This is a genomic window from Microbacterium sp. NPDC078814 (genome assembly GCF_040702645.1).
GTDB lineage: Bacteria > Actinomycetota > Actinomycetes > Actinomycetales > Microbacteriaceae > Microbacterium.
The window spans coordinates 1-112963 of record NZ_JBFBLT010000007.1 but is presented as its reverse complement, the minus strand read 5'-3'; the positions used below and the strand labels follow the sequence as shown (position 1 = coordinate 112963).

104 protein-coding genes (1 of these 104 cut by a window edge) are annotated in these 112963 nt (G+C 71.5%); 52 read left to right on the top strand and 52 right to left on the bottom strand.

The window, feature by feature from the left end:
- From AB0300_RS14715 to AB0300_RS14690, 6 genes are all read right to left on the bottom strand, one after another.
- A protein-coding gene (locus AB0300_RS14715) for a sugar phosphate isomerase/epimerase (protein ID WP_366216282.1) crosses the window boundary here: on the bottom strand, window positions 1-276 show its 5' end (the start). 489 nt of this gene lie to the left of the window's left edge; 276 of the gene's 765 nt are visible here — the first part of the coding sequence; it begins with the start codon at window positions 274-276; its stop codon lies off the left edge, out of view.
- A 294-nt stretch (window positions 277-570) separates the two neighbouring features.
- Window positions 571-1488: a sugar phosphate isomerase/epimerase family protein gene (locus tag AB0300_RS14710; protein WP_366216281.1), complete on the bottom strand. Its 918-nt coding sequence runs from the start codon at window positions 1486-1488 to the stop codon at window positions 571-573.
- Entirely contained in the window at window positions 1485-2705 is a 1221-nt protein-coding gene (locus AB0300_RS14705; protein ID WP_085605950.1) for a DUF993 family protein, read from the bottom strand. The genes AB0300_RS14710 and AB0300_RS14705 overlap by 4 nt, the downstream gene beginning before the upstream one ends.
- Window positions 2702-3871 carry a Gfo/Idh/MocA family oxidoreductase gene (locus tag AB0300_RS14700; RefSeq protein WP_085605948.1) on the bottom strand — a complete coding sequence of 390 codons (1170 nt, stop codon included), beginning with the start codon at window positions 3869-3871 and terminating at the stop codon, window positions 2702-2704. The genes AB0300_RS14705 and AB0300_RS14700 overlap by 4 nt, the downstream gene beginning before the upstream one ends.
- A 102-nt stretch (window positions 3872-3973) precedes the next feature.
- The gene (locus tag AB0300_RS14695; RefSeq protein WP_366216280.1) at window positions 3974-5074 is read right to left on the bottom strand and encodes a substrate-binding domain-containing protein; all 1101 of its coding nucleotides are present in this window, start codon (window positions 5072-5074) and stop codon (window positions 3974-3976) included.
- Window positions 5071-6906 (bottom strand): heparinase II/III family protein, encoded by a 1836-nt coding sequence (locus tag AB0300_RS14690; RefSeq protein WP_366216279.1) that lies wholly within the window; start codon window positions 6904-6906, stop codon window positions 5071-5073. The genes AB0300_RS14695 and AB0300_RS14690 overlap by 4 nt, the downstream gene beginning before the upstream one ends.
- Before the next feature lie 135 nt (window positions 6907-7041).
- Here AB0300_RS14690 and AB0300_RS14685 point away from each other — a divergent pair, with 135 nt between their 5' ends.
- Together AB0300_RS14685 and AB0300_RS14680 are read left to right on the top strand one after the other, a co-directional pair.
- Entirely contained in the window at window positions 7042-8055 is a 1014-nt protein-coding gene (locus tag AB0300_RS14685; protein WP_366216278.1) for a hydroxyacid dehydrogenase, read from the top strand.
- The gene (locus AB0300_RS14680; RefSeq protein WP_366216277.1) at window positions 8052-10010 is read left to right on the top strand and encodes a DUF2264 domain-containing protein; all 1959 of its coding nucleotides are present in this window, start codon (window positions 8052-8054) and stop codon (window positions 10008-10010) included. Before AB0300_RS14685 ends, AB0300_RS14680 begins: the two co-directional genes overlap by 4 nt.
- 3 nt (window positions 10011-10013) lie before the next feature.
- On the opposite strand, the gene AB0300_RS14675 is transcribed toward AB0300_RS14680, so the two are convergent.
- Window positions 10014-10979, bottom strand: a complete 966-nt coding sequence (locus tag AB0300_RS14675; protein WP_025105450.1) for a LacI family DNA-binding transcriptional regulator — start codon at window positions 10977-10979, stop codon at window positions 10014-10016.
- Window positions 10980-11079: 100 nt separating this feature from the next.
- Between AB0300_RS14675 and galT the strand changes: the two genes are divergently transcribed.
- The 3 genes from galT to galE are packed head-to-tail and all read left to right on the top strand — an operon-like array spanning window position 11080 to window position 14472.
- On the top strand, window positions 11080-12267 hold the full coding sequence (gene galT / locus AB0300_RS14670) for a galactose-1-phosphate uridylyltransferase (protein ID WP_025105449.1): 1188 nt from the start codon (window positions 11080-11082) through the stop codon (window positions 12265-12267).
- Window positions 12264-13448: a galactokinase gene (gene galK, locus AB0300_RS14665; protein ID WP_366216276.1), complete on the top strand. Its 1185-nt coding sequence runs from the start codon at window positions 12264-12266 to the stop codon at window positions 13446-13448. Before galT ends, galK begins: the two co-directional genes overlap by 4 nt.
- A 46-nt stretch (window positions 13449-13494) precedes the next feature.
- Window positions 13495-14472, top strand: coding sequence for a UDP-glucose 4-epimerase GalE (galE, locus tag AB0300_RS14660; protein ID WP_366216275.1), 978 nt, complete (start codon window positions 13495-13497; stop codon window positions 14470-14472).
- A 2-nt stretch (window positions 14473-14474) separates the two neighbouring features.
- Here the strand turns inward: galE and AB0300_RS14655 are convergent, their stop codons facing one another.
- From AB0300_RS14655 to AB0300_RS14645, 3 genes are read right to left on the bottom strand one after another with little or no spacing between them, the layout of a single operon-like run.
- Entirely contained in the window at window positions 14475-15800 is a 1326-nt protein-coding gene (locus AB0300_RS14655; RefSeq protein ID WP_366216274.1) for an MFS transporter, read from the bottom strand.
- Window positions 15797-16723: a polysaccharide deacetylase family protein gene (locus tag AB0300_RS14650; RefSeq protein ID WP_366216273.1), complete on the bottom strand. Its 927-nt coding sequence runs from the start codon at window positions 16721-16723 to the stop codon at window positions 15797-15799. The genes AB0300_RS14655 and AB0300_RS14650 overlap by 4 nt, the downstream gene beginning before the upstream one ends.
- Before the next feature lie 23 nt (window positions 16724-16746).
- On the bottom strand, window positions 16747-17892 hold the full coding sequence (locus tag AB0300_RS14645) for an ROK family protein (RefSeq protein WP_366216272.1): 1146 nt from the start codon (window positions 17890-17892) through the stop codon (window positions 16747-16749).
- Between the two features lie 247 nt (window positions 17893-18139).
- On the opposite strand from AB0300_RS14645, the gene AB0300_RS14640 reads away from it, so the two are divergent.
- Window positions 18140-18667, top strand: coding sequence for a GNAT family N-acetyltransferase (locus tag AB0300_RS14640; protein WP_025105443.1), 528 nt, complete (start codon window positions 18140-18142; stop codon window positions 18665-18667).
- A 13-nt stretch (window positions 18668-18680) separates the two neighbouring features.
- On the opposite strand, the gene AB0300_RS14635 is transcribed toward AB0300_RS14640, so the two are convergent.
- Window positions 18681-20129: a gamma-aminobutyraldehyde dehydrogenase gene (locus AB0300_RS14635; RefSeq protein WP_366216271.1), complete on the bottom strand. Its 1449-nt coding sequence runs from the start codon at window positions 20127-20129 to the stop codon at window positions 18681-18683.
- 99 nt (window positions 20130-20228) lie between these two features.
- Here AB0300_RS14635 and AB0300_RS14630 point away from each other — a divergent pair, with 99 nt between their 5' ends.
- The 3 genes from AB0300_RS14630 to AB0300_RS14620 are packed head-to-tail and all read left to right on the top strand — an operon-like array spanning window position 20229 to window position 22473.
- Window positions 20229-20696, top strand: coding sequence for an Lrp/AsnC family transcriptional regulator (locus AB0300_RS14630; protein WP_025105441.1), 468 nt, complete (start codon window positions 20229-20231; stop codon window positions 20694-20696).
- Between the two features lie 26 nt (window positions 20697-20722).
- On the top strand, window positions 20723-22126 hold the full coding sequence (locus tag AB0300_RS14625; RefSeq protein ID WP_338566786.1) for an FAD-dependent oxidoreductase: 1404 nt from the start codon (window positions 20723-20725) through the stop codon (window positions 22124-22126).
- A complete protein-coding gene (locus AB0300_RS14620) occupies window positions 22123-22473 on the top strand; it encodes a cupin domain-containing protein (RefSeq protein ID WP_366216270.1) in 351 nt (116 codons plus the stop codon). Before AB0300_RS14625 ends, AB0300_RS14620 begins: the two co-directional genes overlap by 4 nt.
- 23 nt (window positions 22474-22496) lie before the next feature.
- Here AB0300_RS14620 and AB0300_RS14615 read toward each other — a convergent pair whose 3' ends face one another.
- From AB0300_RS14615 to AB0300_RS14595, 5 genes are all read right to left on the bottom strand, one after another.
- On the bottom strand, window positions 22497-23414 hold the full coding sequence (locus tag AB0300_RS14615; RefSeq protein ID WP_338566788.1) for a site-specific DNA-methyltransferase: 918 nt from the start codon (window positions 23412-23414) through the stop codon (window positions 22497-22499).
- A gap of 104 nt (window positions 23415-23518) precedes the next feature.
- A complete protein-coding gene (locus tag AB0300_RS14610) occupies window positions 23519-24568 on the bottom strand; it encodes a biotin/lipoate A/B protein ligase family protein (protein ID WP_025105437.1) in 1050 nt (349 codons plus the stop codon).
- A gap of 33 nt (window positions 24569-24601) precedes the next feature.
- Window positions 24602-25339 (bottom strand): DUF1684 domain-containing protein, encoded by a 738-nt coding sequence (locus AB0300_RS14605; protein ID WP_062765531.1) that lies wholly within the window; start codon window positions 25337-25339, stop codon window positions 24602-24604.
- 972 nt (window positions 25340-26311) lie between these two features.
- A complete protein-coding gene (locus AB0300_RS14600; RefSeq protein WP_126894475.1) occupies window positions 26312-27166 on the bottom strand; it encodes an alpha/beta hydrolase in 855 nt (284 codons plus the stop codon).
- A gap of 9 nt (window positions 27167-27175) precedes the next feature.
- A complete protein-coding gene (locus AB0300_RS14595; RefSeq protein WP_366216269.1) occupies window positions 27176-27934 on the bottom strand; it encodes a copper homeostasis protein CutC in 759 nt (252 codons plus the stop codon).
- 70 nt (window positions 27935-28004) lie between these two features.
- On the opposite strand from AB0300_RS14595, the gene AB0300_RS14590 reads away from it, so the two are divergent.
- The 3 genes from AB0300_RS14590 to AB0300_RS14580 are packed head-to-tail and all read left to right on the top strand — an operon-like array spanning window position 28005 to window position 30127.
- On the top strand, window positions 28005-28445 hold the full coding sequence (locus tag AB0300_RS14590) for a MarR family transcriptional regulator (RefSeq protein ID WP_366216268.1): 441 nt from the start codon (window positions 28005-28007) through the stop codon (window positions 28443-28445).
- Between the two features lie 5 nt (window positions 28446-28450).
- Window positions 28451-29782 (top strand): MFS transporter, encoded by a 1332-nt coding sequence (locus tag AB0300_RS14585; RefSeq protein WP_025105432.1) that lies wholly within the window; start codon window positions 28451-28453, stop codon window positions 29780-29782.
- A 60-nt stretch (window positions 29783-29842) separates the two neighbouring features.
- The gene (locus tag AB0300_RS14580; RefSeq protein ID WP_025105431.1) at window positions 29843-30127 is read left to right on the top strand and encodes a hypothetical protein; all 285 of its coding nucleotides are present in this window, start codon (window positions 29843-29845) and stop codon (window positions 30125-30127) included.
- A gap of 90 nt (window positions 30128-30217) precedes the next feature.
- Here the strand turns inward: AB0300_RS14580 and rocD are convergent, their stop codons facing one another.
- The 7 genes from rocD to AB0300_RS14545 form a co-directional block, all read right to left on the bottom strand.
- The gene (gene rocD, locus AB0300_RS14575; RefSeq protein WP_085605470.1) at window positions 30218-31447 is read right to left on the bottom strand and encodes an ornithine--oxo-acid transaminase; all 1230 of its coding nucleotides are present in this window, start codon (window positions 31445-31447) and stop codon (window positions 30218-30220) included.
- 2 nt (window positions 31448-31449) lie between these two features.
- On the bottom strand, window positions 31450-32328 hold the full coding sequence (gene ddaH / locus AB0300_RS14570) for a dimethylargininase (protein WP_060922634.1): 879 nt from the start codon (window positions 32326-32328) through the stop codon (window positions 31450-31452).
- A 163-nt stretch (window positions 32329-32491) separates the two neighbouring features.
- A complete protein-coding gene (locus AB0300_RS14565; RefSeq protein WP_366216267.1) occupies window positions 32492-33490 on the bottom strand; it encodes an NAD(P)-dependent alcohol dehydrogenase in 999 nt (332 codons plus the stop codon).
- Window positions 33487-33717 (bottom strand): helix-turn-helix transcriptional regulator, encoded by a 231-nt coding sequence (locus AB0300_RS14560; RefSeq protein WP_060922632.1) that lies wholly within the window; start codon window positions 33715-33717, stop codon window positions 33487-33489. Before AB0300_RS14560 ends, AB0300_RS14565 begins: the two co-directional genes overlap by 4 nt.
- Window positions 33717-34151, bottom strand: a complete 435-nt coding sequence (locus AB0300_RS14555; protein WP_062636978.1) for a hypothetical protein — start codon at window positions 34149-34151, stop codon at window positions 33717-33719. Before AB0300_RS14555 ends, AB0300_RS14560 begins: the two co-directional genes overlap by 1 nt.
- 663 nt (window positions 34152-34814) lie before the next feature.
- Window positions 34815-38489 (bottom strand): bifunctional proline dehydrogenase/L-glutamate gamma-semialdehyde dehydrogenase, encoded by a 3675-nt coding sequence (locus tag AB0300_RS14550; protein WP_366216266.1) that lies wholly within the window; start codon window positions 38487-38489, stop codon window positions 34815-34817.
- A 64-nt stretch (window positions 38490-38553) separates the two neighbouring features.
- Window positions 38554-39114 carry an acyl-CoA thioesterase gene (locus tag AB0300_RS14545; protein WP_025105424.1) on the bottom strand — a complete coding sequence of 187 codons (561 nt, stop codon included), beginning with the start codon at window positions 39112-39114 and terminating at the stop codon, window positions 38554-38556.
- Window positions 39115-39244: 130 nt separating this feature from the next.
- Between AB0300_RS14545 and AB0300_RS14540 the strand changes: the two genes are divergently transcribed.
- The gene (locus AB0300_RS14540; RefSeq protein ID WP_025105423.1) at window positions 39245-39754 is read left to right on the top strand and encodes a GNAT family N-acetyltransferase; all 510 of its coding nucleotides are present in this window, start codon (window positions 39245-39247) and stop codon (window positions 39752-39754) included.
- A 52-nt stretch (window positions 39755-39806) separates the two neighbouring features.
- On the opposite strand, the gene AB0300_RS14535 is transcribed toward AB0300_RS14540, so the two are convergent.
- Genes AB0300_RS14535 through AB0300_RS14515 form a run of 5 tightly spaced genes read right to left on the bottom strand, consistent with a single transcriptional unit; the run spans window position 39807 to window position 44838 of the window.
- On the bottom strand, window positions 39807-40958 hold the full coding sequence (locus tag AB0300_RS14535) for an acetyl-CoA C-acetyltransferase (protein ID WP_366216265.1): 1152 nt from the start codon (window positions 40956-40958) through the stop codon (window positions 39807-39809).
- Window positions 40959-40971: 13 nt separating this feature from the next.
- A complete protein-coding gene (locus AB0300_RS14530; RefSeq protein WP_315109185.1) occupies window positions 40972-41445 on the bottom strand; it encodes an ASCH domain-containing protein in 474 nt (157 codons plus the stop codon).
- 3 nt (window positions 41446-41448) lie between these two features.
- A complete protein-coding gene (locus AB0300_RS14525) occupies window positions 41449-43086 on the bottom strand; it encodes a cytochrome b/b6 domain-containing protein (protein ID WP_366216264.1) in 1638 nt (545 codons plus the stop codon).
- Between the two features lie 2 nt (window positions 43087-43088).
- On the bottom strand, window positions 43089-44060 hold the full coding sequence (locus AB0300_RS14520) for an electron transfer flavoprotein subunit alpha/FixB family protein (protein WP_366216263.1): 972 nt from the start codon (window positions 44058-44060) through the stop codon (window positions 43089-43091).
- 1 nt (window position 44061) lies between these two features.
- Window positions 44062-44838 (bottom strand): electron transfer flavoprotein subunit beta/FixA family protein, encoded by a 777-nt coding sequence (locus AB0300_RS14515; protein WP_126894129.1) that lies wholly within the window; start codon window positions 44836-44838, stop codon window positions 44062-44064.
- A 175-nt stretch (window positions 44839-45013) separates the two neighbouring features.
- Between AB0300_RS14515 and AB0300_RS14510 the strand changes: the two genes are divergently transcribed.
- The 3 genes from AB0300_RS14510 to AB0300_RS14500 are packed head-to-tail and all read left to right on the top strand — an operon-like array spanning window position 45014 to window position 46460.
- The gene (locus AB0300_RS14510; protein ID WP_085605486.1) at window positions 45014-45550 is read left to right on the top strand and encodes a MarR family transcriptional regulator; all 537 of its coding nucleotides are present in this window, start codon (window positions 45014-45016) and stop codon (window positions 45548-45550) included.
- On the top strand, window positions 45550-46020 hold the full coding sequence (locus AB0300_RS14505) for an SRPBCC family protein (RefSeq protein WP_366216262.1): 471 nt from the start codon (window positions 45550-45552) through the stop codon (window positions 46018-46020). Before AB0300_RS14510 ends, AB0300_RS14505 begins: the two co-directional genes overlap by 1 nt.
- Entirely contained in the window at window positions 46017-46460 is a 444-nt protein-coding gene (locus AB0300_RS14500; protein ID WP_025105416.1) for a YdeI/OmpD-associated family protein, read from the top strand. The genes AB0300_RS14505 and AB0300_RS14500 overlap by 4 nt, the downstream gene beginning before the upstream one ends.
- Window positions 46461-46474: 14 nt before the next feature.
- On the opposite strand, the gene AB0300_RS14495 is transcribed toward AB0300_RS14500, so the two are convergent.
- The 4 genes from AB0300_RS14495 to AB0300_RS14480 form a co-directional block, all read right to left on the bottom strand.
- Window positions 46475-47251, bottom strand: coding sequence for an enoyl-CoA hydratase (locus AB0300_RS14495; protein WP_085605491.1), 777 nt, complete (start codon window positions 47249-47251; stop codon window positions 46475-46477).
- Between the two features lie 101 nt (window positions 47252-47352).
- A complete protein-coding gene (gene mmsB / locus AB0300_RS14490) occupies window positions 47353-48231 on the bottom strand; it encodes a 3-hydroxyisobutyrate dehydrogenase (RefSeq protein ID WP_025105414.1) in 879 nt (292 codons plus the stop codon).
- Window positions 48228-49409 carry an acyl-CoA dehydrogenase family protein gene (locus AB0300_RS14485; RefSeq protein WP_303709822.1) on the bottom strand — a complete coding sequence of 394 codons (1182 nt, stop codon included), beginning with the start codon at window positions 49407-49409 and terminating at the stop codon, window positions 48228-48230. Before AB0300_RS14485 ends, mmsB begins: the two co-directional genes overlap by 4 nt.
- A gap of 9 nt (window positions 49410-49418) precedes the next feature.
- Complete coding sequence (locus AB0300_RS14480) at window positions 49419-50918, bottom strand: CoA-acylating methylmalonate-semialdehyde dehydrogenase (RefSeq protein ID WP_366216261.1); 1500 nt, start codon at window positions 50916-50918, stop codon at window positions 49419-49421.
- A gap of 392 nt (window positions 50919-51310) precedes the next feature.
- On the opposite strand from AB0300_RS14480, the gene AB0300_RS14475 reads away from it, so the two are divergent.
- Together AB0300_RS14475 and AB0300_RS14470 are read left to right on the top strand one after the other, a co-directional pair.
- Entirely contained in the window at window positions 51311-52285 is a 975-nt protein-coding gene (locus AB0300_RS14475; RefSeq protein ID WP_366216260.1) for a hypothetical protein, read from the top strand.
- A 154-nt stretch (window positions 52286-52439) separates the two neighbouring features.
- Window positions 52440-53042, top strand: a complete 603-nt coding sequence (locus AB0300_RS14470; protein ID WP_062765537.1) for an antibiotic biosynthesis monooxygenase — start codon at window positions 52440-52442, stop codon at window positions 53040-53042.
- A gap of 9 nt (window positions 53043-53051) precedes the next feature.
- On the opposite strand, the gene AB0300_RS14465 is transcribed toward AB0300_RS14470, so the two are convergent.
- The 6 genes from AB0300_RS14465 to AB0300_RS14440 all read right to left on the bottom strand — a co-directional run bounded on the left by AB0300_RS14465 (window position 53052) and on the right by AB0300_RS14440 (window position 60157).
- Entirely contained in the window at window positions 53052-54539 is a 1488-nt protein-coding gene (locus tag AB0300_RS14465; RefSeq protein ID WP_366216259.1) for an MFS transporter, read from the bottom strand.
- 172 nt (window positions 54540-54711) lie between these two features.
- Complete coding sequence (locus AB0300_RS14460) at window positions 54712-55845, bottom strand: bifunctional 2-methylcitrate synthase/citrate synthase (protein WP_025105408.1); 1134 nt, start codon at window positions 55843-55845, stop codon at window positions 54712-54714.
- 77 nt (window positions 55846-55922) lie between these two features.
- The gene (gene prpB / locus AB0300_RS14455; RefSeq protein WP_126894136.1) at window positions 55923-56831 is read right to left on the bottom strand and encodes a methylisocitrate lyase; all 909 of its coding nucleotides are present in this window, start codon (window positions 56829-56831) and stop codon (window positions 55923-55925) included.
- Window positions 56831-58357 (bottom strand): MmgE/PrpD family protein, encoded by a 1527-nt coding sequence (locus AB0300_RS14450; RefSeq protein ID WP_366216258.1) that lies wholly within the window; start codon window positions 58355-58357, stop codon window positions 56831-56833. Before AB0300_RS14450 ends, prpB begins: the two co-directional genes overlap by 1 nt.
- On the bottom strand, window positions 58354-59019 hold the full coding sequence (locus AB0300_RS14445; RefSeq protein ID WP_025105405.1) for a GntR family transcriptional regulator: 666 nt from the start codon (window positions 59017-59019) through the stop codon (window positions 58354-58356). Before AB0300_RS14445 ends, AB0300_RS14450 begins: the two co-directional genes overlap by 4 nt.
- A 193-nt stretch (window positions 59020-59212) precedes the next feature.
- A complete protein-coding gene (locus AB0300_RS14440; protein ID WP_366216257.1) occupies window positions 59213-60157 on the bottom strand; it encodes an EamA family transporter in 945 nt (314 codons plus the stop codon).
- Between the two features lie 38 nt (window positions 60158-60195).
- Between AB0300_RS14440 and AB0300_RS14435 the strand changes: the two genes are divergently transcribed.
- The 8 genes from AB0300_RS14435 (at window position 60196) to AB0300_RS14400 (ending at window position 68515) form a co-directional block, all read left to right on the top strand.
- Window positions 60196-60732 (top strand): CGNR zinc finger domain-containing protein, encoded by a 537-nt coding sequence (locus tag AB0300_RS14435; RefSeq protein ID WP_126894137.1) that lies wholly within the window; start codon window positions 60196-60198, stop codon window positions 60730-60732.
- 140 nt (window positions 60733-60872) lie between these two features.
- Window positions 60873-62141: an ABC transporter substrate-binding protein gene (locus tag AB0300_RS14430; protein WP_025105402.1), complete on the top strand. Its 1269-nt coding sequence runs from the start codon at window positions 60873-60875 to the stop codon at window positions 62139-62141.
- A gap of 99 nt (window positions 62142-62240) precedes the next feature.
- Window positions 62241-63224 (top strand): sugar ABC transporter permease, encoded by a 984-nt coding sequence (locus AB0300_RS14425; protein WP_231919661.1) that lies wholly within the window; start codon window positions 62241-62243, stop codon window positions 63222-63224.
- Window positions 63224-64078: a carbohydrate ABC transporter permease gene (locus AB0300_RS14420; protein WP_017204137.1), complete on the top strand. Its 855-nt coding sequence runs from the start codon at window positions 63224-63226 to the stop codon at window positions 64076-64078. The genes AB0300_RS14425 and AB0300_RS14420 overlap by 1 nt, the downstream gene beginning before the upstream one ends.
- Entirely contained in the window at window positions 64075-65991 is a 1917-nt protein-coding gene (locus AB0300_RS14415; protein ID WP_366216256.1) for a hypothetical protein, read from the top strand. The genes AB0300_RS14420 and AB0300_RS14415 overlap by 4 nt, the downstream gene beginning before the upstream one ends.
- A complete protein-coding gene (locus tag AB0300_RS14410; RefSeq protein ID WP_025105399.1) occupies window positions 65988-66770 on the top strand; it encodes a dimethylmenaquinone methyltransferase in 783 nt (260 codons plus the stop codon). The genes AB0300_RS14415 and AB0300_RS14410 overlap by 4 nt, the downstream gene beginning before the upstream one ends.
- A complete protein-coding gene (locus tag AB0300_RS14405; protein ID WP_025105398.1) occupies window positions 66740-67684 on the top strand; it encodes an aldo/keto reductase in 945 nt (314 codons plus the stop codon). Before AB0300_RS14410 ends, AB0300_RS14405 begins: the two co-directional genes overlap by 31 nt.
- Before the next feature lie 21 nt (window positions 67685-67705).
- Window positions 67706-68515 carry an amidohydrolase family protein gene (locus AB0300_RS14400; protein ID WP_366216255.1) on the top strand — a complete coding sequence of 270 codons (810 nt, stop codon included), beginning with the start codon at window positions 67706-67708 and terminating at the stop codon, window positions 68513-68515.
- Window positions 68516-68707: 192 nt separating this feature from the next.
- On the opposite strand, the gene AB0300_RS14395 is transcribed toward AB0300_RS14400, so the two are convergent.
- From AB0300_RS14395 to AB0300_RS14385, 3 genes are read right to left on the bottom strand one after another with little or no spacing between them, the layout of a single operon-like run.
- Window positions 68708-69358, bottom strand: coding sequence for a GntR family transcriptional regulator (locus tag AB0300_RS14395; RefSeq protein ID WP_249520923.1), 651 nt, complete (start codon window positions 69356-69358; stop codon window positions 68708-68710).
- A gap of 19 nt (window positions 69359-69377) precedes the next feature.
- Window positions 69378-69983, bottom strand: coding sequence for an SGNH/GDSL hydrolase family protein (locus AB0300_RS14390; RefSeq protein WP_366216254.1), 606 nt, complete (start codon window positions 69981-69983; stop codon window positions 69378-69380).
- A complete protein-coding gene (locus tag AB0300_RS14385) occupies window positions 69974-74047 on the bottom strand; it encodes an Ig-like domain-containing protein (RefSeq protein ID WP_366216253.1) in 4074 nt (1357 codons plus the stop codon). The genes AB0300_RS14390 and AB0300_RS14385 overlap by 10 nt, the downstream gene beginning before the upstream one ends.
- A 438-nt stretch (window positions 74048-74485) precedes the next feature.
- On the opposite strand from AB0300_RS14385, the gene AB0300_RS14380 reads away from it, so the two are divergent.
- The 6 genes from AB0300_RS14380 to AB0300_RS14355 all read left to right on the top strand — a co-directional run bounded on the left by AB0300_RS14380 (window position 74486) and on the right by AB0300_RS14355 (window position 82689).
- Entirely contained in the window at window positions 74486-75340 is an 855-nt protein-coding gene (locus AB0300_RS14380; RefSeq protein ID WP_172400085.1) for a sugar ABC transporter permease, read from the top strand.
- Window positions 75337-76242 carry a carbohydrate ABC transporter permease gene (locus tag AB0300_RS14375; protein WP_025105392.1) on the top strand — a complete coding sequence of 302 codons (906 nt, stop codon included), beginning with the start codon at window positions 75337-75339 and terminating at the stop codon, window positions 76240-76242. The genes AB0300_RS14380 and AB0300_RS14375 overlap by 4 nt, the downstream gene beginning before the upstream one ends.
- Before the next feature lie 50 nt (window positions 76243-76292).
- Entirely contained in the window at window positions 76293-77618 is a 1326-nt protein-coding gene (locus AB0300_RS14370; protein WP_366216252.1) for an extracellular solute-binding protein, read from the top strand.
- A gap of 11 nt (window positions 77619-77629) precedes the next feature.
- Window positions 77630-79435 carry a BNR-4 repeat-containing protein gene (locus AB0300_RS14365; protein WP_366216251.1) on the top strand — a complete coding sequence of 602 codons (1806 nt, stop codon included), beginning with the start codon at window positions 77630-77632 and terminating at the stop codon, window positions 79433-79435.
- 36 nt (window positions 79436-79471) lie between these two features.
- Window positions 79472-81733, top strand: a complete 2262-nt coding sequence (locus AB0300_RS14360; RefSeq protein WP_366216250.1) for an FAD-dependent oxidoreductase — start codon at window positions 79472-79474, stop codon at window positions 81731-81733.
- 68 nt (window positions 81734-81801) lie between these two features.
- Entirely contained in the window at window positions 81802-82689 is an 888-nt protein-coding gene (locus tag AB0300_RS14355) for a LacI family DNA-binding transcriptional regulator (RefSeq protein WP_238695652.1), read from the top strand.
- An 11-nt stretch (window positions 82690-82700) separates the two neighbouring features.
- Here AB0300_RS14355 and AB0300_RS14350 read toward each other — a convergent pair whose 3' ends face one another.
- A complete protein-coding gene (locus AB0300_RS14350) occupies window positions 82701-83510 on the bottom strand; it encodes a DeoR/GlpR family DNA-binding transcription regulator (RefSeq protein WP_025105387.1) in 810 nt (269 codons plus the stop codon).
- Between the two features lie 80 nt (window positions 83511-83590).
- On the opposite strand from AB0300_RS14350, the gene AB0300_RS14345 reads away from it, so the two are divergent.
- From AB0300_RS14345 to AB0300_RS14315, 7 genes are all read left to right on the top strand, one after another.
- Window positions 83591-84565: an acetylxylan esterase gene (locus AB0300_RS14345; protein ID WP_366216249.1), complete on the top strand. Its 975-nt coding sequence runs from the start codon at window positions 83591-83593 to the stop codon at window positions 84563-84565.
- Between the two features lie 123 nt (window positions 84566-84688).
- Window positions 84689-85264, top strand: coding sequence for a glucose-6-phosphate isomerase family protein (locus tag AB0300_RS14340; protein WP_025105385.1), 576 nt, complete (start codon window positions 84689-84691; stop codon window positions 85262-85264).
- A gap of 9 nt (window positions 85265-85273) precedes the next feature.
- On the top strand, window positions 85274-86764 hold the full coding sequence (gene xylB, locus AB0300_RS14335) for a xylulokinase (RefSeq protein ID WP_126894147.1): 1491 nt from the start codon (window positions 85274-85276) through the stop codon (window positions 86762-86764).
- On the top strand, window positions 86764-87741 hold the full coding sequence (locus AB0300_RS14330) for a phosphoglycerate dehydrogenase (RefSeq protein WP_366216248.1): 978 nt from the start codon (window positions 86764-86766) through the stop codon (window positions 87739-87741). Before xylB ends, AB0300_RS14330 begins: the two co-directional genes overlap by 1 nt.
- Entirely contained in the window at window positions 87738-88688 is a 951-nt protein-coding gene (locus tag AB0300_RS14325) for a shikimate dehydrogenase (RefSeq protein WP_366216247.1), read from the top strand. Before AB0300_RS14330 ends, AB0300_RS14325 begins: the two co-directional genes overlap by 4 nt.
- Entirely contained in the window at window positions 88688-89656 is a 969-nt protein-coding gene (locus AB0300_RS14320) for an aryldialkylphosphatase (protein ID WP_366216246.1), read from the top strand. The genes AB0300_RS14325 and AB0300_RS14320 overlap by 1 nt, the downstream gene beginning before the upstream one ends.
- A gap of 23 nt (window positions 89657-89679) precedes the next feature.
- A complete protein-coding gene (locus AB0300_RS14315; RefSeq protein WP_025105380.1) occupies window positions 89680-89976 on the top strand; it encodes a putative quinol monooxygenase in 297 nt (98 codons plus the stop codon).
- Window positions 89977-90479: 503 nt separating this feature from the next.
- On the opposite strand, the gene AB0300_RS14310 is transcribed toward AB0300_RS14315, so the two are convergent.
- The 4 genes from AB0300_RS14310 to AB0300_RS14295 form a co-directional block, all read right to left on the bottom strand.
- Window positions 90480-91481: an ABC transporter substrate-binding protein gene (locus AB0300_RS14310; RefSeq protein WP_025105379.1), complete on the bottom strand. Its 1002-nt coding sequence runs from the start codon at window positions 91479-91481 to the stop codon at window positions 90480-90482.
- A gap of 134 nt (window positions 91482-91615) precedes the next feature.
- Window positions 91616-92650: an ABC transporter permease gene (locus AB0300_RS14305; protein ID WP_025105378.1), complete on the bottom strand. Its 1035-nt coding sequence runs from the start codon at window positions 92648-92650 to the stop codon at window positions 91616-91618.
- Complete coding sequence (locus AB0300_RS14300) at window positions 92650-94152, bottom strand: sugar ABC transporter ATP-binding protein (protein ID WP_025105377.1); 1503 nt, start codon at window positions 94150-94152, stop codon at window positions 92650-92652. The genes AB0300_RS14305 and AB0300_RS14300 overlap by 1 nt, the downstream gene beginning before the upstream one ends.
- 179 nt (window positions 94153-94331) lie before the next feature.
- Window positions 94332-95201 carry a sugar phosphate isomerase/epimerase family protein gene (locus AB0300_RS14295; protein ID WP_126894152.1) on the bottom strand — a complete coding sequence of 290 codons (870 nt, stop codon included), beginning with the start codon at window positions 95199-95201 and terminating at the stop codon, window positions 94332-94334.
- Between the two features lie 185 nt (window positions 95202-95386).
- On the opposite strand from AB0300_RS14295, the gene AB0300_RS14290 reads away from it, so the two are divergent.
- Window positions 95387-96388, top strand: a complete 1002-nt coding sequence (locus AB0300_RS14290) for a LacI family DNA-binding transcriptional regulator (RefSeq protein ID WP_249520644.1) — start codon at window positions 95387-95389, stop codon at window positions 96386-96388.
- 9 nt (window positions 96389-96397) lie between these two features.
- Here AB0300_RS14290 and AB0300_RS14285 read toward each other — a convergent pair whose 3' ends face one another.
- Genes AB0300_RS14285 through AB0300_RS14275 form a run of 3 tightly spaced genes read right to left on the bottom strand, consistent with a single transcriptional unit; the run spans window position 96398 to window position 99093 of the window.
- Window positions 96398-96817 carry an RbsD/FucU domain-containing protein gene (locus AB0300_RS14285; RefSeq protein ID WP_025105374.1) on the bottom strand — a complete coding sequence of 140 codons (420 nt, stop codon included), beginning with the start codon at window positions 96815-96817 and terminating at the stop codon, window positions 96398-96400.
- A gap of 25 nt (window positions 96818-96842) precedes the next feature.
- Complete coding sequence (locus AB0300_RS14280; RefSeq protein WP_126894154.1) at window positions 96843-97811, bottom strand: aldo/keto reductase; 969 nt, start codon at window positions 97809-97811, stop codon at window positions 96843-96845.
- Entirely contained in the window at window positions 97798-99093 is a 1296-nt protein-coding gene (locus AB0300_RS14275; protein WP_085605675.1) for an L-fuconate dehydratase, read from the bottom strand. The genes AB0300_RS14280 and AB0300_RS14275 overlap by 14 nt, the downstream gene beginning before the upstream one ends.
- A gap of 123 nt (window positions 99094-99216) precedes the next feature.
- Here AB0300_RS14275 and AB0300_RS14270 point away from each other — a divergent pair, with 123 nt between their 5' ends.
- A complete protein-coding gene (locus AB0300_RS14270; protein ID WP_085605536.1) occupies window positions 99217-100077 on the top strand; it encodes a fumarylacetoacetate hydrolase family protein in 861 nt (286 codons plus the stop codon).
- The gene (locus tag AB0300_RS14265) at window positions 100074-100850 is read left to right on the top strand and encodes an SDR family oxidoreductase (protein ID WP_366216245.1); all 777 of its coding nucleotides are present in this window, start codon (window positions 100074-100076) and stop codon (window positions 100848-100850) included. The genes AB0300_RS14270 and AB0300_RS14265 overlap by 4 nt, the downstream gene beginning before the upstream one ends.
- 330 nt (window positions 100851-101180) lie before the next feature.
- On the opposite strand, the gene AB0300_RS14260 is transcribed toward AB0300_RS14265, so the two are convergent.
- Window positions 101181-102080 (bottom strand): amidohydrolase family protein, encoded by a 900-nt coding sequence (locus AB0300_RS14260; RefSeq protein ID WP_366216244.1) that lies wholly within the window; start codon window positions 102078-102080, stop codon window positions 101181-101183.
- Between the two features lie 47 nt (window positions 102081-102127).
- Here AB0300_RS14260 and AB0300_RS14255 point away from each other — a divergent pair, with 47 nt between their 5' ends.
- On the top strand, window positions 102128-102805 hold the full coding sequence (locus AB0300_RS14255; RefSeq protein WP_249520675.1) for a FadR/GntR family transcriptional regulator: 678 nt from the start codon (window positions 102128-102130) through the stop codon (window positions 102803-102805).
- A gap of 4 nt (window positions 102806-102809) precedes the next feature.
- Here AB0300_RS14255 and AB0300_RS14250 read toward each other — a convergent pair whose 3' ends face one another.
- Entirely contained in the window at window positions 102810-103472 is a 663-nt protein-coding gene (locus tag AB0300_RS14250) for a transaldolase family protein (RefSeq protein WP_085605542.1), read from the bottom strand.
- A 118-nt stretch (window positions 103473-103590) separates the two neighbouring features.
- Here AB0300_RS14250 and AB0300_RS14245 point away from each other — a divergent pair, with 118 nt between their 5' ends.
- The 5 genes from AB0300_RS14245 (at window position 103591) to AB0300_RS14225 (ending at window position 107451) form a co-directional block, all read left to right on the top strand.
- Window positions 103591-104553, top strand: coding sequence for a ribokinase (locus tag AB0300_RS14245; RefSeq protein ID WP_366216243.1), 963 nt, complete (start codon window positions 103591-103593; stop codon window positions 104551-104553).
- Between the two features lie 14 nt (window positions 104554-104567).
- Entirely contained in the window at window positions 104568-104972 is a 405-nt protein-coding gene (rbsD, locus tag AB0300_RS14240; protein WP_025105365.1) for a D-ribose pyranase, read from the top strand.
- Window positions 104972-105784, top strand: a complete 813-nt coding sequence (locus AB0300_RS14235) for a GntR family transcriptional regulator (RefSeq protein ID WP_025105364.1) — start codon at window positions 104972-104974, stop codon at window positions 105782-105784. Before rbsD ends, AB0300_RS14235 begins: the two co-directional genes overlap by 1 nt.
- Before the next feature lie 71 nt (window positions 105785-105855).
- Window positions 105856-106914: a PLP-dependent cysteine synthase family protein gene (locus AB0300_RS14230; protein ID WP_366216242.1), complete on the top strand. Its 1059-nt coding sequence runs from the start codon at window positions 105856-105858 to the stop codon at window positions 106912-106914.
- 21 nt (window positions 106915-106935) lie between these two features.
- Window positions 106936-107451, top strand: coding sequence for an ACT domain-containing protein (locus tag AB0300_RS14225; protein WP_025105362.1), 516 nt, complete (start codon window positions 106936-106938; stop codon window positions 107449-107451).
- Between the two features lie 104 nt (window positions 107452-107555).
- On the opposite strand, the gene AB0300_RS14220 is transcribed toward AB0300_RS14225, so the two are convergent.
- Window positions 107556-108233 (bottom strand): FCD domain-containing protein, encoded by a 678-nt coding sequence (locus AB0300_RS14220; protein ID WP_025105361.1) that lies wholly within the window; start codon window positions 108231-108233, stop codon window positions 107556-107558.
- Between the two features lie 166 nt (window positions 108234-108399).
- Here AB0300_RS14220 and AB0300_RS14215 point away from each other — a divergent pair, with 166 nt between their 5' ends.
- From AB0300_RS14215 to AB0300_RS14200, 4 genes are all read left to right on the top strand, one after another.
- A complete protein-coding gene (locus AB0300_RS14215; RefSeq protein ID WP_366216241.1) occupies window positions 108400-109635 on the top strand; it encodes an aminotransferase class V-fold PLP-dependent enzyme in 1236 nt (411 codons plus the stop codon).
- Between the two features lie 60 nt (window positions 109636-109695).
- The gene (locus AB0300_RS14210) at window positions 109696-111009 is read left to right on the top strand and encodes a sugar ABC transporter substrate-binding protein (protein ID WP_025105359.1); all 1314 of its coding nucleotides are present in this window, start codon (window positions 109696-109698) and stop codon (window positions 111007-111009) included.
- 3 nt (window positions 111010-111012) lie between these two features.
- Complete coding sequence (locus tag AB0300_RS14205; RefSeq protein WP_025105358.1) at window positions 111013-111960, top strand: sugar ABC transporter permease; 948 nt, start codon at window positions 111013-111015, stop codon at window positions 111958-111960.
- On the top strand, window positions 111957-112963 hold a 1007-nt coding region (locus AB0300_RS14200; protein WP_366216240.1), incomplete at its 3' end, for a carbohydrate ABC transporter permease. The genes AB0300_RS14205 and AB0300_RS14200, both read left to right, overlap by 4 nt.

The following is a 112963-nucleotide window of genomic DNA, read 5'->3' as shown; positions in this document are numbered from 1 at the left end:
CCGGTCAGACCCCAGGGCCGCAGCACTGTCGAGGACCGCGGTGAGCGACTCCTCCGGACCGGCGCGGAAGTACGACCCGTAGGACGCGACGGCGAGCCCGGCATCCGTGGTCATCCGCGCGACCTCCGCCGCGCGGTCGACATCCCCCGGCGGCACATGCACGTCTCCGCCCCACTCGATCACGTCGAGACCCGCGGCGGCCGCGAGCGCGACGATCCTCTCCGGCGGCAGGGCACGGAACGTCACCGAGCACAGCCCCGCACGGATCCCCGTCATCCCGTCATCCTCTCAGTCCTCCCGTTCTTCTGGGTCGGACGTCCCGGCCCCTTCCATCCCCCGTGTCGAGTCCCACCTGCACGACCTCGTCCCGCCCGCACGACCGGAACCCGTGTCTGACCGTGCCCACGCACCCTAGTCGTGCAAGTGTCCCCCCGCGGGTCCGATACACGACGACCGAGACCGGGACGGATGCACGACCTGAGGACGACGGGACGACCGACACCCGGGAACAGGGCGTGCATCCGTGGCGGGGTCGTGCATCCGGAACCTCGGTGGGGACGGGGCCGGGACTCACAGGTGGGGGGCGACCGCCGTCGCGAAGGCCTCGGCCGTGCGGCGGACCACACGAACCGGGTCGTCGGCCCAGACGTCGGCGTGGAAGATCTCCACCTCGATGTCACGGTCGTAGCCGGTGTCCTGCACGGCCCGGGTGAGGGGTGCGAAATCGATCACCCCGTCCCCCGGATAGTGCCGGGAGAGGAGGGGGTCAGCGGCGAGGGGGGTCTTCCAGTCGCACACCTGGTACGTGGCGATGCGGCCCTCGCGTCCGGCCCTGGCGATCTGGTCGAGCACCTGCGGATCCCACCAGATGTGAAACGTGTCGACGGCGGCTCCGACCACGGCAGGGTCGAAGTCCGCGGCGATGTCGAGCGCCTGACCGAGGGTGGAGACCACCGCGCGGTCGGAGGCGTACATCGGATGCAGCGGCTCGATCGCGAGGGTGACCCCGGCGGCTCGAGCGTCGTCCGCGAGGGCGCCGATGGCGTCGCGGACACGCTCGCGCGCCCCGCGGAGGTCGCGCGACCCCTCGGGCAGACCCCCGGCCACGAGGACCAGCACTGCGGTCGAGCCCTCCGCACCGGCCGCCGCGAGGGTGGCAGCCTCCTCGATCGCCCGGCGGTTGTCGTCGAGCGCGGCTTCGCGCTCCGGACCGACGGGCAGCGTGAAGAAGCCCCCGCGGCAGTGCGTCGTGAAGCGCAGGCCGGAATCGGTCAGCATGCGGGCGGCGACATCGAGGCCCACCTCCTGCACGGGTTCCCGCCACAGGCCGATGGCCTCGACCCCCGCGGCCGCCGTGACGCGCAGGGCCGTCGCGAGATCCGCGTGCTTCACGGTGGCCTGGTTGATCGAGAGCCGCGGGTGCGGCACGGTCCCGACGCCGGCCGCCCGGGACTCACTCTCCGCCGCCAGGCTCCGCGAGGCGGTCATGCGTCCACCCCGTTCAGCCGGAGCAGGCCGTGCCAGCGCTCCCGCGCGAGCTCCGGCCTCTCCAGGGCGAGCGCTCCGTTGGCCAGCTCGACGATGCGGCTGAGGTGCGGCAGGCTCCGCGCGGAGTGCAGCCCCCCGACCATCTGGAACGCCGGCTGATGACCGTTGAGCCACGACAGGAAGGCGACCCCGGTCTTGTAATAGAAGGTCGGTGCCGCGAACACCTGTCGGCTCAGCTCCTCCGTCGGTCCGAGGAGGGCGAGGTACCGCTCGGGGTCTTCCGCGTCGAGCGCCTGGATCGCGGCGGAGGCCACCGGGGCGAGAGCGGCGAACGCGCCGAGCAGCGCATCCGAGTGGCCGCGTGACGCGGACCCCTCGGGCGCGGCCGCATCGGTCAGACTGTCCCCGCCGATGAGGCCGACGTAGTGGAAGTCGTCGCCGGTGAACATGCGCACGCCCTCCGGCAGCCGCTCGCGGACCCAGACCTCGGACTCCGCGTCGAGCAGACTCATCTTCACGCCGGCGACCGCGGCGCGGTTCTCGCCGATGATGTCGAGCAGCACCTCGGCGGCCTCCTGCCACGCGGGACCGCCGCTCCCCCCGGAGGACGAGGGCGCGAAGTACCCCGCCAGCTCCGGATCGAACGCGGTGCCGAGCCAGTGGAGCACGACGGGGACCGATGCGCGGGAGAGCACCTCCCGGTACACGCGGCGGTAGTCGTCCGCGCTCTCCGCGACCCTGGCCAGGTGCCGCGAGGCCATGAGCACCGGCCCCGCCCCCTGCTCCTCGGCGAAGTGCAGCTGCTCGAGATAGGCGGCGATCACCTGATCGAGCGGGATGCGCGCCTCCTCGATGTGGTCGGTGTTGACCCCGACCACGACCGCGCCGCCCTCCTCGCGGGCGACCTCCGCACTGCGGGTGATGAGCTCGCGCACCGCCGTCGCATCCAGACCCATGTTGCGCTGCGCGGTGTCCATCGCGTCGGCCACGCCGAGTCCCCACGAGTACACGTTGCGGCGGAACGCGAGCGTCGCGTCCCAGTCGATGTCGGCCGGCTGCCCCGGGGTGTTGTCCGCGTACGCCTTCGGAACGACGTGCGCGGCGGCGTAGGCCACCCGGCTGCGGAGCGGGCCCTGCGGCCGCGTGACGGCGTCGGCCTCCCGGAGCTCCGTGTCGGCGGTGCGGCCGTCGGCGGCGAGCAGGCGGAGCGTGGTCATGCCCGGTCCAGGGTCAGCGGCTCGAGCACGATCTTGCGCCCCTCGGCACTGGACGCGAGTCCGGCCTCGGCGAACTGGACCCCGCGCGCGCCGGCGAGCAGGTCGAACGGATAGTCCGTGCCGAGGACGAAAGAGGTGAGGTACTCCTCCCACTGCTGCCGGAAGCCGTTCTGGAACACGTCGTTCGTCGGCACCTGCTGCCAGTCGGCGTCGTAGTCGTGGCTGTCCTCCAGGTCGGGGTTCCACACGGGCTTGGGCGTGGCGTTGCGCGGCTGGATCTTGGCGCCGAACAGCCCCACGACGGCGGAGCCGTGCGTGCCGTCAACCTGGAACTCCACGAGCTCGTCACGGTTCACCCGCACGGTCCACGAGGAGTTGATCTCGGCGATCGCCCCGCCGTCGAGCTCGAAGATGCCGTAGGCGGCATCCTCGGCCGTGGCCGTGTAGTGCTCGCCCTTCTCGTCCCAGCGGTCGGCGATGTGCACGGCGGCCTGGGCGTAGACGCTCTTGACCTCGCCGAAGAGGTTCTCCAGCACGTAGTTCCAGTGCGGGAACATGTCGGTGATGATGCCACCGCCGTCCTCCGTGCGGTAGTTCCAGCTCGGACGCTGCGCGGGCTGCCAGTCACCCTCGAACACCCAGTAGCCGAACTCGCCGCGGACGGAGAGGATGCGGCCGAAGAAGCCGGAGTCGATGAGGCGCTTGAGCTTCTGCAGCCCCGGGAGGTAGAGCTTGTCGTGGACGACGCCGGTCTTCACACCGGCGTCGCGCGCCAGCCGCGCGAGCTCCAGGGCCTCGTCCAGCGACTCGGCGGTGGGCTTCTCGGTGTAGATCGCCTTGCCGGCGGCGATGGCCTTGCGGATCGCGGACGCCCGGGCCTTCGTGACGAGGAAGTCGGCGTAGATCTCCCATCGCGGGTCGGCGAGGGCGGCGTCGAGGTCGGTCGTCCAGTCCTCGATGCCGTGCTTCGCGGCCAGTTCGGCGAGTTTGGCCTCGCTGCGTCCGACGAGGATCGGCCGCACGGTCACGCGCGTGCCGTCCGGGAGCTCGATCCCGCCCTCGTCGCGGATCGCGAGGATCGACCGCACCAGGTGCTGCCGGTATCCCATGCGCCCGGAGACGCCGTTCATGATGATCCCGATCTCGCGGGTGGGGGCCTGTGCCATCTCGGTCCGTTCCTCTCGGTGGAAGCTGTCGGCGCTGACAGGAGAATCTTGGTAAGCGCTTTCCGAGATAATGGCATGAGACGCACGACCTCGCAACCGCCCCTAGCGCGGAGGGGCCGTGCTGGCGCGCACGTGCAGCGCCGGAGCCACCTCCACGCGCTCCGCGGGCCGGTTCGGGCCCTCGCGCAGGCGGTCGCGGATGAGCTCGACCGCACGGCGCCCGACATGCTGCTTGGGCGGCCGCAGCGCGGTGAGCGGCGGAGACCCGTGCTCGGCGACCTCATCGTCGTAGGCGATGAGCGAGAGGTCGTCGGGCAGCCGCCAGCCCGCGTCCTGCAGATGCTGCTGGAGCAGAAGCGCCTGCGGGTCGGAGTGCACGAGCAGCGCCGTCGCCCCCGTCTCACGAATCTCGGCGAGCAGCGCCGAGACCACCTCCGCCTGCGCCGATCCCTCCATCCGGTCCAGGGCCGTGTCGCGGTCCACCGACACCGTGAGCCCGAGCTCGGCTTCGGCCCGCGACCAGCCCTGCCGCAGCCCGGCGGAGGTCGGTGACTGCGGAGAGGTGAGGATCCCGACCCGCCGGTGTCCGAGTGCGGCGAGGTGCCCGGCGGCGAGCGCGCCCCCGAACGCGTGGTCGGTCGCCACGGTCTGCATCCGGGTGAGGGCGAGAGCGGGCGGGGTCCGGCGCTCCACGAGCACGACCGGCACCGGGAGCGTGTCCAGCCAGGAGAGCAGCGCGTGTCCGTCGGCACCCTGCGTTTCGGGGGCCACGATCAGCCCGTGCACCGTCCCGGACTCCAGGAGCGCCGCGATCTGGCGGCGTTGGTCCTGCGCGGCGTAGCTGGCCCCGCGGAGCACGAGCTGCACCCCCGCCTCCGCCCCGGCACTCCGGGCGCCGACGACGATCTGCGGCCAGTAGTAGCTCAGCGACGGCACCACCATCCCGATGCGGAACTGCGGCCCGGGGAGGGCGGCCCGCGCGACGGTCGTGTCCAGCGTGCTCCGCAGCACCGCTCCGCCGTGCACCCTGGTCAGCAGCCCGCGGTCCGCCAGCATCGTGATGTCGCGGCGGATGGTGAGCTCCGCCACCCCGAAGTCGCGGGCGAGATCGGCCACGCGCACCGCCCCCGTGCGGCGCAGTTCGTCCAGGATCCGTTCCCGGCGGGAGAGGCCGAAACGCGGGGTCGGGCGCTCCTCGCTCATGCCGCCCTCCCCTGCAGCTCCCAGCGCTCCGGACGGTCGAGCGGTGCGAAGAGCACGCGCGAGACCACCGGCCCCCACGAACGCTCGAGGAGCGCATCGTCCACGGCCCTGCTCTCGACGACGACGTCCGCCGGATCGTGGGCGATACGCAGACCCCGCTTCCCATCCGGACCCGGGAGGAGGACGCCGGCACCGTGCACCTCGGGCGTCCCCGCGCACACGAGCACGAGGCGGGTCGCCGGGTCGGCGAGGGCCGGACTCTCGTCGCGCACGGTCACCGCGCCGCCGCGCAGCAGCACCGTCCGCAGCCACGGGTCGCCGCCGGGGAACGCCGCACCGAGGTCGAGGGTCCAGCCGTCGCTCCGCGCCTGCACCGCGGCCCGCCAGGCGCCGCCGGGCTGTTGCTCGCGCCCGCGGACCAGCGGCGTGGAGTGCCAGCCGCTGGTGACGTGCCACAGGCGGTAACGGGCATCCGAGAAGGTCGCCGCGGTGTACGTCGCTCGACCGACGTCGATCACGACCGGAACGCCGTCGACCGCGATCGCGACCGCGCCGAGGTCGTTGTGGTTGTGGTTCTCGTCGTTGCGACCGCCCTTGACGACGACCGCGAGCCCCCGCGGATCGCCGCTCCGCTCGCGGCGCAGTCCCACGCCGAGGGAGGTGAACTCGACGCGTCCGGGCAGGGGCGCAGGCCCCGGACGCGCCGCATGCCAGTCGGTGTCGAACAGCTCGGCCAGCGTCCGGCCGAGACCGGCGACGACATCCGCCTCGTCTCCGATGACGCGCCCCGGACGGCGGTGCCGCGCGGCGAACGCGGCAGTCACCTCCAGACCGCACAGGACGGCGGCCCGGTGGAGCACGGACCACGGAAGGGCCTCCCCCGTGCGCGCCTCCGCATCCGAGAAGCTCGCCACCCACCCCTCCCCGAGCTGCACGCGCTCCGGGAAGAGGGCGAGCTCGCGCAGCCCGGCGAGGCGTCCGTCCTGGATCGCGGCGGCCACCGCACCGGCGGTGAGCGCGTCGAGGAGGCCGAGCGCATCGAACGCCCGCCCCGCTCCCTGCCACCAGTAGGCGAAGCCCTCGTCGATGCCGCCGTCGGCGGGAAGCTGGGCGAGATAGCGATCGAGGCCGTCGATGCTGAGGGCGAGCACCCGCGCACGCAGCGGCTCGTCCGCGAAGGCGAGCGCTGCCGGCAGCAGATTGCCGTGGATCCACGCCGCCCAGTTGTGCACGCGTTCCTCCGACCCCTCCCATGCCCACTCGCGGCGGTCGACGAACGGGCGCAGCACCCGGCGGACCGTCTCGTCCCGTACCCGTGCGACCAGACCGGGGGCGCGCGCGTCGAGATCCTCGCCGAGCACCAGCACCGCCCACCCCGCCAGCGCCGCCGCCTCCCCCGCACCGAGGTCGAGGACGGGGCGCTCGATGTCGGGCACACGGCGCCCGCGGGCGAAGGCGTCGTCGTGAGCAGGCCAGCACCAGGTCGACTGCTCGGCCAGGAGCCACAGGCCGTCCGCGACCTCGTCCAGCCGCTCGGCCACCGGGTCGACGGCAGCGGCCAGGACGGCGCGGCGGAGCCTGAGGTCGCGGCGGAAGACCGCCCCCTCCCAGCCGGCGCGGTCACCGGTGCGGGCGTAGGCGGCCCACTGCGAGAGGAGCGGCTGTGCCCAGGCGGTGCGACGCTCGCCGTCCGCCGCCGCCAGGATCGTCGCGCGGAGTTCGGGCGCCACGGACGTCCATGCCTCCCGGTCGGTGCTCGGCGGCACGACGGGCCGATCGACGGCGCCGTGCTCGCGCCACAGATCGCTCAGGGTGCCGCGGGGGATCAGCATCCGGTTCTCGCCTTCGTTGTTCGAGTGTGTTCGATCAGCAGGGTTTCGGTTCGATCACGTTGCCTGCACTCGAACGCACAGTCTTCACTGGAACCGCGCGCTTCGGCAAGCGCATACCCGAGATCCCGGAGACCCATGACCCCTCGACCAGTCGTCCTCGCCGCCCTCTCGACGGAGGCGTGGGACCTCGTGTTCGACGACGGTCGGCGCGCCCGCCTGCAGACCCTCGCCGCGCCCGGCGGTCCGCTGCACGCCCCCGCTCTCGACGCCCCGACGCTGGACGACCGCCTCGCCGCCGTGGAGGTGCTGGTGACGGGCTGGGGCGCTCCGGTCCTGGACGCGCCCCTGCTCGACCGTCTCCCCCGGCTGCGCGCCGTCTTCCACGCGGCAGGGAGCGTGCGCGGCCTCGTGTCCGACGCGTTCTGGGAACGCGACATCCTGCTCACCTCGGCCGCCGAGGCCAACGCGGCTCCCGTCGCGGAGTACACGCTCGCGATGATCCTGCTCTCCGGCAAGCGCGCCCTCTTCCCGCTCCGTACCGCCGACGCACAGCACGACCTGCGCGTCGGCCCCCGCGCCGGGGGCCGCATCGGCAACCTCGACCGCACGGTCGGCATCGTCGGGTTCTCCCGCATCGGGCGCCGCGTCGTCGACCTGCTGCGGCCCTTCCCCGGGCTGCAGGTGCTCGTGGCCGACCCGCACGCGGACCCCGAGGAGGTGGCCGCGGCCGGCGCCCGGCTCGTCCCGCTCGACGCCCTGCTCCCCGCCGTCGATCTGCTCTCCCTGCACGCCCCCGCCCTGCCCGCGACCCGGCGGATGATCGGCCGCGCGCAGCTCGCTACCCTGCGTGACGGCGCCACCGTGCTCAACACCGCCCGCGGAGCCCTCCTCGACCACGACGCCCTGCGCGTGGAGTGCGCCTCCGGTCGCCTCGATGCGATCCTCGACGTCACCGACCCGGAGCCGCTTCCGCCCGACCACCCGCTGCTGCACCTGCCGAACGTCGCGGTCACCCCGCACCTCGCCGGCTCGCTCGGCACCGAGGCGCATCGGCTGGCCGACGCCGCCCTCGACGAGCTGGAGGCGTGGGTGGCCGGCCGTCCGCCGCGGCACCCCGTGCACCGCGCCGACCTCGCGCACAGCGCGTGACACTCCTCGCGCTGCCTCCGGACGACCGCGCGCTCTCCCCGTACACGGGATGGACGCGTGCGCACCTGATGACGGTGGCCGATGCGATCCTCGACGGGGCCGCCCGTCACGCGAGCCCGGCGGGCGCGGGCATCCGCTACCCCGGCGCCCCCGGTGGCTTCGGCGCCGCGGTCGATGCGCTCGAGGGGTTCAGCCGCACGTTCCTGTTGGCCGCGTTCCGCATCGCCGGCGACCCGCTCGGCACGGAGGCGCTGGCCGACCGCTACGCCCGGGGCCTCGCTGCGGGCGTCGACCCCGACGGTGCCGAACGGTGGCCGCGCCCCGATGAGGTCGACCAGGCGAAGGTCGAGGCGGCGGCGCTCGCGCTGGGCCTGCACCTCACGCGCGACACGGTGTGGGCGCGCCTCGACGACACGGCGCGGACCCACACCGTGGACTACCTCGCGGCGTTCGTCGGCGGCAGCTACCCGCCGAACAACTGGGCGTGGTTCCGGGTGCTCGTCGAGCAGTTCCTGGAGAGCGTCGGTGGGCCGTACTCAGCCGCGGATCGCGCGACCGACCTCGCGCTCCTCGACGGCTTCGAACGCGAGGACGGTTGGAGCGCCGACGGCGCCGCCCGGTCGTTCGACCACTACGCCGGCTGGGCGCTGTCCTTCTATCCGCTGCTCTGGGCGGACATGGTCGGCGCGGAGCCGCGGCACACGGACCGGGTCGCCCGGTACCGCCGCCGGCTCGACGCGTTCCTCGACGACGCGCTGCACCTCGTCGGCGCCGACGGCGGACCGCTCATCCAGGGACGCAGCCTCACCTACCGCTTCGCGACGGCCGCCGCGGCCGGGGTCGCGGCGTTCTCCGGCACCTCGCGGCATGACCCCGGCCTCCTGCGCCGGACGGTGAGCGGTCAGGTCCGGCACTTCACCGCCCGCGGTGCGCCGGATGCGACCGGAGTGCTGCCCCTCGGCTGGTACGGCGCCTGGCGCCCGCTCGCCCAGGACTACTCCGGCCCCGGCTCCCCGTACTGGGCGGCGAAGGGTCTCCTGCCGCTCGCCCTCCCCGCCACGCATCCGTTCTGGACCGCCGTCGAACAGCCCCTGCCGATCGATCGGGGCCCGTTCACCCGCGTCCTCCTCGCCCCGGGGTGGCTGGCGACGGGCACCGCGGACGGCATCGTGCGCGTGGTCAACCACGGCACCGACCACCGCACCCCCGGTGCGTTCCAGCCCGATGCTCCCCTGTACGCGAAGCTCGGGTACAGCACCGCGACCGCCCCCGTTCTCGCCGGCCCGGCGGCACGCGACCCGCTCGACGGCACGGTCGCCGTGGTGCGCGGGGGCCGAGCGAGCCACCGCTCGGGCTTCCTGACGGGAATGCTGAGGGAGACGGACGGCACGGCGCTCGGCGGCTCCTGCGGCCCCGTGCACTGGCACGACGGCGTCCGCATGGAATTCGACGTCGGCGGAGGCGGCATGGCCGTCGAGACCACGGTCGGCCCGGTGGTCGATGTGGTGTCGGTGGTGCGCGGACCGTGGGAGGTGCGGCTCGTGCGGGTCCGGGCGGGCGCAGGGCCGGACGGAGCGATCCACGACGGCGACGTCCTCCGCATCGGCGGATGGGCCCTGTCCGCCGCCACCGTGGTCGGGACCGGCCCCGCCGCCGTCACCGCCGCCCTCACCCCCGGCGGGGAGACGCAGAGTCGGGTGGTCGGCCTCCACGGCCTCGACGACGCGACCGCGGGGGTCCGGCGGGAGCGGGACGTGACCCCGCTCGGCCCGGAGACCGTCACCCCGTGGCTCTACGCGCCGGTGCGACCCGACACCTGGATCGCGGTGGGCGTGCTGCTCGGGGGCTCCGCCGTTCCACCGGAACTCGATCTGCAGGGAGGGGAGGCGACGGTGTCGTGGCCGGACGGCGCCGCGACGACCTTTCGTCCGGACGAGCAGCTGCCCCGCGGATGAGCGTCAGCGGTGTGCCGTGCTCGCCCGCTCCACGAGCCGGGTCGGCACCACCACGGGCGCGGCGCGGTCTGTCGCCGTCGCGTCGCCCTCGACGGCCGCGATCAGCGCCGTGACCGCTTGCTGCGCGAGCGCCGGGAAGTCCTGCCGGACGGTCGTGAGCGGCGGGAGGAAGTTCGCCGCCTCGGGGATGTCGTCGAAGCCGACCACGCTGACGTCCGACGGAACCGCCCGCCCGGACTCCGCCACCGCCCGCAGCAGCCCGAGCGCCATCTGGTCGTTGGCGCAGAACACCGCGGTCGCCGTGCCCAGAGCCGCGCCCGCGGCGAAGCCCGACTCCGCGCTCCAGTCGCCGCGCACGACCGGCGGTGGCACGACGCCGGCATCCGCCAGGGCCTCGCGCCAGCCCCGCTCGCGCTCGGCGGCGGCGAACGAGCCCGCCGGTCCCGCGAGGTGGTGGACGGTCTCGTGCCCGAGATCGAGCAGGTGGCGGGTGGCGGCCTGCGATCCCGCGGCATGATCGCTGTGCACCACGGCCGCTCCGGCGCCGGCGGGGGCATCCACGACGACGAGGTGCAGCTCCGGCGGCAGGGTCGCGGCGGGGACGAGCGCGGAGGCCTCGTTCAGCACGAGAGCCCCGTCCACACCCTGATCGGCGAGCCGGGCGAACGCGGCCTCCACGCCGTCGGCAGCGGTGACGACGGTGAGCGCGTATCCGCGGACCGCCGCCGCTTCGGCCGTGGCCTGCAGCATCCGGGAGTTGCCGACCGTGGCCAGGGTCGTGACGACGAGGCCGAGGGTATGGCTGCGCCCGGTGCGCAGGGCCCGCGCCGCCCGATGCGGTCGGTAGCCGAGCTCGGCCATGGCGGCTTCGACCCGCGCCCGGGTCTGCGGGTCGACCCGGGGGCTGCCGTTGACGACGCGGGAGACCGTCTGTCCGGAGACGCCGGCGCGCGCCGCGACGGTGGCCATGGACACGCGCGCGGCCGTCGTGGGCTTCTCGGCCACGGGAACCTCCGTTCACAACTCCGTCGTGTTGACGTTAGCACGCGGCCGTGCCTACCATGTTGACGTGAACACGCCCGCATCCCCGGAGGTCCCCACGGAGCGTCTCGGCGCCGGTGTCGTCAAGCGCCCGACCACCCTCGCCGACGGCCGCGACCTCATCTACTACGACGACCCGGACACCACTCTCGGTGCCGAGCGGTCGGTCGACGCCCGCACCCTGGCCCCGCGGCCGGACACCGCGACCATGCGGCTCGACGTGCTCACGGGCGACTGGATCACCGTCGCCGCCAACCGCCAGAACCGCGTCATGATGCCGGGAGCCGACGCCGACCCGCTCGCGCCGCAGACGCCGGGGAATCCGTCCGAGGTGCCGTCCCGGTACGACGTGGCCGTGTTCGAGAACCGCTCCCCCGCGTTCGGCCCCGCCCTCGCCGAGCCGGTCGGCACCGCCCCCGGGGCGACGAACCCCCCGCGCGGCCTCGACGACCTCGCGGCCCTCGGACTCGGGCGCACCCGTACCGCGGTCGGCCGCTGCGAGGTCGTGTGCTTCAGCCCCGAGCACTCCGGCTCCTTCGGGACGCAGACCGTGACCCGCGCCCGCACCGTGATCGAGGCCTGGGCCGACCGCACCGCCGCCCTGTCCGCCCTCCCCGGCATCCAGCAGGTCTTCCCGTTCGAGAACCGCGGCGAGGCGATCGGCGTCACGCTCCCCCACCCGCACGGCCAGATCTACGCGTACCCCTACGTGACCCCGCGCACCGCCCGGGTGCTGGACGCGGTCGACCGCACCGCGCCCGACCTCTTCGCCCGCATCCTCGCCGAGGAGCAGGCGTCCGAGCGGGTGGTGTTCCGCGGCGAGCACTGGACGGCGTTCGTGCCCTTCGCGGCGCGGTGGCCGCTCGAGGTGCACCTCATGCCGCATCGGCACGTGCCCGACCTCGCCGAGACGACGGCGGAGGAGCGCGACGAGCTCGCCCCGCTCTACCTCCGCCTCCTCCGCGGTGTCGACGCGCTCTACGACAGCCCGACGCCGTACATCGCGGCCTGGCACCAGGCTCCGGTCCACGTCGGCCGCGACACCGTGCGCCTGCACCTGCAGCTCACGAGCCCGCGCCGCGCCGCCGACAAGCTCAAGTTCCTCGCGGGTTCCGAGGCCGCGATGTGGGCGTGGGCCGCCGAGGTCGCGCCCGAGCAGGGCGCCGCCCGACTCCGCGAAGCGATCGCCCGCACCGATCAGGAAGCTTCCGCATGACCTCCGCACACGACGCCGCCGCCGAGCTCTTCGCCGCCCTCGCCGGGCGCACCCCGGACGGCGTCTGGTCGGCGCCGGGACGCGTGAACCTCATCGGCGAGCACACCGACTACAACGACGGCTTCGTGCTCCCGTTCGCCATCCCGCAGCGGACGGTCGCCGCGGTCGGTCGCCGCGCCGACGGCCGGCTCCGCGTCGCCTCGACCTTCGCGGACGAGCCGGTGGAAGTGGCCCTCGACGAGCTGGACCGCCTCTTCCCCACCCCTCCCGGGACGGAGCCCGCGGTGCCGGAGTGGGCCGCCTACCCGCTGGGCGTCGCCTGGGCGCTCCGTGCAGCGGCCGGCGTGACCGCGGTCTCCGGCCTGGACATCGCGATCGCCTCCGACGTCCCGGTGGGCGCCGGGCTCTCGTCGTCCGCTGCGATCGAGGGCGCGACGGCCGCGGCACTGAACGAGCTCTGGGGCACCGATCTCGACGCCGTGGCCCTCGCCCGCGTCGGGCGGACGGCGGAGAACGAGGCCGTGGGCGCGCCCACCGGAATCATGGACCAGATGGCCTCGATGCTCGGCGAGCCCGACGCCGCGATCTTCCTCGACTGCCGCTCCCTCGCCGCCGAGGTCGTGCCGCTGGGCATGGCCGATGCCGGACTCGCGGTGCTCGTGATGGACACCCGTGTCACGCACGCGCACTCCACCGGCGGCTACCGGGAGCGCCGCGCCGCGTGCGAGCGCGGGGCCGCGATCCTCGGCGTGCCGGCGCTGCGCGACGTCGCGGTGGCCGACCTCGCCCGTGCCGAGAGCCTGATGGACGACGTGACCTTCCGCCGCGTGCGGCACATCGTCACGGAGAATCAGCGCGTGCAGGACACCGTCGCGACCCTGCGCACCGCGGGCGCGCGCGGCATCGGCGACCTCCTCGTCGCCTCCCACGCGTCCATGCGCGACGACTTCGAGATCTCGACGCCCGAGCTCGACGCCGCCGTGGAGACCGCCCTCACGTCGGGCGCGGTGGGTGCACGCATGACCGGCGGCGGGTTCGGGGGCGCCGCGATCGCCCTCGTCGACCGCGACGCCGTGCCCCACCTCGCCGACGCGGTGCGGGGGCGGTTCGCTGCCGAGGGCTTCGTCGCCCCGCACCTGTTCGAGGTCAGCCCGTCCGCAGGTCCGCGCCGCGACGCCTGACACAATGAAGGGTCGAGCCGCCACCGCCGCGGCAGGAGAGGAACGCATGTCCTGGATCGTCACCGGCGGCGCCGGCTACATCGGTGCCCACGTCGTCCGCGCCCTCGCGGAGGCCAGCCTCTCCCCCGTCGTGCTGGACGACCTCTCCAGCGGTGTGGCCTCCTTCGTGCCGGAGGGCGTGCCGTTCGTGCAGGGCAGCATCCTCGACCGCGCCCTCGTCGAGGAGACGCTGCGCACGCACGAGGCGGAGGGCGTGATCCACGTGGCGGGCTACAAATACGCCGGCGTCTCGGTCCAGCGCCCGTTGCACACCTACGCCCAGAACGTCGAGGGCACGCGGATCATCCTGGAGGCGATGGCGGCGGCGGGCGTCGCGAACATCGTCTTCTCCTCGTCGGCCGCCGTGTTCGGCACCCCGGATGTGTCGCTCGTCGTCGAGGACACCGCCAAGAAGCCCGCGAGCCCGTACGGCGAGTCCAAGCTCATCGGCGAATGGCTGCTCCGCGATCAGGCGATCGCCACCGCCGACTCCGACCGCCCGCTGCGCCACACCTCGCTGCGGTACTTCAACGTCGTGGGCTCGGCCGACCCGACGGTCTACGACGTCAGCCCGCACAACCTCTTCCCCATCGTCTTCGAGGCGCTGATCGAGGGCCGCACCCCCAAGATCTTCGGCGACGACTACGACACCCCTGACGGCACGAACGTCCGCGACTACGTGCATGTCGGCGACATCGCCGCCGCCCACGTCGCCGCAGCGCAGCGCCTGGCCTCGGGCGCTCCGATCGAGCCCGCGTACAACCTCGGCTCCGGCGACGGCCTCAGCGTGAAGCAGATCATGGATGCGGTCGCCCGCGTCACCGGCATCGACTTCACCCCGGAGATCGGTCCGCGCCGCCCCGGCGACCCGGATCGGATCGTGGCGACCGGCGAACTCGCGGCCCGCGACCTCGACTGGACCATGCGCTACACGGTCGACGAGATGGTGCGTACGGGCTGGGAGGCCCGCCGCGCCGCCGGCTGACCTCAGACGTCGCGCGTGCGCAGTGGGTAGAGCCAGAAGCACAGCCACCCGACGGCGGTGAACGCCAGCGGGATGACCGCCAGCATGAGCCGGATGCCGCCGTCGACGGCCTCCGGCTGCGCGTCGCCGAGCTCGGCGTCGAAGCCGGTCGCGGTCAGCACGGCCGCGGCGACGATCGCCTGGAGGACGACGGAGCCGCGGACGACGAAGCCGTTCACGCCGAAGTAGGCGCCCTCGCGGCGGTGGCCCGTGCGGTGCGCATCGTCGTCGATGATCTGGGCGAGCACGACCTCGAGGAGCTGCAGCAGCCCGCCGACGCCGACGCCGACCGCGATGCCGACGAGAGCCGCCGCCCCCACGGACGTCGGGATGAGGTAGCCGAGCACCACGACCCCGAACACCCCGACGCTCCACAGCAGGGCCGTGCGCGGGGAGGTGCGCCGGACCACCGCGCTCCACAGCACGATCGACGGGATGGCCGTGACGAAGATGGCGCCGAGCAGGAGGCTCCCCTCGCCTTCGGCCGCCCCCAGCGAGTAGCGGACGTAGAACGGCACGGCGGCGAGGATCACGGCGATCGAGGTCTGCACGCAGAGCGAGCCCAGCACGTACGGCACGAAGGCGCGGTTGCGGAACGTGTAGATGAGCTGGTCCCGCCAGCGCATCGCCTCGGAGGCGGCCTCCGGTACCCGGCGCTCGATCATCCCGCCGAGGAACGACCAGGCGAGCAGCACGAGACAGACACCAGACAGCACGAGCGCCATCCCCGGCCAGCCGATCGCGTCGTAGAGCGCTGGAGCGCCGGCCGTGCCGAGCACCATGCCGAGGATCGCGAAGATCTGCCGCGGCACGTTCCCGCGGGCGCGCTCCTCCGTGGTCCGGAAGATCTCCGGGAACAGCGCGGAGATGTTCAGCACCACCACGACGAAGGCGATGTCGTAGACCGCGACGACCACGAGGAACCAGACGATGAGCCCGGCCGCCGGGAGCGCGGGCGGCATCCAGACGAGGGCGAAGGCCACGACGAGCGGCACGATGCCCAGCCCGATCCACGGGATGCGGCGGCCCCACGGCGTGCGGATCCGGTCGGAGAGCGCCCCGACGACCGGGTTGAGTGCCGCGTTGAGGATGCCGTGCGCGATCATCGCCGCCGCCACCCATCCCGCGGGGACGGCGAGGTGCGAGACGTAGAAGTACACGACGAATGCCGAGAAGGTCTGCGTCATCAGCTGCGTCGGGAACCCTGAGGCCCCGAAGGCGATGGTCTGGGCGCGGGTGGGAGCGGCGTCGAGCCGGCGGTCGCGCAGCCGTTCGCCGAGCGCCGTCACCGGGCGTCTCCGCGCTGCAGGTCCCGCAGCGCGCGCCAGCCGACGCGGACCAGGCCCTCCTCGGCGATCGTCTGCTGCACGAGAGGGTCGTCGAGCAGCCGCAGCTCGTAGCCGCGCTTGGCCGCCGCGAAGTCCACCGCGGCGCGCAGCTCCTCGCCGTCGGCCATCGGATGCAGGTAGATCTCGGTGACCCCGGGCGGGACGGCGCGCAGCACCGCGAGGAAGCCGTCTCGGACCTGCTCGTACGACTCCTCGTCGGCGGTGCCCTCGCCGCGCAGCTCGAACGGGTGCGTCCACAGCCGGTCGACGATCTCCACGCCGAACGCATCGGCCACCGCTGCGGCCTCGGTGAGCTTCGCCTGCAGCATCGGATCGGCGTCCGCCCCCTCCATCTCGCGGGGCAGGCGGAAGGGGAGGCCGTGCCGGGCGGCGAGCTCGAAGACGGCGCGCAGGAAATCGCGGCCGGTCAGCAGCCCGTAGACGGATCCCATGTGGTTGTCGAGGTGGGTCACGTCGACGCCGGCATAGAGCGCGGTCTGCAGCTGGGCGGCGATCTCGGCCGCGACGTCCGCTTCGGAGGCGTGCTGCTCCACCGTCGCGACGTCGGCGGGGAAGAAGCCGTCGGCACCGACCAGGGTCGAGGCGCCGGTGAGCGGGCGCCATCGGTACCGGCGCCACTCGCTCGTGAGCACGAGGTGCACGCCCACGTCGAGGTCCGGGTGCGCGGCGGCGAAGGCGAGTGCTTCCGGGGACCACGCGCAGGGCACCATCACCGTCGCCGAGTCGATCCGGCCGCGCACGAGGAGACCGGAGATCGCGGCGTTGGCGGCATGGCACATCCCGAAGTCGTCGGCGTTGAGGATGACCGCCCTGGCACCGGACGGCAGTCCGAGTCGGTCGGCGAGGGCGGAGGAGGCGGTCATGGCGTGTCCTGTCGGGCGGGCGGTCAGCGGCCGGCGGCGGCTGCGCGGGCGGGGGTGAGGATCCGGGTGAAGACGTCGGCACGGAGCGCGGAGGCCGCCTCCCCGACGGCTCCGACGAGCGGCGCCTCCGGACCGAACGCCGAGGCGAGGAACCGGAGCGGCAGCTGCGCGGAGAACTCGTCCGCGACCCGTTCGATCGCGTCCAGGAGCGCCGGGTGCACCGCCTCCCCGCCGAGGATGAAGGCCTCGGGATCGAGCACGAGGGCGACGCTGCCCGCCGCGAGGAAGAGCCGCCGTCCGATCTCTGCGACGAGGGCCTGCGCCGCCTCGTCGCCGTGCCGCGCCGCCTCCAGGTGGGCGAGGAACGGCGCGTCGACATCCAGTCCGAGGCCGAGGGCGAGGTCGCGCACCACCGTGGCGCCCGCGACCGGGGCGCCGATGGGCACCGGCGTCTGCGGAAGGTACATGACCTCGCCCGCCACGCCGGAGAACCCGCGGTGCAGCGCCCCGTCGATCACGATGCCGGCGCCGAGGTCGTCGTCGAGCAGCAGGAGCGCGAAGATCGCGAGGTCGATGCCGACGCCGGTGGTCGACTCGGCGAGGGCGGCGAGGTTGACGTCGTTCTCGACGCGGACCGGGCAGTCGAGGGCGGTCGCGAGGGCCGAGCGGAAGGCGCCGCCGTCCGGTCCCTGGTCGTCGCGGATCGCGCCGTCGGCGGCGACGATGCCGGGCACTCCGACGACGGCGAGGTGGAGCGCGCCCTTCACGGATCGCCGGCAGGCCGCGACGAGGGCGGCGATGTGCGCGACCCGGTCTTCACCCGCGGGGAAGGCGCCGTGCCGTTCGGCCCTGACGGCGCCGGTCGCGTCGACGAGGACGACGTGGGCCGCGTGATGGTCCACGTGGACCGCTGCCGCGAAGCCGAGGGCCGGGTGCAGCGCGACGCGGCCGGCCGCCGGTCCGCGGGTGTCGCGGTCGACTCCGGCCGCGGTGACGGCTCCCGCGGCGTCGAGCATCCGCAGCACCTGGGTCACGGCCGTGCGGGAGAGGCCGGTCGCCGCCATGAGCTCGGCCCGAGTCTGCGGTCCGCTCCGGGCGAGACGCTCGAGGATCGCGCGGCCGTTGAGCGTGCGGAGCAGGGTCTGCGGTCCTGCGAGGGGTCGTGACATGCGGCGGAACCTCTGGGGGGTCGATTCTCGTGCGGAGTCGGTGCCCGCCAGCCTGCCACATCGTGTCGCACCCGTCGACCCGTCTCCTCCGGCTGTGTCACCTGCACGACCCGGGCACGGTTGCACGACGGAACACGGGTTTCGGTCCCCCAGACGTACCCGGGTCGTGCAGGTGTGCCCGGGTGTCGGAGGAGGAAGGCACGGGAGGGGACCGAGTGACGTCGGGGGGTCCGCATAGGGTGGAGGGATGACGCCCCTGGTGATCCGAGACGCCGTCGCCGACGATGCCGAGGCCGTGGCCGGAGTGCACGTGCGCTCGTGGCAGGCGGCCTACGAGGGCCTCATCGACCAGGAGGTGCTGGACGGGTTGTCCGTCTCGGAGCGCGCCGACGGGTGGCGCCGCATCTTCGCCGACCCCCTCCCCACGAGCCTCGGGACCCTGGTGGCCGAGCGCGACGGCACGGTCGTCGGCTGGGCGTCGTTCGGCTCCGGCCGCGACCCCGACGGCCTGGACGATGCGGAGCTGTACGGCATCTACGCCGATCCCACCGCGTGGTCGACGGGGGCGGGGCACGCCCTCCTCGACGCGGCCGAGCAGCGCATGATCGACGCCGGCCACACCCGCGCCTACCTCTGGGTGCTCGACGGCAACGACCGGGCCGACGGCTTCTACGCCCGGCACGGGTGGGAGCTCGACGGGGCCACGAAGATCGATCAGCGCCCGCAGTTCACGCTCCGCGAGCACCGCCGCGTCAAGCACCTCGCCCCGCGCTGAAGCGGTCCCGCCGTCAGTCGAGCGCGCTCATCACGTGCTTGATCCGGGTGTAGTCGTCGAAGCCGTACTGCGACAGGTCCTTCCCGTATCCGGAGTGCTTGAAACCACCGTGCGGCATGTCCGACACGAACGGGATGTGGGTGTTGATCCACACGCACCCGAAGTCGAGGTCGCGGGAGAGGCGCAGGGCGCGGGCATGATCCCGCGTCCACACCGATGCGGCGAGCGCATACGGCACGTCGTTCGCCATCGCGAGCGCCTCCTCCTCGGTGTCGAAGGGCTGCACGGTCAGCACCGGCCCGAAGATCTCCCCCTGCACGACCTCGTCGTCCTGCTGCACGCCGGTCACGACGGTCGCCTCCCAGAAGTAGCCCCGATCGCCCTGCCGCGCCCCGCCGGTCGCGACCGTCGCATGCGCGGGAAGCCGGTCGACGAAGCCCTGCACCTGCGCGAGCTGGGCCGCGCTGCTCAACGGTCCGTACAGCACGCCCTCGTCGTCCGGGGCCCCGGTCCGCGCGTGCGTGCGGGTCCGCTCAACCAGTGCGGCGACGAGCTCGTCGTGCACCGACGCGTGCACGAGCACCCGGGTCGCCGCGGTGCAGTCCTGCCCCGCGTTGAAGAAGGCCCCGGTGACGATGCCCTCGACCGCCTTCTCGATCGACGCGTCAGGGAAGACGATCGCGGGCGCCTTGCCGCCGAGCTCCAGGTGCACGCGCTTGACGTCGTCGGCTGCCGAGCGGGCCACGGCCATGCCCGCGCGCACCGAGCCGGTGATGGCCACCATCTGCGGCGTCGGATGCTCGACGAGGGCTGCTCCGGTCTCGCGGTCGCCGAGAACGATGTTGAGGGTGCCGGCGGGGGTGTGTCGCGCGACGATCTCCGCGAGCAGCAGCGTGGTGAGCGGCGTGGACTCCGCCGGCTTCAGCACGACGGTGTTCCCGGCGGCGAGCGCTGGAGCGATCTTCCACACCGCCATGTTCAGGGGGTAGTTCCACGGCGTCACCTGCCCGATCACGCCGATCGGCTCCCGCCGCACGAAGGAGGTGTGCCCGGGGAGGTACTCCGCGGCGGCTCGACCCTCGAGGCTCCGTGCGGCCCCGGCGAAGAACCGCAGCTGGTCCACCGACTGCAGGATCTCGTCGGCGACGAGCGTCGCCCGGGGCTTGCCGGTGTCCTTCGACTCGAGGTCGGCGAACTCCTCGGCCCGCGTGGCCATCTCCTCGGCGATGCGGAACAGGGCGAGCTGGCGCGCGGACGGCGGCGTGTCCCGCCAGATCGGGAACGCCTCCGCGGCCGCGGCGTACGCGGCATCCACGTCGGCACGGTCCGAGATCGGGATCTCGCCGTAGGCTTCCTCCGTCACCGGATCGATGAGCGGCAGGCGCCCGCTCCCCGCTGCGGTGACGGCGCGGCCGCCGATGAAGTTCTGCAGGGGCACGGTCATCGTCGACGGTGAGGACATAGCGCCATGGTAGCCATCCGAACGCGGAATCTGTAGCTTTTCGTCCACAGATCGACGGATTCAGTTGCGTAGCACCCATACGAATGTCACGATCGGTACATGAGTCCGAAGACGCCTCCCCCCGCCCTCGACGACATCTCGAAGCGCATCGTCGAGCTGCTGCAGGAGGACGGTCGGCGCCCCTACGCGGAGATCGCCCGGGAGGTCGGGCTCAGCGAGGCCGCCGCCCGCCAGCGGGTGCAGCGACTGACCGAATCGGGCCTGATCCAGATCGTCGCCGTGACCGACCCGCTGCAGCTCGGCTTCCACCGCATGTCGATGATCGGGATCCGGGTGTCGGGCGACCCCCGCGCGATCGCGGAGGAGCTCACGGCGATCCCGGAGCTCGCGTACGTCGTGGTCACCCTCGGGACGTTCGACATCCTCGTCGAGGCGGTGTGCGAGGACGACGACCATCTGCTCGACCTCATCGCCACCCGCATCCGCACCATCCCCGGCATCATCCAGACGGAGAGCCTGCTCTACGCCGGCCTCTACAAAGACCTCTACAACTGGGGAACGCGCTGACGCGCTCCCCTCGCATCGGAGTGAACATGGGCACCACGGTCTTCGAACGCCGGCGTCCTCCGCAGTCCGTCATCGACGACGCCCTGCGCGACACGGCCCTGTCGGTCTTCTGGCTCGACGACGTCGAGCGTCCCGCGCACCCGCCGCTCCGCGGCACCGTGCACACGGACCTCGTGGTCGTCGGCGGCGGCTACACCGGACTCTGGACGGCCGTACGTGCGAAGGAACGGGATCCGGAGCGGAGGGTGGTCCTCCTCGAGGCGTCCCGCGTGGCCTGGGCGGCGTCCGGGCGCAACGGCGGCTTCTGCGAGTCCAGCCTCACGCACGGCCACGAGAACGGCGTGAACCGCTGGCCCGAGGAGATCGACCGCCTCGAGGAGCTGGGCCACGAGAACCTCGACGGCATCGCCGAGACCGTGCGGCGGTACGGCATGGATGCCGAGTTCGAGCGGACGGGCCAGCTCGCGGTCGCCGTGGAGCCGCATCAGGTCGAGTGGCTGCGCGAGGAGGAGGGGTTCCTCGACCAGGAAGCGGTGCAGGCGGAGGTGCACTCCCCCACGTTCCTCGCCGGCGCGTGGGACCGGGAGGGCAGCGCTCTCGTGCACCCCGCGAAGCTGGGTCTGGAGCTCGCGCGGGTGGCCGTCGAGCTCGGCGTGGAGATCCACGAGCACAGCCTCGTCCGGCGGATCGAGGGCGCGGACTCCGGTCCGGTGACCCTCGTCACGGAGCACGGCCGAGTGACCGCCGACGCGGTGGCGCTCGCGACGAACGTGTTCCCCTCGCTCCTCAAGCGCAACCGCCTCATGACGGTGCCGGTGTACGACTACGTGCTGATGACGGAGCCGCTGTCGGCCGAGCAGCTCGCCTCCATCGGCTGGCGGAACCGCCAGGGGCTCGCCGACAGCGCCAACCAGTTCCACTACTACCGGCTCACCGCGGACGACCGGATCCTGTTCGGCGGCTACGACGCGGTCTATCACTTCGGCGGCAAGGTGCGCCCCGCCTACGAGGATCGGATGGAGAGCCACCGGCGCCTGGCCTCGCACTTCTTCACCACCTTCCCGCAGCTCGCCGGCCTCCACTTCACGCACCGCTGGGCCGGGGCGATCGACTCGTCGAGCCGGTTCTGCGCATTCTTCGGCACCGCCCGCGGCGGCCGGGTCGCCTACGCCACGGGGTTCACCGGCCTCGGGGTCGGCGCCGCCCGGTTCGCCGCCGATGTCATGCTCGACAAACTCGCCGGCGAGGAGACCGAGCGCACGCAGCTCCGGATGGTGCGCGAGAAGCCGATCCCGTTCCCGCCGGAGCCGGCCGCGTCCGTCGGCATCAACCTCGTCCGCGCCGCGATGGACAGGGCGGATCACAACGAGGGGCGCCGGAACCTGTTCCTGAAGACGCTCGACGCCCTCGGCATGGGCTTCGACTCGTGACCGCGCTCCCCCCGGGGGCCGTCGTCGACGCCGGACGCCTCGCGCTGACGCACACCCTGCTGCCCGACGAGGACGTCCGCGACGGCGCGCCGACCACGGCATACACGGTGCTCGACGACGCAGGCGGGATCGAGATCGGCGTCTGGGAGATGACGCCGGGCACCGCGGTGGACGTCGAGGAGGACGAGGTGTTCGTCGTGCTCTCCGGTCGCGCGACCGTGACGTTCACCGCGCCCGTGCTCCCTCCGGTGGAGCTCGGCCCCGGGTCCGTGATGCGGCTCACCACCGGCATGCGGACGGTCTGGACGGTGAGTGAGACCCTGCGGAAGGTCTCGATCGGGATCTGACGGCCGCTGCCGACCAGGCCCGCTCAGGCCCGGCGGACCTCCGCGTGCGGGATGCGCGCGGCCATGACCCGCACCGCCTCCGGGTTGTCGTCGACGAGCACCGCGTCCCGGCCGAGTGCGGAGGCCACGGCTCCGGTCGTGCCGCTGCCCGCGAAGAGGTCGAGCACCCGGTCGCCCGGCCGGCTCGACGCGGTCACGATGCGCCGCAGGACGCCCTCCGGCTTCTGCGTCGGATACCCCGTCTTCTCGCGCCCCGTGGTCGGGACGATCGTGTGCCACCACACGTCCGTCGGGAGCTTGCCGCGCGCGGCCTTCTCCGCGGTCACCAGTCCCGGCGCCATGTACGGCTCCCGGTCGACGTCGTCGGAGTTGAACACGTACGTCCGCGGGTTCTTCACGTACACCAGGATCGTGTCGTGCTTGGTGGGCCACCGCCGCCGGGACTTCGCGCCGTAGTCGTACGCCCAGATGAGCTCGTTGAGGAAGCAGTCCCGGCCGAACACCGCGTCGAGCATGACCTTCGCGTAGTGCGCCTCGCGGTAATCCAGGTGCAGATACAGGGTGCCGTCGTCGGCGAGCAGCCGCCAGGCCTCCTCCAGCCGCGGCATGAGGAAGGCGCCGTAGTCGTCGAAGCTGTCGTCGTAGGCGCGCAGCATGCCGCGCACCCGCTCATACCGGTGCCCGTGGAAGCCGTGTCGCACCTCGGGCTCGCCGGGCGCCCGTGCAGGACTCCGGCCCTCCGCCGCAGGCTCCGCCGGCTCGACGCTGGCGCCGTCCGCATCCGCCGGCTCTTCCTGGGGTGGGAACGTGCGGCGGGCGGTGACCACCTGCCGCTCCCGCACCCGCCCGGTGTTGAACGGCGGGTCGAGGTAGACGAGCGTGAAGGATCCGGACGGCAGGGTCGCCGCAACCGCGAGGTTGTCCCCCTCGATCACCGACACCCGCCCCGGATCCTGGACCCCTGAGCCGCCCCCCTGGGTCCCTGAGCTTGTCGAAGGGCCCTGGGTCCCTGAGCCTGCCGAAGGGCCTGAGCCTGTTGAACGGCTCACGGAACCCGGTGCAGCCACGCGTCGGTCGAGAACTTCGACTCCACCAGCGCCTGGGCATCGGCGTACTCGTCCGGCGTGATGCCGCCGTCCTCGGCGGAGGTGAGCGAGCGGAACGTGTCCTTGAAGCGCTCGATGATCTCGGCACGTTCCAGTCCGGTCTGGCTCCGCAGCGGGTCGACGCGCTTGGCCGCCGAGGTCGTGCCCTTGTCACTGAGCTTTTCACGGCCGATGCGCAGCACCTCGGTCATCATCTGGCCGTCGATGTCGTAGGAGAGGGTGGCGTGGTGCAGCACGCCCCCGTTCGCGAGGCGCTTCTGCGCGGCGCCGCCGATCTTGCCGGTCGGGCTCGCGATGTCGTTGAGCGGCTGGTAGACGGCGTCGATGCCGAGCGAACGGAGCGCCTGCAGCACCCAGTCGTCGAGGAACGCGTAGGAGTCGGCGAAGGTCATGCCCGCCACGAGCGAGGCCGGCACGTACAGCGAGTAGGTGATGATCTGTCCCGCCGCCATGAGCATCGCACCGCCGCCGGAGATGCGGCGGACGACGTCGAAGCCGTGCTTCGCGGCGCCTTCGGGGTCGACCTCGTTGCGGTACGACTGGAAGGAGCCGATGACGACGGCCGACTCGTCCCACTCCCAGATGCGCAGGGTCGGGCGACGGCGCCCCTCGCCCACCCGGGAGGTGAGCACCTCGTCGAGCGCGAGGTTCATGCGCGGCGAGACCGCCTTCTCGTGGACGATCTCCCAGTCGAAGTCGCGCCACCCGGGCGCGGTGACCAGAGCGCGACGCACGGCGGTGCCCACGGCCTCGGGGCTGAAGCCGAGCAGCTGCGCCCCCTCGGGGAGGGCACCGCGGACGGCCGCGGCGATGGCCGTGGCGTCGGACTCGGCGGGGAGGCCCTCGACGGCGGCGTTGATGTCGTCGAGCGCGGAGTCCGGTTCGAGGAAGAAGTCCCCGGCGAGCCGAAACCGCGCGATCCGGTCGTTCTCGACCTCGAGGTCGACGACGACGAGCTTGCCCCCAGGAACCTTGTATTCACCGTGCACGGATCCAGCTTAAGGCGCACGCTGCCGCCGTGGTCAGCCGCCGAGCACGACCACGCGTTCCCCGGCCCTGATCGGCGTGGAGTAGCGGTTGCCTGGTGTGGGCAGGGGGCAGATGAACTGGTCGGAGAAGGCGCACGGCGGGAGGTACGCCCGGTTGAAGTCGATCACGGCGGACCCGTCGGCGGCGGGCTCGTCGACGGGGAGAAAGCGGAACCGGTACGTCTCCAGCCCGTTCGTCCCGTCGGCGAAGACCGCACTCAGCGCTCCGCTCCCGCTGCGGGTGACCGTGAGCTCGTGCGGGGCCCCGGCGAGCTCGAACCGCAGGCGTCCGGCGATCGGGGTCTCGCGCTCCTCGCCGTCGACCGCCGTGACGACGATCCGCTCGTCCGGCGCGGGCTCGAACGTGGCCGGGATCCGCCATCGCTCGTCGGGGGCGTAGGCGTCGATCGCGGTGAACCACTCCCGCTGCGGACGGGCGGGGTTCCAGACGCGGAGCGCCAGCAGTCCGTTGCGGTCGAACACACGCAGCTCGCGCCGCCCGAGGCGCAGGGTCTGGGTGCCGCGGAGGGTGACGACCGACCCCGACGGTCCCAGCTCACTGCCGCGGATGCCGCCGTCCCCGGTGAGGGCCCAGAGTCCGGGTACGCCGTCGACCGCGGCGGGTTCGGTGATGAGCCAGTTCGTGGACTCCAGCGCGGACGGCCCGTACTCCGACCCCGCATAGCGCTCGCGCGCCGCATGCCACTCGTGCCAGTCCGTCAGGAAGCTCATCGCCGCGGGCCCTCCCCTCGCTCGTGCGGATGTGCCCCGAATCTAGGGCTGCCCCCGTCGCCCGTGATCCCCGTCCGTCACACGCCTTCACCCCGCGTCATCCCGCGTCACACTCCCCCTCCGTCCGTCCCTCCCTCCGGTGCGGGGTCACACCCGTCCCTCCCCACCCCCTCCCCCGCCCGTTCCTGATCCCGCCCCCGGCCGCCCCCACCGCCGGTCTCCCGCGCGGGATCAAAACCGCCCCCCGCCACCCCATCCCGCGCCCGTTTCTGACCCCGCCACCCGGGCGCCGCGACCGCCCCCTCCCGCGCAGGATCAAAACCGCCCCCTGGCACCGCGTTCCGCGCCCGTTCCTGATCCCGCCAGCCAGACCCGGCCCGCCACGCACCTCCCTCGGGTTCGAAACCGCACCCGCCATCCCGTCCCCCAGCCCGTTTGTGATCCCGCCACCGCGCGGCCCTCCGCCACTCGCACGCTCCGAACTCACCACCACCGCCCCGATCAGCGGCGCGGTCACCGGCGTACCCGCTCACCGCGTGTGTTCGAAAACGTTCTCCCGCCGCCCACCCCGGGCCCGAAAGTGATCCCGCACAGGGCCGGAGGGAGGCACGAACGTTGTCCCGGAGTGGGGTGAGGCGCCCGTGATCCCGACGATGAGCCCGGGCGCCAACGCACCCACTCACCGCGTGTGTTCGAAAACGCCCTCCCGCAGCCCGTCGCAGGGCCGAAAGTGATCCCGCGAGACGGCCGGCGGCCCGAAAGTGATCCCGCGGGATGGCCGGAGGCGTGAAAGTGATCCCGACACGTCTCCACGGACGCTGCCTCGTCGACGCGCGCCGAGGCCCCACACTCGTCGTGAGCGCAAGAACGCGCCTCTGGGACGTGTTCCGGGCACCAAAGTGATCCGGCGTGGCGGACGGAAGGGGCCGGAAGGGCCGGACCGGAACGGAACGGGAGGTAACGGGGCGGGGGTCAGCGGGCGGGGATGTGGGCGTCGAGCCACGCGAGGACGTCGGCGCGCACCTCGTCCTGCTGGAGCTCCTGGAAGATCTCGTGCCGCGCGTCGGGGTAGACGAGGGTCGTGACGTCGGTGAGCCCGGAGCGCCGGCGGTACGCGTCAGCGAGCTTGTGCACGCTGCGGGGACCGCCGACCGGATCGTCACGGCCGACCAAAAGCAGCACCGGAATGTCGCGCGCGAGGTGCTTCGCGGGACGCCCGTACAGCCGCGCCGCGTCGAGCAGGCCGAAGAGCTTGAGCAGCGGCACTCCCGTCGTGAGCGGATCCTCCTCGAAGGCCTTCCACACCGCGGGGTCCCGGCTCAGCCACTCGTATCCGGTCGCGTCGTCGGCGGCCCACGCGGCGTTCAGCGGCGCCGGGTTCAGGGAGCGGGGCGTGCGCAGCGCCGAGCCGGACAGGATGACCGCATCGAAGGCCTCCGCGTGCTCGTTCACCAGCATCTGCGCGAGGAACGACCCCCACGAGTGTCCGAGGAGCACGAGCGGGAGGTCGGGGTTCTCGTCGCGGATGATGCCGGTCAGCTGCCAGACCGCGTCCTTGGCCGCCCGGAGACCCCCGGGACCGAGCCGTCCGAGCTGGGCGGGGTCGCCGTGCTGACGCATGCCGGTGCGCCCGTGCCCGCGGTGGTCGTCGGCGTAGACGGTGAACCCGGCTCCGGTGAGCGCGGCGATCAGGGCCGGATACCGTCCCGCGTGCTCGCCCACCCCGTGCAGGAGCTGGACGACGCCGCGGGGCGTCCCCTCCGCCGGGTGGACGTCGTAGACGATGGCGATGCCGTGGCTGTCGGTGTACTCGCGGGTCTCGGTCATGATCCTGCCTTACCGGTCGGTCTCCGCGAGCGCCTCGCGGATGGCGTCGCGGATGGCGAAGGCGATGTCGCGATCCGTCACCTCGTAGCCGCCGACCCCGTCGGAGGCGGAGCCCATGCGCACGCCGCCGTCCTCGGTCACTGCCCGCTTCGCGGAGAAGTGGAGGGCGTCCACCCCGGTCCCGGCGAGCACCGGAGCGCTCGCGACGTCGACGCCGCTGCCGGCCATCACCTCGATCTGCCCCTCGGCGGCGGCGACGAGCGCGCGCAGGGTGTCGATGCCGTCGATCGCGGCGGATGCCCCTCCGGAGGTGAGCACGCGCCGGAGCCCGAGCTCCCTCGCGGCCCGCAGGGTCGCCACCGGGTCGGCGGTCACGTCGATCGCGCGGTGCAGGGTCGCCGGAGCTCCCCCGGCCGCATCCCGCAGCCGGGCCATGGCGTCGCGATCCAGTCGGCCCTCGCCGTCGAGCGCGCCGATCACCACTCCCGCGGCCCCCGTCGCGACCGCGTGCCGCACGTCGCGTTCGGCGACGGCCAACTCGTCGGCGCTGTAGTGGAAGCCGCCGGCGCGCGGACGGATGAGGACGTGCACCTCGGGGCCGTCCGCCCCGGCGGCTTCGAGCGCGAGCTCCAGGGTGGCCGGCGACGGGGTGAGCCCGCCCAGCGCGAGGGCTGTGGCGAGCTCGACGCGAGCGGCGCCGACCTCGGCGGCGATGCGCACTCCGGCGGGATCCTGGACGGCGATTTCGAGAGCGATCGTTCGGGTCACCCCTCCATTGTGCCCGCTGACCTCGGCTCGCCCGGCCCCGGGGCAGAAATATTAGATAGACTAACTAAGTATGTCTGCGTCCGATGATTCCCTGCACCTCACCGCCACAGACCTCCGCATGGCCACGTTCCGGCTCGCCCGCCGGCTCCGCTGCGCGCGTGCCGCCGACATGATGAGCGACACCCAGCTCGCCGTCCTCGCCGACCTCCGCATGAACGGACGGCGCACGATCTCCACCCTCGCCGAGCGCGAGCGCGTGACCGCCCCCTCGATGACGAGCATCGTGAACGGCCTGGAGGAGCAGGGCTATGTCGCCCGCACCCCTGACGAGGACGACCGCCGCCGCGTGCAGGTGGACATCACCCCCGCCGGCGTCGAGATCGTCGTCGAGACCATCCGCCGCCGTGACGTGCTGCTGGCCGACATGCTCCGCGAGGTCGAATACACCGAGGAGGAGCTGGCGACGCTGCGAGAAGCGAGCGCCCTGATGCGGAGAGCGGTGGAGCGATGAACGCCATGTTCCGTTCGTTCGCGAACATCAACTACCGGATCTGGTTCGCCGGAGCCCTCGTGTCGAACGTCGGCGGGTGGATGCAGGCCACCGCGCAGGACTGGGTCGTGCTGACCGAACTCACCGACAACGACGCGACCGCGATGGGCGTCACCATGGCGCTGCAGTTCGGCCCTCCCCTGGTGCTCGTGAGCCTGACCGGCTGGGTCGCGGATCGCTTCGACCGGCGGAAGATCCTCCTGACCACGCAGACCGCGCTCCTCGCCCTCGCGATCGCCGTGGGCTCCCTGCTGCTCGCCGGGGTGATGACCCTGCCGATGATGCTCACCTTCGCCCTCGGATTCGGCATCGTCAACGCCTTCGACGCCCCCGCGCGGCAGGCCTTCGTGTCGGACATGGTGTCCGCGACGGAGACCTCCAACGCCGTGGCGCTCAACTCCGCCTCCTTCAACCTCGCCCGCATGATCGGCCCCGCGGTCGGCGGTCTGCTCATCGTCGCGATCGGCTCCGGCTGGGTGTTCATCGTCAACGCCGCGACCTTCCTCGCCATGATCGTCGCGCTGCTGCTCATGCGCACGCACCTGCTCGCACCGCGGCCCAAGAACCGCAACCGCGGCGGCCTCGCCGAGGGATTCCGGTACGTCTGGGCGCGCAGCGACCTCAAGGTCGTTTTCGTGACGGTGTTCCTCATCGGCGCGTTCGGCATGAACTTCCCGATCTTCGCCTCGACCATGGCGCTGGAGTTCGGAGCCGGCGCCGACGGGTACGGGGTGCTGAGCTCGGTGCTCGCGATCGGGTCCCTGATCGGCGCCCTCCTCGCCGCGCGTCGGGACCGGGCGAGGGTGCGCGTGGTGATCCTCGCGGCGGGCGGCTTCGGGATCGCGGCCTTCGTCTCGGCCGCGATGCCGACCTACCTCTCCTATGCGGTCACGCTCACGTTCACCGGCTTCATGATCGTGACGCTGCTGACCACGGCCAACGGCTACGTGCAGATCACGACGGATCCGGCACTGCGCGGCCGCGTGCTCGCCCTCTACATGGCCGTCATCATGGGGTCGACTCCGGTCGGGGCGCCGATCGCCGGCTGGGTCGCCGACGCGTTCGGTCCTCGCGCCGCCATCATGCTCGGCGGGACCGCCGGTTTCATCGCGTGCGCGATCGGGGTGACCTGGGTGCTCACGTCCGGGCGTCTGCGCCGTGAGGAGAGCAGCCGCTTCCGGCTGACGCTCGACGAGACCCGGCCGCTGCGGGTCGTGCAGGCGGTCGAGCCGGTCGACTACACGGAGAAGGCGGCGGCGACCACGCCCATCCGGCTGCCGCGCCGCGACGGCGAGTGAGCTGTGAAGGCGTTTGTCAACGCCTTCCTCATCGCGGCCCGACGGTCGTAGCGTCGGGTCATGGACGAGAACATGAGCACCCCGCACCCGCAGGATCCGGCCGAAGGCGCTCCCGGCGTCGACGTCCCTGACGAGAATTCCGGCCAGGGCGACGGCACCGGCGGCGCGATCCAGGGCGACAGCTCTCGCGGCGAGTCGACCGGCGGCGCCATCCAGGGCAGTTCCGGCCCGGGCCACGACGCTCCGCTGGGCGGCGACGAGAACACCGAGGACGAGCTCGCGGCCGACAACGCCGCCGAGGAGGACACCCTCCGCACGCTCGACCCGGACTCCCCGCCGGCCTGAGCCGTCGACCCACCCCTTTCGAGACGAGCCACCCCCTTGCGAACGTTCGCAAGGGGGTGGCTCGTGCAGAAGGGGGTGGGTCGGCCGCGGTCAGGCGTCGAGGACCACCTTGAGCTGCTCGACGGCCCAGTCGAGCTCGGTGGCCCGGATGACGAGCGGCGGGGCGATGCGGATGGTCTGCCCGTGCGTATCCTTCACGAGCACACCGCGGTCGAGCAGCTTCTCCGCGATCTCGCGGCCAGTGCCGATGGCGGGATCGATGTCGACGCCCGCCCACAGCCCGGCGATGCGCACACCCGTGACACCGTGGCCGATCAGCGGCTGCAGTGCCTGCTCGAGGTGCGCGCCGAGCGCCCGCGCACGCTCCTGGAACTCGCCCGTCTGCAGCATCTCCACCACGCGGAGACCGACGGCCGCCGCGAGCGGGTTGCCGCCGAACGTGGAGCCGTGCTCGCCGGGGCGGATCACGCCCAGCACATCCGTGTTCCCCACCACGGCCGAGACCGGCAGGATGCCGCCGCCGAGCGCCTTGCCCAGCAGGTACAGGTCCGGAACGACGCCTTCACGGTCGCACGCGAACGTCTCGCCGACCCGACCGAGCCCGGCCTGGATCTCGTCGGCGATGAACAGCACGTTCTTCTCGTCGCAGATCTCGCGGATGCGCCGGAGGTACCCCTCCGGCGGGATCACGACCCCGGCCTCGCCCTGGATCGGCTCCACGAGCACGCCCGCCGTGTCCTCCGTGATGGCCGCGGCGATCGCCTCCGCGTCGCCGAACGGCACACGGTCGAAGCCCGGCGTGTAGGGACCGAAGTCGTCGTGCGCGGTCTCGTCGTCGCTGAAGCTCACGATCGTCGTCGTGCGGCCGTGGAAGTTGCCCTTCGCCACGACGATCCGCGCTTTCCCCTCGGGGATGCCCTTCACGCGGTAGCCCCAGGCCCGGGCGACCTTGATGCCGGTCTCGACCGCCTCGGCGCCCGTGTTCATCGGGAGGACGAGCTCCTTGCCGCAGAGCTCGGCGAGCGCCGCGGCGAAGGGCTCCAGGGTGTCGCTCTGGAACGCCCGGCTGACGAGCGTGACCCGACCGAGCTGCTCGGTCAGGGCCGCGACGAGAGCGGGGTGCCGGTGCCCGAAGTTGACCGCGGAGTACGCCGCGAGCAGGTCGAGGTACCGCTTGCCCTCGACATCGGTGACCCACGCCCCCTCGCCGCGCGCGATCATCACGGGCAGCGGGTGGTAGTTGTGCGCGACGTGCGGCTCCGCGACCGCGCTGGGTCCCTGAGCCTGTCGAAGGGTCGAAGCGTCCGCCGCCTGCTCCATCGTCACTTCGCACCCCGCAGCTCGAGCGTGCAGCACTTGATGCCGCCGCCGCCGAGGAGGAGCTCGGAGAGGTCGACGGTGATCGGGTTGTAGCCGCGCTCGCGGAGCTGCTGCTCGAAGCCCTTCGCCCGCGGCGAGATGATGACGTTGTAGCCGTCGCTCGAGGAGTTCAGGCCGAACACCGCGCCGTCTTCGTCCGACACGAGGATCGCGTCCGGGAAGCGCTTCTCCAGCTCGGCACGGCTGGCGTCGTCGAAGGCCCCGGGGAGGTAGGCGATGTTCGCCCGCTCGGGGCCGCCGTTCTCCACGCCCTGCACGGGGTCGAGCACCGCGATCGCGGTGTCGAGGTGGTAGAAGCGGGGGTCGGTGAGGTTCAGCGACACGACCTCGCGGCCGAAGACCTCTCCGACCTCGCGGTGGCTGTCACCGGTGGAGCGGAAGCCGGTCCCGGCGAGGATCACGTCGCCGACGAGCAGGAAGTCGCCCTCGCCCTCGTTGACCTCCTTCGGCATCACCGTGTCGTAGCCCGCGGCGCGGAACCAGTCGGCGAAGGCCGGAGCCTCGCCCTGGCGCTCGACGAACCGGAACTCCGGCACATAGGCGCGGCCATCGATGAGGAAGCCGCCGTTGGCGGTGTAGACCATGTCCGGGTAGCCGGGGAGCGGATCGATGAGCTCGACCTCGTGGCCGAGCTCGACGTACAGGTCATAGAGCTTCTGCCACTGGGCGACCGCGTTGGCGGTGTCGGTCGGCCGCGACGGCTCCATCCACGGATTGATGGAGTAGTTCACCGTGAAGTGCTCGGGACGGCACATCAGGTAGTGGCGGCGGTGCGCGGTGCGCGTGGGGGCGGTGGTGACGGCGGTCTCCGGCGTCGACATGGATGCTCCTCGTGTGAACGGGCGCGGCGGACGCTGTCCAGGGGCCCGGCGGTCCTTCGACCCCCTGCTCGGACGAGGCGGAGGGGAAGATGCGACTCGGGCACGCCGGTGACCATTGTGCCACCGGACCCTGGGCGCCACCAGCATCCGTCCCGTGTCGCCCTCAGCCCTCGCGTTGCGACACCACGACCTTGCCGACCGTGTGCCCGGCCTCGACGTGCGCGAGCGCGGACACCGCCTCGTCGAACGGGTACGTGCGCTCGATCACCGGGACCAGCTGCCCCTCCTCCACGAGCTCGAGCAGCTTCGTGAGGACCTCGGGGCGCGAGGTCGCCGTGAGCGACACCACCCGGGGTCCGCGGAGCGAGAGCACGGCGGCGCGGATCATCCGCGGCACCGGGCCGAACACGCGTCCGCCGTCGCCGGTCACGAGCACCACTCGGCCACCCGGGCGGACGAGGCGCTGCAGCTCGCGGATCGGCACACCTCCCGCGATGTCGATGACGGCGTCGAACCGGGAGGAGGGCAGATGCGTGAGCGGAGACGTGCGGTGGTCGAGCGTGCGCACGGCTCCGAGGCGTTCCAGCAGCAGGGCGTTGCGCGCGCCGCACGTCGCCCAGACCTCGGCCCCGCGGAGCGCCGCGAGTTGCACGGCGAAGGTCCCCACGCCGCCGGACGCCCCGATCACGAGGACCCGCTGCGCGCGGTGCCGCAGCCCCACCCCGGCGGCGTCGAGCGCCTGCCACGCGGTGCCTCCGGCGATCGGCAGGCACGCAGCCGCCTCGGGTGTCACGTCGGGCGGGACGGGCACGACGCGGTCAGCCGCGATGCGGGCGTGGGAGGCGAGGCCGCCGCCGCCCTGCAGCTCCCCGACCACGAGTTCGCCGAGCTCGGCGTTCACCACGTCCGCGCCGACCGCCACGACGGTGCCGGCGACGTCGAGCCCGCGCACCGGGTTCTTGGGGCGGGTGAGCCCGAAGAACGGCCGGACCAGCAGCGGGTCGCCGAGGAGCAGCCGCACGTCGCCGGCGTTGAGGGCGGTGGCCTGCACGCGCAGCACGACCTCGCCCCGATGCGGCTGGAGGACGGGCTGCCGGGTCCGTGTTGTCCCGGCGGCCGGGCCGTACGTCTCGCGGGTCCAGGCGGGCATGGTCTCGGTCATGCGGCACCTCCGGGGTCGGTCGGATACGCGAACAGGTCGTCGATCCCGACCCCGAACGCCCGGGCGATCTGGAACGCGAGCTCGAGTGTCGGCGAGTACTTCTGCTGTTCGATCGCGATGAGGGTCTGCCTGGTGACCCCGATCGTGCGGGCGAGCTCGGCCTGCGTGAGTCCGGCGCGCTCGCGATGGGCGCGGATGGTGTTGGAGACGAGAGTGGGCTTGACCATCAGCGGAGCCCCCGGCGGTAGGCGATGGCCCGGGCGACACCGCCGACGACGGCCGCCACGAGGAACCCGGCGAACATGGTGTTCGCGATCCAGAACACGTCGGCGCCAAGACCGCAGAGGACGATGACCCCGAGGCCGGCGATGGTGACGAAGGCCTGCTCCACGCGGGCTCCCATCCGGCCGATGTCCCGGTCGCGGATGTCGGAGCGGCCGACGCCGTCCGGATCGGACATCCCGGCGACGATGCCCCAGAGGACGCTGAGCACGATCGTCCCGACGATGCCCCCGCCGATCGTCCACAGCATCAGCGGGAACCAGTCCGTGGCGGTGAGCGGTCCGCCGCCGGCCTGCTGTAGCAGCAGCACGACGTAGACGACCGCGACGATCGGGCTGACGATGAGCCCGGCCCAGACGTTGCGCTCCTCATAGACCATGCGAATCTCCTCGTGTCAAAAATTCTTGACACGAGACTACGTCCGCCCGTCCCCCATGTCAAGAATCTTTTACATTGCACCCCGTCCCCGCCCCCCTGTCCCCTCTCCGCAGTCTTTCCCGGGATCACAATCGCACCCCCGCACCGCCTCTCCCGCCCGTTTCCGATCCCGCACGCCGCCCACTCCCCCACACCCCGCGCCGCGGGATCAATAGCGCACCTCCCCAGGCCCCCGACGGCACCTTTTCGATCCCGCGTCCCCGGAAGCTCCCACCCCTCCCCGCAGCACCCCACACCGATCCCGCACACCCACCGCAGGCGGGATCGAGAACGCACCCCCATCGCTCCGGAGCGGCGCATTTTTGCACCCGCGGCTTGGAGACACGTACGCCCCGGAGGTGGGATCAGAATTGCACCCGAGCAGCACCGAGGCGGCCCTCTTTCGCACCCGCACCGAAACCGGCGCGGCGGCCCCCGGTCGGGTGGGATCAGAAACGCACGCCGGGTGGCGCGGGGAGGCGCCTTTTCGCCCCCACACCCGAGATGGGCGCGGCACCACGGCGGGCCGGGATCAGAAACGGACCCCTGACGGGCCGGGATCAGAAACGGACCCCTGACGGACCGGAGCGGCACGTTATTGCACCCGCACCGAAACGGCCGGGGGTCAGATGACGGAGGCGCTCCAGGGGTCGGGGTTTCCGTAACGGTGGGCGGTGATCGAGACGGACTGCTCGTGCACGAACGGGAGGAGCTCGATGCGGGCCGCCGCCGTCACCTCCGCGTCGTACACCGCGAGGTCCGGGTCACCGCCGGTGGCCACCGCCAGCGCGGAGCGCAGCGCCGCCACCGACTCCCGTCCGCCCACGAGCCGCACACGCCCATGCCGCGGAAGCACCGGAACACCCGCATCTCCCGAGGCCCCGGACTCCTCGGCCACCTGCATCCGCTGGAGCCACTCGACCTCCGTCTCCAGGAACACCACGGCGTCGAGGTCACCCAGAGCATGCCGCACGCCCGCCGGAAGCCCGACCGGAGTGGACACGACGAAGCCCGCCCCCGCGCGCACTCCCGCGATCACGACCCGCAGCAGGTCGTGCAGGGCGGCGTCCTCGGTGGCGCGGATCTCCACGGGCACGGGCCGATACCGGAAGAGGTTGCGCTCGATCTCCAGCCGTGAGACGTCCCGCACCCGGCCGAACTCCCGGTCCCAGGCCAACGCGTCCGACAGGGCGGATCGCCGAAGCCACTCGAACGACTCGAACGGGAGGGACGGCTGCGCGGCCTCGATGAGCCCCGTGATCCGGGAGTCGAGCCCCCGCAGATGGAGGGTGCTCGACGCCGGGGCCCCGTGCTGGGCGCGCCACGACCCGAGTCCGATGAGGTGGTTCGGCCCGCCCGGCTTGGCGCCGGCGCCGACGGAGGACCGCTTCCACCCGCCGAACGGCTGCCGCTGCACGATCGCCCCGGTGGTGCCGCGGTTGACGTAGAGGTTCCCGGCCTGCACACGGTCGAGCCAGAAGGAGAGGTCGTCCGGGTCCTGTGTGTGCAGCCCCGCGGTGAGACCGTAGGCGACGGCGTTCTGCAGGTCGATGGCCTTGGCGAGGGTCGGCGCGTGCATGACCCCGAGGACCGGTCCGAAGAACTCCTCGGTGTGGAAGCGGGAACCGGACTGCACGCCGACCCGCACGCCCGGGCTCCACAGCCGGCCGCTGCCGTCGTCGGCGGAGTCGAGGGCGGGTTCGATGAGCCACCGCTCGTCGCCCTCCAGCTCGGAGAGGGCCCAGGCGAGCTTCCCCTCGGGCTTCTCGATGACCGGGCCCACCTCGGCGAGCGGATCCGAGGGCCACCCGACACGCAGCGAGCGGACAGCGTCGGCGAGCTGACGGGCGAAACGCTGCGAGCGCCCCACCGGCCCGACGAGGATCGCGAGGGACGCCGCGGAGCACTTCTGCCCCGCATGACCGAACGCGCTCTTCACGAGGTCGGCCACGGCGAGGTCGAGATCGGCCGAGGGCGTGATGATCATGGCGTTCTTGCCGCTGGTCTCGGCGAGCAGGGGCAGGTCGGGACGCCAGGAGCGGAACAGCGCCGCGGTCTCCCACGACCCGGTGAGGATCACCCGATCCACCGCCTCGTCCGTGATGAGGGCACGGCCGAGGTCGCCTTCCTCGATGTCGACGAGAGCGAGAGCCTCACGGGGCACGCCACCGTCCCACAGCGCCTCCACGAGCACCGCCGCACACCGCCGCGCCTGCGGGGCGGGCTTCAGGACCACGCCGGAGCCCGCGGCGAGCGCCGCCAGCACGCCACCCGCGGGGATCGCGAGGGGGAAGTTCCACGGCGGCGCGACGACGGTCACGCGGGCGGGGACGAACACGGCGCCGGAGATCGCGTCGAGCTCGCGGCACGTGGCGGCGTAGTACCGGGCGAAGTCGACGGCCTCGCTCACCTCGACATCGGCTTCGGCGAAGACCTTGCCCGTCTCCACCGCCGCGACCTCGATCAGCTCCGCACGCCGGGACTCGAGCGCCGCCGCTGCGCGCAGCAGCACCTCGGCCCGTTCGGCTGCAGGACGCGCACCCCAGGCCGCCGCCGCACCCTGCACACCGCGCACGATGCGGCCGAGGTCGTCGGCGTCGTCGACGCGGGCCGCGTCCAGGACCTCCGTCCCGACCGTCGAGTCCGCGAGCCGTGCGCGGATCCCCGCCGCCCACTCGCGGTTGGCGGGGAGCGCGAGATCCGTATCGGCCGTGTTCGCGAAGCCCGGGGCGCCCCCGGTGTCCTCCCCACGCTCGCGCGCCGCGTACACGGCGGTCTCGAGGTAGGCGCCGGTGTCGGCGTCGTCCGAGCCGCGCACGATGCCGAGCACGGCCTTGGTGAGATCGGCCTCCGCGACCGGGCTGACCGGCGCCGGCCGCACGGACTCGTGCACCGGCGCGAGGCGGTCCTGCGTGCGCCGCGGCCCGAGGGCGAGGGCGGGGTCGGCCGCCCGGTCGAGCGCGTCGAGGAAGCGGTCGGCCTCTCGGGCGAAGAGCGTCTCGTCGTCGTGCAGATGGAACGCCGCGGAGAGGAAGTTCTCGGACGACGCGTTCTCCTCCAGCCGCCGCACGAGGTAGCTGATGGCCACGTCGAACTCGGCGGGCGCCACGACCGGCACGTACAGCAGCACCGGACCGACTTCGCGGGACACCGCCTGCACCTGCCCCTGAGCCATGCCGAGCAGCATCTCGAACTCGACCGCGTCGCGGACGCCCCGCTCCCCGGCCCGCAGCCACGCGTGGGCGATGCCGAAGAGGTTGTGGCCGGCCACGCCGATCCGCACGGCCGACGTGTGCTCGGGCCGCAGCGCCCAGTCGAGGCAGCGCAGGTAGTTGGCGTCGGTGTCGAGCTTGGTGTCGTAGGGCGCGGGCGTCCACCCGTGCAGCGTCGCCTCGACGTGCTCCATCGCGAGGTTCGCGCCCTTCACGAGGCGCACCTTGATGCGGGCTCCCCCGTGGATCACGCGGTCCTGCGCCCAGGCGGTGAGCTCCTGGAGGGCCGGGAGCGCGTCAGGGAGGTAGGCCTGCAGCACGATCCCGGCCTCGAGACCGGTGAGCCGCGGATCCTCCAGGATCCGTGTGAAGACGGCGATCGTGAGGTCGAGGTCGCGATACTCCTCCATGTCGAGGTTGATGAAGGTGCCGTCCGCTGCCGCCGTCACGTACAGCGGGAGCAGCCGCTCCACGACCCGGTCGACGACCTCGTCGAAGCCCCACATCGAGATGCGGCTGACGATGGCGGAGACCTTGACCGACACGTAGTCGACGTCCGGACGCCGGATGAGCTCATGGATGCCGTCGAGCCGCCGCTGCGCCTCCGCCTCGCCCAGCACCGCCTCCCCGAGGAGGTTGAGGTTCAGGCGCGAGCCCGACTCCCGCAGCTTCTCGATCGCGGGTCCGAGCTTCGCGGGCCGCGCGTCCACCACGAGGTGCCCCACCATCTCGCGCAGCGCCCGCCGCGCGAGGGGGACGACCGGGGTCGGCAGCACCGGGGCGACGCCGGCGCCGAGCCGCACGGCGGAGCGCAGGTACCACGGCAGGAACTCCGGCACGATCGGCGCGATCCGGCGCAGCTGGGCGGCCGCGGCGGTCAGGCTCTCCGGCCGCATCACGCCGTCGACGAAACCGAGGGTGAACGGCAGACCGTTGGCGTCGCGCAGGACTCCGGCGAGGCGTTCCGCTGCGGGGTCGACGTCGGCCGCGGCCGCCTCGATCACCCAGCGGCGCGCGAGTTCGACGGCCTGATCGGCGAGGGATGCGGATGCCCCCGCCTCCGCGGAGGATGACGACGACTCTGCCATGTGACCACCCTAGGTCTCCGGTCGCGGAATCCCGGGGTGCCCGACCGGGCGGGCCGGAGTCGGGTCAGTTCCAGATGCTGGGGGCGGGGGTGCGCACGGGAGGCAGGGCGGACGCGGCCGCCCAGTCGTGCACCCACGCGTCGATCTCCGGCACCCCGTCGGGCTTGCCCACCGCAGCGAAGAGCTCCTCGTTGCTGACCGTGCCGCCGGAGCGTCGCAGCACGCGGGCCCGCACGATGGCCCGGGCGTAGACCTCGCCGCCGACCACGGCACGATGCTCCAGGAACAGGGCCTTCTCGTCGTGCCCGATGAACCGGGACTGCACCTCGAACCGCTGCCAGAGCTGGAGCGACTTGCGGAAGGTGATCGTCTCACTCGACACGACCGCGTACCAGCCCTGCTCCTTCATCACGTCGAACAACCCCGTGCGGATGAGGTGGTCCCAGCGACCGAGGTCGAACAGCGACAGGTACCGGCCGTTGTTCATGTGGCGGAGGATGTCGAGGTCGGTCGGCAGGGTGGTCACCGTCACGGTGCCGACGGCGGTGGGGTCGAGGGTCTTCCCCTGCCGCACGCGGCGACGCGCACCGAGGATCACGAGGAGGGTCCGCCAGATCACGTTCACGAGGACTGATCGTAGCCATCCGCGCACGACGGTCGAACTTCGTTGTCCGATTCCTCCATGCCCCCGGTGGGCCTCTCGGGGGCCGTCGTCCCGATTTCCGATTTCCACGGACCCGCCGTAGAGTCACCGCATGAGCGCCGAAGCCCAGCCCGAAGTCATCGTCCGTCCGGTCCGTGATGTGGATGCGGAAGCCCTCGGTCGCGTGCATGCGCAGTGCTGGCACGAGACCTACGATCACCTCATCAGCAAGGCGGCTCTGGAGAAGGTCTCCCCCCGCCGGATGGCCGAGCTCTGGACGCACTGGGCGGCGCAGGGCCCCGACTTCAAGATGAACGCGGCGCTCGTCGACGGCGAGATCGTCGGCTTCGTCGGCTCGGGTCCGGCCCGCGACAAGGACGCCCCGGCGTTCCGCGAGCTGTACTTCATCTACCTGCTCGACGCGTACCACTCGACCGGCATCGGGCAGAAGCTGTTCGATGCGGCCGTCGAGAAGGACGAGCCGCTCTACCTCTGGGTCGCCGAGGACAACCCCCGCGCGCACCGCTTCTACACGCGCAACGGATTCCACCTCGACGGCGCCGCGCACACCGAGCCGTTCCTCGGCGAGACGCTCACCGAGGTCCGCTTCGTGCGCCCCTGACCCTCGTCTTCACCGAAAGGGCCGCCCCGCGGGGCGGCCCTTTCGTCTGCGCTCAGAGGCGTTCGATGATCGTGACGTTCGCGACGCCGCCGCCCTCGCACATCGTCTGCAGGCCGTACCGGCCGCCGGTGCGCTCCAGCTCGTTGAGCAGGGTCGCGAGGATGCGGGTGCCGGTCGCGCCGATCGGGTGGCCCAGCGCGATGCCGCCGCCGTTGACGTTGACCTTCTCGTGCGGCGCACCGGTCTCGCGCATCCAGGCGAGCACGACCGAGGCGAACGCCTCGTTGACCTCGAACAGGTCGATGTCCTCGATCCGGAGCCGGGTGCGCTCCAGCGCGTGCCGGGTCGCCGGGATCGGCGCGGTGAGCATGAGCACGGGGTCGTCGCCGCGGACGGAGACGTGGTGGATGCGGGCCCGCGGGGTGAGGCCGTGCTCCTGCACCGCCCGCGCACTGGCGATGAGCACGGCACTCGATGCATCGCTGATCTGCGACGCGACCGCGGCGGTGATCCGTCCCCCGGGCGCGAGCGGCGGCAGTCCGGCGATGCGTTCCAGAGTGGTGTCCCGGCGCACGCCCTCGTCGTGGTCGAGCCCGGCGAGCGGCGCGATCTCCGCCGCGAACCGCCCCTCGTCCTGGGCCACGGCCGCCCGGCGGTGACTCTCCAGCGCGTACCGCTCCATCTCCTCCCGCGAGATGTCCCACCGCTCGGCGATGAGCTCCGCGCCCCGGAACTGCGAGATCTCCTGGTCGCCGTAGCGCTCCTGCCATCCGGGCGACTCGGCGTACGGCGTCGTGAAGCCGTACTCCCGGCCGACGGTCGCGGCGGCCGTGAGCGGGATCCGCGACATGTTCTGCAGCCCGCCGGCGATCACGAGGTCACTGGTGCCGCTGAGCACCGCCTGCGCGGCGAAGTGCACGGCCTGCTGACTGGATCCGCACTGGCGGTCGATCGTCACGCCGGGCACGTGCTCCGGGAAGCCGGCGACGAGCAGCGCGGTGCGCGCGACGTTCCCGGCCTGCCCCCCGATCGCATCGATGGCTCCGAGGATCACGTCGTCCACGGCGCCGGGGTCGATGCCGGTCCGGTCGACGAGGGCCCGCAGACTGTGCGCGCCGAGGTCGGCGGGGTGGATCTCCGCGAGAGCGCCGCCACGGCGTCCGACCGGCGAACGGACCGCGTCGACGATGTAGGCCTCTGCCATGATCTCCCTCTTCTCAGTCCTCCGTGCCGGCCGGCAGGAGCAGCCGGAAGCGTTCGCACAGCACCGGCATGTCGGGTTCATAGCCGCGCGGGTTCTCGGAGTGGGTGCGCCAGTAGCGCTCGTGCACCTCGCGCCAGTGCGCGAGCGTGCGATCCCCCTCCCCCTCGGCGAACGCGTGCGCCTCGTCGACCTCGTCGAACGGCACGATGTCGATCGCCGTGGTCTCGATCACGGCGCGCGGGGCGCCGGTTCCGTCGAGGATGATGCTGAGCTCGCCGACGGTCGGCAGCGGATCCCCTGTCTCCTCGTAGTCCCAGACGGAGGACGCGGTGCCCACCTTGATGCCGCGGAGCACGAGCTCCAGGAGCTCGTCGGCGTGCTCCGGCGTCGCGCCGAAACCCCACGCCTCGGGAAGCGCCTCGGGCAGGTGCGGCAGCGCGATCCGGGCGTCGCGCCAGTACTCCTCGATGGCAGTGCGGTCGGTCATGGATCAGCGCCCCGAGACCTTGCCGAACACCTTCGCGATCGGCGCGAGCACGAGCGGCCGCGCCGCGACCCACGCGATCGCGATCACGACGAGCGAGGCGATGAACACCCAGAACCCCGTCCACGTCGCGGCATCCTGCGCGGCGAACATGTGATTGAGGTTGCGCAGGAAGCCGGTCAGCATCACGAGCGCGACGTGCGCGATGATGAACGCCACGAAGTAGAGCATCACCGGGAAGTGCAGGGCGCGCGCCCATTCCACCGGGTACGCCTTCGACAGGCGCTCCGCCTTCTTGGGCCAGAGCCCCGACATGCGGAACCCGGTGACGGCGGCGAGCGGTGCCGCGAGGAAGACGGTGACGAAGTAGGCGAGCTGCTGCAGGCTGTTGTAGTTGTTCCAGCCGTTCTCGTGCGGCCAGTCGAACGAGATGTACTGCAGCGCCGCCGACAGCGCGTTCGGGAAGACCTCCCAGCTCGTCGGCACGATCCGCACCCAGTGCCCCGTGGCGAACAGCAGCACCACGAAGATCACGCCGTTCAGCAGCCACAGGATGTCGAGCGCCTGATGGAACCAGAGGTTCAGGCTGATCTTGCCCTTCGGGTTGTTCCGCGGCGTCCAGAACACGCTCGGACGCTTCTCGGTGCGCACCTGCAGCCCCGAGCGGATGATCAGCACGATCAGGAACATGTTGAAGAAGTGCGCCCAGTTGACCCACGGCGCGAAGCCGGGCTCGACCGGGATCGGCGGCTCGTACTCGCCCGGGAAGGCGGCCAGGAAGTCCTGCATGAAGGGGAGGCTCAGCAGCGTGCGGACGAGGGCCACGGCCGCGGCCGCGAGCACACCGAGGGCGGCGGCGCCGAACAGCGCCGCGATCGCCTGGGTCCAGGTCGGGCGGCGGCGAGCGGTCGGGGTGGTCGAGGCGGCGGCCGGGAGGTGTCGGGGGGCACGACCGTTCCAGACCGTGCGGGTCCAGGGCAGCGGCGTGCTGATGTCGGCGGCCGGGGCGAGCGCGGTGCCGGGGACCGCGGGTTCCGCCGTCGCGGGTGCCGCGGCCGGAGCCGGAGTCTCCGCGATCGCGGGGGCGTCCGCTGCTACGGCCGAGGAGGTGTCGGCGGTCGCCCGCGCAGGCACGGTCCCCGCAGGCGGCCAGGGCTCGCCGCCCGGGACACGGGGCAGTCCACGACGAACGCTGGAGGATCCGGCGGGCGTCGCGGCGCCGGGCGTCGCGGGAGCGGGCGTCGCGGCAGCGGACGTCGCGGCGGCAGCCGGCTCGGCAGCGGGAGCGTCGGGCGCCGTGACCGCGGCACGTGACGTCTCGGCAGGCACCGCGGCGACGGCCGACACCGCCGGCGCGGCCTCGGCCGGCGGCCACGGCTCGCCGCCCGGGACGCGCGGAAGGCCCCGACGGAGAGTCGGGCGCGGGGCGGCGTCCGCCGGCAGAGAGGGGGTCGCGACAGCGGCCTCGACCTCGGGGGCCGTGCCCTCGACGCGCTCCGTCGTCGCGGACGCCGGCGCCGACACCGTCGCCTCGGCGGCGGCCACCTCGACCGCATCGACGGTCTCGACCGTCACCTCGGCGGGCGGCCACGGCTCGCCGCCCGGCACCCGCGGAAGCCCGCGGCGCAGCACCCGCCTCGCCATGGCTACTTCTTCCGCGCCTCGAGCGCAGCGATCACCTGCGGCACGATCGTGAACACATCGCCGACGATGCCGAAGTCGGCGACGTCGAAGATCGGCGCCTCCGGGTCCTTGTTGATCGCCACGATGTTCTTCGACGTCTGCATGCCGGCGCGGTGCTGGATCGCGCCGGAGATCCCGAGCGCGACGTAGAGCTGCGGCGACACCGAGACCCCGGTCTGCCCGACCTGGTGGGACTGCGGGATGTAGCCCGCATCGACGGCGGCACGCGAGGCGCCGACCGCGGCCCCGAGGGCGTCGGCGAGCTCCTCCACGAGCACGAACTTCTCCTTCGAGGCGAGACCCCGGCCGCCCGACACGACGCGGGTCGCTCCGCGCAGCTCGGGCCGGGACGAGGTGGCCTCGACCGTCTCGACGGGGCCCGCCGTCGCGGCGACCGCTCCGGACGGAGTGACCGCGAGCTGCTCGACCTGCGGGGAGGCGACCGCCTCGGCTCTGGCGTCCACAGCGCCCTGGCGCAGCGTGACGACGAGCGTGCCGTACGTCGCGGCGGCGTCGACGAGATACGCCCCGCCATAGACCGAGTGGTGGGCGACGATGCCCTCGTCGTCACGCGAGACCCCGACCGCGTCCACGGCGAGCGCACTCTTCGTCCGCACCGCGAACCGGCCGGCGACATCGCGTCCGGAGATCGAGTTCGAGATGAGGACGGCCGCGGGATGCACCTGCGCGGCGGCGGCCTGCAGCGCGTCGACGATCGGGACCGTCAGCGCGGACGGGTCGCCGTCGGCCGTGAGCACGACCGCGGCTCCGGCCTCCGCGGCCGTGGCGACCGCCGCCTCGGAACCGCCGACGATCACCGCGACCGGTGTGCCGATGCCTGCCGCCGCGCCGAGGAGTCCGACGGTGCTGCTGGTGAGTGCACCGGACGGGTCGACGTCGAGGAGCACGAGGATCGGGTTCTCGGGGTACGCCATGTCACACCAGCCTGTTCTGCACGAGGAACTCGACGAGCTTCTCGGCGGCATCGCCCTCGTCGGTGATCTTGACGCCGGCGGCCCGCGGGGGCTTCTCCGAGACCGCGGTCATGATGGTGCGCGGCGCCGCCGCCGGGTCGGCCGACACGTCGAGGTCGGCGAGGGACAGCACCTCCAGCGGCTTCTTCTTCGCCGCCATGATGCCCTTGAAGTTGGGGAACCGGGCGTCCGGGAGCGCCTCGGTGATGGAGATGACGGCGGGCAGCGGCGCGGTCACCTGCTGGTTGCCCGCGTCGGCGCCGCGGGTGCCGGAGACGCCCTCGGCGGTGATCTCGACCGCGGTGAGGGCGGTGGCCTGCGCCCAGCCGAGGTGTTCGGCGAGCATCGCGGGGAGGACCCCGCCGGCGCCGTCGGTGGACAGGTTGCCGGTGATGACGAGGTCGGGGGCGCCGCGGCGGATCGCGGCGGCGAGCACCTCGGCGGTGAGGCCCAGGTCGGCGCCGACGAGCTGTTCGTCGACGATGTGGATCGCGGAGGCGGCGCCGATCGCGAGGGCCCGCCGCACGGATGCCGTCGCGCTCTCGGGCGCCATCGTCAGGGCCACGACCTCGGTGCCCTCGTTCTTGTCGGCGTGGGCCAGGGCGACCTCGAGGGCCCGCTCCGTGATCTCGTCGAGGACCACATCCCCGGCCCCGCGTTCGGCGAGTCCGGTCTCGAGATTCAACGTGCGATCGCCATAGGTGTCCGGTACCTCTTTGACCAGGACGAAGATCTTCATCGAATGCTCCTCACGACACGCTGAGTCTATCCGCACGCTCTTCTATGTAGCCAAAGGCGGAGGGATCCGCAGGTGGTACCCCCGATTTCGGCCGCCAATGTATACATAGTCGACAGTCGGGCCCCGCGGCTCGCCGCTGACAGCCGGGGGCGGACTCCCCCGGTACCGTAGAGACGTGGTCCGACCCCGCCCGCTTCCCGTCGACCCGCTCGCCGAGGCGAAGCGGCAGTGGATCGCGCACGGCTGGACCGAGGCCGCGGACGGCATGACGGTGGTCACCTCGGTGATGCGCGCCCAGCAGCTCCTCCTGGCCCGCGTCGACGCGGCCCTCAAGCCCTTCGCGCTGAGCTTCGCCCGCTACGAGGTGCTGCGGCTGCTCGCCTTCAGCCGCGCCGGACGCCTGCCGTTGTCGAGTGTCGTCGCGCGCCTGCAGGTCCACGCCACCACCATCACGAGCACCGCCGAGCGGCTCATGCGCGACGGCCTCGTCGTCCGCGAACCGCACCCGCACGACGGACGCGCGGCGATGCTCGCCCTCACCGACGACGGCCGCGATCTCGTCGAGCGCGCCACGACCGCCCTCAACGCCGACGTCTTCGCCGACCCCGGGATGAGCGAGGCCGACGCCGCCGAGCTCGTCGCCATCGTCGCCCGCCTGCGCCGCGACGCCGGCGACTTCATCGACCCGCGCCCCCTCCCCGAACCGCTCTGATGCCCCGGTTCGTGCTCGAGACCGTGATCGCGGCACCGCGCCCTGTCGTGTTCGCCGCAGCACTGGACCCGGAGCTGCATCTGCAGTCGATGGCGCGCTACGACGAGACGATGATCGAGGAGCCCGCAGGCGGCGCGTTCAGCGAGGGGTCCACGGTCACCTGGCGCGCGCGGCACTTCGGCATCCCGTTCCGCCTGCGCTCCGTGGTGTTCGACATCGACGCGCCGCATCGGTTCACCGACCGTCAGATCGCCGGACCGTTCCGCGACCTCCGGCACGAGCACGTGTTCGAGGAGCATCCGCGCGGCACCCTCATGCGCGACACGATCGTGTTCCGGTCGCCCTTCGGGCCCCTCGGCCGCGTCGTCGACGCCCTCGTGCTCGGCCGCTACATGGAGCGCCTGATCGCCGAACGCAACACCGCTCTGGTCGCCGCGATCGAGGATGGCGGGCGTACTCTTCCTGCATGAGCGAACTGCGCGTGCACACCGTCCTCACCGGTCGCGGCCCCGCCGCGGCGATCCTCCTCACCGACGAGCAGGTGGCGTCCTTCGGCGCCGGCAAGGCCTTCCCGGTCGCGGTCACGATCGGCGGGCGCACCGCGCGCCTGCGCCTGGCCCGCATGGGCGGCGAGAACATGATCGGGCTCAGCAAGGCCGCCCGCGCGGACCTCGGTGTCGAGATCGATCAGGAGGTCGACGCCGTCATCCGGCTCGACACCGCGGAGCGGGTGGTCGAGGTGCCGCCAGCACTGGCCGCCGCCCTCGACGCCGATCCGGCCGTGCGCGCGGCGTTCGACGCCCTCTCCCCGTCGGCGCGCAAGGAGCACGCCAGGGCGGTCGCCGAGGCCAAGCAGGAGGCGACGCGCGAGCGCCGGATCGCGAAGATCGTGGAGTCCCTGCGCGGCTGACCCGTGCCCCGCGGTCAGCGGTTCTGGAAGTCCGGCGTGCGCTTCTCGCGGAAGGCCGCCATCCCCTCCTTCTGGTCGTGCGTGTCGAACAGCGCCGCGAACGCCTGCTTCTCGTGGGCGAGGCCCTCGGACAGCGTCGTCTCCATGGCGGCATCGAGCGCGGCCTTGGCGGCGTAGACCGACGGCAGCGACTTCGACGCGATCGTCTCGGCCAGCGTCGTCGCCTCGGTGAGGAGATCCGCCGCGGGGACGACACGGGACACGAGTCCGGAGCGCTCGGCCTCCTCTGCCCCCATGAAGCGGCCGGACAGCACGAGCTCCGCCGCCTTGTAGTACCCCACCGCGCGGATGAGCCGCTGGGTGCCGCCCATGCCGGGGATCACTCCGAGGTTGATCTCGGGCTGTCCGAACTTCGCGGTGTCCGCGGCGAGGATGATGTCGCACATCATCGCCAACTCGCAGCCGCCGCCGAGCGCGAACCCGGAGACCGCCGCGATGACCGGGGTGCGCACGGCCGCGAAGTCGTGCCAGACGCCGAAGTGGTCGGTCTCGAGCATCTCCGCCGCGGACATGCCCTCCATCTCCTTGATGTCGGCGCCGGCCGCGAAGGCCTTCTCGGAGCCGGTCACGACGATGGCCCCGACGCCGTCATCCGCATCGAAGGCCTGCGCGGCCGCGGTGACCTCCTCGGCGAGCCGGCTGTTCAGCGCGTTGAGCGCCTCCGGTCGGTGGAGGGTGATCCAGCCCACCCGTCCGCGCTGCTCCACCAGGATCGTCTCGTACTCGGTCATCGCTCCCGCCTTCCTGTTGTCATCCACCCTCCCCTTCGAATCGCCCGATTTGCTGCATTTCGGCCGGATTTGCGACCATTCAGGCGATTCGAAAGCGGGAGTCAGCCGCGGATCTCCGTGATGATGCCGGAGAAGTCACGGGCGGCGCCGTCGCCGGCGGCGTAGGCGGCGTACAGCTCCTGCGCCAGACGACCCATCCGCGCGTCCGTCGAGGTCTGCTCGATGGCCTGCAGCGCGAGACCGAGGTCCTTCGCCATGAGGGCTCCAGCGAACCCCGGCTGGTAGTCCCGGTTCGCGGGGCTGGTGGGCACCGGACCGGGCACGGGGCAGTTCGTGGTGAGCGCCCAGCACTGCCCCGACGCCTGGGACACCACATCGAATAGGGCCTGATGCTCGAGTCCCAACCGCTCGCCCAGCACGAAGGCCTCGGCGACGGCGATCTGCGACACCGCGAGCACCATGTTGTTGCAGACCTTCGCCGCCTGTCCGAGTCCCGGTCCGCCGCAGTGCACGATCCGCTTCCCCATGATCTCCAGCAGCGGCAGCGCCGCCGCGAAGTCGTCGTCGGAACCCCCGACCATGAACGCCAGGGTCCCGGCCTCCGCCCCGACCACACCTCCGGATACCGGAGCATCGATGTGCCGGTGGCCCGCGGCGAGCGCAAGTGCATGGGCGGCCCGCGCCTCGTCCACCGCGATGGTCGACGACTCGATGAACAGCGTCCCGGGGCGCGCGGCCGCCAGCAGCTCCGTGCGGTAGGCCTCGATGACGTGCTTCCCCGCCGGGAACATCGTCACCACGACCTCCGCGTCCGCCACCGCCTCCGCGCCGCTCGCCGCCACGGGGATCCCGGCCGCTCGCGCCGCCTCGATGGCCGCGGGCACGAGGTCGAACCCGTGCACCTCGTGTCCGGCGGCGACGAGGTTCTTCGCCATCGGCAGCCCCATGTGCCCGAGCCCGAGGAAGGCGACGCGGGTCATGATGCGCTCCGCATCGACGTCGACCCCGCGGGTCGCAGCATCTCCCGGCCGACGATCAGGCGCATGATCTCGTTCGTCCCCTCGAGGATCTGGTGCACGCGGAGGTCGCGGACGATCTTCTCGATGCCGTAGTCCTGCAGGTAGCCGTAGCCGCCGTGCAGCTGGAGGGCGCGGTTGGCCACCTCGAAGCCGGCGTCGGTCGCAAAGCGCTTGGCCATCGCGCAGCGCATCGTCGCGTCCGGCGCCTTCTCGTCCACCGCCTGCGCGCCGTCCCGCACCATGAGCCGCGCGGCCTGCAGGTCGGTGCGCATGTCGGCGATCGCGAAGAGGATCGACTGCTTCTCCGCCAGCGGCTCCCCGAACGCGACGCGCTCGTGCACGTACTGCACGGCCTTGTCGAGCGCGGCCTGCGCGCCACCGAGAGAGCACGCCGCGATGTTGAGGCGGCCACCGTTGAGCGCCGACATCGCGATCGCGAAACCGCGTCCCTCGTCGCCGAGCATCGCGGACGCCGGCACCCGCACGCCGTCCATGATCACGGGCCGGGTGGGCTGCGCGTGCCACCCCATCTTCTTCTCCGGAGCACCGAAGCTCAGGTTCTCCGCGTCGCCGGGGACCAGGAAGGCGCTGATCCCGCGGGCTCCCGGCTCGCCGGTCCGCGCCATGACGACGTACACCGCGGCCTCACCGGCTCCGGAGATGAACTGCTTCACCCCGGTCAGCACGTACTCGTCGCCCTCGCGGACGGCACTGGTCGCGATGTTCGCCGCGTCGGATCCGGCCCCCGGCTCGGTGAGGCAGTAGCCGCCGAACTCCTGCATGGCGGTCAGCGACGGCAGCCAGCGCGACCGCTGCTCGTCGTCGCCGTAGGTGTCGATCATCCACACCACCATGTTGTGGATGGAGATGTAGGCGGCCACCGCGGGGTCGGCCTTGGCGAGCTCCTCGAAGATGGCGACGGTGTCGACGCGGGTGAGGCCCGTGCCGCCGAACTCCTCGCTCACGTAGATCCCGCCGAGGCCGAGCTCGCCGCCGCGCTGCAGCGACTCCCGCGGGAACAGGTGCTTCTCGTCGCGTTCCGCGGCGAACGGGGCGAGCTCCGCATCGGCGAACTCTCGCACGGCGTCGAGGATCGCCTCGCGCTCTTCATCGGTGGTGGTGACGGTGGTCATGGTCATCGCGTGTCCTTAGTGCATCGTGGGGATGACGAAGCTGGCGCCCTCGCGTATCCCCGACGGCCAGCGGCTCGTCACGGTCTTGGTCTTCGTGTAGAAGCGGAAGGCGTCGGCGCCGTGCTGATTGAGGTCGCCGAAACCGCTGCGCTTCCAGCCGCCGAACGTGTAGTAGGCGATCGGCACCGGGATGGGAACGTTCACGCCCACCATCCCGACCTCCACGCGTGCGGCGAAGTCGCGGGCGGCGTCACCGTCGCGCGTGAAGATGGCGACGCCGTTGCCGTACTCGTGCTCGGAGGCCATGCGCAGCGCCTCCTCGTAGTCGGCGGCGCGGGCGATCACGAGCACCGGGCCGAAGATCTCCTCGCGGTAGATCGCCATGTCGGTCGTCACGTGATCGAACAGGGTCGGTCCGAGGTAGAAGCCCTCCTCGTGCCCGTCGACCGTGAAGCCGCGGCCGTCGGCGAGCAGCGTCGCGCCCTCGTCGATCCCCTGCTGGATGTAGCCCTCCACCCGCTCGACCGCTGCGCGGGTGACCAGGGGGCCGTAGTCGACGTCCGCCGCGAGGGACGGTCCGACCCGCAGCTGAGCGACGCGTTCGGTGAGCTTGGCGGCAAGCGCGTCCGCGGTCTCCTCGCCGACCGGCACGGCGACGGAGATGGCCATGCACCGCTCCCCTGCGGAGCCGTAGCCGGCGCCGATGAGCGCGTCGACGGCCTGGTCGAGGTCGGCGTCCGGCATCACGATCATGTGGTTCTTCGCGCCGCCGAAGCACTGCGCGCGCTTGCCGTGGGCGGCCGCGGTGGCGTAGATGTACTCGGCGATGGGCGTGGAGCCGACGAAACCGACCGCGCGGATCCGGTCGTCGGTGAGCAGCGTGTCCACCGCCTCCTTGTCGCCGTGCACCACGTTGAGGACGCCGGCCGGCAACCCCGCTTCGAGGAAGAGCTCGGCGAGGCGCACCGGCACCGAGGGGTCGCGCTCGCTGGGCTTGAGCACCACGGCGTTGCCGGCGGCGAGCGCGGGCCCGGCCTTCCACAGCGGGATCATGGCGGGGAAGTTGAAGGGCGTGATAGCGGCGACGACCCCGAGCGGCTGCCGCATCGAGTACACGTCGATGCCGGCCCCGGCCCCGGTGGAGTACTCGCCCTTGAGCAGATGCGGGGCTCCGGCGGAGAACTCGATGACCTCGAGACCCCGCTGGATGTCGCCCTTGGCGTCGTCGACGGTCTTGCCGTGCTCGCTCGCGAGGAGTTCGGCGAGGGAGGTCATCTCCTGCTGCACGAGGTCGAGGAACCGCAGGAGGACGCGGGCGCGCTTCTGCGGGTTGGTCGCCGCCCACGCGGCCTGTGCCTGCTCCGCGTTCCCGATGACGCGGCGCACCTCCTCCGCGGACGCGAGCGGCACCCGGGCCTGCACGGCTCCGGTGCTCGGGTCGAAGACGTCGGCGAAGCGGCCGTCTTCCGGGGTGACATGCGTTCCGCCCACGAAGTGCGGGATAGTACGGGTCATTGTGCGACATCCCTCCGTGCCCTCTTTGGCACATCGGCGAGTTTACTCCGACGACCGTGAAAATACGAGGACGTCCTTGTATCTTGCGGCGCCCCGCGTTCGGATGCCGCCGTCGCCCGTTCTCCGGCCGTTCACCCGCCGGACATCCAGGCCGATTACAACTGCAGATGCACGGCACAGACTCAGACCGGATCGGGTAGTCGCGTCTCCCGTGCACACGGTGAGCACTCTCGCTCCCGAGACCCCCGCCGAATCGGGTCGGCGGGGGTCTTCTCTTCCTTCGAATCGCTTGCTTTGCTCCATTTCGGCCGGGGATAGAGCACAGTGCGCGATTCGAACCGGGGCTGTGGAGACCGACCCCGCCCCGACCGCGGGGGTGGGAGCGTGGGGGCATGGGACGACGACAGCAGCTTCCGGCCCGCTTCGGGGCGGACTTCGCGGTCCGGACGGCGCGACTGCACGGCGTGAGTCGCGGACGGCTGCGCGGATCCGACCTCGAGGCTCCGTTCCACGGGGTCCGCGTGCACCCCCGCCCGGCTCCCGGGATCGACATCGCAGACCCGTACGAGCGGCAGCGGCACGCGCGGGTGGCACGAGCACAGTCCTACGCCCCGATCCTGCACACGGGACACTTCTTCAGTCACGAGACCGCCGTGTCGATCTGGGGAGGCCCCCTGCCGCTCGCCTTCGACGATCACGGAGGCATCGCGACGGCGGACGACCTCGCCCTCCACGTCAGCGCGTCCGGCGGGATCCCGTTCCCCCGCGCCCGCGGCGTGACCGGGCACCGCACGCTGTCCAGCCTCACCTCGATCCGCTATCGGGACGGCCTCCGGGTGACCTCCCCCGCCGCGACCTGGGTCTCCCTCGGCACGCTGCCGCTGGTGGACCTCGTGGCCCTCGGCGACTACTTCTGCCGGCGCTGGAGACCGGGTGTCGGGCGGCCGGACCTCGGGAGGCAGCCGTGGGCGACAATCGACGAACTGCGGGAGATGCTGGCGGCAGGGCGGAGGCGCGGGGCGGCACGGTTGCGGGAGGCGGTCGAGCTCGTGCGGGAGGACTCGTGGTCGCCGCGGGAGAGCCGGCTGCGGTGCCTCCTGGTCGCGGCCGGGATCCCGGAGCCTCAACTCAACGTGGACGTGTTCGACGACCGAGGTCGCTTCCTGGCCTGCGTCGACATGGTCTGGGAGGCCGAACGCGTCGCGGCGGAGTACCACGGCATGGTGCACGGCGCGCAGTGGGCACGGGATATCGAGCGGGTCGCGGCGCTGCGGGCTGCCGGGTGGACGGTGATCGAGGTCACCGCACCCCTCCTCCACAGACAGGAGGAACTGATCCGCCGTGTGGCGTCGGCGCTGGGGCGGTGACCCCGCGTTCGAATCGCGCGAATGGCGGCATCCGGCCCGGATTTACAGCCAATCGCGCGACTCGAACGGGAACTAGAATCGACCAGGCGCCGCGACCCTGGCGCCGCCACCCCGCGTCCGCACCCCGACGCCGCTCACCCCCGAGGACCGCACCATGTCCGCATCCGCGCCCGTCTCCGAACCCGTCACCGTCTCCATCCGTCGCGAGGTCGACCCGGAGCGCATCGCCGAGGCCACCGCGTGGGTGCAGACCGGGGTGAACCTCGCGACGAAGTACCCGGGATTCCTCGGCTCCGGCTGGGTCCGTGCCGGCGAGGACTCCCAGGTCTGGCACATGCTCTACCGCTTCGCGAGCGAGGACGCGCTCACCGCGTGGGAGCAGTCCGGCGAACGCGCGTGGTGGCTGTCGATGGGCCAGGGCTTCGTCCGCAGCGAGCGGTCCAAGCGCCGCTCCGGCATCGAGGGCTGGTTCGACGAGCCGTCCACGGGATCCATCCCCGTCGTCGATCCGGACGGCACGACCAGCACCGTGACCGTCGCTCCCGCGCCGCCGCGGTGGAAGCAGGCCGTCTCGATCTGGCTCGGCTTCTTCCCCGTGAACCTCGCGTTCACCTACGCCATGAGCCCGGTACCGGGATGGGACGCCGTGCCGCTGTGGCTCCGCGTGCTCATCACCACCCTCGTGCTCACGCCGATCATGACGTACTGGGTGCTGCCGTTCGTCACGCGCTCCCTGCGGAACTGGCTCGCCCGCTAGCGCCGCCCCTCAGGAGCCGGACTCCGCGCCCGGGGTGACACCCTTCTTCGCCGGTTCCACGAGCGAGAGCGGATCGGCGATGTCCTCCAGCGACTTCCCGGCGGCACTGACGCCGAAGACGCCGCACACGACACCGCCGAACATCATGATGGCCGCACCGAGCACGTAGCCCCAGAACAGCGGACCGCGGTCGCCGGACTCCGCGCTCGCACCGATCAGCGCGCCGTAGAGCACCGGGGCGACGGCGCCGACGAGCTGCCCGATCGAGAAGACGTAGGAGATCACCTGGCTGCGCAGTTCGAGCGGGAAGATCTCGCTCACCGTCAGATACGCGGCGGAGGCCCCGGCCGAGGCGAAGAAGAACGATGCACACCAGAACGCCGTGTGCGTGCCCGCGTTCAGCACGCCCGCGTTGAAGAGGAAGGCGCTGACGAGCAGGATCAGTCCCGCGAGCACGTAGGTGCCGAACAGCATCCGCCGACGACCCCACGTGTCGAAGAAGTGGCCGAGGATGAGCGCGCCGGCGAGGTTGCCCACTGCGAACACGATGAAGTACTGCGACGCGGATGCCGGCGGGGTGTCGTAGAAGTTCTCCAGCACGAGCGCGTACGTGAAGAAGATCGCGTTGTAGAGGAAGGACTGCGTGACCATCATCGTGATGCCGACGAGCGTGCGCCGGGGGTACTTCTTGAACAGCACCTTCGCGATCACGAGGAACGGGACGCTGCCGTATTCCTTGACCGTGATGGCCTTGCTCTCGTCGACGGGCTCGATCGTCTTGCCCTCCTTGCGGATGCGCTCCTCGATCTCGTCGACGTTGCGTTCCGCCTCCTCCTCGCGGCCGTGCGTCATCTGCCAGCGCGGGCTCTCCGGGATGTGCCGCCGCAGCCAGATGATGAGGAGGCCGAGGATCGGGCCGACGAAGAAGCTCAGCCGCCAGCCGATGTCGGCGGGCAGGATGTCGGTGTTGAGGAAGAACATGTTGGCGATGGCGCCGAGGGCCGCACCGCCCCAGTAGGTGCCGTTGATGGCGATGTCGACCCGGCCGCGGTACTTCGCGGGGATGATCTCGTCGATGGCCGAGTTGATGGCCGCGTACTCGCCGCCGATGCCCGCCCCGGCGACGAAGCGCCAGATGTAGAAGAACCAGGGGGCGAACGCGAGGCCCGCGACGGCCGACCCGACGAGGTACACCCCGAGCGAGAGCAGGAAGAGGTTCTTGCGGCCGAGGCGGTCGGCGAGACGGCCGAACACGAGGGCGCCGAACACCTGGCCCAGCAGGTAGCAGGTGCCGGCGAGGCCGACCTCGGCCGGGCCCATCCCCAGCGTCTGCGCGTACCCGTTGGCCGCGACGATCTGCACCTCGAGGCCGTCGAGGATCCAGGAGAACCCGAGTCCGACGACGATCATCCAGTGGAAGCGCGACCAGGGGAGCCGGTCCATGCGCGCGGGGACGAGTGACCGGACCTCCTTGACGGTGACGTCGGACGCGGACATGGGGGCCTCCTTCTCGCGGGACACGCTTTCGTCCCGGATCCGGCTTACTCCTCCCGGAAATCCGCCGCATCCGCTTGACCCGGGGCCGTCGGCACGCTACCGCTTCGAATCGCGCGAATGGCTCCATCCCGGGCGAGAATGGAGCCATTCAGGCGATTCGAACGGAACGGGGTCAGCGGGCGACATGCCGCTCGTCCGGGCCGTCGTAGTGCGACAGCGGGCGGATCAGGGCGTTCGCGCCGGCCTGCTCGATGACGTGGGCCGTCCACCCCGTCACCCGCGCCGCGACGAACAGCGGCGTGAAGGTGAGCGTGTCGAAGCCGATGAGGCTGTATGCGGGACCGGACGGGTAGTCGAGGTTCGGGTGGATCCCCTTGCGCTCGACGAACTGCGACTCCAGCGCGTCGTACAGCGCGGCGACGTCCTCCCGACCGTAGTGCGCGACCAGGGTGTCCAGCGCGGCCTTCATCGTCGGCACGCGGGAGTCGCCGTTCTTGTAGACGCGGTGCCCGAAGCCCATGATCTTGCGCTTCTCCGCGAGGGCCTTGTCGAGCCAGGCCTCGACGGCGTCCGCCGAGCCGATCTCCTTGAAGATGTGCAGCACCGCCTCGTTCGCCCCGCCGTGCAGCGGGCCCTTGAGCGCGCCGATGGCGCCGACGACCGCCGAGTAGATGTCGCTGAGGGTCGAGGTGATGACCCGGGCGGTGAAGGTCGAGGCGTTGAAGGAGTGCTCGGCGTAGAGGATCATCGACCGGTTGAACGCGTCGACCACGACATCGTCGGCCTCCTCCCCGAAGGTCATCCAGAGGAAGTTCGCCGAGTAGTCGAGGTCGTCGCGCGGAGCGATAAGCTCCTGGCCGCGACGGCGACGCTGGCCGTAGGCGACGATGGCCGGCAGCGCGGCGAACAGGCGGATGCTGCGCGCCAGGTTCTGCTCGGGGCTGCCACCGGCGTCGAGCACGGAACCGCCAGCCTCGGGGTCGGATGCGCCGATCAGGCTCACGGCGGTGCGCACCTCGTCCATCGGGTGCGCCTCGAGCGGCACGAGGTCGATGGCGGCCTTCACGTTGTCGGCCAGGGCGCGGTGCTTCCGCTCCTCCAGCCGGAACGCGGCGAGCTCGTCGCCCGTCGGCAGCTCGCCGTTCCACAGCAGGTACGCCACGGCCTCGAAGGACTGCGTGTCCGCGAGCTCCTGCACGGGATAGCCGCGGTAGAGCAGGCTGTTCGTCTCGGGGTTGACCTTCGAGATCGCCGTCGTGTCGACGACGACCCCCGCGAGGCCCTTCTTGATGTCCGGCTCGGTCATGGTCACTCCTTCGTGTACGTCGACTCGTCGCTGCGCTCCTCGCTCAGCAACCGCGTCGTGTGTCCGCTTCGCTGCGCTCAGCGACCGGTGTTGTCGAGTGTGAAGTTGAAGACGCCGGAGTCGAAACGGTTGTACGACTCGTAGTCGATCAGCTGGTAGAGGTCGGCGCGGTGCTGCATCTCCCCGAGCTTCGAGGTCAGGTGCCCCTCGTCGTTCAGCGTATCGAGCGCACGGCCCGCCGCCCCCATCGCGATCCGCAGCAGCGACACCGGCCAGATGACCATGCGCACCCCCGCATCACGGAGAGCGTCGACGGAGAACAGCTCGCTCTTGCCGAACTCGGTCATGTTCGCGAGGATCGGCACGTCCAGCGCCGCGGCCATGGCCTCGAACTCGCCGATCGTGCGCATCGCCTCGGGGAAGATCGCGTCCGCCCCCGCGTCGACGAGCGCCTTGGCCCGGTCGATCGCCGCGTCCAGCCCCTCGACCGCACGGATGTCGGTACGCGCCATGATCAGGAAGTTCTCGTCGCGGCGGGCGTCGGCGGCCGCGCGGATCCGCTTGATCGCGGTGTCCTCGTCCACCACGGCCTTGCCGTCGAGGTGGCCGCAGCGCTTGGGGTTGACCTGGTCCTCGATGTGCGTTCCCGCGAGGCCGGCGTCCTCGAGCTCCTGGATCGTGCGGGCGACGTTCATCGGCTCACCGAAGCCGGTGTCGGCGTCGACGATCGCGGGGAGGTCGGTCATGCGGGCGATCTGCTTCGCCCGCCCGGCGACCTCGGTGAGCGTGGTGAGGCCGATGTCGGGCAGGCCGAGGTCGGCGGAGAGCACGGCGCCCGAGATGTAGACACCCTCGAACCCCTTCTGCTCGATCAGTCGGGCGCTCAGCGGGTTGAACGCGCCGGGGAACCGCAGCAGCTCCCCCGAGGCGAGCCGCTCCCGGAACAGGCGCCGCTTCTCGGCGGGCGTCGTGGTGGAGTACAGCATCAGAACAGGCCCGTCGGGGCGTCGGCGTCGTCGAGCAGACCCGGCTTCGCGACGATCGAGAGCTCGGCGACCTCGGCGGCCGTGAGCTCGGGCAGGCGCTGCACGAGCTCGAGGAACCGCTCGATCTCGGCGGGCTCGAGCACGGGCTCCGCGAGCAGGCGGAACTTGGCGATGTAGTTCTCCCGCGCGAACGGGCGCGCGCCGAGGGGGTGGGCGTCGGCGACGGCGATCTCGTCGACCACGGTCGAGCCGTCGGTGAGGCGGATCTCGACGCGACCGCCGAAGGCCTTCTCGTCCGGGTCCCCCGAGTGGTAGCGGCGGGTCCACTCCGCGTCCTCGGCCGTGGTGATCTTGTGCCACAGCGCGACGGTGTCGGCGCGGCCTGCGCGCTCCGGCGTGTAGGAGTCGACGTGGTGCCAGCCGCCGTCCTGCAGCGCCACCGCGAAGATGTACGGGATGGAGTGGTCGAGCGTCTCGCGGGAGGCCGTCGGGTCGTACTTCTGCGGGTCGTTCGCGCCCGAGCCGATCACGTAGTGCGTGTGGTGGCTGGTGTGCAGCACGATCGACGCGATGTTCGCGGGGTCGCGGAGGGCCGGGTTCGCGGTGCCGAGCTTGCGGGCGAGGTCGATCCACGCCTGCGCCTGGTACTCCGCGGAGTGCTCCTTCGTGTACGAGTCGAGGATCGCGCGCTTGGCCTCGCCGGCGGCGGGCAGCGGCACTTCGTAGGCCGCGTCCTTCCCGTCGAGCATCCAGGCGATCACGCCGTCCTCGCCTTCGTAGATCGGCGCCGGGCTCGTCTGTCCGCGCATCGCGCGGTCGACCGCCTCGACGGCCATCTTCCCGGCGAAGGCCGGGGCGTGCGCCTTCCAGGTGGAGATCTCGCCCTTGCGGCTCTGACGCGTGGCGGTCGTGGTGTGCAGCGCCTGGCCGACCGCCTGGTAGATCGTCTCGACGTCGAGGCCGAGGAGGGTGCCGATACCGGCGGCGGCGGACGGGCCGAGGTGCGCGACGTGATCGATCTTGTGCTTGTGCAGGCAGATCGCGCGCACGAGGTCCATCTGGATCTCGTAGCCGGTGGCGATGCCGCGCACGAGCGCGCGCCCGTCCTTGCCGGTGTGCTGCGCGACCGCGAGGATCGGCGGGATGTTGTCGCCCGGGTGCGAGTACTCGGCGGCGAGGAACGTGTCGTGGTAGTCGAGCTCGCGCACGGCCACGCCGTTCGCCCAGGCCGCCCACTCCGGGCTGGTGCGGCGGTCGAGCGGCGTTCCGAACAGGTTGGCGCCGGCCCCGCCCGTCGAGACGGGGTGGCTGAACGCCTGCGCGCGGGCTGCGACGATCGGCGCGCGGGTGAGAGAGGCGGCGGCGACGGCGGCGTTGTCGATGATGCGGTTGATGATCATGTCGACGACGGGCTGCTCGACCTCGACCTGGTCGACCGCGACCTCGGCGATCTTCCACGCGAGCTGATCCTCGCGGACGAGATTCTCGGAGCTGGCGTGCACGCGGACGTGGTGGGTGACGGTCATGAGTGTCCTTCGCTGTCGGGGAGGGAGTCGAGGATGCCGGTGAGCGCGTTGTGCAGGTGCACGTGCGTGGCATGGGCGGCGAGGTCGCCGTCGCGGGCGGCGAGCGCCTCGGCGATCGTGCGGTGCTCGGCGGCGGAGGCGGCGAGCCGGGCGGGCTTGTCCCGCGCCATGCGCCGCACGCGGACGAGGTGGGTGCGGACCGTGCGCAGCGCCGCAGCGATGTAGTCGTTGGCGACGGCGTCGTCGAGGGCCGCATCGAATCGCGCGATCAGGGCGTAGTAGGCATCGCGGCCCTCCGCCCTGGTGAGGTCCACGTGCGCGAACTCCGCGGCGAGCGCGGCGAACCGGTCGGCGTCACCCCGGACGGCCGCCAGCCGGGCGGAGGTCTCCTCCAGCGCGCGACGGATCTCGAACAGGGACCGGATGTCGTCGGCGTCGAGGTCGGCGACCACGGTGACGCGAGGCGACTGCTGCACGACCAGACCGTCGGCGGCCAGGCGACGCAGAGCCTCCCGCAGCGGCGTCCGGCTCACACCGAGGCGCTCGGCCTGCTCCACCTCGCCGAGCACGTACCCGGCCGGCAGCTCCCCGGACTGGATGCCGTCGAGGAGCGCCGCATAGGCGCGATCGCCCATGGACGTGCGCTCGACAGGGAGGACCATTCCGCCAGTGTATACATAAACAGCCCCACTCGGTCGACTTCTCGGGCGCGAGCGGTCCATTCGTATACATAGCCTCCCCCGGCCCCCTTCCTCATCCGGGCACAGCTTCGGAGCTCGCCCGGGACACGCCGCACCGTGGGGCGGGAGGCCGGCGTGTCGGCTCCGATCTCCGAAATTGTGCGCGCGAGTGGGCTCAGGGGGCGGGGCGGGGCTCGCCGAGCTTGACCACGACCACGCCGGCGAGCACGAGCACGCCCCCGAGGGCCTGCAGCGGGCCGGGGAGCTGCCCGAGCAGGAGCCAGCCGAAGAGCAGGGCCGCCACGACCTCGGCGAGCGCGACGAACGAGGCCAACCGGGAGCCGAGCATCCGTGTCGAGACGATGCCGAGCACGTACGCGAGGGCCGTGGCGATCACGCCGATCGCGAGGACCGGCACGAACCACGGCACCGCGCCGAACCGGTACTCGACGTCGGCCGTCGTCCACGCGAACGGCAGCACGCCGATGAGCGCGGCGAGGCTCAGACCCACGGCACCGAGCAGCAGCCCACTGCCCGCGAGGGCGATCGGCGGGATCCCGGTGTCCGCCCGCGCGGACAGCACGAAGTAGCTCGCGGCACCCACCATCGCCCCGAGCGCCCAGAGGACACCGACCACGTCCACCTGCGCCCCGGTGACGATGTCGAGCATGAGGACGAGCCCGACGAAGGCGATGCCCGCACCGAGGATGCTGCGCCGCGTGGGACGCTCACCCCGGCGCATCCACAGCCAGAGGAGCACCGCGACCGGGGCGGTGTACTCGATGAGCAGCGCGATCCCGACGTCCATCACCGCGACGGCCTGGAAGTAGCAGAGCTGGGTGGCCGCGACCGCGAGGAGGCCGTAGGCGGCGACCATCCCCGCGTTCTGCCGGAGAGCACGCCACCGCCCACGGAGCGCGAGGACCGTGGGGACGAGCAGCACGAGCGCCGCGACCCAGACCCGCACCGTGACGGCGGCCCCCGGCGTCCACCCCGCATCGATGAGTCCGCGCGCCCACGCCCCGGAGGAGCCGAACGCGAAGGCGGCGGCGACAGCGAGCGGCAGGCCGAGGCGCACCCCGGTCCGGGTGCGCGGAGTGTCATCAGCCACCGTGCTCATGAGGGATGACGCTACGCCGGCGGGAGTAAGCTGTCAACATGGTTTTCACCGATGACACAGAGGATGCGCTGCGCGCGGCGGTCTGGCTCGCGAACTCGGCGGAGGACCCGGACACCCTGGTCGACATCGACGACGAGAAGGCCTTCCTTCGGGTGTTCCCGTACACGGGACGGGTCGACGGGGACACGGTGGAGCTCGACGACCTCCGCGCTCTGCGGTCGCGCCTCCGCGCCATGCTGCTCGCTCCGCGCGACGAGATGGCCGCACACGTCAACGCCGCTCTCGCCGAGGTGCGCCTGACCCCGCGGCTCGTGCGCCACGACGAGCTGGACTGGCACCTGCACGGGCTCGCCGACGAACGCCCGCTCGCCGAACGGGTGCTCGTGGAGACCGCGATGGCCCTGATCGACGTCATCCGCACGGACGAGGGCTCTCGCCTCACCGTCTGCGAAGACGGGACATGCCAGGCGATCGCCCTCGACCTCTCCCGCAACCGCTCCAAGCGCTACTGCTCGACGAGCTGCGCCAATCGCAACGCCGTGGCGGCGTACCGCGCCCGCCGCGCCGCCGGCTGACCGCGCCGCGCGCCCCGCTCGGAGACCGCAGACCGGAATGCGGTCCGAGCGGGTTCGATGCTGCCCACTCTTCACAAACGATTATCGATTAGTGTAATGTCGCGAGCGGCCCTCCCTCATGCATCAGGAAAGGATCAACGATGATCAAGGCCCGAGTCCTCCCCCTCGCCGGCATCGCGGCGGTGTCCGCCCTCGCCATCGCCGGCTGCTCGACCACCGCCGGCGACGACGGCGGTGACGCCGGCGGCGACGTCACCGTGCGCATGCTCGTGAACGTCACCCCGAACCTGACCGAGGAGTTCTGGAATGACCTCGTCGCGCCGTTCGAGGACGCCAACCCGAACATCGACGTCGTCATCCAGAACCCGGGTGCGGAGGGCGTCGAAGCCGCCGTGCCGCGCCTGCTGGCCGCCGGTGACGCTCCCGACGTCGTGCAGTCCATCGCCCCCACCACCAAGCTCGCCCCCGAGCTCGTCGACCTCTCGCAGTACGAGTGGGCGTCGTCCGGTCCGCTCGCCGACCAGTACTCGATCGACGGCAAGAACTACATGGCCGGCATCGGCGTGCAGCTGCAGAGCCTCTTCTTCTACAACAAGACCGCCTTCGAGGAGGCCGGGATCACGGAGGTGCCGACGACGGTCGACGAGCTCACCGAGGCCCTCGGCAAGCTCAAGGACGCCGGGTGGACCCCGGTCCAGACCGGCGGCGACTGGATGACGAGCCACACCCTGCAGGCGCTCGGACTGCCGACCATCATCGCCGAGGACCCGGAGTGGTTCCAGGACATCTCGGCAGGCGACGTCACCTTCAGCGAGACCTACGGCGATGCGGTCGAGACCTACGCGGACTGGGTGTCCGAGGGCTACATCCCCGGCGACGCCCTGGGCATCAAGTACCCGGACGCCGAGCAGGCCTTCCTCTCGGGCAAGACGGCGGTGTACTCGATGGGCAGCTGGTTCGCCGGCACGCAGGCGAAGGCCGCGGACTCCGCGGACATCGGCGTCTTCCGCGCCCCCGCCATGAGCGCCGACGAGCAGCCCGCGATGGGCGCCAACATCGCCAGCCCGTACTCGATCCTCAAGGCGAGCAAGAACCAGGACGCGGCGGCGAAGCTCATCGAGTTCCTCACCACCGACCAGACCGCGGTGAGCGACCAGCTCGCGGTCGACGGCAACTTCCGCGACGGCTACGAGTACGACATGACGCCGCTCGGCGAGGAGCTGCTGCAGATCGTGGCCGACACCCCGGCCGAGGCCTACACGCCCACCGGCGGCGGCTACGGCGAGCGCACGCTCCCGGACGGCTACTCCGGCGAGATCAACACCCAGACCCAGGCCCTGCTCGGCGGCGCACCCGCCGACCAGGTGCTGCAGGCCATGGACGACTGGTTCGCCGCCAACGCCGGTTGACCCTCGCGGCGCCCGGGACGCGACAACCGTCCCGGGCGCCGTCCCGGCGCTGCCCCAGCGCCTCCCCCTGAACGCGCCACCGAGAACGAGAGTGCCGCCATGACTCCGCCCACCACGACCGCGCCGCCTCCGGCCGCCGCCGCCACCCCGACAGGACCATCGACGCCGATGAGCTCGCCCCCCGCCCCGCGCCGCCGCACGGCGCTGCAGCAGTGGCGGAACCGGATCCCCGGCATCCTCATGGGCGGCCCGGCCGTCGCGGTCTTCCTCGCGATGTTCGTCATCCCGATGATCCTCGCGGCGGTGCTCAGCTTCACCGACTGGAACGGGTACAGCCTCAACTTCAACTTCATCGGCTGGGACAACTACATCAAGGCGTTCCGCAGCCCGCGCTCGACGCAGGCCGCGATCTTCACGGGCATCATCGCGGTGGTGGGCACGATCCTCTGCAACGCCATCGGCCTCGCGATCGCCGCCCTCATCTCCGGGCCCGGCCGCTCGAACACGATCCTGCGCACGATCTTCTTCTACCCGTACGTGATCAGCGCCCTCATCATCGGCTTCCTCTGGTCGGCGATGCTCTCCCCCACCGGCGCCGTCAACGGTCTGCTCAGCACGCTCGGCCTCCCGGCGATGCCGTTCCTCACGGACCCGACCTTCGCCAAGGCGAGCGTGATCTTCACGATCGTGTGGTCGCACTTCGGCTTCAACATGATCCTGTTCCTCGCCGGCATCAAGTCCGTCCCCGCGGAGTACTACGAGGCGGCGACCGTGGACGGCGCCTCGCGGTGGCAGCAGTTCCGGTCCATCACGCTGCCTCTCATCGCGCCGGTCTTCACCGTGAACCTCGTGCTCACCCTCGTCGGGCTCCTCAAGGCGTACGACGTGGTGCTGTCGCTCACCGACGGCGGACCTGCCGGCTCGACGCAGACCATCGTGTACCAGATCCTCAAGGACTCCTTCGCGAACTCGGCCCTCGGCTTCGGCGCCGCGCAGTCCATGATCCTCCTCATCGTCACCGCGGTCGTCGGCCTCGCCGTCACGCTGGTGCGACGCCGCGCCGAGCAGAAGGCGACCGACTGATGAAGCAGACCCGCAACCGCCCGGCCCTCGCCGTCAGCACGATCCGGTGGATCGTCCTCGGCGTCGTCGCGATCACGATGCTGATCCCGATGTACACGATGCTGATCAACGCGTTCAAACCGCAGGCCGACATCATCGAGAACCCGCTGCTGATCACGCCGCAGATGTTCACGTTCGACTACCTGTGGGCCGCGATCACGAGCAGCAAGTTCAACGTGATCGCCGCGTACGGCATCACACTGCTGTTCGTCGTGCTCGTGAACCTGTGCTGCATCGCCCTCGCCGCGCCCGTCGCCTACGTCATCGCCCGCGGGCGGTCGAAGTGGCACCTGGGACTGCTGCTCCTCTTCGTCTCCGGGCTCTTCATCCCCGGTCAGGTGACGCTGATCCCCGTGGTCTTCGTGCTGCGGGTGCTCGGACTCATCAACACGATCCCCGGGTTCATCCTCTTCGAGACGGCGGCGACCCTGCCGGTGACGATCTTCCTGTTCACGGCCTACCTCCGCAGCGTGCCGCGTGACATCGACGAGGCGGCGTCACTGGACGGCGCCGGGCCCATCCGCGCGTTCTGGGCGTGCATCTTCCCGATCATGAAGCCCGTCGTCGCGACGGTCGTGGTGCTCAACTCGATCGGCGTGTGGAACGACTTCGTGAGTCCGCAGATCATCCTCGGGCCGAGCTCGGGGATCTACACGGTCACCACCGGTGTCTACGCGGCGGTCGGACAGTTCTCGACCGACTACACGCAAGTGTTCCCGACCCTCCTGCTGGCCGTGCTGCCCGCGATGGTGTTCTTCATCGTGATGCAGCGCCACATCATCGGCGGCCTGGTCGCCGGAGCGACGAAGGGATGACCGTGCCGGAGACCCCGCTCACCCGTCCGCTGCGTGTGATCCCGGCCTGGGCCGTGCTGCAGCGCCGGCTCTTCGCCGAGGTCGAGGAGGCCCGCCGCCTCTTCCGCGACCGCTACACGCTGCCGGACGGCCGCCTCCGCGGCGTCGCGGAGTTCATCGACCGCGACGGCGTGGACGACCTGTACGAGCCCTTCTTCAACTGGCCCGCGTTCTACCTGCTCGGTGGCTCCGACGAGGTGCTCGCCGACGCCAAGCGGCACTGGGAGGGCGTGACCGTGCAGCTCGCCGAGGCGGGCATGCTCACCGAGGAGTACGACAACGGCTACGACTGGTTCCATCAGGGCGAGTCGCTGCTGTTCCTCGCCGGCATCTGCGCCGCCGACCCGGCCGACCCCGCGTTCGCCGCGCGCGCCGCCCGGTTCGCGGCCCTCTTCACCGACCCCGCACAGGGCAACTACGACGCCGAGCGCAACATGATCCGCTCGCCGCACAACGGCGCTCTGGGTGCGCGCGAGGGTCTCGACGAGAAGATCGTGCCGTACACCGCCGACCGGGACGAGATGCGCCCTTACGGTCTGCCGCTGCACGGCCTGGACGGCATCGCCTCCTGGGACGACCTCGCCGACCCCGCCCACGCCCAGCGGATGGCGGAGGAGATGCAGCGCCGCGCGGCGGGCGACATCGCCGTGAACCTCGCCGCGACCTCCCTCGCCGCGAACCGCTGGCTCTACGACGGCGACGAGGAGGCGGCCGCCTGGATCCGCCGGTACGTCGACGGCTGGCGTGCGCGCGCGGGCGGCGGGCTGCTCCCCGACAACGTCGGCCCGGACGGCACCGTCGGCTCCCTCCACGACGGCCGCTGGTGGGGCGGGCACTACGGCTGGGCCTGGCCGCACGGGCTGCACTCCGTCGGCATGAGCGCCCTGATCGGTGCCCTGAACCACGCGCTCGTCACGGGCGACGACGGCGCCCTCGACCTCGTGCGCACCATGCTCGACACCGTGCTCGCCGAGGCGCGCACGGGCAGCGTCGCGGAGTCCGCGTACAGCCTGCGCGGCGGGTGGATGGCCCGGCTCGGAGCGGCCGCCACCGAGCCCGCTCTGCTGGTCCCCTACCGCCACGGCGCGGACGGCTGGTTCGACTACGGTCCGCTGCAGCTCGACCTCCCCCTGTGGCTGTGGTGGTGGTCGCGGCGGCCGTCCGACCGGGAGCGGCTGGAGACGGCGATCGCCGGCCTCCCCTCCTCCGCCGACCTCGTCGCGCCGTTCCGCGACAAGGAGGAGGCGGGTCACGAGGCCGGCTGGTTCGCGTATCTCTCGGGCGGCCTGCCCGATTATCCGGTGCGGGCGCTGGAGATGGCGCTCGGCCAGGTGGCACGTCGTGCCGCGATGATGCTCGCCGACGACCGCGACCCCGACGCCGCGCACCTGCACTTCTGGCAGCGCGTGAACCCGGTGGTGACGGAGGTGCTGACCCAGCTCGTCGGCGGGGCGCCGCAGGTGCTCTACAACGGCGGGCTCGGTTTCACGGCGCTCCGCTACGAGGACGTCGACCGCGCGCGGCCCGGACTCCCGGAGGACGTCGCCGCGCTCGTGCACCGTCTCGACGACGACGGCATCGGCGTGCAGCTCGTGAACACCTCCGCCGTGCACACCCGCACCGTGCGGCTGCGCGGGGGGCGCTTCGGCCTGGACCGGATCGTGCGGGTCACGGCGACCGGCGAGGAGCCCGGCTTCTGGCCCGGCGCCTCGGGCACCTACACGGCCCCGGACGCCCCGACCGTCACCACGACGTTAGACGTGGACGACGACCTCGTGGTGACCCTGCCCCCGGCGCACACCGCCGACCTCGACCTGACCATCGCGCGTGCGACCGGATCGCCGCGCCACCTGTTCCCTGAAGGAGACGCATGAGCGCCGATCTGATCCGACCCGACTTCGCCCTGCCCGTGCGGGGTGGGGCCTACCAGCGGCCCTCGCGCGAGGTGGTCGAGTCCTTCGACGCGATCTCCTCCGCCACCGCGTGCGCCAAGCTGCACGGACTCGGGATCCGCCGCAGCTACATCGACGGACCGGAGCCGCTGAGCCTCGGCCAGCGCGTCGTCGGTTCGGCGCTGACCCTGCAGTTCATGCCGCAGCGCGAGGACATGGCCTCGGGCGACGGCCAGGAGTACGCCGAGCGGCACACCGCCCTGTGGCACGTGCTCGAAGCCGTGCAGCCGGGCGACGTGCTGGTGATCCAGGCCTACGGCAGCCGGTTCTCCGGGTGCATCGGCGACATCCTGGCGCGCTACTTCGCACGCAAGGGGGGCGCGGGGATCGTCGTGGACGGCCGCATCCGCGACGCCGGCCGCATCCGCGAGCTCGGGATCCCGGTGTGGTCGACGGGCACGACCCCGCACTACGCCTCGCAGTCGGAGCTCGTGCCGTGGGCCTACGACGTGCCGGTCGCGGTGGGCGGCGCGCTGTGCATGCCCGGCGACCTCGTGGTGGCAGACGACGACGGCCCGGTCGTGGTGCCGCAGGCCATGGCGCCGCGGGTCGTGGACGACGCGCGCGATCATGAGGAGTGGGAGGTGTTCAGCCGCCGCCGTCTCGACGAGGGCGCGCGCCTGAGCGACTACTACCCGTTGACCCCCGACAGCCGCGAGGAGTACGAGGCATGGCGTTCCGTCCAGAGCTCCGTCCGCTGAATCCCGAGGTCGCCGCCCGCGACGACGTCGGACTCGGGTGCGCGCCGATCGGCAACCTCTTCGCCCCTGTGCCCGACGGCGACGCGGTGGCGACGGTGCAGGCGGCGCTCGCCCGCGACGTCCGTTTCTTCGACACCGCACCGCTGTACGGCTCGGGCGAGAGCGAGCGGAAGCTCGGCCTCGCCCTGCGCGGCGTGCCGCGGGACGACTACGTGATCGCGACGAAGGTCGGCCGGGTGCTGGTCGATGCGGACGGCCGCCCCGTCGCGGGCGCCGCGAGCGGACACGACTCCGTCGTCGACCTCAGCAGGGACGGCGTGCGGAGGAGCCTCGACGGCAGCCTCGCCCGGATGGGTGTCGATCGCGTGGACGTGCTGCACCTACACGACCCCCTGGACGTGGAGGCGGCGTTCGCGACGGCGCTTCCGGCCCTCGTCGAACTGCGCGACGAAGGGGTCGTGCGCGCGATCAGCGTGGGCCTGGGACGGCTCGACCCTCTGGAGCGCTACGTCGCCGAGGCGCCGCTCGACGTGGTGATGGAGGCCGGTCGGCTCACGCTGCTCGACCGCACCGCCCTGGACCGGTTGCTGCCGACCGCGGCGGCCCGCGGCATCGGGGTGCTCGCGGCCGCGGTGTTCAACTCCGGCATCCTCGTCGACCCGGTCGGCTCCCCCTTCTTCGAATACAAGCCGGCACCCCCGGAGCTCCGGGAGCGGGCACAGCGCCTGCAGGCCGTGTGCGCCGCGTACGGCGTGCGCCTCGCGGATGCCGCGGTGCAGTTCCCGCTGCGGCAGGGTGCGGATGCGGTGGTCGTCGGGGCGCGCACCCCCGCCGAGGTGGACGCGTTCGTGGACGGCCTCGACGCCGTGCTGCCCGCCGCGCTGTGGGACGCCCTCGACGCGGAGGCTGCATGACCGCGCGGCCCGGGAGCTGACGTGCGGATCGTCGACGCCCATGTGCACGTCTGGGATGCGGACGCCGTGCCGATCCCGTGGTTCCGCGACGACCTCGGGCTCCCCCGGCAGGCCGCGGCCGCTCGGCTCGGACGGGAGCTGACCGACGCCGGCGTCTCCTCCGCCATCGCCGTGCAGGCGGCGGACTCGGTGGCGGAGGCGGAGTGGCTGACCGCGACCGCCGCCCGCGACCCGTTCCTGCGGCGCGTGGTGCTGCAGTACACCCCCGCGCCGGGACGAGCCGCCGGCGCCACGGCGGTCGCATTCTCTCCCGCCGTGGTCGGCGTGCGCGCCGCGGTGCCGCAGTTCGCAACTGACCTGTCCGATGTGGACGGCCTCGACGCCCTCGCCGACCACCTGGGCGCGACCGCCCGCACCCTCGAACTCCTCATCCGTCCGGACCAGCTGCCCGCCGCGGCCGCCCTCTCCCGACGGCACCCCGACACCGCGATCGTCGTCTGCCACCTCGGCCTCGGCGCCAGGACGGCCGATGGCGCATGGCTCTCCGCTCTCGCCGAGGCCGCGTCGGCTCCGGGGGTGTCGGCGAAGGTCTCCGGGCTCGACCTCGCGGCGCGCGGGGCGGAGGAGTCGCGAGAGCTGCTGCGCTCCGCGTTCGCCCTCTTCGGCGCGGAACGGCTGATGTACGGCAGTGACTGGCCGATGTCCACGCGGACCACGACCTACGCGGAGGTGCTCGCCGCGACCCGGCAGGCTCTCCCTCCCCTCTCCCCGGCCGAGGCTCGAGCATTCTGGTCCGGCACCGCCGACCGCCTCTCCCCCTTCACCGCGTAACCCCCGTCGCAGTTTCGCACCGAGGTCGCAGGGATTCCGGTGATGGATGCGACCTCGGTGCGAAACTCCGACCTCGCGCAGGGACTCCCACCCCGGGGACACTTCCGCACCCCCGTCGCAGATCCTCACCGTGCCGCAGGGACTCCGGTCAGCCGTGCGACCTCGGTGCGAAACTCCGACCTCGCGCGGGGGTCAGTCGAGGAGGGTGCCGGCGGCGTGGGCGCGGAAGAGGGCGGACGCGGCCTCTTCGTCGCCGGCGTCCAGGGTGTCGAGCAGGCCCTTGTGCCAGTCCGCGACCTCGTGCCAGTCCCCCGTGAAGGTGGGGTCGCCGAGCACGTGCATGACGCGCAGGCTAGGCTCCAGGAGGTCCCACATGCGGGGGAGGTACACGTTGCCGCTGGCCTCGATCACCGCACGGTGGAAGGTGAAGTCGAGCTCGCGGAACCGGGCGAGGTCTTCCGCCTCAGCCGCCTCATGCATCTGCGCGATGAGGCCGACGAGCTCGGCGCGGCGAGCAGGGTCGAGCGCCCCGCAGGCCAGCCGACCGGCGAGCCCCTCCAGCTCGACGCGGGCGACCTTGGCCTGCGCCGCCTCCTCCGCGGAGTAGCTCGCGACGAAGTTGCCCTGATGCCGCACATGCGACACGAGACCCTCGTGGGCGAGCCGCTTGAGGGCGTCGCGCACGGGCGCCTGGCTCACCTGCATCTGCCGGGCGAGCTGCGACTCCACGAGCTGCTCGCCCGGAGCCAGCGTCGAGTCCTTGATCATCGCCTTGATGAGCGCGTAGATCTGATCCGACAGCAGTCCGCGCTGCAGTCCGGCCGTGCCGAGAGCATCCGTCATGACCATCAGTCTACGTCCATTATCGACTATCGCTAATGGACGCGGCCGTGCGCCAGGCATCCGCGATGAGGGCGGATCCGCGGGGTGTCGGGTGCACCCCGTCCGGCGCGAGCTCGACGACCGGATACTGCTCCGCCGCCGCCGTGAACACCTCGTGCAGGGGCACGAACGCCGCCCCGTGCTCCGCGGCGAGAGCCCGCACCGCCGCCCGCTTCCCGTCGAGGTCGTCGAGCCACGTGCGCTGCTCCTCCGTCACCGGGAGGAAGTACGGCTCCATGAGGATCAGCCGCGGGGCGTGCGCGGCCACCGCGCGGCCGAGGAGGTCGCCGAGCGTGGCGGCGAAGTCCTCGGCCGAGGTCGGGTCGTCGCTGTCGAACCGTCGCCACATGTCGTTCACGCCGACGTACACGGTCAGCAGCTCCGGCGCCGTGGGCAGCAGCTCCGCGTCCCACCGCGCGGCCAGGTCGCGGGCGCGGTCCCCCGCGATCCCGAGGTTGCGGACCGTGGCCCCCGCGGCCTGCAGCTCGGGGGCGAGGAGCGACACATAGCCGTCCCCGAAGGACTCCGGGTCGGAGCGATCGCGCCCCGCGTCGGTGATCGAGTCTCCGATGAAGGTCACCCGCATCGTGGCACGTCCTGTTCGTCGTTCTTGAGCTTCGGTCGCACCGAGATCGGGAGCTCGACGCTCGCGCCAGCGTACGTCACGGTGAGCGTGTGGTGCGGGCGCACCTTGCTGCTGTCGAAGCCGCTGACCATGTCCGCCGTCACCTGCTGGGTGGTGCGGGATCCGTCGCTCCAGTCCACGCCCAGCAGCATGCCGGTCACGTCGATTTCCTCGCCGCGCACGTAGCGGGTCTTCGGGTCGGCTTCGGGCGCCCAGCAGATGCCGGTCACCGTCGCGGGAGGGGGTGTCGGCCGCACGGCCAGGGTGTTCGTCTTGCCGTAGTGGTAGACGTTGAAGAAGCCGTCCGCACCGATGCGGAGGTTCTCCCTGGCGTCGACCATGTTCCACACGGTCACGTCGTCGACCCGGAGCACGATGCGGGTGCCGCCGTCCTCGGCGACGGCCCCGAACTCGATGCGGTGTGTGGAGCCGGGCTCGATGACCGTGTTGGGGATGCTGTCGAGCATGGTCTGCCCCGGGGTCCAGCTCTGGAACTCGATCACGTCCTCCTTGATCACCGCGAGGTATCCGGTGTTGGAGTTCTGCCAGGCCGGGAGGCCGGTCTGGTCGGAGCGCGCCTGGAAGCCATACCAGCCTCCGTCGAAGGCGCCGAACTCCGCCTCGAACTGCAGCAGGGTGTCGCCGAAGCGCTCGGCCTCGTAGCCGTGGACGCCCTGACCGCTGATCACGACACCCGTGTCGTCCACCGCGATGAGGTCGGACTCACTCCAGTTCGCCCCGTCCTTCAGCTGACCGTCCAGGCGGGTGGTCGGGTACTCGGCGTCGTCCACGGTCACGGTGACCGTGTCGCTGAGGCTCGGATCGGCGACCGAGGTCGCGGTGATCGTCGCCGTGCCCGCCGTCACTCCCGCGATCCGTCCCCCGGAGACCGTGGCGACCTCCGGAGCGTCGGTCGTCCAGGTGACCCGGGCGTCGCTGGCGTCCTCCGGGGCGACCGTGGCCGCGACGGACCGCCGCTCCCCCACGGTCAGCCCCACGGCGTCGGCGTCCAGGCTCACGCCCGTGACCGGCACGCCGGAGAGCGAGAACCCGATGTCGTCGAAGTCGAGCGAGGCGTAGTTCTCCACGTAGAACCCGACCCGACCGGCCTTGCCGGGGCCGGGGTCGGCGCCTTCCAGCGCGATCGCCCCGTTGACGGAGATCCGGATCTGCCCGTCCTGCACCGCGATACGGACGTGCGAGGTCTCGCCGGGGGTCAGGCCCTGTGCCGCCGGCACGACCTTCTCGGCGACGACCTTCCAGGCGTCGTCGAAGATCGTCCAGGTCGGCCCGGCCGCGGCCTGGCGGAAGCGGATGTAGCCGCCGCCCTTGCCGTTGCGGTCGTAGACGATGAGTCCCGCGTTGGCGGGGGTCGTGGCCGGCGCCGTGACGTCGAAGTCGAGCACGAACTCCGTGAAGTCCCGCGGCAGGATGCTGTTGGCGCCCTTGAGGATGCGGTACACCTTGTCGCCCGACGCATCCACCTGGATGCTGCGGTTGGGGTCGGTCGGCCAGCCGTTCGCCCCCGACTCGAAGTCGGTGAAGTGCAGCACGCCGTCGCCCTCCTCGACGATCACCTCGATGGTCGCGGTCTTGCTGGCATCGGCTTTCGCCGTCGCCGTCACCGTGGTCGTACCGGGGCCCATGCCGAGCACCACGCCCTTGTCGTTGACGGAGGCGACGGCGGGGTCGGCCGAGGCGTAGGTCACCGCGGCGTCGCCGGCGTTCCAGGGCAGCGGCACGGCGCGCACGCGCACCTCGTCGCCCGCGTCGATCGTGAGCGTGTCGCTGTCGAACGCGATGTCCTCGAGCGGGATGGTCTGCGGCTGCTGCGTCTGCCCGATCGCGCCGTCGACGCCGATCTCGCCGAAGGCGATGGCCTCGAAGCCCGGGATCTGGTCGAACACCGCGGCGTCCGCCTTCAGCGTGTAGTCGCCGTTCGCGGCGTCCACGAAGCCGGGGTCGGCGTCGGCCACCCAGTTGTCCTCGTAGTTCAGGAGGTTCTTCCCGTCCTTCGCGCCGTGCTCGTTGACGCCGGCCATCCGGGCCCGGTTCGGGTTCCACACGACGTTCTCCGCGAACGTGCTGTGGTTCGGGAAGTAGTGGTCGTCCTCGAAGAAGTGCGCGAGCTCGGGGTACTTCGTCAGATACGGCGTGCCGACGAAGTCGTTGTTGTCGGCGAACACCTTCTCCCAGGCCGGCATGTAGTCGCGGTCGACAACGTTGCCCTCCTGGTTGCCCATCCACTGCTCATAGTTGTCGTACGGGGCGTAGGCGTCGACGAAGACGTTGTTGCGCGCCTCGATGTAGTCGGCCGAGCCGCTCTTGATCGCACCGTTGCCCATGTTCACGAACACGTTCTTCTCGATCGTGAGGTCCCACGTGAAGTTGTCGGCGTAGATGCCCTCGACGCCCGCCATGCCGACGCCGATGTCGTGGAAGTAGTTCTCCCGGAACACGTGACCGCGCTGCTGCGGGGTCTTGCCGGAGTTCATGTAGATCGCACCGAGGTCGTGGAACTGCTTGCAGACGTCGTACACCTCGTTGCGTTCGAACAGGTGGTCGTTGCCGTGCACGATGATCCCGGGATGTGGGGCGTCGTGGATCTCGTTGTCCCTGGCGATGTTGCCGACGCCGTCGAACATCACGCCGGGGTTGTAGGCCTTGTGGTAGTACGCGAAGTCGGCGATCTCGGAGTTCTCGACCCGGTTGCGGCCGGGCTCGAGCGTCGTCTTGTCACCGCCCTGGAGCACCACGCCGACGCCGCCGACGTGCGTGAGCCGGCTGTCGGTGACGGCGTGGTCGCGGCCGCCGCGGTTCACCGGGATGCCGTCGTACGTGTAGCGCCCTGGCGAGTTGATGAGCACGCCGCCGTCGGTGAAGTTGCGGATGTCGCTGTGCGAGATCGTCACGTGCGAGCCGCCGAGGATGACCGCGGCCGTCGCGCGTCCGTACTCCATCACGAGGTCGTCGAAGTTCACGTAAGAGGCCCCGTCGGCGCGCAGCATCGGCTCGTCGAGCGTCGTGACCGTCACGGCGCCGCGGCCGGACGTGAAGGCCGCGTTCGGGATGAGGTACAGCGTCCCGGCGTCGCGGTCGATGTAGTACTCGCCGGGGGCGTCGAGCTCCTCCAGCAGGTTCTGCGCGAAGTGGAAGTCGGGGAACCAGCTCTTCATGATCCCGGACATCTCGCCGTAGCGGAGGGTGATGGTCTTCGCCTCGGTGTCGATGCTCTCGATCTTGTTGTACGACCACTCCCAGCTGTAGCCGAAGATGCCGTCCAGCCACACGTCCTCGGCCTGGGTCCAGTGCTTCGGACGGTCGTAGCCGTAGCTGAACGTGCCGCCGCGCTCCTGCAGGTCGGCGTCGTTGCGGTCCGGCCCGGCGTCGATGATGTCACCCATCTGCACGGTCGGGGTGGCCGCGTCGGCGTTGGGCCAGCGCGCGAGGGTCATGCCCTGGCCGTCGATGAACAGCTCCATGGGCGGGGTGGTGCTGACGTCGTTGGCCTTCCAGTAGCCGTGGCGGCTGAGCTGGCCGTAGTCGGTGATGCCGAGGTCGGCGAGGTCGATCCCGACGACACGGTCGCGGGCAGCTGGGTCGATGATGCGGTCGGTCACCGCCGCGTCGTCGACCGCGGCGAACTGGTCGCGCGGCAGCTCGCGACCGCCGGTGAGGGTGGCGGTCTCCCCCGGGTACGAGCGGTAGGTGATGGGGGCGTCGGCAGTGCCCGAGTCCTGCGCGCCGATCTCGAACGACGCCGAGCGGGGGTACGTGCCCTCCCGGAGGTACACCGTGAGGCCGTCGTCCGGGAGCGCGGAATCCGCCTTCAGCGCGCGGATCCGGTCGCGGGCGCCTTCCAGCGTCGCGAGGGGGTCGTCGATCGTGCCGGCTGCCGCGTCGTCACCTCCCGGCGCGAGGTAGAGGGCGTCGTCGTCCGCGGCCGCAGCCGCCGACGGGACCGCCGCAGCGAGGGCGGATCCGAACACCGCCGCCAGGGTCAGGCTTGCCAGTACACGCTTCATCGCGTCTCCGAACTGTCGCTTCCCGCACGGCCGATGCGCGCGGCGCCGCGGGAGCGGCTGATCCGACCGTAGCCAATCGATAATCGACTAGCAAGGATCGATACTGATCGTTTTGGTTCTTCGAGGCGCCAGGGCGTCGCGGCTGATCGGGCTCGGCGCTGGTCGACGCCGCCTTCGGCATCCCGATCCCGATGGCCCTCGCGTACCGAGGCTCGCATCCGAGAAACCAGTTAACAAAACAACCATTTTCCACCACTTTCTGACTATTGCGCTCTCCAGTTGACGTCGCCGTAATCTGCCGGAAATACTGAGGAAGCCCGAGACCGCACCGCGAGAGTGCGGACACATCACCCCAGGCCAAGGATGACCTAGATGACAGAACAGACCATTTCCTCACAGATAGGAACAGGTCGCCGGCCCCGTCGCCTCTCGGACGGGATGTTCGCGCTCCTCCTCACGGCTCCCGGCCTCGCGCTCCTCGCCGCCGTCGTCGTGTACCCGCTGATCACGGCCCTCATCACCGCGTTCTACAAGCAGAGCCTCGTCGAGCCCGGCCGCGAATTCGTCGGCTTCCAGAACATCGTCGACGTGCTGACGGGCGAGTTCTTCCCGCTCCTCACGCAGACGCTCGTCTTCACCCTCGGCACGACCATCGCGCCGTTCGTGATCGGCTTCGGCCTCGCCCTCGCCCTGAACACGCGCATCCGCGGCGCCAAGGTGCTCCGCGGCCTCATGCTCATCCCGTGGCTGATCCCCGGCGTGGTCGTGTCGTTCCTCTGGATGTGGATCTTCAACGCCAACTACGGCGTGCTCAACGCGGCCCTGGAGACCGTGGGCCTCATCGACTCCCCGCAGGCGTGGCTCGCGAACCCCACCACCGCCATGATCGCCGTGATCGTCGCGAAGACGTGGCAGTCGTTCCCCTGGATGATGGTCATGCTCCTCGCGGGCCTGCAGACCGTGCCGATCGAGCTGCACGAGGCCGCCGAGATCGACGGCGCCGGCACCATCCGCCGCTTCTTCTCCATCACGGTCCCGCAGATGAGCGGCATCATCGGCCTCGTGATCCTGCTGGAGTTCATCTGGAACTTCCAGCACTTCGACATCATCTACGTCCTCACCGGCGGCGGTCCCGCCGGCTCCACCCAGACGTTCGCGACCGCGGTGTACGAGACCGCGTTCGACGGCTTCGACCTCGGCCACGCCGGGGCGCTCGGCCTGCTCTGGATGATCCTGCTGATGGCGCTCGTCGTCGTCTACGTCCGCCTGTCCGAGAAGGGAGAGAAGCGATGACCGCCGTGCTGACCGAAGAGACGGTGGCCGCCGTCTCCGCCCCACCCGCCGCGCCCCGCCGTCGGCGCCACCGCGCCGACCGCCGCGCCTCCACCGTGAGCGCCTGGATCGCCGTCGTCGTCTTCGGCGGGTTCGCCCTGTTGCCCGTGTACTGGCTGCTCGCGACGTCGCTGACCCCGCGCACCGAGGTGTTCAGCTACCCGCCGAAGCTGTTCCCCACCGAGATCACGTTCGAGGCCTATGCCGCGCTCGCGAACAACCCGGCCCTGTTCGGCTACCTCCGCAACAGCATCGTGGTCTCCGTCATCACCGCGATCCTCTCGGTGCTGGTGTCGGCGTACATGGGCTACGCGTTCTCGAAGTTCCGCTACCGCGGCCGCCGCAGCCTCATGTACTTCGTGCTGGCGTCGCAGATGTTCCCGCAGGCGCTGCTGCTCATCACCCTCTACGCGGTGTTCTCGGCCTACGGCCTGCTCAACACCTACACGGCGCTCGTGCTGTCGTTCACGACGTTCACGCTGCCGCTGTGCGTGTGGATGCTGAAGGGCTTCTTCGACACGATCCCGGACGAGCTCATCGAGGCCGCCCGCGTCGACGGTGCCTCCCGCCTCCGCATCATCCACTCGATTGTGCTGCCGCTGGCCGCTCCCGGCCTCATCGCCGCGGGACTGTTCGCGTTCGTCCGGGGCTGGAACGACTTCATCTTCGCCCTCACCCTCGCCGGTCCCGACAAGCAGACCCTGCCGCCCGGCCTCGTCAACACGTTCATCGGCGAGGCGTCCACCGCCTGGCCGGAGCTCATGGCGGCTTCGCTCGTGGTCTCGCTCCCCGTGGCCATCGCGTTCATCGCCCTGCAGCGCTTCCTCGTCGGCGGACTCACCGCCGGCGCGGTCAAGGGCTGACCCGCACCACCCCCTCATCCGCAGTCCCTCGAAGAAGAGAGAGCACCCTCATGTCCGAGAACACCACCGTCTCCCGTCGCCAGCTGCTGCAGTTCGCCGGGCTCGGCGCCGCCGGCCTCCTCCTCGCCGGTTGCATGCCGAGCGGCGGCGGCAGCGGCAGTCCGTCCTCCTCCCCCGGCGCCGGGCTCGGCGCGGGCGACTTCACCGCCACCGACTTCTCCTTCTCCAGCTGGTCGCTCACCGAGGAGGCCGCCGCCCCGGCCACCCGCGCGCTGCTCGACGGCTACAAGAAGACCAACGACGTCGGCATCACCGAGGTCTCCTTCCCCTACAACGAGTACTTCAAGCAGCTCATGCTGCAGGTACGCGGCGGGCAGTTCACCGGCGCCGCGCACGTCGACGTCGCCTGGCTCGCCTCGCTGGCCGCACTCGGCAAGCTGGAGGACGTCTCGGCGCTCACGAAGGGACGCGGCTACACGGCCTCGAGCCTGGAGGCCACGCAGCTCGACGGGAAGCAGTACGCCTTCCCGTGGACCATCGGCGCGATCGGCCTCATCACGAACTCCGAGCTGCTGACGAAGGCGGGGATCTCCGCGTTCCCGACGACCGTCGACGACTTCGAGGCGGCGCTGAAGAAGCTCAAGGCCCTCGGCGGCGGCCTCATCCCCTACGCCGCCTCGACCAAGGCCGCCCAGCTCAAGGACGTTCTCATCTGGATGCAGACGTTCGGCAGCGACCTCGTCAAGGACGGGAAGGTCACGATCGGCGACGACGCCAGCATCGAGGCGGTCACCTGGTACAAGTCGCTGTACGACCAGGGGCTCATCGCTGCCGACGTCGACCGCTTCGATGCCCGCTCCCTGTTCTCCCAGGGCCGCGCCGCCATCTACGACGACGCCCCCGTCGGCCGCGCATCCGTCACGCAGGACTCGCCGGATCCCGACCTCGCCTCCAAGCTCGTGCCCGAGTCCCGGCCGGTGCTGAAGAAGGGCGACACCCCGCGCGCTCTCGTCTGGGGCGGCGCCATCGCCATCGTCGGCGGCGGCTCCGGCGACAGCACCCGCACGGCCGCCGACTTCGGCCAGTGGGCCACGAGCGACCTGAAGGCGGTGCTCGGCGACTACGAACTGCGCGGCCTGCCGCCCGTGACCGAGGAGGCCCAGGCCTCGAAGGAGGTGGCGTCCGACGCGTTCGGCTCGCGCTTCGCCGAGAAGATCACGGCGACCGCCACCACCAACCCGTTCTGGCAGTACCCGCAGTACGCCCAGATCGAGACGGTGATCGCCGACCGCGTGCAGGCCGTCCTCGTCGGTCAGCAGAGCGCCAAGGACGCGATGGCGCAGGCCGGCGACCAGGCGCAGAAGCTGCTGGGCTGAGGAGCATCGCCATGACCCTCCGCTCGAAGGTCGGCGCCACCGCTGCCGCCGCCCTCGCCGCACTCGTCCTCGCCGTGCCCGCTCCGGTCGCTGCCGCGACCCCCGACGTCGAGACCGTGCCCGTCACGGTCGACAGCTCCAACCAGTCCGGCTGGTGGAACCCGCTCGTCGTCGACGGCGACGAGACGTACTTCGCGTACAACGTGCCCGGCTCGGTGGCCGCGAAGCACCAGGTGAACCTCGCCGTCCGCGCCGCCGACGGCACGTGGACCTCGGGCTGCCTGCGGCTGGCGACCGGGGCCTGCGCGGAGTACCTCGACGACAACGGCCACAACCAGCCGTCGATCGCGATCGACGGCGACGGATACATCCACGCGTTCGTCTCGATGCATCACGAGCCGTGGAAGTACTTCCGCTCCACCGCGCCCTACGACGCGACCTCGCTCGTCGACGTGAGCGCCGAGATGCCCGACGCCGGGGCCGCGGTCTCCTACCCGGTCACGGCGCAGGGAGCCGACGGCGACATCTGGCTCATGGTGCGCATCGGCGCCGACCCGCAGGCTCGCCGCGACGGGGTGCTGTACCACTACGACCCCGTGGCCGGGACGTGGAGCCGCGAGACGACGATCGCCGCCGCCGTGAACCACTCCTTCTACCCGGACGACCTCGAGGTCGATGCCAGCGGCAAGGTGCACGTGCTGTGGGAGTGGGGCCCGTGGCCCGCTGATCCCTATCGCCACCTCGGCTCCTACGCGGTGTACGACCCTGCCGCAGGCGGCTTCCGCGACGTCGCCGGGCAGGCGCTGCCGACCCCGATCCGCCCGGACACCCCCGGCGCCGTCGTGTGGCGCGGCTACGAGCCCGGCGAGACCATCGGCGACGCCGTGCCCGCGGTGCAGACCGCGAAGATGGCCCTCGCCGACGGTGAGCTCGTGGGCGTGACCTACCGGTACGCGGACGAGACCGAGAACGCCTTCGACGTGCGGTGGACGACCTGGACCGGCTCCGCCTGGACGAGCGAGACCCTCGTGGACACGGACGCCCTCGGTGGCGGCGTGCAGACCATCGCGGCGCTCGACACCACCACCGCCGGCGGCGAGACCCGCGTCTACGCCGTGGTGTCGGTGCAGGACTGCGGCATCACCCGCAGTCAGACGGTGCTGCTGACCGCCGGGGCCTCCGGATGGACCGCCGACGCCGTGGGCGATCCGGTCGTGGGCCAGCAGCGCCTCCGCGCGGCGACCCGCACGGACGGCACCGACATCGTCTACCTCAGCGCCCCCGCCGTTCCCAGCGGCGGCACGCTGCGGCACGCCGAGATCCCGCGCGACGGGCAGCCGGGGGCGACCACCCTCCCCGCCATCGTCGCCTCCCTCCGGGGCGACGCCGGCGGCGAGAACCTGGCGCTCGGCAGCACTGCGACCGCCTCGTCCCAGCTCCGCGCCGACACCGGCCCGGAGAAGGCGATCGACGGCGGCTGCACGGATGCGAGCCGGTGGATCTCGGCGGCCTCCGACACCCAGCCGACCATCACGGTCGAGTGGGACGAGGCCGCGCCGCTCGACGTCGTCCGGGTCCGCAGCGGATACACGGTCGGCCCGCCGCAGACCTCCGTGCTGCGCGACTTCACCGTCGAGCTGCGCACCGCGAGCGGCTGGGTCACGGTCGGCACCGTCACCGGCAACACCCAGACGACGGTCGTGGTCGACGCCCAGGGGCGGACGGCCGATGCCGTGCGCCTCGTCATCACCGACCCGTCCGACTCCGCCACCGACGTCGCCCGCGTCTACGAGATCGAAGCGATCGCCGCGCGCTGAGCGGCATCATCCCCCTCCCGAAAGGAACCCATCCCCATGCGCACCCAGACCGTCGAAGCCGACATCATCGTCGTCGGCGGCGGCCTCGCCGGAGTGAGCGCCGCCGTCGCGGCCGCCCGCCTCGGCCGACGTACCGTGCTGATCAACAACCGGCCGGTGCTCGGCGGCAACTCCTCCTCGGAGGTGAGGGTCTGGGTGTGCGGAGCGACCGCCCACGGCAACCAGCGGTGGGCGCGGGAGACCGGGATCATCGGCGAGATGTACCGGGAGAACCAGTTCCGCAACCCCGAGGGCAACCCCGTGTACTGGGATGACGTGGTGCTCGACATCGTGCGCCGCGAGCCCAACCTCACGCTGTTCCTCAACACGGAGGTGCTCGAGGCCGAGGCCACCGGACCCGACGACGCCCGTCGGGTCCGGTCGGTCACCGGCTGGACGATGGGCTCGGAGATCCGCACCGTCTTCCGCGGGCCGCTCTTCCTCGACTGCACCGGAGACGGCCTGGTCGGACGGCTCGTCGGCGCCCGCCACCGACTGGGCAAGGAGAGCCGCAGCGAGTTCGGCGAGGACTGGGCGCCCGAGCAGCCCGTGCGCGAGTTCCTCGGCTCGACGCTCCTCTTCTATACGAAGGATCTCGGGCACCCGGTGAAGTACGTCGCGCCGGAGAGCGCGAAGGACATCTCGACCACCCCGATCCCCTCGTCGCGCATCATCCGCAGCGGCGACAGCGGCGCGCACTACTGGTGGATCGAGTGGGGCGGCACGCTCGACATCGTCGACGACAACGAGGCGATCCGCGACGAGCTGCGGTCGGTGATCCTCGGCATCTGGGACCACATCAAGAACTCCGGCGAGTTCGACGCCGACAACCTGACCCTGGAGTGGATCGGCAACATCCCCGGCAAGCGTGAGTACCGTCGCTTCATCGGCGACTACACGCTGCGCCAGCAGGACATCCTGGAGCAGACGTCGTTTGACGACGGCGTCGCGTTCGGTGGCTGGTCCATCGACCTCCATCCCGCCGAGGGGATGTACGCGACGGGGGCGGGCGCGGTGCAGCGCTTCTCGGACGGCGTCTTCGAGATCCCGTTCCGCACGCTCTACTCCGTCAACGTCGACAACCTGCTCATGGCGGGCCGCGACATCTCGGCCACGCACATCGCCTTCGGTGCCGCCAGAGTGATGGCCACGTGCGCCGCGATGGGCGAGGCCGCGGGCACCGCCGCCGCCCTCTGCTACGCGCACGACGCCACGCCCCGCGAGCTGTACGAGCACCATCGTGCGGAACTCCGGCAGACGCTGCTCCGCGCCGACGCCTCCCTCATCGGAGTCGCGAACGAGGATCCCTCCGACCTCGCCCGCACCGCCGCCGTCACCGCGTCCAGCACCCTGCGCACGATCGGCACCCCGGAGACCGCCGCGGCCGCGGCGGCCCCGCACACCCTGACGGACGACCTCGGCATCGTCGTCCCCGTGCACCCGCGCCTCGACACGACCGAGCTGCTGCTCGGCGCCGAGGCCGACACGCAGGTCACGGTGGAGGTCTGGTCCACGGGCCGCCCGCAGAACATCGTGCCCGCGGTTCTCGAGCACCGCACCGTGATCGACGTCCCCGCCGGTGTTCCGACCTGGGTGCGGGCGGACACGCCTTTCGCCCCGGAGGACCCGCAGAACGCGATCATCGTGCTCCGCGCGAACCCGCAGGTGCAGGTGCAGCTCGCCGACGAGCTCCCGCCCGGGGTGCTCACCCTCGTGCACCGGGTCGACAACGACGACCGGAACGTGCAGGTCGACCGCGACGGTCTCCTCGTGCAGTGGCCGACCAAGCCGCTGCGCGGGCGGGTGCCCGCGTTCCGCACGAGCCCACACTCCGAGGCCACCGCGCCGCAGCGCGCCGTCTCCGGGTACAACCGCCCGTTCGGCGGACCGCACCTGTGGGCGTCCGCCCCGGAGGCCGAAGGCCCGCAGTGGCTGCGCCTGGACTGGGAGCAGCCGGTCACGGCCTCCGAGATCCGCCTCGTGTTCGACGACGACGTGGACCTCGAGCTCAACACCCTGCACCACCACCGCAGCCCCGACGAGGTGCTGCCCCAGCTCGTGCGCGACTACCGGGTCGAGGTGCAGCAGGCGGGTTCCGAGGAGTGGCGCACCGTGGCGGAGGAGCGCGACAACCGCCATCGTCTGCGGGTGCATCCCCTGCCGGACGACCTCGGCGCCCTCGCGGCCGCCCGCCTCGTGGTGGAGCGGACGAACGGCGTCGCGGAGGCGCGCGTGATCGCGTTCCGAGTGCAATCGTGACGGAGAGCGCTAACGTGAAGGGCATCCGTCGTCCCGGCGGAGACCGTCGTCCCTCCAGGAGGCCGCAGGTGACCACCTCGCCCGGCGGCCGCGTGCTCCCCGTCGCGCGGGCCACCCGCACGGGACTCATCGCGCTCGCGGTGCCGCATCTGGAGGAGCCGTACTTCGCGGAGCTCGGCTCGCGCATCGTCCGCGGCGCCGACGACCGAGGGCTGGCGGTGCTCATCGTGCAGACCGAGGGGGATCACGGCCGCGAGATCGATGTCGCCAACGGCGTCGGCCTGCCGCCCATCGACGGGCTCATCCACATCCCGCGCTCGCTCACGGTCGCCGACCTCACGCGCCGCACCTCCCCCGGGCCGCTCGTGCTGCTGGGCGAGCACATTCAGGTGAGCCCGTTCACGCACGTCACGATCGACAACCGCGCCGCTGCCTACACCGCCACCGAGCACCTGCTCGCGGTCGGCTGCCGCCGCATCGGCTTCGTCGGACGCCGCGACGCCCGCCCCTCGGACGCCGCCGACCGTCGGCACGCCGGGTACCTGGAGGCCCTGGCGGCCGCCGGGATCCCCGCCGACCCCGCCCTCACCGCGCAGGTCGACGCCTTCACGGCCGAGGAGGGCGAGCGCGTGGCGGGCGCCATGGCCGCCGCGATCCCCGATCTCGACGGCATCGTCTGCTCGAACGACTCGGTCGCCCTCGGTGCACTGGCCGCTCTCCAGGCCCAGGGGCGGAGCGTGCCGGGAGACGTCGCCGTCGTCGGCATCGACGACATCCGAGCCGCACGCTTCGCCGTGCCCGCCCTCAGCACCATCGCCCCCGACCACGCCCGCCTGGTGGACGCGGCGTTCACGGAGCTCGAACGGCAGATCGCCGCGCCGCCGGGAGCCGATCTCCCGGTGCGGCACGTGACGGTCGGCGCCCGGCTGATCCCGCGGGCGAGCACGGCCCGATGACGGCGGCGGACTCAGTCCGCGAGGGCCGTCGCGAGCGCACGCTCGTCGCCGCCGTCGCGCGGCGCGACGTGCAGGGTGCCGACGTGGGCCGCGAGCAGCTCCCGGGCGCCGTCGTCGAGGCCGTCGTCGGTGACGAGGCGGTCGATGTCGCTGAGGTCGGCGACGGTCGTGAGTCCGACCACACCCCAGCGGGTGTGCTCGGCGAGGACGACGACCTCCCGGCCCGCAGCCATGAGCGCCCGGTTGGTCTCGGCCTCCAGCAGGTTCATGGTCGTGATGCCGGCCTGCTCGTCGAGGCCGTGGGCGTCGAGGAACACGAGATCGCAGTGCAGGTGCTCCAGGGCGCGGACCGCGACCGGCCCGACGAGGGCCTGCGAGGGCGTGCGCACGCCCCCGGTGAGCACGACCGTCTGCGTGTACGGGGCGTCGGCGCGATCCGGCGGCGAGAACAGGTCGGAGACCGGCAGGGCGTTCGTGACGATCGTGAGCTCGGGGACGCGCACGAGCTCCCGCGCGAGCGCCAGGGCCGTGGGTCCGCCGGAGATGCCGACCGCCATTCCGGGCTCCACGAGATCCGCGGCCGCCGCGACGATCGCGCGCCGTTCGGCCGAGGCCGCCGGAGCCGGAACCAGACGTTGGAGGCCCCGCGCCCGCACGCCGCCACGGATGCGCTCGACCGCGCCCTCCTCGGCCAGCTGATCGATGTCGCGCCGCACGGTCATCTCGCTGACCTGCAGCGTGGCCGCGAGCTCGCCGATGGACGCGGTACCGCGATCGCGGGTCAGGGCGAGGATGCGCTCGCGTCGTTCCGTGACCAGCACGCGGTCTCCTTCCGATGGAGCCTCCAGTCTGCCACGCACCCCCGCCCGCCCCACTCCCGGAACAGGATCCCTCAGCCCGCATGACCTTCCCCGAGCCCTACGCCACCTGGTTCCCCGATGCCACGTTCGACGGCAGCTACGGCCGCACCGAAGCCGACCTCCGTGCCGTGCGCCCCGTGCCCGCGCCGCACGGGTTCGCCGACCGCTGGCGACGCTGGCGGCGGGAGGCCGCCGCGGTGGACGCCGCCCCCGTGGTCCTCTCCACCTCCGAGGAGCACGGCCGTCGGATGTCCGTCGTCGAGCATGCCGGCGTCGACGGTGTGCGGCTGCGGGCCTGGGTGGTCGAACCCCTCGACGGCCCTCCCCGCGCGGGCGTCGTGCACGGCCACGGCTACGGGGGTCGCGACGCGGCCGATCTCGCCCGGGTGCCGGACGACGTCGCGGCGATCTATCCCGTGGCCCGCGGGCTCGGCGTGCTGAACGCGGGGATCGGAGCGCCCGAGCCGACCCCCGAGCACGTGCTCGCGGGCATCGACGATCCGGAGCGCTACGTGCTCGGCCTCTGCGCCCGTGACCTGTGGCTGGCGGCCGACGTCCTCGTCTCGGTCGTCGGCGCGCTTCCTCTCTACTACGTCGGGGAGAGCTTCGGCGGCGGCATCGGCGCGCTCGCCCTGCCGTGGGACGACCGGTTCGTGGGGGCCACCCTCATCGTGCCGAGCTTCGGCCAGTACGACGAACGGCTGGCGGTGCCATGCCTGGGGAGCGGGGAGACCGTGCGTCAGCACGTCCTGCGGCACCCCGAGGCCCGCGAGGTGCTGCGCTGGTTCGACTCCTCCACCGCGATCGGGTTCACGGAGGTGCCGGTCCGGGTCGAGGCGGCCCTGTGGGACCAGTACGTGCCGCCGCAAGGGCAGTTCGCGGTCGCCGCCGGGGCCCGCGCCCTCGACCTGGCCGTCCTTCCCGCCGGTCACGCCGAGTACCCGGGGTCGGCGGAGGTGACGGCGGCCGCCATCCGCGGCGGGCGCGAGCACCTCGAGCGCGTACTCGCCGGCTGACGGCCGTCGGGCGCGCGTCCTCCTCCGCGCAGGAGAGCACTGGACGCAACCTGTCATAACAGGTACAGTGAGCTTGTCATTACAGGTTGCGCGACGACGCAGCACCCGTTTCGAGGAGCATGGATGCCCGAGTACCAGACCCCGCCGATCTCCCCGATGGCGATCGCCTTCGACGCCGAGAAGCTCACCCTCTCCCCCGAAGGCCCCACCCTGACCCGGCGGATGTCCGACCTCGAGGGCCTGTTCCGCGACCACGACGCCTGGGCGGCCGCCGCCGCGGGCGAGGACCCGATCGTCTACACGGTCGTCAGCTCGCCGGTCCCCGAGATCGAGCGGGAGCTGCCGCAGTCGATCACCACGATCATGCCCGGCGACACGGGCGGCGAGCTCTGGATGACGAAGGGCCACCAGCACCCCGACCACCAGGGCGAGATCTACCTCGCGCTGCACGGCCGCGGCGGACTGCTCATGTTCGACGGCGAGCGCACCGAGTGGCTCGACATGCTCCCCGGCACCATCGGCTACATCCCGCCGGGCTGGGCGCACCGCTCCGTGAACACCGGGGACGAGCCGTACTCCTTCCTCGCCGTGTACCCGGGAGGCGCCGGCCACGACTACGGCTGGGTGCTGGAGCACGGCATGGGCTCGCGGGCGTTCCGCGCGGAGTCCGGCGTCGACCTGCGCCCCTACGCGGAATAGGCTCCGGCCATGATCATCGCCCACGACCTCGGCACCACCGGGAACAAGGCGTCCCTGCACCACGACGACGGTCGTCTGATCGCCGCGGTCACCGTGCCGTACCCGGCCCACTTCGCGGCCGGCGGCGTCGCTGAGCAGGACCCGGCCGACTGGTGGCACGCGGTCGTCACGGCGACCCGCGACCTCCTCTCGCGCACCGGCACCGCCGCCGCCGAGGTCGCGGGCCTCGTGGTCAGCGGACAGATGATGGGCGCCGTGCTGCTCGACGCCGACGGCGAGCCCGCACGACCCGCGATCATCTGGGCCGACACCCGCGCCGGCGCCCAGCAGCGCGAGCTCGAGGCGGCGGTCGGTGCCGAGCACGCCTACGGGATCCTCGGCCACCGCCTGAACCCCACCTACTCCCTCGAGAAGATCATGTGGGTGCGCGACAACGAACCCGAGGTGTGGCAGCGCGTGCGCCGGGTGTGCGTCGCCAAGGACTTCATCGTGCTGCGGCTGACCGGGCGGCTCGCCACGGACCGGTCGGACGCCTCGGGCACCAATGCGTACGACCAGGTCGCGGGCACGTGGTCGCCGGAGATCCTCGCCGCCGCGCGGCTCGACCCCGCCCTGTTCCCCGAGATCCTGGAGTCGACGCAGATCGCGGGCCCGCTCACGCCCGCCGCGGCCGAGGCGCTCGGGCTGCACATCGGCGTCCAGGTCGTGATGGGCGGGGGCGACGGACCGCTCGCCGCGGTCGGCTCCGGCGTCGTGGCCCCGGAGGACGGCGCCTACGTGTGCCTCGGCACCTCCTCGTGGATCTCCTTCGCGGCCGACGCCCCGCTGCACGACCCCGCGATGCGCACCTTCACGTTCGACAACGTCGTGCCCGCGTCGTTCGTGCCGACCGCGACCATGCAGGCCGGCGGCGCCTCGGTGCAGTGGATCGCCGAAGCCCTCTCCGTCGACCCCGCACACCCCGAGACGGGGCGCCTCGTCGCCGAAGCCGCGAGCGACATCGACACCGACGACCTCTACTTCCTCCCGTACCTGCTCGGCGAGCGCTCCCCGCTGTGGGACCCGGATGCGCGCGGGGCCTTCGTCGGTCTCGCCCGCCACCACGGGCGCGCCCACCTCGTGCGCGCGGTCCTCGAGGGGACGGCGTTCAACCTCCTCACCTGCATCCAGGCGTTCCGCGAGGCCGGCGCGACGATCGACCGCATCGACGCCGTCGGCGGCGGGGCGCAGAGCGACGTCTACCTCGCCGTCCTCGCCGACGTGTGGGGCGTGCCGGTGCGGCGCCGCACGATCGTGGAGGAGGCGAACAGCCTCGGTGCCGCGGTCACGGGAGCCGTCGGCCTCGGCCTCACCGACTTCTCCGCCGCCCGGGCGCTCAGCGAGGTCACCGCCGAGTTCACGCCCGACCCGTCCCGGCATGCGGTCTACGCCGAGCGCCACGCCCGCTTCACCGACGCGTACACGGCCCTCGCACCGTGGTTCGCGGGAAGGCCGCGCTGATGGGCGTCATCCTCGTCACGAGCCGCTCCTTCTCGGACGGCGACCTCGACTTGGTCGGGCGCGCCGCGCAGGCCGGACACCGTATCCTCCGCGGACCCGCCCATCACGACCTCGACGAGCTGCGCGTGCTGCTGCACGGTGCCGACGCCTGGATCGCCGGCACCGGACCGGTCACCGACGCGCACCTCGCTGCCGGCCCGAAGCTCAAGGTCGTGGCGCGCTACGGGGTCGGCACGGAGGCGGTGGACCTCGCGGCGGCGCGCGACCGCGGCATCCCGGTCACGAACACCCCCGGCGCGAACGCGGATGCGGTCGCCGACCACGCGGTCGGCCTCATGCTCGCCGCCCTGCGCACCATCCCGGACGGCGACCGCCGCGTGCGGACCGGCGACTGGAGCGTGCGCCGCGGACGGGAGCTCGGCGCCGCGACCGTCGGCATCGTCGGCTTCGGGCGGATCGGCCAGGGGGTCGCGCGGCGACTGAGCGGGTTCGGTCCGCGGCTGCTCGCCTCCGACCCGTTCCTCCCCGCCGACCTCGTGCGGGACCACGGCGCCGACCCCCTCGGCCTCGACAAACTGTTCCGCACCGCCGACGTGATCACCCTGCACGCCCCCGGCGGTCAGCGCCTCGTCGACGCCGAGCGCCTCGCCGTGATGCGACCCGGCACCGTACTCGTCAACACGGCCCGCGGCGACCTCGTGGACGAGCAGGCCGTGGCGGACGCGCTGCGTGACGGCACCCTCGCCGGGTACGCCGCCGACACTCTCGACGGCGACACCGCCGCGCACGACAGTCCCCTGCTCGACCCGGCTCTCGCCGACCGCGTCATCGTCACCCCGCACCTCGGTGCCCAGACCACCCAGGCCGTCGACAACATGGGAGAGCTGTCGCTCGCGGATGTGCTCGCCGTCCTCCGCGGCGCCGACCCCGCCCACCCCGTGCCCCTGCCCGCGTCCGCTCCCGAGGAGAACCGATGACCACCGCCGCGACGTCCGCCGCACCGTCCGCCACCGCCGACTACATGGGCTTCGTGGGCGTCACCACCGCCTCGTCGTCGATCATGAAGGTGTTCCCGCTGTGGGCCGACATCCTCGGCCTCCCCACCCGGACCCTCGTCGGCCACGACCTGCCGATGGACGCCGACCCCGCCCAGTACCGCGCCATGGTCGAGCAGATCCGCGATGACCCGCACCACCGCGGCGCGCTGGTCACCACGCACAAGATGAACGTGTACGCGGCGGCGTCCGACCTGTTCGACGACCTCGACCCGTTCGCCGTGTCCTGCGCCGAGATCTCCAGCATCGCCAAGCGCGGGTCCACGCTGTCCGGCCGCGCGAAGGACCCGATCACGGTCGACCTGGCGCTGCGCGACTTCCTCCCCGCCGACCACTTCGCGCGCACCGGTGCCGAGGTCGTCATCCTGGGTGCGGGCGGATCGGGCACCGCGCTGAGTTGGGCCCTCGCCGAGCGGGAGGATGCCCCGGTCCTCATCACCGTCACCGCGCGCACGCAGGACAAGCTCGACCACCTCCGCGAGGTGCACCGCCAGCACGGCACCCCCGAGGGACTCCTCCGCTACGTCGTCACCGAGACGCCGGAGGAGGCCGACGCCCTGGTCGCCGCCGCGCCCGCGGGATCGGTCGTCGCGAACGCCACCGGGCTCGGCAAGGACCGCCCCGGCTCCCCGCTGACCGACGCCGTCGTGTTCCCCGAGGGCGCGTATGTGTGGGAGTTCAACTACCGCGGCTCCCTGGAGTTCCTGCACCAGGCCGAGGCACAGGAGGACGACCGCGACCTGCACGTGGTCGACGGCTGGCGGTACTTCATCCACGGCTGGTCGCAGGTCGTGGCGGACGTGTTCGACCTCGACCTCACGCCGGAGACCGTCGAGCGCCTCGCGGAGGCCGCGGAGTCGGTGCGCTGATGCCCGCCGTGCGGACCGTCCTCGGCGACCTCGACCCGTCGCGGCTCGGGCGCGTGGACTACCACGAGCACCTCTTCCAGGTGTCGCCGCTGCTGGTCGGGGACGAGCTCGACGACGAGGCCGCGTCCGGCGAGGAGGCCGGTCTGCTGCGGGCGAGCGGCTTCGAGGCCATGGTCGACGCCACCCCGTTCGGCCTCGGTCGCGACCCGGCCGCCGTCGCCCGCATCAGCGCCGCGACCGGACTGCACGTGGTCGCCACGACGGGTCGGCACCGCGAGGCCCACTACGGCCCCGACCACCCGATGCAGGTGTGGGGCGCGGACCGCCTCGCCGCCCTGTTCGTGTCCGACCTCACGCGGGGGATGCCGGCGGACGACACCGCGGTGTTCGAGACGCCCGACGTGCCCCCCGCCGCAGGTCCCGACGGGCAGCCCGTCCGCGCCGGCATGCTCAAGGGCGGGGCCGACTACTGGCGCCTCAGTCCGTTCGAGCGCACGACCCTCGTCGCCGTGGCTCAGGCGCACCGCGAGACCGGAGCCCCCGTCATGGTGCATCTGGAGTTCAGCACCGCGGCCCACGAGGTCCTCGACCTGCTGGCGGCCGAGGGGGTGCCGGCGGATCGCGTCGTGCTGGCCCACGCCGACCGCGACCCCGATCCCGGTCTGCACGTCGCGTTGGCCGAGCGCGGCGCCCACCTCGGGTACGACGGCTTCGCCCGCCCGCGCACCCGCTCCGACGCCGAGCTGCTGGCGCTCACGGTCGCCGTGGTGGAGCGGGGAGCCGGCGACCGGATCCTGCTCGGAGGCGACGTCGCCCGGCGCACCCGGTACATCGCCTACGGCGGCATGCCCGGTCTCGCCTACCTCGGCGACCGCTACCTTCCCCGGCTCCGCGAGGCCGTGGGTGACGACGCCGTGCACCGGATGCTCGTGACGACCCCCGCGCGCTTCCTGGCCCTCCACTCCTGACCACCCGAACCCGAGGAGTCGTCATGCCCGAACCCACCGTCCTCCACGCCGTCTTCACCGCGCAGCCCGGAGCCGCCGACCGGGTCGCCGCGCTGCTGCGGGACTTCGCCGAGGTCGTCCGCGCCGAGGAGGGCAACATCGTCTTCGACGCCCACCGCCTCGTCGACGACCCCGACCGCTTCTTCGTCTACGAGGTCTACCGCGACGAGGACGCCTTCCAGGCCCACCTGCACGCACCCGCCGGCGTCCCCTTCAACGCCGCCCTGCAGGAGCTCATCGTCGAGCCCACCTCGATCCTCACGTTCCTCCGCCCCCTCTGACCCCCTCCTCCCCTCCGTCTCCCCGTTTCACCTGCACGACCTCGCGACGCCCGCACGCCCGTTCCGGCCTCCCCGTCGTGCCCTCGTCCCCCCGTCGTGCATCCGTCCCTCGCGTCGTGCCCCGTCCCCCGGGGACGGTCCCCTCGGGCTGACCGTCCCCGGCCCGAACGACTCCGCTCGGCCCTCCGGTTTCACCTGCACACCCCCGTCACGACTGCACGACCGAACCGCCCATCCGGCCACACATCGGTCCCCGCGTCGTGCATCCGTCCCATCCACGGCCCAGCCCCAGACCCTCCCCGGACCTGGACCCCAGACCCACCCGACTCCGGACCCGGTTCGTCTGCACGATCCCGATACGGGTGCACGAGGAAACCGGGGATCCGGTCGTGCAGTCGCCCCGGGATCGTGCAGCCGGACCACGGACCCACGGTCCCGGGACCGAAGTTCCCCCGGACACGACGAAGCCCCCCGCCCGAAGGCGAGGGGCTCCGTCGTGCGAGTCACTCGTAGAGGACCGCGGCGATCTTGTCGTCCTCGATGTTGTTCTTGTCGTACCAGTAGGAACCGGTGTCGTAGAACTCCTCGACGTCGTCGCCGTTGGCCGCGTCGTAGGCCGCCTGCACGACCTGGGCGCCGATGCCGATCGGGTCCTGCGTGATGGCGCCGGCCATGGTGCCGTCCTTGATGGCGTTGATCTGGGCCGCACCGGAGTCGAAGCCGACGATGGTGATCTTGCCCTTCTCGAGGCCGAGCTCGTTCACGGCGTTCACGACGCCGATGGCCGAGCCCTCGTTGGTGCCGTAGATGCCCTTGAGGTCGGGGTGGGCCGCGATGAGCGTCTTGGCGATGTCGGCCGACTTCAGGTGGTCGCCGTCACCGTACTGGATGTCGACGATCTCGATGTCGGGGTAGTCCGCCTCGATCTTCTCGACGAAGCCGTCGCGACGCTCGACACCGGTCGAGTTAATCTGCGAGTGGCCGACGATGGCGACCTCACCCTCGCCGCCGATCAGCTCGGCCATGTGCTCGGCCGCCAGCGCGCCGGCGACCTTGCTGTCCGTCGCGGAGAGGCTGAGTCCGACGTCGCCGTTGCACGGGGCGTCGAAGTAGACGACGGGGATGTCCTTCGACTTCGCCTGCTCGAGCGGGGCGACGCACGCCTCGGGGTCGAGGGCGGCGTAGGCGATGGCGTCCGGGTTCTTGTCGATCGCGGCGGTCAGCATCTCGAGCTGCTGCGCGATCTCGGTCTCGGCGGCCGGGCCCTCGAAGGTGATCTTGACGCCCAGCTCCTGGGCCTTCTCCTCCGCGCCCTTCTTGACGGCCTGCCAGAACTGGTGCTGGAAGCCCTTCGAGACCATGGCGATGTACATCTCGCCGTCGCCACTGCCGGTGTCGCCGCCCGAGCCCTCTTCGATCACGTCGCCGCCGCCGGCACAGCCGGCGAACACGAGCGCGGATGCGGCCACGAGTGCCGCGAATGCGGTCTTCTTGCCGAATTTCATGGAAACTCCGTTGTTCTGTGTGGGTGCCGGCCAGGACCGGCGGGTGGACATTCGTGGTGCCTGTGCGGAGGGTTCCGCGGGGTCCGGCCGGAGCCGGGGACGGCGGCGGGCACGGGTTTCGCCGCCGCCGTGTCTCAGGTCCGCTGGCGGTTGCGCAGCGAGTCGAGGAAGACGGCCAGCAGGACGACGACGCCGACGACGATGTTCTGCCACTCGGGCTGGATCGACATGATCCGGAGGCCGTTGACGAGGACGCTCATGATGAGCGCACCGATCACGGTGCCGAGGATCGAGCCGCGGCCGCCAAGCAGCGAGGTGCCGCCGATGATCACGGCCGCGATGGCCTGCAGCTCGTAGCCGGTGCCGATCTGCGGCTGGGCCGAGTCGAGGCGGGCGGCGATCACGATGCCCGCGATGCCGGTGAAGGCGCCGGCGAACATGTAGATGAGGATCGTCCAGCGGCGGGTGTTGACGCCGGAGAGGCGCGTGGCCTCCTCGTTCGATCCGATCGCGAACGTGTACCGGCCGAGCAGCGTCTTCGACAGCACGAGCCAGGCGACGATCGCGAGGGCCGCGGTGATGAGCACCGCGTTCGGGATGCCGGGGATGAGCACGCCGAGCGCGATCTTCTTGAAGTCGGGAGCCGAGGTCGAGAAGTAGATCGGCGCGACGTTCGAGATCACGAGGGCGAGGCCGCCCGCGATCATCATCATGGCCAGCGTCGCGATGAACGGAGGCAACCGCAGGAACGTGATGTTGACGCCGTTCACCAGCCCCATGAGCACACCGGTCGCGATGCCGCCGAGCACACCCACCCACACCGGCAGGCCGAGGTTGGTGATGAGGACGCCGGTCATCACGGCGCAGAGCGCCATGCCGGTGCCGATCGACAGGTCGATGCCGCCCGTGATGATGACGAACGTCGTGCCGAGGGCGAGGATGCCGATGACCGCGGTCGACAGCAGCACCGTGGCGATGTTGCTGAAGGTGAAGAAGTTCGGGCTGGCGATCGAGAAGAAGATGACCAGGACGATCAGGGTGCCGAACGCGAGCGACTGCTGGAACTGCCGCTTGAGGAACCCGGCGACGTCGCGCTTGTCGGTGTCCTCGTTGACGGCCGTCTGGATGATCGTCGTCGTCGACGATCCGGACTGCTGTGGGGTGCTCATCAGTCTTCCTCCCCGTGGGCTGCGAGTTGCATGATCTTCTCCTGGCTGGCTTCCTCGTTGCGGAGCGTCCCGGTGATGCGACCGTTCGCGAACACGGCGATGCGGTTCGCGACCCGGAGGATCTCGGGGAGCTCCGACGAGATGACGATGATGGACTTGCCCGCGTCGGCGAGCTGCTGCATGAGGCGGTAGATCTCCTCCTTCGCGCCGACGTCGATGCCTCGCGTCGGCTCGTCGAAGATGAGGATGTCGCAGTCGCGCATCAACCACCGGGCGATGACGACCTTCTGCTGGTTCCCTCCGGAGAGGAGCTTGACGACCTGGTTGACCGAGGGGGTCTTCACCCGCAGCTGCTGCACGTACTCCTTGGTGCGGTTCTTGGCCTTGCTGTCGCCCATCCACCCGATTCCGTTGGCGTAGGAGCCGAGCGACGCGAGCACGGTGTTGAAGGTGACGTCCTGCTCGAGCATGAGGCCGAGCAGCTTGCGGTCCTCGGAGAGGTAGCCGACGCCGTGCTTGACCGCGTCGGCGGGCTGCGCGATGCGGACGGTGCGCCCACCGATCGTGATCGTGCCGCCGTCACGGTGGTCCGCGCCGATGACGGCACGGGCGGTCTCGGTGCGGCCGGCGCCCATGAGGCCGGCGAATCCGAGGATCTCGCCCTTGTGCAGCTGGAACGACACGTCCTTGAGGAGCTTCCGCGTGGAGAGCCCCTGCACGTCGAGCACGATCGGGTCGTTGAGGTGCTCCCGCGCCTGCGGGCGGGTGCCCTCGTCGATCACGCGGCCGACCATCATCTCGATGATCGTCGGAATCGTGATCTCGGACTTGTCGAGTGATCCGATGTATGTGCCGTCGCGGAGCACGGTCACCCGGTCCGCCAGGCGGCGCAGCTCGTCCATGCGGTGCGAGATGTACACGATGCCGGTACCACGGGCCTTGAGCTGCTCGATGAGGACGAAGAGGGTCTCGACCTCGCTGTCGGTGAGGGCCGACGTCGGCTCGTCCATGATGAGGACCTTGGCGTTGAAGGACAGCGCCTTGGCGATCTCGACCATCTGCTGCTCGGCCACCGTCAGCTCGCCCACGCGCTGGCGCGGGTCGAGGTGGATGTCGAGGCGCTGCAGCAGCTCGGCCGTCTGCCGGTTGAGCTTCCGCTCCGACAGGAACGGACCCGTCGTGGGCTCGCGGCCGACGTAGATGTTCTGCGCGACCGTGAGGTCGGGCATCAGGTTGAGCTCCTGGTGGATGATCGTGATCCCCAGCTCCTGCGCCTGCAGCGGGCTGGTGAGCTCGACCTCCTGCCCCTCGAACGTGATCGTGCCCTCGTCCTTGGTGTAGATCCCGGAGAGGATCTTCATCAGGGTGGACTTGCCGGCACCGTTCTCACCCACGAGCACGAGCACCTCGCCGGCGCGCACCTCGAGATGCACGTCCTTCAGCGCCTGGACACCGGGGAATCCCTTGCTGATCCCCTCGACCCTCAGGATGGGTCCACTCATGCGCTCACCTGCTTCCTTGAAGGTTCTGTCGCGATTGCGGCGGACCGTTCCGCCGTAAACATCGGATCAATTCTGCGACCTGCACCCGGGTCAGTGCAAGTTGTATCTAAATGTATCTAACGATCGGCGGCGAGGGAAGACCTGTAATAACATCTTGGTCTCGAACCGCCGCCCGAGCGTCAGTGGAGGCGGATCGAGTCCACCGCGACGAGCTTGTCGCGGATGTAGGCGTTCGCGTGCGCACCCAGCTCGTCGTTGTCGGTCCAGAGGTTGCGCCAGATGCCGAGCATGCGGCTGAGGTCGGGCGCCACCACCGCCGAGGAGAACGACTCGAACACGATGGGGCCGTCGTAGCCGATGCGCCCGAGCGCCTTGAAGAACGTGTCGAAGTCGACCGTCCCGGTGCCGAGATAGCCGCGGTGGCTCTCGCCGATGTGCACGTACCGCAGGGCGGGAGCCGCATCGAGCACCGGCGCGAACATATCCGACTCCTCGATGTTCATGTGGTACGTGTCCAGGTGGATCCCGAGGTTCGGGCGGTCGACCTCACCGAGGTACGCCAGCGCCTGCCGAGCGGTGTTCAGCACGTTGGTCTCGTAGCGGTTGACGACCTCGAGCGAGACCGAGACCCCCCGCTCGGCGGCGTGGTCGGCCACCCGGGCGATCGTGCGACGGCTCGATGCGAGACCCTCGGGCGTGACCGGATCCATGTACTTCTTCATGGCGCTGTAGATCACCCCGCAGAAGTGCGCACCGCCGAGGTCGGCGAGCACGTCGACCGCGCGGAGCAGGAGCGCCTCGCCCGCGGCGACCACGGCAGGGTCACCGCTCGTGATGTCGGTCTCATCGGAGAGCCCGAGCGAGGCGCTGACCGCGAGTCCGTGCTCCGCGAGGGCGGCCTGGGCGGCGGCGACGTCGAACGAGAACGGGTCCATCAAGGGGAACTCGATGAGGTCGAAGCCCGCCTGCTTCGTCTTCTCGACCGCGAGCCGGATGCCGTCCGCGTCGAAGGTCCCCGTCCAGACGAGTCCGTGGCAGCCGATGTTCATGAGCGCTCCTCCGGCGGGTGTCCGGCACCGTCGCCGCGCGGACTTGGCACGTTACAAGCCCGGTGTGCGAGTCACGCTACGTCGCCATCCGCCAGGGTGTCAAGAACTTTCTTGGCACGTTACAACTGGTCCGCTAGCCTGGGCCTCATCCGGCCGCGCCTGCGGTCCATCGCCGAAGGAGGCCCATGTCCGCGAGCGTGAAGGATGTCGCGGCTCTCGCGGGGGTGTCGGCATCGACCGTGTCGAACTACCTCAACCACCCGCACGTCCTCGGGGCCGCCAGCCGGGAGCGGGTGCGGGCGGCGATCGCCGAGCTCGGCTTCGTGCCGAACGAGTCGGCCCGCCAGCTCCGCGCAGGATCGAGCAAGGCCCTCGCCCTCATCCTCCTCGACGCCTGGCTGCCCTACTTCAACGACCTGTCCCGCGGCGTCGACGACGTGGCCCGTGAGGGCGGCTGGTCGCTCTTCTTCAGCGACAGCGCCCGCGATGCCGCTCGCGAAGAGCAGAACATCGACATGTTCGAGGCCCACCGGGTGCAGGGCATCGTGATCTACCCGCGCGGCGATGTCGTGCCACGGCTGGAACAGCTCGCTACCCGCGGGATCCGCTCGGTGGTCGTCGGCCCCATCCGGGATTCGCCTTCCGTCGCCGCGGTCACCTTCGACGACCGCGGCGGCGGACGCCTGGCCGGGGAGCACCTGCTCTCCCTCGGCCGTCGCCGCATCCTGTTCCTCGGAGCCCCGACGGTGAGCCAGTCGAACGATCGTCTCGCCGGGCTGCGCGACGCGGTGGCGGGGACCGACGCCCGTATCTCCGTCCTCGACGTCGAGCATCTCACGACCGAAGACGGCCTCCGGGCCGGGGCGCACCTGACGGATCTCCCGGCGGAAGAGCGTCCCGACGCGGTCTTCGCCGCGAACGACGGGGTGGCCCTCGGCGTGCTGACACAGCTGCTCCGCCACGGCATCCGGGTGCCGGAGGAGATCGCCCTCGTCGGGTTCGACGACGTGGCCGCCGCACACCAGGGCGTGGTGCCGCTGACGAGCATCCGGCAGCCCGGCTACGAGATCGGTCGCGCCGCCGGGGCCGCGCTGCTGCAGCTCCTCGCCGATCCGACCGCCGCGCCTCCGGCACCCACGCCGTTCCCCGCCGAGCTCATCGTGCGGGAGTCGACCGTCGGGCGCTGAACCCCCGGGTCAGGCCGAGGGGTGGCCGACCACACCCTTCCGGAGGAGTGCGTTGCCGTACTTGCGCGTCTCTCCCGTGCGCACCATGAGGTACGCCTCCTTCGCCACCTCGTAGTACGCGAAGCGCTCGACGAAGCGCGTGGTGTCGAGTTCCGTGCCGGCGGCGGCCATGAGTTCGCGCTGCACGTCCAGCACCTCGCCGTCGGCAGAGGTCATCAGATCGATGCCCGGCGCGTCGTCGAGCGGCAGCACGCTGCGGATGGCCGCGACGACCTCGGGCGTGGTGGTGCCGGGAAGATCGACCACGCGCGCCCCGAGACCCCAGGCCGGGAAGTGCGCGTCGGCGACGACCACGGCGTCGGAGTGCCCCATCCGGTCGAGATGCAGCAGCAGCTCCCCGGTCAGCAGCGGGTGGATTCCTTCGAGCACGGCGGCTCCTCTCGGTGGATGGAGGTCAGGAGGCGGGGATCAGGCCCTCGGCCGCGAGGTTCTCCCACAGGGCCGACGGGATCTCCCGGGCAGCGTACTCCGCGTTCTGCCGGAGCTGCGCCGGGCGACTGCCGCCGACCACCACGGAGCGCACCACGTCGGACTGGAGCGGGAACCGGATCGCCGCGGCCGGCAGGGGCACGTCGTGATCGGCGCATACCGCAGCGATGCGCACGAGGCGGTCCCACAGCTCGTCGGGGAGCTGTCCGTACTCGTACCGGCCGTCCCTCCGCGGCTCGTTCGCCGCGAGGAGTCCGGAGTTGAACACCGACGCCGCGACGATCCCCGTCCCGGTCTCGCGGCACGCGGGCAGCACGTCGACCGCGGCGGGCTGCTCCAGCAGCGTGTACCGACCGGCCACCATCACGAGGTCGAGGTCGGCGGAGCGCACGGATGCCGCGAGGGCGTCCGACACCATCGACCCGATGCCGATCGCGGTCACCTCGCCGTCCGCGCGCAGCTGCTCCAGGGCAGGAAGAGCCTCGGCGAGCGCGAGGTCGAGGTCGTGCCGCTCCGGGTCGTGCAGATAGAGAAGGTCGATGCGCTCGATGCCGAGCCGCTCGCGGGACTCGTCCAGGCTCGTCCGGATGCCGTCCGCCGAGAAATCCCACACGCGCTGGAGGTCGTCCGGCACGTGGAAGTCGTTCGCGGTGTCGAGGCCGCCGGCGTGGTCGGGGTTCGGGCGCAGCAGCCGGCCGACCTTGGTCGAGAGCACGTACTCGTCCCGCGGCTTGGTCTGCAGGAAGGCACCCAGACGACGCTCGGAGAGCCCGAGGCCGTAGTGCGGAGCGGTGTCGTAGAAGCGGATGCCGCTCTCCCACGCCGCATCCAGCACCGCCCACGCGTCGTCGTCGGACAGCTCACGGAAGAGGTTGCCGACGTTCGCGGCACCGTAGCCGAGGGTCGGGACGGTCAGGCGGTCAGGCGTGGACATGCGCACCCGTCCAGGTGTACTCCGCGATGCTGTCGGCCTTCATCTCCATGCCCGTGCCCGGTGCGGTGGGAGCCATGTAGGAGCCGCCCTGGATGTCGGTCGGCACGACGAAGTGCTCGTGCAGGTGGTCGACGAACTCGATCAGGCGGCCCTCGCGGGTGCCGGAGACGGCGACGAAATCGAACATCGACAGGTGCTGCACGGCCTCGCACAGCCCCACGCCTCCGGCGTGCGGGCACACCGGCACGTCGAACTTCGCCGCGAGCAGCAGGTTGGCGATGTTCTCGTTGACCCCCGCGACGCGGACGGCGTCGATCTGCATGACCGAGATCGCGTCGGCCTGCAGGAGCTGCTTGAAGATCATCCGGTTCTGCGCGTGCTCACCGGTGGCGACACGGATGGGCGCGACGCCGCGGGCGATCTCGGCGTGGCCGAGGATGTCGTCGGGGCTCGTGGGCTCCTCGATCCAGGCGGGGTCGAACTCGGCGAGCGCGTTCACCCATTCGATCGCCTCGGACACCTCCCAGCGCTGGTTCGCGTCGATCGCGATGGGGAAGTCCGGGCCGCACACCTCCCGCGCCTTGCGGAAGCGGCGGATGTCGTCGTCGAGGTCCGCGCCCACCTTGAGCTTGATCTGCGTGAAGCCGTCGGCCATGGCCTCGCGGGCGAGGCGCTCGAGCTTCTCGTCGGAGTAGCCGAGCCAGCCGGGGCTGGTCGTGTATCCGGGGTAGCCGGTGGCGAGGAGCTGCTGCTCGCGCTCGGCCCGGCCGGGCTCCGCCGCGCGCAGGATCTCCAGTGCCTCCTCGCGGGTGAGGGCGTTGGTGAGGTAGCGGAAGTCGATGAGGTCGACGAGCTCCTCCGGGGTCATCCGGGCGAGCAGCTGCCAGAGCGGCAGGCCCGCGCGCTTGGCCTTGATGTCCCACAGCGCGTTGACGACCGCGCCGATGGCCATGTGCATGACGCCCTTCTCCGGGCCCAGCCAGCGGAGCTGCGAGTCGCCGATGATCTCGCGGAAGGTGCCGCCCATGTCGTCGAGCAGCGGCTCGATCTCACGCCCGACGAGGTGCCCGGCGAGCGCGTCGATGGCGGCGACCTGCACGTCGTTGCCGCGGCCGATCGTGAAGACGAAGGCGTGCCCCTCGATGCCGTCGCCGGCGTCCGTGCGGACGATGACGTACGCGGCGGAGTAGTCGGGGTCCGGGTTCATCGCGTCGGAGCCGTCCAGGCTCAGCGACGTGGGGAAGCGGATGTCGGTGGTGTCGAGGGCGACGATACGGCTCACGGGGTTCCTCTCCATGCGCGGGTCGTTCTTCCGCGCGGATCTCTTGGAGTGTAAACATCCGATGTCTATACTGTCAACGAGACCGGCCGCTGAGCAGCGGCCTCCCGAACGATCAGGAGAATCATGAAGTTCGCGCGGCTCGGCACCCCGGGGGCGGAGATCCCCGTCCTCCTGGAGGGTGACCGCTACCTCGACCTCCGCCCGGTGACATCCGATGTCAACGGCGACTTCCTTGCGGGAGACTTCGTCGCCCGCGTCGCCGCCGCCCGCGACGCCGGGGAGCTCTCCGAGCTGCCGGACGCCGCGACGATGCGCATCGGCGCCCCGATCGCCCGCCCGAGCGCGGTGATCTGCATCGGGATGAACTACGCCGCCCACGCCGCGGAGTCGGGGTCGGAGCCGCCGACCATCCCCATCATCTTCCTCAAGACGCCCAACACGGTGGTCGGCCCGAACGACGCCGTGACGATCCCGCGGGGGAGCGAGAAGACCGACTGGGAGGTCGAGCTCGGCATCGTCATCGGCACCCGCACCGCGTACCTCGACTCCCCGGACGAGTCGATGGCGCACGTCGCCGGCTTCGTCGCCGCGAACGACGTGTCGGAGCGCGACTTCCAGATGGCGGTCTCCGGCGGGCAGTGGTCGAAGGGCAAGATCGCCTTCGGCTTCAACCCCACGGGTCCGTGGCTGGTCACGCCGGACGAGGTCGACCACCAGGCGCTCGGCCTCCGCAGCTTCGTGAACGGCGAGCCGCGACAGGACTCGAACACGAGCGACATGATCTTCACGGTCGAGCAGATCGTGCACCACCTGTCGCAGTACGTGACGCTCGAGCCCGGTGACCTGATCCTCACCGGCACCCCGCAGGGCGTGGCCCTGTCCGGCAAATACCCCTACCTCAGCGCGGGCGACGTGGTCGAGATCGAGATCGACGGCCTCGGCCGCCAGCGCCAGGACTTCATCGCATGGGAGGCAGAGAAGTGACCCTTCGACAGGCTCAGGGACCCGACGGCGGCACGGTAGGACTCGTGGCCATCGTCACCGGTGGCGCGTCCGGCATCGGCGCGGCGATCGCCGACCGTCTGCACGCGGACGGCGTCACCGTCGCGGTCCTCGACCGCGACACCACCCACGCCGACGAGCGCTTCGCCGCGTTCACCGCCGACGTCTCCGACCGCGCGAGCGTGGACGCCGCCGTCGCCGCCGTCGCCGAGCGCTTCGGCCGCATCGACATCGTCGTCAACAACGCCGGCATCGGCGCACAGGGCGACATCGCCGCGAACGACGACGACGAGTGGGCGCGCGTCCTCTCCATCAACGTCACCGGCATCGCACGGGTGACGTCGGCGGCACTGCCGTGGCTCCGGAAGTCCCCGGCCGCCGCGGTGTGCAACACGGCCTCGATCGCCTCGACCACCGGGCTCCCGCAGCGGGCCCTTTACTCCGCGTCGAAGGGCGCCGTGTCGGCTCTGACCCGCGCGATGGCCGCCGACCACCTGCGCGAGGGCATCCGCGTCAATGCGGTCAACCCCGGCACGGCGGACACGCCCTGGGTCGGACGACTGCTCGACTCCGCGGCCGACCCCGCCGCCGAGCGGGCCGCGTTGGAGGCACGACAGCCCCACGGACGCCTGGTAAGCCCCGACGAGGTCGCCGCCGCGGTGGCCTACCTCGTGAGTCCCGCCGCGGGCTCCACCACGGGCACCTTCATCGAGGTCGACGGGGGGATGGCGCAGCTCCGCCTCCGCCCCGAGTGACCCGATCTCCCCGACGGCCCGGTGTCTCCCCGCGAGACCCCGGGCCGTCCCCGTCCCGTCCCGCCGTTCCGCCCCCAGCCGGGATCAATTCCGCTCCCCCGCCCCGCACGCCCCTTTCTCATCCCGCACGCCGCCTCGCCGCGCCAGCGGGATCAGAATCGCTCCCCGGTCCCGCTGCCGCGGGCCGTTTCCCATCCCGCACGCCCCGAGGCGCTCTGGAGGGACGACCGTGAGCGGCACGGCACCCATCCGGCCGGGATCAGAAACGGGCCCGGACGCGGCTCCGGAGGTGGCATATCGCACTCCCCCGCGTAAGGGGGGCGGGGGGGGTTAGAGGGAGTAGACGGAGGTGGCGGTGGCGTGGAAGAGGGCATCGTGATCGATGCCGCGGGAGGAGGCCCACGTCGCCACGGCGTCGGCCCAGCGGCTGCGGGCGGATGGCTGATACACCGGCGCACCGTCGGCGGGAGCGTGCGTGCCGTCATGCTCCACGGGGCCGACCGCCGACACGGGCCAGTCACTCCCCCACATCAGGCGCTCGGGACCGAAGACGTCGGCCGCGGTGTCGAGGAAGGGTTCGAGCTGCGCGAGGCTCCAGTCCCCTCCGGCCTCCGCAGGCAGTCCGGACACCTTGCAGAACACCCCGGGGTGTCGCGCGAGCTCGGCGAGGTCCCGCTCCCACTCCACCGAGGGCGTGCGCGGAGCAGAAGCCGTCCCGACCTTCGGCTTGCCCAGGTGGTCGAGCACGATCCGCAGCTCGGGGATCGCGCCCGACAGTCGTGCGAGGTCCGGGAGCTGCGCGGCACGCACGCACGCGTCGAAGGTCCACCCGTGCGCCGCGACCTCCCGGGCTCCGGTGATGAAGGCCGACGAGAGCATCACACCGTCCGGCTCCCCCTGCAGGAGGTGACGCACCCCGACCACCAGGGGCTCCGCGGTGAGACTCTCCAGGTGCACCGTGGTGTCGGTCCCGCGGTCGAGCCGAGCGCCGGCGACGATGCCGACCACCCCGAGGCGCTCCGCCTGCCCGGCCACCCACCGCACCTCCGCGAGGAAGTCGTCCTCGGTGGTCTCGGCCTGCACGAACACGGCCCGCTCGTCCGTCGCCCGCTCGACCCGCGCACGCTCGAGCTCGTCGGCGCCGAAGCGCCCCGCGAGCGGCCCTTCGAGCCACGTGTACCCGAGGGCTTCCGGGTCCCACAGGTGCAGGTGCGAGTCGAGGATGCGCATGTCCCCATCCTGCCGCAGACATCGGATGTTGTGCGAGGATGAGCGCCATGGCAGTCACGGACGAGGCGATCGAGAAGATCAAGGCGATGATCGTGTCGGGCGAACTGGCCCCCGGCGATCGCCTGCCCCCGGAGAAGGAGCTGTCCGAGCGCCTCGGCCTCTCCCGCAACTCCATGCGCGAGGCGGTCAAGGCGCTGGAGGTCATCCGCGTGCTCGACGTGCGGCGCGGCGACGGCACCTACGTCACGAGCCTGGAGCCGCACCTGCTGCTGGAGGCGATCGCGTTCGTCGTGGACATGCACGACGACGACTCGACGCTGGAGATGTTCGCCGTCCGCCGGATGCTCGAATCGCAGGCCACCGGTCTCGCGGCGACCCTCGGCACGGACGAGGCGATCGCGGCCCTGCAGGAGGAGGTGGAGGCCGTCGACGCGTCCGTCGGGATCGAGGAGCTCGTCGACCACGACATCCGCTTCCACCGCGAGATCGTGGGCATGGCGGGCAACGCCTACCTCGCGAGCCTCATCGAGCACCTGAGCAGCCAGACGGTCCGGGCGCGCGTGTGGCGGGGTCTCACGGAGGGCGGCGCCGTGGAGCGCACCCTGTCGGAGCACCGCGCCATCGCCGATGCCATCGCCCAGCGCGACTCGGCGCTGGCGACCTCCCTCGCCACGGCCCACATCGCGGGTGTCGAGCGGTGGCTGCGGCAGGCCGCGTCGGCTTGAGCCGTCAGGCCCCGAGGCGCTGCATCGCGGCGTCGAACTCCGCCGCCGAGCTGTCGCTCACCTCGTGGAACAGCAACTGGTCGAGCACGTCGGGCGCAGCGGTGAAGTAGGGCACCCCGGCTGCGCGCAACCCCGTGATGTCGTCGGCGGAGCGCAGGGAGGCGGCGAGGACGTTGGAGCCGCTGCCCGCGCACATCTCCTGCATCCGGGCGATGAGCGCGTCGCCGTCCATGCCCGCGTCGCGCATGCGTCCGAGGTAGGGCGCGATGTACTGGGCGCCGATCGAGGCGCACGCGAGCGCCTGCGCGACGGAGTAGACCGCCGTGACGAGGACCGTGGCCCCGTCACGGACGAGGGCCGAGGCCGCCGCGAAACCCGCTGCGGTCGCGGGCACCTTGACCGCCACCCGGTCGCCGAGCGCGCGGATGCCCTCCGCGTTCCGGAGGAAGGAGTCCGTGTCGCCGCCCCACGTCTGGAAGAAGACCTCCCGTGCACCCTCGTCCACCCAGCGGGCATAGAGGTCGGGGATCTCCGCGGCCGTCCGCCCGCCGCGTTCGAGGATCGTGGGGTTCGTCGTGACGCCCTGCACCACCCCGGCGGAGAGCAGCCGCGAGACGCGGTCGGTGTCGGCGCTGTCGACGTACAGGCGGGGCGCGATCGCGGTCATCGGGGTCTCCTCGCGGGCAACCTGTCGTTACAGGTGGGGCTTCGGCTAATGTAATGACAGCTCCCGAACCTTGTCAAAGACCGGGAGCCCCGCGCTGTCGAGGAGGATCAGGAGCGAGATGACACCCGCACACCCCGGCGACCGCTCCGGCGTCGTCATCGTCGGCAGCGTGACGGCCGACGTCACGACCTTCTCCCAGCGGCTCCCCGCCCGCGGCGAGACCATCCTCGGCGACGAGTTCACGTTGATGCTCGGCGGCAAGGGCGCGAACCAGGCCGTCGCGGCCGGGCGCTCCGGAGCCCGCACGAGCTTCGTCGGGTGCGTCGGCGACGACCTGTTCCACGACCTCGTGGTGGACGGGCTCACCGCGGCCGGCGTCAACCTCGCGCACCTGCGCACCGTGCCGGGCCCGACCGGCATCGCGCACATCCGCGTCGACGCCTCCGCGCAGAACGACATCGTCATGGTGCCGCTCGCCAACGCCGCCCTCAGCACGGCGCAGATCGACGAAGCCCTCGCGGCTCTCGCCCCGACGACCTCCGTCCTGCTCACCCAGCTCGAGACCCCGTCCGCCCTGACCGCTCACATCACCGCGCGCGGTCGCGAGCACGGGATGACCGTGATCCTCGATCCGGCGCCGGCGGCGGAGCTGGCACCGGAGATCTGGCGGAGCATCGACATCGTCACCCCGAACGAGACCGAGGCGTCGCTCATCAGCGGCATCGAGGTGACCGACGCCGTCTCCGCCGAACGCGCCGGGCACTGGTTCCTGGAGCAGGGCGTGGGCGCCGCGGTCATCACCCTGGCCGGGCAGGGGTCGTGCGTCGTCACCGCCGAGGGCGCCACCGTCGTCCCGCCGTTCCCCGTGGAGGCCGTCGACACCACCGCCGCGGGCGACGCCTACGCCGGCTACCTCGGTGCCGCGCTCGCGAGCGGAGCCGCCCTCACCGATGCGGTGCGGCTGGCGACCGCCGCGGGCGCCCTCACCGTCACGAAGCAGGGGGCCTCACCGAGCCTCCCCCACCGCGCCGACGTCGAGGCCTTCCTCGCCGCGCGCACCGCGGCCCCCGTCGCGAACTGAACCAGGAGCACACGATGCGCAAGACCTCGACCACGATCAACCCGGCGCTCTCCCGCGTCATCAGCGAGACCGGGCACACCGATCTGATCGTCGTGACGGACGCCGGGCTGCCGATCCCGCCGGGCTCCGAGCGCATCGACCTCGCCTACCGTCCCGGCGCTCCCGCGTTCCTCGACGTGCTCGACACGGTGCTCGCGGAGCTCGTGGTCGAGGGGGCGACGGTGTCGGCCGAGGTCGCCGAGAAGAGCCCGGAGGTGCTCGACGCCCTGCGCGAGCGCTTCGCCGACGCAGGCTTCGAGATCGAGCTCGTCCCGCACGTCGAGTTCAAGGAGCGCACGCACGCCGCCCGCGCCTTCGTGCGCTCGGGGGAGTTCACCCCGTACGCGAACGTGATCCTGCACGCGGGGGTGGCGTACTGATGTCCCTCATCGAGGATGCGATCGACCGCCACAGCGCGGCGCCGATGTACGACCAGCTCCGGCAGCTCATCATCGACGGCATCGCCCGCGACGGTCTGCAGCCGGGGGATCCTCTCCCCGGCGAGCACCGGCTGTGCGAGCGCTACGGCATCTCCCGCACGGTCGTGCGCCAGGCGCTCGCCCAGCTCGAGCACGAGGGACTCGTCGAGCGCGTGAAGGGCAAGGGCACGTTCGTCTCCCGCCCGCGCACGAGCGAGAGTCTCGTGCACACGCTGGTCGGTCTGTACGACGACGTCGAGCGGCGCGGCGGCCACGTGCACAGCGACGTCCTCCGGCACGAGCAGACCGTCGCGGACGAGGAGGTCGCCCTGGCCCTCGAGGTGCCGGTCGGATCGCCGGTGATCGTGCTGGAGCGGCTGCGGCACGTCGACGGCGAGCCCTGGTCGCTCTCGACCACGTGGATGCCGGAGGCGGTGGGGGCGGTGACGCTCGGCGCCGACCTCACCGAGGCGTCGCTGTACCGGCTGCTCGCCGACCACGGCATCATCGCCACGCACGGCGTCCGCTCCGCGGAGGCGACGGTCGCCACGCACGAGCAGGCTCAGCATCTCGGTGTGAGCGCCGGCTCCGCCCTCCTCCGCCTGCGCAGCATCAGCCGCAGTGAGGATGGCCTGCCGATCGAGTACTTCATCGCGTACCACCGCGGCGACCGCTCGCGCTTCGAGTTCCAGCTCCAGCAGGAGCAGTCCCAGGCCTCGCTGATGCACGTGGACGGATCGGGCGGTGCCTCCCCCGCGGGCACGGTGGGCTGAGCCGTCTCACCCCGTGCGGGGCTGTTCTCCCATACCGGGATGACGGTGCCTGCCCCGGTACGCTCGAGGGCATGAGCGACTGGACCAGCACCGCGATCGCCCTGCTGGAAGCCGATGCCAACCGCAGCGCCGACACGCACCTGCACCTGTTCCCGCTGCCGCCGGAGTGGGGCATCGACCTCTACCTCAAGGACGAGTCGGTGCACCCGACCGGCTCCCTCAAGCACCGCCTCGCGCGCTCCCTCCTCCTGTACGGACTCGTCAACGGGCGCATCCGCGAGGACACGACCCTCGTGGAGTCGTCGAGCGGGTCGACCGCGGTGTCGGAGGCCTACTTCGCCCGGATGCTGGGGCTGAAGTTCATCACGGTCGTGCCCCGATCGACGGTGCAGGAGAAGATCGACCTCATCGAGTTCTACGGCGGCACCTGCCATTTCGTCGACCGCGCGGAGGACATGTCACCCGAGGCGCAGCGCCTGGCGGCGGACTGCACCGGGCACTACCTCGACCAGTTCACCTACGCGGAGCGTGCGACCGACTGGCGCGGCAACAACAACATCGCCGACAGCGTGTTCGGCCAGCTCGCCCAGGAGCGGCATCCGATCCCCCGCTGGATCGTCACGGGCGCCGGCACCGGGGGTACCAGCGCCACCTTCGGCCGCTACGTGAAGTACCGCCGCCATGACACCAGGATCGCCGTCGTCGATCCCGAGGGCTCGGCCTTCTACGACGGCTGGGCGGGCACGGTCGACCCGCCGGCCGGACACCCGAGCCGCATCGAGGGCATCGGGCGGCCGCGGGTGGAGGCCTCCTTCGTGCCGTCCGTGATCGACGAGATGATCCAGGTGCCGGACGCGGGCTCCATCGCCGCGATCCGGCTCCTCCGCGAGCGCACCCTGCACTGGGCGGGCGGCTCCACCGGCACGAACCTCTACGGCGCGTTCCAGCTCATCGCCCGGATGCGTGCCGCGGGCGAGACCGGCAGCGTCGTGACCCTGATCTGCGACAGCGGTGTGCGGTACGCCGGCACGTACTACTCGGACGAGTGGGTCGCGCGGCAGGGGTGGGACCTCGCCCCGCACCGTGCGCGGATGGAGCGGTTCCTGGAGACCGGGGTCTGGGCGGACTGATCCTCGGGTTACGCTGACCCCATGACCACACTCATCCTCACTGTCGCGGGTGCCGATCGTCCGGGCCTCGTGGCCGCCGTCGCCGATGTCGTCGATGCCCATGGCGGCAACTGGGAGAACAGCTCCCTCGCCGAGCTCGCCGGCACGTTCGCGGGTGTCATCGAGGTGTCCGTGCCGACGGAGCGCACCGGGGAGCTCGAGACCGCGCTCCGGGGGATCCAGGGCCAGGGTCTGCTCACGCTCTCGGTGCTCACCGGCACGCCAGGGCCGTCCGAGGACGAGGAGCAGCTGCTCGTGATGCAGGTGCTCGGCAACGACCGCCCCGGCATCGTGCGCGAGGTGTCGGCGGTGCTGAACGCGCATGCCCTGAGCATCGAGGAGCTCACGACCGAGACCCGGGAGGCCGCGATGGCCGGCGGGAGGCTGTTCGAGGCGTCGGTGATCGCGAAAGTCCCGCCGACGGTCGACCTCGACGCCCTGCGTGCCGACCTCGAGCGCCTCGCGTCCGAGATCCAGGTCGACATCACGCTCGGTTGACCCCGTTCGCCGACCCACCCCCTTCGGTGCCGCCCACCCCCTTCCGGACGTCCGAATAGGGCCGGGGCGCACGAAAGAGGGTGGCTCGGCCGGGAAACCAGGAGTCAGAGGCCGGAGTACCGCCGCACCCAGTACTCGGTGTAGGCGACGTGGGCGGACGCGGCGGCCGAGGCGGCCACCGGATCCGCGGCGGCGAGGCCGCGCAGGATCGCGCGGTGGCCGGCGTCGGAGTGGATCTTGAGCTCCGCGGCATCCTCCGGGTCGGAGATCCGGTAGGCACGGGAGCGGGAGCGCAGCACGTCGATCAGGCTCGTCAGGGCCTCGTTGCCCGCGACCGACGAGATCGCCATGTGGAACTCGTGGTCGAGGCGGGACTGCGCCTCGAAGTCCGTCGTCGACTCGATCTCCGTGAGCACCGCGTCGAGCGCAGCCACCGTGTCGTCGTCGATCCGGGCCGCGGCGAGCGCCGCCGCGTGCGGCTCGAGCACTCGTCGGAGCTCCGTCAGCTCCAGCACCCCGGCCATCGGCAGCAGTCCGACCGTGAGGGAGAGACTGCCGATGAGGTCGGCGGCGCGGAGCTCGCTGACGTAGCTGCCGGAACCGTGCCGCGTCTCCAGCACGCCCAGTGCGGCGAGGGTCCGGATGGCTTCGCGGAGCGACCCGCGCGAGACACCGAGCCGTTCGCACAGCTCCCCCTCGCTCGGCAGCCGGTCACCGGGGCGCAGGGCGCCGTCGGCGATGAGAGCCCGCAGGCCGTGCAGCGCCGTGTCGAGTGCGCTCATCGTCATCCTCTCTGCCACTCCCCCACCCCTCGTGAAGTCTGTCGGACGCCCCGGGCGTCGCAAACTCGTATGACAACTATGTTTCATCTTCGCGGTTTCGTAGCCAAAACCGAAGGCGTGTGGCAAAGTTGTGCAACAACTCGCCCCCACTCACCGATGAGGTCCGATGCCCGCTCCGCAGTTCCCCGCTTCGCTCACGCTGAACTCCGGCCTGCGAGCGCGCGATGCCTGGCCCCTCGACCCGACGGTGATCCACCTCAACCACGGATCCTTCGGGGCGGTGCCGTCGGTCGTGGTCGCCCATCAGGACGCCCTGCGCCGCCGTGCCGATCTGAGCCCCGTGGAGTGGTTCCCGCGGATCGCGGAGCGGGTGCAGGAGGCGAGGCAGCGGACGGCTCCGTTCGTCGGCGCCCGCGCGGAGGACAGCGTGTTCGTGCCCAACGCCTCCGCCGCGGCCACGGTCGTCTACAACGCCCTCCAGCTCGACAGCGGCGACGAGATCCTCGTGACCGACCAGGGCTACGGGGCCATCACCATGGGCGCCGAGCGTCTCGCCCGCCGGTTCGGCGCCGCCGTCCGCACGGTCGCCCTGCCCCTGCTCGCGGATGACGACGAGATCGTGCAGCTCTTCGCCGACGCCCTCACCCCGCGCGCGCGGCTGCTCGTGGTGGACCAGATCACCTCGCCCACGGCCCGCCTGCTGCCCACCCGCCGCATCGCCGACCTCGCGGCCGAGCGCGGCGTGCGCACCCTCGTCGACGGCGCCCACGCCCCCGGCCTCATCCCGGACGCGGCGGCCGTCGCCGGCGGCGACTGGTGGTTCGGGAATCTGCACAAGTGGCCCTGCGCCCCGCGCGGCTCCGCCCTCCTCGTCACCACCGCCCCGGACCGCGACGAGCTCTGGCCGCTGATCGACTCCTGGGCCGCGCGCGAGCCGTATCCCGAGCGCTTCGACACGCAGGGCACGATCGACGCGACGACCTACCTCGCCACCCCCACCGCGATCGAGTTCATCGAGGCGGAGTTCGGATGGGCGGCCGCCCGCGACGCCATGGCCACTCGGGCAGACGCCGGTGCCGAGCTCATCGCGGAGGCCCTGCGCCCCTTCAGCGACGAGGACCCGCTGACCCCCCTCCCCTCCCCGGTGCCGTCCATGCGACTCATCCGGCTGCCGCTCGGCCTCGGCGCCACCCGCGAGGAGGCCGACGCGCTGCGCATGGACCTCCTCGACGAGGTCGGCGTGGAGACCGCGTTCACGAGCTTCCGGGGCGTCGGCTACTTCCGCCTGTCCGCGCACCTGTACACGGAGGCCTCCGACATCGAGGCGTTCGTCGAGCGCTGCGTCCCCGCGATCCTGCGCCGCGCCGGCATCCGCCCCGCCGACGCCCTCATCCTCCCCTGACCCGCACCACCTCCCGCACGACCCACCCGAACACCACCCACCCCCACCGAGAGGCACATCGTGAAGAACAAGATCTTGACGACCGCAGCCGGAGTCGGCACCGTCGCCGTCCTCGCACTCACCGGCTGCTCCGGAGGCTCCGGCTCATCCGGCGGCGACGGCAGCGTCACCCTCCAGATGGTCGAGAGCCTGACGAACCCGGCGCGTACCGAGCTGCTCCGCGGACTGCTCGACGAGTTCGAGAAGGACAACCCCGACATCACCGTCACCCTGGTCTCCCCGCCCACCGAGCAGGCCGACCAGAAGATCCAGCAGATGCTGCAGTCCGGCAAGGGCGTCGATGTGCTCGAGGTGCGCGACATCACCGTCGGGCCGTTCGCGAACAACGGCTGGCTCTACGACCTCGGTCCCGATCTGAAGAAGTGGGACGGCTGGGACGCCCTGACCGAGAACGCGCAGTCGGCCTCGGTCGCGGAGGACGGCAAGAGCTACTTCGTCCCCTACGGCTTCTACGGCCTGTCGCTGTTCTACCGCACCGACCTCGTCGAGCAGGCCGGCTTCGACGGCCCGCCGCACAGCTGGAAGGATCTGCTGGAGCAGGCGTCGGCGATCCAGGACCCGTCGAACAACATCTACGGGTACGCGTTCCGCGGCGGTCAGAACGCGAACAGCAACGTCGTCGCCGCGATCGAGGCCTACACGATCGATGGCCTCGACACGGAGGACGCGTTCCTCATGGAGGACGGCTCGACGATCTTCGCCGCCCCCGAGGCGCAGGAGGCGGTCGACGACTACTTCGATCTGTTCAAGGAGGCCTCGCCGCCCTCGGCCGTCTCGTGGGGCTACCCCGAGATGGTCGCCGGATTCACGAACGGCACCACGGCCTTCCTCCTGCAGGACCCGGAGGTCATCGCGACGGTGCAGGACTCCTCGCTGACAGAGGACCAGTGGGACACCGCGCCGCTGCTCGTCGGCCCGTCCGGCAAGGCCGCACAGCCCCTCGCCGTCGCCGGCTGGGGTGTCGCGGAGAACAGCGAGCACAAGGAGGCGGCGGTGAAGCTCGTCGAGTTCCTGTCGTCCGCCGAGCCCGCCACCGAGTTCGCGCAGGCGAACAGCCTCGTCCCGATCATCGCGGCCGCCGCGGACGACGAGTTCTACTCCACCGGCCCCTGGACCAGCTACGTCACCATGACCGAGGACCCGGAGACCTACGTCAACGTGCGGCAGCCGCGCGGCGTGAGCTGGTGGACCGAGTGGATCCAGAAGTCCGACCAGGACGTGCAGAGCGTGCTGCTGGGCAACATGTCCACCAAGGACCTCCTCGCCTCGTGGGACGCGTTCTGGACCGAGAAGTACGCCGCGGAGAAGGGTTGATCCGTGGCCCGCACCATCCGTGAAGGGGGCTCCGTCGGCACCGCCGGCGGGGCCTCCCCGGCATCGCGTCGTCGCCCCTTCCGGGGCCGCACCGCCCTCACGCTGCTGGCCTTCCTCGCGCCCGCGATCGTCTTCGTCTGCTGGTTCACCTACTGGCCGATGCTGCAGGGCGCCCGCATGGCCTTCCACGACTGGAACCTGTGGGACCTGACGTCGACGCCGTTCGTGGGTTTCGACAACTTCCTCGCCGTCTTCCGCGACCCGGCGTTCCCGACCGTGGCGTGGAACTCCGTGCTCTGGGTGGTCGGCTCGCTCGTGCCGCAGCTCGTGATCGGGTTCCTCATCGCGCTCGCCCTGCGCAAGCGGTTCCGCTTCCGCGGCCTCTACCAGGCGCTGGTGTTCTTCCCGTGGGCGGTGTCCGGCTTCCTCATCGGCATGCTGTTCCGCTGGATGTTCAACGCCGAGTTCGGCGTCGTCAACGACCTGCTCATGAAGGCCGGTCTGATCGACGCCCCGCTGCCGTGGCTGGCGGACCCGAAGCTCGCGATGTTCGCCGTGATCGTCGCGAACATCTGGTACGGCGTGACCTTCTTCGCGATCATGATCCTCGCCGCTCTCCAGTCGGTGCCGGACGAGATGCTGGAGGCGGCGAGCCTCGACGGCGCCGGCAAGGTGCGGCAGCTGTTCTCGATCATCATCCCGTACATCTCGATGACGCTGCTGCTCACGATCCTGCTGCGCGTGATCTGGATCTTCAACTTCCCCGACATCATCTACGCGATGACGAACGGCGGCCCGGCCAACCAGACCCACATCATCACGACGTGGATGATCAACTACACGCAGCAGGGCAACTACGGCATCGCGAGCGCCATCGGGCTCATCGTCGTGGCGTTCCTCATGGTGTTCTGCGCGTTCTACCTGATGGCGATGCGGAGAGTGCAGCGATGACCATCACCTCATCCGTCCGGACCGGCTCCTCGGTCACCGAGACCCGTCGCATCACGGTGCCCGACCCGAAGGCCGCCCCGCGCCCCAAGCCCCGCGTCACGGTGGGCGGCGTGGTGCGTCTCGTCGGCCTGGGCCTGTGGCTGCTCATCACGCTGTTCCCGCTGTACTGGATCACGCTCACTGCGTTCAAGTCGCCGGGGACCATCAACCGCTTCCCGATCGAGTACTGGCCGAGCGAGCCCTCGCTGGACAACTTCACGAGCCTGTTCGAGAAGAGCTCCTTCGGGACGTTCCTGGCGAACTCGGCCATCGTGGCGGTGTCGGCCGGCGCGGTGGCGACGCTCATCGCCCTGCTCAGCGCCTACGTGCTGGCGCGGTTCGAGTTCCGCGGCAAAGGCACGGTGCTCATCGCGTTCCTGCTGACGCAGATGATCCCGGCGTTCATCGCCCTCGGACCGCTGTACTCGATGATGACCGACCTGGGACTCGTCGACACCAAGCCCGGCCTCATCCTCGTCTACATCGCGATCTGCATCCCGTTCTCCACGGTCATGCTGCGGGGCTTCTTCGAGAACGTCCCCGATGCGCTCGAAGAGGCGGCGATGATCGACGGCTGCTCCCGCCTGGGCGCGCTGTTCCGGGTGCTCGTGCCGGTGATGACCCCCGGCATCATCGCGGCGTTCATCTTCAACTTCGTGAACTGCTGGAACGAGCTGTTCCTGTCGGTCGTGCTGATGAACACCGATGCGAACCGCACAGTCCCATCGGCGCTGAACGGCTTCATCTCCACGTTCAACATCGACTGGGGCTCCATGAGCGCCGCGGCCGTGCTGACGATCCTCCCGACGATGGTGATGTTCGCCCTCGCCAGCCGCTGGATCGTCCAGGGCCTCACGGCCGGGGCCGTCAAGGTACGCGCTCATCACCTCCTGGACCAGCGGCCCCGAGCTCGATGCGTACATCGCCGCGCACCACGGCGACCCGCATCCGCCGACGGTCGACC

What these genes read in the sequence shown, in the direction of transcription:
- AB0300_RS14225 (WP_025105362.1), top strand. Translation starts at nt 106,936, where the DNA reads ATGACCACACTCATCCTCACTGTCGCGGGTGCCGATCGTCCGGGCCTC.
- AB0300_RS14470 (WP_062765537.1), top strand. Translation starts at nt 52,440, where the DNA reads ATGTCCGCATCCGCGCCCGTCTCCGAACCCGTCACCGTCTCCATCCGT.
- AB0300_RS14695 (WP_366216280.1), bottom strand. Translation starts at nt 5,074, where the DNA reads ATGAGCGAGGAGCGCCCGACCCCGCGTTTCGGCCTCTCCCGCCGGGAA.
- AB0300_RS14235 (WP_025105364.1), top strand. Translation starts at nt 104,972, where the DNA reads ATGTCCCTCATCGAGGATGCGATCGACCGCCACAGCGCGGCGCCGATG.
- rocD (WP_085605470.1), bottom strand. Translation starts at nt 31,447, where the DNA reads ATGGAGCAGGCGGCGGACGCTTCGACCCTTCGACAGGCTCAGGGACCC.
- AB0300_RS14625 (WP_338566786.1), top strand. Translation starts at nt 20,723, where the DNA reads ATGGGCACCACGGTCTTCGAACGCCGGCGTCCTCCGCAGTCCGTCATC.
- AB0300_RS14405 (WP_025105398.1), top strand. Translation starts at nt 66,740, where the DNA reads ATGGCGTTCCGTCCAGAGCTCCGTCCGCTGAATCCCGAGGTCGCCGCC.
- AB0300_RS14315 (WP_025105380.1), top strand. Translation starts at nt 89,680, where the DNA reads ATGCCCGAACCCACCGTCCTCCACGCCGTCTTCACCGCGCAGCCCGGA.
- AB0300_RS14585 (WP_025105432.1), top strand. Translation starts at nt 28,451, where the DNA reads ATGTTCCGTTCGTTCGCGAACATCAACTACCGGATCTGGTTCGCCGGA.
- AB0300_RS14460 (WP_025105408.1), bottom strand. Translation starts at nt 55,845, where the DNA reads ATGACCGAGCCGGACATCAAGAAGGGCCTCGCGGGGGTCGTCGTCGAC.
- AB0300_RS14220 (WP_025105361.1), bottom strand. Translation starts at nt 108,233, where the DNA reads ATGAGCGCACTCGACACGGCGCTGCACGGCCTGCGGGCTCTCATCGCC.
- AB0300_RS14675 (WP_025105450.1), bottom strand. Translation starts at nt 10,979, where the DNA reads ATGGCCACCGTCGCGGCGCGCGCCGGCGTCTCCGGACAGACGGTCTCC.
- AB0300_RS14580 (WP_025105431.1), top strand. Translation starts at nt 29,843, where the DNA reads ATGGACGAGAACATGAGCACCCCGCACCCGCAGGATCCGGCCGAAGGC.
- AB0300_RS14365 (WP_366216251.1), top strand. Translation starts at nt 77,630, where the DNA reads ATGACCCTCCGCTCGAAGGTCGGCGCCACCGCTGCCGCCGCCCTCGCC.
- AB0300_RS14380 (WP_172400085.1), top strand. Translation starts at nt 74,486, where the DNA reads ATGTTCGCGCTCCTCCTCACGGCTCCCGGCCTCGCGCTCCTCGCCGCC.
- AB0300_RS14450 (WP_366216258.1), bottom strand. Translation starts at nt 58,357, where the DNA reads ATGACCGTCACCCACCACGTCCGCGTGCACGCCAGCTCCGAGAATCTC.
- galE (WP_366216275.1), top strand. Translation starts at nt 13,495, where the DNA reads ATGTCCTGGATCGTCACCGGCGGCGCCGGCTACATCGGTGCCCACGTC.
- AB0300_RS14535 (WP_366216265.1), bottom strand. Translation starts at nt 40,958, where the DNA reads ATGGCAGAGGCCTACATCGTCGACGCGGTCCGTTCGCCGGTCGGACGC.
- AB0300_RS14520 (WP_366216263.1), bottom strand. Translation starts at nt 44,060, where the DNA reads ATGGCGTACCCCGAGAACCCGATCCTCGTGCTCCTCGACGTCGACCCG.
- AB0300_RS14560 (WP_060922632.1), bottom strand. Translation starts at nt 33,717, where the DNA reads ATGGTCAAGCCCACTCTCGTCTCCAACACCATCCGCGCCCATCGCGAG.
- AB0300_RS14410 (WP_025105399.1), top strand. Translation starts at nt 65,988, where the DNA reads ATGAGCGCCGATCTGATCCGACCCGACTTCGCCCTGCCCGTGCGGGGT.
- AB0300_RS14215 (WP_366216241.1), top strand. Translation starts at nt 108,400, where the DNA reads ATGCCCGCTCCGCAGTTCCCCGCTTCGCTCACGCTGAACTCCGGCCTG.
- AB0300_RS14635 (WP_366216271.1), bottom strand. Translation starts at nt 20,129, where the DNA reads ATGTCCTCACCGTCGACGATGACCGTGCCCCTGCAGAACTTCATCGGC.
- AB0300_RS14505 (WP_366216262.1), top strand. Translation starts at nt 45,550, where the DNA reads ATGCCCCGGTTCGTGCTCGAGACCGTGATCGCGGCACCGCGCCCTGTC.
- mmsB (WP_025105414.1), bottom strand. Translation starts at nt 48,231, where the DNA reads ATGACCCGCGTCGCCTTCCTCGGGCTCGGGCACATGGGGCTGCCGATG.
- AB0300_RS14255 (WP_249520675.1), top strand. Translation starts at nt 102,128, where the DNA reads ATGGCAGTCACGGACGAGGCGATCGAGAAGATCAAGGCGATGATCGTG.
- AB0300_RS14600 (WP_126894475.1), bottom strand. Translation starts at nt 27,166, where the DNA reads ATGACCGAGACCCGCGAGTACACCGACAGCCACGGCATCGCCATCGTC.
- AB0300_RS14245 (WP_366216243.1), top strand. Translation starts at nt 103,591, where the DNA reads ATGACACCCGCACACCCCGGCGACCGCTCCGGCGTCGTCATCGTCGGC.
- AB0300_RS14435 (WP_126894137.1), top strand. Translation starts at nt 60,196, where the DNA reads ATGGTTTTCACCGATGACACAGAGGATGCGCTGCGCGCGGCGGTCTGG.
- AB0300_RS14330 (WP_366216248.1), top strand. Translation starts at nt 86,764, where the DNA reads ATGGGCGTCATCCTCGTCACGAGCCGCTCCTTCTCGGACGGCGACCTC.
- AB0300_RS14705 (WP_085605950.1), bottom strand. Translation starts at nt 2,705, where the DNA reads ATGACCACGCTCCGCCTGCTCGCCGCCGACGGCCGCACCGCCGACACG.
- AB0300_RS14320 (WP_366216246.1), top strand. Translation starts at nt 88,688, where the DNA reads ATGCCCGCCGTGCGGACCGTCCTCGGCGACCTCGACCCGTCGCGGCTC.
- AB0300_RS14390 (WP_366216254.1), bottom strand. Translation starts at nt 69,983, where the DNA reads ATGCGGGTGACCTTCATCGGAGACTCGATCACCGACGCGGGGCGCGAT.
- AB0300_RS14530 (WP_315109185.1), bottom strand. Translation starts at nt 41,445, where the DNA reads ATGACCGACCGCACTGCCATCGAGGAGTACTGGCGCGACGCCCGGATC.
- AB0300_RS14250 (WP_085605542.1), bottom strand. Translation starts at nt 103,472, where the DNA reads ATGACCGCGATCGCGCCCCGCCTGTACGTCGACAGCGCCGACACCGAC.
- AB0300_RS14305 (WP_025105378.1), bottom strand. Translation starts at nt 92,650, where the DNA reads ATGAGCACCCCACAGCAGTCCGGATCGTCGACGACGACGATCATCCAG.
- AB0300_RS14360 (WP_366216250.1), top strand. Translation starts at nt 79,472, where the DNA reads ATGCGCACCCAGACCGTCGAAGCCGACATCATCGTCGTCGGCGGCGGC.
- AB0300_RS14605 (WP_062765531.1), bottom strand. Translation starts at nt 25,339, where the DNA reads ATGAGCTTCCTGACGGACTGGCACGAGTGGCATGCGGCGCGCGAGCGC.
- AB0300_RS14525 (WP_366216264.1), bottom strand. Translation starts at nt 43,086, where the DNA reads ATGGCGAGGCGGGTGCTGCGCCGCGGGCTTCCGCGGGTGCCGGGCGGC.
- AB0300_RS14565 (WP_366216267.1), bottom strand. Translation starts at nt 33,490, where the DNA reads ATGACCGAGACCATGCCCGCCTGGACCCGCGAGACGTACGGCCCGGCC.
- AB0300_RS14270 (WP_085605536.1), top strand. Translation starts at nt 99,217, where the DNA reads ATGAAGTTCGCGCGGCTCGGCACCCCGGGGGCGGAGATCCCCGTCCTC.
- AB0300_RS14555 (WP_062636978.1), bottom strand. Translation starts at nt 34,151, where the DNA reads ATGGTCTATGAGGAGCGCAACGTCTGGGCCGGGCTCATCGTCAGCCCG.
- AB0300_RS14475 (WP_366216260.1), top strand. Translation starts at nt 51,311, where the DNA reads ATGGGACGACGACAGCAGCTTCCGGCCCGCTTCGGGGCGGACTTCGCG.
- AB0300_RS14690 (WP_366216279.1), bottom strand. Translation starts at nt 6,906, where the DNA reads ATGCTGATCCCCCGCGGCACCCTGAGCGATCTGTGGCGCGAGCACGGC.
- AB0300_RS14465 (WP_366216259.1), bottom strand. Translation starts at nt 54,539, where the DNA reads ATGTCCGCGTCCGACGTCACCGTCAAGGAGGTCCGGTCACTCGTCCCC.
- AB0300_RS14485 (WP_303709822.1), bottom strand. Translation starts at nt 49,409, where the DNA reads ATGACCATGACCACCGTCACCACCACCGATGAAGAGCGCGAGGCGATC.
- AB0300_RS14280 (WP_126894154.1), bottom strand. Translation starts at nt 97,811, where the DNA reads ATGTCCACGCCTGACCGCCTGACCGTCCCGACCCTCGGCTACGGTGCC.
- AB0300_RS14650 (WP_366216273.1), bottom strand. Translation starts at nt 16,723, where the DNA reads ATGACCGCCTCCTCCGCCCTCGCCGACCGACTCGGACTGCCGTCCGGT.
- AB0300_RS14415 (WP_366216256.1), top strand. Translation starts at nt 64,075, where the DNA reads ATGACCGTGCCGGAGACCCCGCTCACCCGTCCGCTGCGTGTGATCCCG.
- AB0300_RS14325 (WP_366216247.1), top strand. Translation starts at nt 87,738, where the DNA reads ATGACCACCGCCGCGACGTCCGCCGCACCGTCCGCCACCGCCGACTAC.
- AB0300_RS14515 (WP_126894129.1), bottom strand. Translation starts at nt 44,838, where the DNA reads ATGAAGATCTTCGTCCTGGTCAAAGAGGTACCGGACACCTATGGCGAT.
- AB0300_RS14375 (WP_025105392.1), top strand. Translation starts at nt 75,337, where the DNA reads ATGACCGCCGTGCTGACCGAAGAGACGGTGGCCGCCGTCTCCGCCCCA.
- prpB (WP_126894136.1), bottom strand. Translation starts at nt 56,831, where the DNA reads ATGCTGTACTCCACCACGACGCCCGCCGAGAAGCGGCGCCTGTTCCGG.
- AB0300_RS14420 (WP_017204137.1), top strand. Translation starts at nt 63,224, where the DNA reads ATGAAGCAGACCCGCAACCGCCCGGCCCTCGCCGTCAGCACGATCCGG.
- AB0300_RS14500 (WP_025105416.1), top strand. Translation starts at nt 46,017, where the DNA reads ATGAGCGAACTGCGCGTGCACACCGTCCTCACCGGTCGCGGCCCCGCC.
- AB0300_RS14230 (WP_366216242.1), top strand. Translation starts at nt 105,856, where the DNA reads ATGAGCGACTGGACCAGCACCGCGATCGCCCTGCTGGAAGCCGATGCC.
- xylB (WP_126894147.1), top strand. Translation starts at nt 85,274, where the DNA reads ATGATCATCGCCCACGACCTCGGCACCACCGGGAACAAGGCGTCCCTG.
- AB0300_RS14425 (WP_231919661.1), top strand. Translation starts at nt 62,241, where the DNA reads ATGACTCCGCCCACCACGACCGCGCCGCCTCCGGCCGCCGCCGCCACC.
- AB0300_RS14395 (WP_249520923.1), bottom strand. Translation starts at nt 69,358, where the DNA reads ATGACGGATGCTCTCGGCACGGCCGGACTGCAGCGCGGACTGCTGTCG.
- AB0300_RS14430 (WP_025105402.1), top strand. Translation starts at nt 60,873, where the DNA reads ATGATCAAGGCCCGAGTCCTCCCCCTCGCCGGCATCGCGGCGGTGTCC.
- AB0300_RS14345 (WP_366216249.1), top strand. Translation starts at nt 83,591, where the DNA reads ATGACCTTCCCCGAGCCCTACGCCACCTGGTTCCCCGATGCCACGTTC.
- AB0300_RS14290 (WP_249520644.1), top strand. Translation starts at nt 95,387, where the DNA reads ATGTCCGCGAGCGTGAAGGATGTCGCGGCTCTCGCGGGGGTGTCGGCA.
- AB0300_RS14370 (WP_366216252.1), top strand. Translation starts at nt 76,293, where the DNA reads ATGTCCGAGAACACCACCGTCTCCCGTCGCCAGCTGCTGCAGTTCGCC.
- AB0300_RS14645 (WP_366216272.1), bottom strand. Translation starts at nt 17,892, where the DNA reads ATGTCACGACCCCTCGCAGGACCGCAGACCCTGCTCCGCACGCTCAAC.
- AB0300_RS14300 (WP_025105377.1), bottom strand. Translation starts at nt 94,152, where the DNA reads ATGAGTGGACCCATCCTGAGGGTCGAGGGGATCAGCAAGGGATTCCCC.
- galK (WP_366216276.1), top strand. Translation starts at nt 12,264, where the DNA reads ATGACCTCCGCACACGACGCCGCCGCCGAGCTCTTCGCCGCCCTCGCC.
- rbsD (WP_025105365.1), top strand. Translation starts at nt 104,568, where the DNA reads ATGCGCAAGACCTCGACCACGATCAACCCGGCGCTCTCCCGCGTCATC.
- ddaH (WP_060922634.1), bottom strand. Translation starts at nt 32,328, where the DNA reads ATGTCGACGCCGGAGACCGCCGTCACCACCGCCCCCACGCGCACCGCG.
- AB0300_RS14310 (WP_025105379.1), bottom strand. Translation starts at nt 91,481, where the DNA reads ATGAAATTCGGCAAGAAGACCGCATTCGCGGCACTCGTGGCCGCATCC.
- AB0300_RS14260 (WP_366216244.1), bottom strand. Translation starts at nt 102,080, where the DNA reads ATGCGCATCCTCGACTCGCACCTGCACCTGTGGGACCCGGAAGCCCTC.
- AB0300_RS14685 (WP_366216278.1), top strand. Translation starts at nt 7,042, where the DNA reads ATGACCCCTCGACCAGTCGTCCTCGCCGCCCTCTCGACGGAGGCGTGG.
- AB0300_RS14590 (WP_366216268.1), top strand. Translation starts at nt 28,005, where the DNA reads ATGTCTGCGTCCGATGATTCCCTGCACCTCACCGCCACAGACCTCCGC.
- AB0300_RS14295 (WP_126894152.1), bottom strand. Translation starts at nt 95,201, where the DNA reads ATGAACATCGGCTGCCACGGACTCGTCTGGACGGGGACCTTCGACGCG.
- AB0300_RS14440 (WP_366216257.1), bottom strand. Translation starts at nt 60,157, where the DNA reads ATGAGCACGGTGGCTGATGACACTCCGCGCACCCGGACCGGGGTGCGC.
- AB0300_RS14630 (WP_025105441.1), top strand. Translation starts at nt 20,229, where the DNA reads ATGAGTCCGAAGACGCCTCCCCCCGCCCTCGACGACATCTCGAAGCGC.
- AB0300_RS14700 (WP_085605948.1), bottom strand. Translation starts at nt 3,871, where the DNA reads ATGGCACAGGCCCCCACCCGCGAGATCGGGATCATCATGAACGGCGTC.
- AB0300_RS14710 (WP_366216281.1), bottom strand. Translation starts at nt 1,488, where the DNA reads ATGACCGCCTCGCGGAGCCTGGCGGCGGAGAGTGAGTCCCGGGCGGCC.
- AB0300_RS14385 (WP_366216253.1), bottom strand. Translation starts at nt 74,047, where the DNA reads ATGAAGCGTGTACTGGCAAGCCTGACCCTGGCGGCGGTGTTCGGATCC.
- AB0300_RS14445 (WP_025105405.1), bottom strand. Translation starts at nt 59,019, where the DNA reads ATGGTCCTCCCTGTCGAGCGCACGTCCATGGGCGATCGCGCCTATGCG.
- AB0300_RS14550 (WP_366216266.1), bottom strand. Translation starts at nt 38,489, where the DNA reads ATGGCAGAGTCGTCGTCATCCTCCGCGGAGGCGGGGGCATCCGCATCC.
- AB0300_RS14640 (WP_025105443.1), top strand. Translation starts at nt 18,140, where the DNA reads ATGACGCCCCTGGTGATCCGAGACGCCGTCGCCGACGATGCCGAGGCC.
- AB0300_RS14495 (WP_085605491.1), bottom strand. Translation starts at nt 47,251, where the DNA reads ATGACCGAGTACGAGACGATCCTGGTGGAGCAGCGCGGACGGGTGGGC.
- AB0300_RS14480 (WP_366216261.1), bottom strand. Translation starts at nt 50,918, where the DNA reads ATGACCCGTACTATCCCGCACTTCGTGGGCGGAACGCATGTCACCCCG.
- AB0300_RS14340 (WP_025105385.1), top strand. Translation starts at nt 84,689, where the DNA reads ATGCCCGAGTACCAGACCCCGCCGATCTCCCCGATGGCGATCGCCTTC.
- AB0300_RS14540 (WP_025105423.1), top strand. Translation starts at nt 39,245, where the DNA reads ATGAGCGCCGAAGCCCAGCCCGAAGTCATCGTCCGTCCGGTCCGTGAT.